Raw genomic sequence first — 95,522 nt, 5'->3', positions numbered from 1 at the left:
AAAAAAGAAGAAGTCAGATAAATCAGCGGCTGCGGGTTCGTCGGTTGCAACCAAACCTGCAGTAGAAGCAGCTAATGCCCCAGTTGTGGACGCACCCATTGCCCCACCGCCGCCACCGCCTGTAAAAAAGAAGAAGTCAGATAAATCAGCGGCTGCGGGTTCGTCGGTTGCAACCAAACCTGCAGTAGAAGCAGCTAATGCACCCGTTGCGGGCGCACCCATTGCCCCACCACCCCCGCCGCCTGCTAAAAAGAATGTCTCAGCAGGAGCTCATTCTTCAGTAAAACATAAACCGGAGGTAGCAGAATCCAAATCTACGTTGCCGACCAGTGATAAACCGCACGCTGAAGTCAAAACGTCTACAGCGGCTACAAAATCCCCTCCACCTTCTAAGCCCTCTGCTGAAGTATTGCAGCAGCAACGAGCAAAAATAGACCAAAAAAAGAAAGAAGCTGAAGCAAAGAAAGAACAGCACGATGCGGAAGCTGCTGAAAAGCAAAAGGAGACTGAAGCAAAGAAACAACAACATGAAAAAGATGTCGAAGCGAAGAAGGCAGAACACGATAAGCAAATGGCTGAAAAGAAAAAAGAGGATGAAGCAAAAAAAGAACAACACGAAAAAGATGCCGAAGTGAAGAAGGCAGAGCACGCTAAGCTAATGGCTGAAAAGAAAAAACAGGATGAAGCAAAGAAGGAGCATCAAAAAGAGCTGTTGGCTCAAAAGAAGAGAGAGGCAGAAGTTAAGAAAAAACAGGCTGCACAAGCAAAGCAAGCCAAAGCTAAGTCTGCCCCTCCTGGGTCAGGCGTAAAAGCGTTAACGGCTCATCACGAGCAGCAAATAAAGAATGCGGGATAGCAGGCACCTGTGATATCTTAGCTCTCCCATAAATTTTATTTTAATCCGCTGTTTTTTTGCTGATTTTGCATAAAAATCTCGCTACATTGGACACTCAATACCCTTATACAAAAGAGGTCATAATGAGTGGGTCAGAAATTCAACGGTTAATCCAATATTTGAGTAAACTACCGGGTCTTGGGCCACGTTCTGGACGCCGTTTGGCCTTACATTTGCTAAAAAAACGTGAACAAATTATGCTCCCCTTGATTGAAGCCCTCCAATCAGCGGAAGCCACAATAAAGACATGCCAAATATGTTATAATTTGGATTCAAGTGACCCTTGTTATATTTGTATGGATGCTCGCCGTGACGGGGGGGTTCTTTGTGTGGTGCAAGATGTTGCAGATTTGTGGGCTCTTGAGCGCGCAAATGTCTTTCGGGGTCGGTATCATGTTTTGGGCGGCGTTTTGTCTGCTATTGATGGAATGGGCCCAGATCAATTGACCATAGAACCGTTGGTTGATCGCATTCAGAAGACGGGGGTGAAAGAAGTTGTTTTAGCCTTAAACGCAACGATTGATGGCCAAACGACCATTCACTATTTAATTGACCGTCTCCAACCTTTAACTGTTTCCCTTTCCACCTTGGCTCACGGTGTGCCTATTGGGGGAGAATTAGATTATCTTGACGATGGTACCCTCACAACGGCTTTCACAGCAAGGCGCGCTGTTTAATTAAACATGATTCCCAAGATAGGACGTTGCTGATCCTCTACGAAGAGGAGTAGGTTGGGAATCGTGAGGAGCCCACCCGGTTAAAGTGATTATCTCAAACGTAGCTGTTATGCGGCCATCTGGTAAACTATACTTTTCTTGATAGAGTTCGAAAGCCCGTGTAAAAAGTGAGCGAGAGGTCACGGTATGAGATCGCTGATAAAGTGCATTTGTTTCTCCCATGTTGCGTAAATCTTGGAGTAGGGCTAACGGGTGGGGATAAGTAATTTGTAACCGGTCTTGATCAACAACGGGTAATGCAAACCCAGCTCGTTGAAGAAGCCCCCCTGCATCTTGTAAGGTTAACATCGGCGATACCCGAGGTGAAACGCCACCGTTAAGCTCCAATTCAGCAATTTGGAGACATTCTCTCAATTCCTTTAATGTTTCTTCTCCCAGTAGGGATGCCATAAAAAGACCATCGGGCTTCAGTGCCTTATAAATTTGGGCAAATAGACCTGGGATATCATTGACCCAATGTAAGGAAAGAGCGCTCAAAACCAGATCAAATGCGTGATCAGCAAACGGAAATGTTTCTAGGTCTATAACCAGTTTGTGGGTAATAGGGCAAGAGGCAACCATTTTTTCACTGATATCGGCGCACAAAAGCTTGATAGATAATATTTCTTCAACAGCCTTGGCCATTTGGCCTGTATGACAACCTAAGTCAATGCCTTGTTTAAAAGTTCGGCGTACGCGTTGCAGGCGATTGGCTAAATCAGAAACTACCCGATCTTTTAAAAAACAATGATGAGGGTAAGTTAGGGCAATTCGGTCGCGATGGCGGGCAACAAGTTGAGCATCAAAAAGTGTCCCGGGACTTAGAGCGTCAGGATATTGTGAAATAAATTTTGGGTCACGGGAGGGGGACGCCATCCTCGTCCTATTCCATAATTTCTTTCACAGAGAAACGAGTTCGCCGGGCTAAGTAATAATAGAAAGCGGGCAGAACAAACAATGTGAATAGGGTTCCAACAGTCATACCTCCAACAATGACCCAGCCAATTTGACGACGACTTTCGTAGCCCGCGCCCGAAGCCATGGCAAGGGGGATTGCCCCTAAGACCATTGCAAATGTAGTCATAAGAATGGGGCGTAAGCGCATTTTTGAAGCTTGTATAATAGCGCCTAAACGATCCATACCTTCATCTCGCAGGCGATTTGCCACATCAACCATGAGAATACCGTGTTTGGTAATTAATCCAATGAGGGTCACAAAGCCAATTTGGCTGTAGAGGTTTATACTTCCATTATCAATCATAGCTAAGGTTAAAACAGCCCCCGCAAGGGATAACGGAACGCTCAACATAATAATGAAGGGATCAATCCAGCTTTCAAATTGAGCGGCCATCACAAAATAAATAAAGCATAAAGCTAAAGCAAAAATGAGAATGATATTTTGACTTTCACTTAAATAGCGTCGCGTTTCTCCGACCCAGTCAATGCGCGCATCACGGGGGAGAATCTCTCTGGCTGTATCGCGGACTTTGTTTATACCTTCCATTAATCCAATACCATTATGCAGTTTAAGGGAAAAATTAACGGAACGAAGACGGTTATATCGGTAAATTTCCATGGGGTTTGTGCGGGGAAATACAGAAACTAACTCAGCCAAGGGCACCAAAGATTCTTGCTTATCTCCGCCTTTCACAAACAAGTTACTTATATCTTCAGGGGTTTGCTTGTGGGCTTCTGTGATTTCAACCATGACATCATAAAGTCTTCCCTCTTTTTTGAAGGTGCCGGTTTTACGTCCTTTCAAAAGGGTTTCAATTGTATCAGCTATTGTTTCGGGGTCAATGTTGAGTGTAGCAACCTTTGATCGGTTAATGGAGACAACATAATCTTGAGCATCTGGATGAATATTACTTAAAATAGCGGCTACAAAAGGATACTGCTTAAGTCGTCGAGAAAGATTTTCAGATAATTCTCGGACTTCACGGTATGTTTTGTTGCCTTGTACAACGAATTCAACCACATTACTTTTATCACCAGAGACGGAACCTGTTTCTATTTTTACTTCCAAGCCTGCAATGGTATCGAGACGCAATTTAAGATCTCTTTCAATTTCTGCAGTTGAGCGTTGGCGTTTATCTGCCAATTGAAGAAATATCTCATATGTTGGGTTATTAACTTGCGTGACACGGCGTTCAATTTCTGGATAGGTTGCAAGAATAGAATCGACTTCCTTGACATAGCGGTCTGTGTGTTCAAGTGTTGCTGTCTGGCTAGCTTGACCTTCAATAGAAATTTGACCTTGGTCTTCTCTGGGGAACATTTCACCGGGTAAAGTGTAATAAATAGCTAATCCCAATAACGCAAAAAGTACGCCACTCAAAATAACCATTGTTCGTCTATAGGCTCTATCCATAACACTATGGAGCAAGCGGGAATAATGATTTTCAATCCATAAAAGCCATACCCCAGACTTAAACAACTCATAGGGCGTTGTAGGGGGCGTATCCAGGTGTGTGTCTCGCTTTAACATACGAGCACACATCATCGGGGAAAGCGTCAAAGCGGCAAATCCAGAAATGAGAACAGCACCTGCAAGGGTTAGGGCAAATTCGACAAAGAATTTACCTGTTTTTCCTTTTGAAAGAGCAATTGGCGCATACACAGCAACCAAGGTAAGTGTCATGGCAACTATGGAAAAACTAACTTCTCGAATTCCAATAATAGAAGCTTTAAAGGTTTCCATCCCTTCTTCAATACGACGATATATGTTTTCAAGAACCACAATCGCGTCGTCAACGACTAAACCAATGGCAAGAACCATGGATAAAAGAGTAAAAGTATTTAAGCTGAACCCAGCTAAATACATGAGAAATAAGGCGCCGATTAAAGATACAGGAATCGTAACCAAAGGAATAAGGGCTGCCCGAGCTGAGCGTAAAAAGATGAAGACAACAAGAATAACCAAAATTATGGCTTCCGCGATAGATTGATAAACCGCATGCAAGGATTGTTCAATAAATCGTGCGCTGTCTTTTCCGATACGTAAAGTCACGCCCTCAGGAAGACGTTCTATAATTCGGGGTAAGGCTGCCTTAATATCACGGGTGACATCGATAGGATTGGCAACCGATTGTTTTACGATTCCAACACTGACGCCTAACCTGCCATTAAAACGCATTCTTGTTTTCTTATCATCTGCAGATTCTTCTGCTGTTCCAATGTCTTTTAAGCGAACGAGATGCCTATCTTTGTTAGAAACGACCAAATTACTAAATTCAGAAGGTGTTTCTAAATTGGCGAGGGTGGTTACGAGATATTCTCTTTCCGATGTAACAATCCGACCCGCAGGTTTTTCAAAGTTTTGTGTGGCAATTGATTTCCTCACCTCGGCAACCGTAAGATTATAAGCAGCTAATTTTACAGGATCGAGTTTTAAGTTCATTTTATATAAGCCGCCACCTGCGACTTCTACACGGGCAACACCCGGAATGGCCTCAAATTCCTTTTTCAGCTCTGTATTCGCGTAGTCACCTAACTCACTGGGAGAAATTTTGTCGCTGGTGAGTGCTAAAGTCATGAGGGATTTTTCTTCAGCGCGGGCTTTAATGATGTTTGGATCAAGCATTTCCTTAGGAAACTTGTCTTTAGCCTTGTTCAAGCGATCTCGCACATCATTAGTGGCATCATCTATTCTTCGTTCAGGTGAAAACTCTAGTGTAACCTTACTGTCCTCAACACCACTGGTTGAGGAGGTAGCTACAATACCATCAATACCTGCCACAGCTTCTTCAATAGGCCGTGTAACGTTATTTTCAATAATGTCTGGACCGGCGCCTGGTAATGACGCTTCAATAGTAATGTAGGGAGTCTCGATTTTTGGGTCCTTTTGGAGAGACAACCGGCTTCCCCCGACCAAGCCGAGAGCAATAAGAATAAATGTCATCACCCACGCAAAGACCGGTCGTTGAATGCAGACTTCAGATATTTTCATTTAATTTCTCTAATTTCTTTTAAACAAGTTAACGACATAATCACGAGATCGAGAGAAAAATGACTTCTCTTCAGGTGTTCCTAAAGATTTTTCACTATCTACAGACTTATCTTGATGAGGGGATATGGTGACCTTAGATGGTTCATCTTCATCTTTATCTTTTACCACGTTATTTTTTGTAGTTTGTTCTAAGGATTCACTGGATTTTACTGAGTCTGTCATCGCTTCTTCTTTTTGAGAAGTATCGGCCTTAAGAGGCTTAGCGGTTTCTGGCGAATAATCTTTATTTCCGTCATTGGGAGCGGATAAAGGATCCTTCTTTTCAGAAAGTTTTTCCTTTTCTGTTGATTCTTTCAACATAATATTTTCTTTTGAAGTTTTTTCATCGGTTCCTAGTTTAGGACGAGCAAGACTCTCAACCTTTTTTTCGCTCTCCAGCTTCGGTTCTATAGTTTGGGAAGAGTCTGGCTTTACAGAATCTGATGCTTCCATTTTTGTTGACTCTTGAGGGGAAGGTTTTGTTTCTTCCGTTACAGTTTTAGTGTCGCTTTTTTCGGATGGTACATCTTCTACTGCGGTTTTTGGTTCTTCCTGTTTAGGTTCTGCTTCTTCTCCAGGTTTTGGCTCATCTTTTCCAGATTCTTTTTCAGGGGAAGGCTTTGGCACTTGTTTGTTCGATATCGCCGGAGATTTTGGCGTAGCTTCATCTTCGTCTTCATCTGTCAGTTCAACGTCACCATCCCCCATATTCGAAATTTTTACGGCCATTCCTTCGCCAAGTTTCAATTGACCAGAGGTGACAACAATTTCACCTGCACGTAGACCAGCTGTAATTTCGGCTTGGCCGTTTTCTTTAGTGCTCGTCAAAACACGCTTACGTCCCGCCTTGCCATTGACGACGACCCAGACATACTCAATATCCCCTTCACGCCCTAAAGCAGATTCTGGAACCAATAGTGCATCATTCTTCACGCCAATAATAACGCCAACACTACCAAATAAGCCGGTTTGCAGTTTGCCATCTTCATTTGGAATGGTTGCTCGTACAGCAATACTGTGTGTTTGAGGATCAACGCGTGAGTCAATGGCTTCAACATTTGCCTGGAATAGAACATCTGGAAAGCTGTCTAATTTGACTTCTGCGGTTTGCCCAACACCAATATCATGAATAAATTTTTCGGGAATTTTGAAATCAATCTTCATAGGATCGAAGTCAACGAGGGTAACCAATTCCTTTTGACTATCAACGTATGCGCCAACACTAACATCAATTAATCCAATTTTTCCTTCAAAAGGAGCTGTTATCGTGGCTTTAGCAAGTTTGGCTTTGGCAACCTCCAGCTCGGCTTTGGCCATATTCAACTGGCCTCTTTCTTGGTCAAATTCTGTACCTCTACCCAACCCCTTCGTTTGAAGGGACTCAAATCTACCAAACCGAACTTGTCGGTACTCTACATCCGCTTCCGCCTTATCCAGTTGGGCTTTTAATTCTTCATCGTCAAATCGGAGAAGAATATCGCCTTTTTTAACTTTTGCCCCTTCTTTAAAGGCTATTTCTTTAATTTTACCGGCCATTTCTGTGCGTAAGGTAACAGATTCATTAGCCCGAAGTTGGCCAACGGTAGTAATGCGTCGTGATATTGTTCCGGGTTTTACAACAATAGCTTCGATGGAAGCGAGACGGACATCTCTTTCTCCCTTATCTGGCGCTTCCAAAATGGATTGACAGGCTTTTTTTACAATAGGTGTTGCAAGTTTAAAACTAAAAACGATGGCAAGAGCCCCAATTAACGTGCCGCCAATCATAAGAGCAAGGCGCTCACCGGTAAATTTAAAAGGGGGTTTGTTGTTCTGGGGGTGTAGTGGTTCCATTATTGTGTCCAATTCATGAGAAAAACGTGAAATTTACTCTCATTTATAGCATAAGCCTACAGCATTAAGAAACTGTAAAATTGTACATTATTTGTTGTAATGATTTGTTTTTTATTCTTTTGATATGCTTATTGTGATTAACTACTATTTAACTAATAAATATTACAATAATACTTATATGATTAAGTATTTAAAGTATTTATATATTTAAAGTAAGTAAAAAAGAAGTTTTGTGTTTAAGGTTATTGCAACAATAAATGAGGGGGGAAAAATGGTTAAAATAAGTAAATCGATTTTATTAAAGACGATTGCCATGGGTGCATTGCTAACAAACGGATGTGTGGCAGCGCAAAATGAGAAGCCGAATGGGGCAGAAAATTACCATGCGACTTCGGCATCTTCAAGTGCAACATCCCCAAAAATCTCACCGCGCTTTGCTTCTGCAACAACTGCAACTTTGTCCCCCAGAGCTAGTTCACTCCTTGTATCATCGCCACGTGATCCAATGATGGAGTCAATTTTAACAGAGAGTTTTCTTGATCGTACTCTTGAAGAAAGAGAGAAAGAAGCTAGGAAAGCGCTTGAAAAACCATATACTTTTGACTTCTCTGATCCCGAGGTATCCGTTGTTCAGGTTTTGAACCTATTAACAAATGCTGCTAGACAATCAAAAGATCCTTCTAATCCAATAAAGGTTAATATTAATCTCATGAATATTAATCGATTGCAATTAGAGAACATTATACACAGTGTGAATAGTGGTCACATAGGTGTAATTAAACATACTTTGGTTAACCGTTTAGCAAATTACGATGATGATGATAATGATGCTCCTCCAACAGATGATGCATTAAAACCCAGCAAAAGCAAAGGCAAAGGCAATAATGATTGGGATGATGACTTGAAAAAGGATAACGATGATGACAATGACGATGATGATGATCTAAAGAAATCTAAAATTTATCCTGATAACAGCAAGCACCAAAAACATCCAAATTTACACCGTAGACATTTGAAAGGCGGTGTCCACGTTGCGCGAGGAAGAAAATCAATCCAAGAAACCGATTCGGCTAAAAACTCTGTACAGGCTGTTGGTCATCTTACTTCTCAGAGACTGGTTGGGTCAGGATTCAAGAGTAATCTGGAAAATAATTACTATTCCGGTAAAATAAATTGGGTGGGAACTTCGAAGTTTAATATGGAGAATAATGATCCTAAAAATTTAGGAGCTCCTAATGTAAATTCACGTGCTACACCCCCAAATTTAGTGCGTATATTTTGTAAAAAAGATTCAACCCTACGACCTCAGATGCAAAGTGTAGAATAGGTGATAAAAACATACTTCTTTAAATTTGTATGAAATTATTTTATTAACTTCTCTTGTGATTCAAAAATTATGGGAGAAGTTAATCTAAAACTTACAAAACTGCCTGGAAATAGGGGGTGTACGGAATTACTCGTCTATCTTGTTGGGATCCGTGAGCTCACAGATGGCTTCTGCCATTCTCCTTACCGCGGCAGGAGATGAATGAGCCTTTTCTAATCCGTTCAATGAATTTCCTCTTTTTAGCCTATCTTCACGCAAAATAATGTTAGTTAATTTTTCTGTACTCACATTCCGTAAACCCTTACCCAGATTTCCGGCCAGTATTAATTCTTGTTCTTGTATAATAGGCGGAGTAGGGGGCGTTGACGGAGGTAGTGGACCAACAGTATTGTTTAACTGTTTAAGCCGTTGCGTCCAATAATTAATATTTTCTTGAATCCATTCTTGATCTTTTGTTGGATCATAAGGAAGCCCAACGTACTTTCGAAATTCTCTTTTTGCTTCTGCTATTTGCTGGTTTCTTAGAGAGAGGAGTTCCGGCGAAAGTGGTGTTTGGGGACTATTACTTACATTTTGATCAACTCTATGAGTTGGTGTTTCAGGGGCTTTAACAACCAAAACTTCATCTAAAGCACTAATATCTGCGAGGCAGATGTAGCCTAAACTAAGCATTAGAAGATGTGCAATAAGCTTATTCATGACAAGTACCCTTTACCCTGCACTTTCAAGGTCACCTCGTAAAAAAACTGCTCGTCTCTTATTATCTAAACTAATTGTTAAAATAAGATGACTTTTTGGCCGCATTATATTTTTTCGTTTAATTGCATAATACGCTTAAAAGCCGCCTCTGACAATATAGCATAATTCCTTAACTAATTTTTCTTATAATTAATTATAATTGAAGTTAACTCCGTTTTAGACAGGTGTTGTTTATGCATGTGGATACAAAAGCCCTCGTTAATAAGCTTAATTCAACCTGCAAAAGGGCGTTGGAAAGCGCTGCTGCATTATGTGTATCTAAAACGCACTATAATGTGGAATTGGAACATTTTCTCTTGCGTCTTTTGGAAGCGGCGAGCTCTGATGTTCAGATTGTCTTAAGGTACTATGAAATTGATGTTTCCAGCATTTTAAAACAATTACAAGGTGTTGTTGACAAGTTTCAAACCGGCAATACAACACAAACGGCTTTATCTCCCCATATTTTAACAGCTTTGGAAGAGGCATGGATGGTATCGTCGCTTCAGCTTGAGGACGAGCATATTCGTTCCGGCGCGATATTAATGTCCGTTTTGGATACAGAAGCCCTACGAGGCATTTTGTTGGAGAGTTGTCCCTTACTTTTACGCATTTCACGAGAAAGTTATCGAGATAATATGCGGGAACTTCTCCAAAACAGCCCTGAAGCTAAGGAAAATAGCAAACGAGCAAATTCATTTAAATCAAAGTCTGATCAATCCCCTGCGCAAGTAACAGCGAATACAACGGCATTGAATCAATTTACCATCGATATGACAGAGCAAGCTCGTTTAGGGAATCTTGATCCGATTTATGGGCGGGATCGGGAAATTCGCCAATTAATTGATGTTTTATCTCGCCGTCGGCAAAACAATCCCATTTTGGTTGGAGAAGCCGGAGTAGGGAAAACGGCAGTTGTAGAAGGGCTTGCGCAGCGAATTGCCTCCGGTGGTGTTCCGCCTTCATTAAAAAACATTTCATTGCGGTTACTTGATGTGGGGCTTCTTCAGGCGGGAGCGAGTGTCAAAGGAGAATTTGAAGAACGGCTGAAAACCCTTCTTGATGAAGTGAAACAGTCCCTTATTCCTATTATTCTGTTTATCGACGAAGCGCATACATTGATTGGGGCCGGAGGACAAGTTGGGTTAGGAGATGCCGCCAACTTATTAAAGCCTGCTCTCGCGCGAGGAGAATTAAGAACCATCGCTGCCACGACCTGGGCGGAATATAAACGATATATTGAAAAGGATGCAGCGCTGACCCGTCGATTTGAGGTTGTGAAAGTGGATGAGCCGTCACCGGAGAAAGCCCTTGGCATGTTAAGAGCCATAGCTGGGTCTTTGGTGAAGCATCATCATGTGACAATTTTAGATGAGGCTATTCAAGCTTCCGTAACATTATCCCAGCGCTTTTTAACAGGGCGTCGCCTGCCGGATAAAGCCGTTAGTGTATTAGATACAGCTTGTGCTCAAGTCGCATTGGCACATTCTGCTATTCCCCAACCCTTGGAAGAGGCACGCAACCAATTGACACTATTGGAGATTGAAAAGGAAATGTTATTGCGTGAGGATCATGGTGCATCTGAGCATGAGCGACGATTAAACGAAATTGGCCAGGAAATTGATTTAACAACCTTAAGAACTGAGGAAATGGCTAGTGAGTGGTCACAATCAGCAGACGTTGTTCAAAAAATTCAAAATTTAAGAGATGAATTAAACAACTTTCCCCTTGAGCAATTAGATGGGGAAAAGGCACGGGGGCTTCGTGCACAGGTTAATCAATTAGAACGGGAGCTACGGGGGCAGCAGTCCTCAGAACAAAATCTTGTCCCGCATAGCGTCGATCGGCTTACAGTGGCTAAAGTTATTTCAGGATGGACCGGCATTCCTTTAGAAACCATGATAAGTTTTGAAGAAGGATTAACCGTGGAGCAATTGCGTCAAGCCCTGGAGAGACGAATTGTTGGACAAGTTCATGCATTAGATATGGTAGCAAGCCAGGTGGTAAGTTATCGAGCGGGCTTGTCGGACCCCAACAAACCGATGGGTGTTTTTCTATTGGTGGGTCCCAGTGGTGTTGGAAAAACAGAAACTGCACAAGCATTAGCAGAAATTTTAAATGGTCATGAACGTCACTTAATTCGAATTAATATGTCTGAATTTCAAGAAGCTCATGCGGTAGCCACCCTAAAAGGTGCACCTCCCGGCTATGTCGGCTATGGAAAGGGTGGGACTTTAACAGAAGCCGTGCGCCGTAATCCTTATAGCGTTATTTTATTGGACGAAGTCGAAAAGGCCCATCCAGATGTTATGGAAATTTTTTATCAGGTATTTGATAAGGGTATGATCGAAGATAGCGAAGGGGTAGAAGTCGATTTTCGTAACACAATGATTATCCTCACCTCAAATATCGCTGCTGAAGAGGTTGAGGCAGGAATGTCCGAAATTATGAAGGCTTTAGATCGTCACTTCCCACATGCGTTTTTGGCTCGTCTTACCGTCATTCCTTATTATCCCTTAAGTATGCCGGATCTAACTAAAATTGTTCGCTTAAAAGTTAATAGCGTTGCTCAAAGGCTTTTCATGCAACATCATGCCCGGTTAATCTATTCAGATCAGGATATTACAAACATTGCTGAGCAATGTACCGATCCCCATCAAGGTGCGCGTTCCATCGATCATATTTTAACACAAAAAATTCTTCCCAGTTTATCTGAACGTATCCTGGAAAATCGGGGTCAGGGTTTGAAAGAGTTATCATTAGTCGGCTAAGACTTGAAAATTTAGAAAACTTGATTGTCAGGATTTTATATCCTAATATTCTTTTATGTAAAAAGTTTTATAGGATTAATGTGTTGAAAAAATTGAATAAAAAGTATTTTACTTTTGTGTTTGCAAGTTTTATGTCTTTTTTGATGTCTGGCATTATCTCTCTTTGCATTACCACTTACGAATATGGTTTGACGTCAACGCTTGTCTCACAGTTTTTCAAAGCTTGGCAAGTCGCTTTTCCGGTCGCGTTCGTTGTTGCTCAGTTCGTTGCGCCAGTTGTTCGAAAAATGACTTCAAAATTTGTTGAACAATAAACACCCACATAAGAGGAAATTGAATACAAATTGTTTAATTAACCAATCTGCTCAATACGATCTTGAGTAGCTGAAGCGGATTGGTGATTTCTCTGTAACGAAGGTGAACTTAAAGGTTCAGAGGGTGTTTCAACAATTATGTAGTTGTTAGATTGACAAAATTCAATGCACCATTTCTTTTTTTCAGCATTAGTTCCCAGGGTTGATACATTGAAATGGGCCTGAGTTTTTCTGTGATTGGCAGGTTGTTTTATCCTTTCAAGTTCAATAATATATTGCATGACATCAGCATAATTATCGCATAAACCTGCACTGGCTCGGTCTAAGTTAAATATCCAGATCATGATTGGCTCCTTACCACTTTCTTTAGAGGCCTTAACTTTCGAGATTCTTTTTGTTACCCAAATGGGTGAGATTTAAGGTACTTTTTGACCGCAAAATTGTACCGTTGCTCTTGCCAAAGCGTTTGGCGAAGCTTGAGGGATACAATATCCATAAAGCTTGCCCGCTTTATATTTGTCTCTTCACATACAGGGAAAATTATTTCGCTAAATGTATCCATCTTTACTGTTGTCTCATGAATCGTCGTTAGAAATTCTCTATATATTCCCAAAGCATCACCCGAATTGTTATCCGTATAAATTACGAGGTTAGAAGCATGATGAGTTAAACAAAAATTATAGAGTTGCTCGAGAACTTTCATCTGGAAGTCAACCATAGTTAGACCTAAGAGCATTTCATCTTGATCGATAAATTTATAAAGTTCATCATCTTGAATTTCAGGGAAATGGCAGACAACAAATGTTGGCTCATTATCATTAGGGGAATGCACCACTTCCAAAACGAGTTCACAAGATAAGAAGTGAGAAGGGTCTATAGCGGTCATAACGAAGAGCAGATGCCCCTTGGGGAGAACATTCACATGAAAAGGTTCTCTATCTGAATTCGTAATGACATCATCTGGTAAAGAAAGGATTTTAGGGCTGGGTTTCGTTTTTGATACAATTAATTTCAGCATTTCGGAATCCCTTCTTTATTAATCCTTTATGGGTACCTGTGCTTTACAAGCATACACAAAATGGGCACAGGTATCAATATCCTATTTGCCAATTATTTTATCAAAAATTTATGAAAATGAAAATTTTAGGCATACATTAGGATTTTTGTGTCAAATAAAATCACTTAAGTAATTTGGATTAGTACTTTGCTGACAGATGAGTTTGATTATACGTCAAAATTGGTACAGGTAGAAATTTTCTGGTGAAAGGCTATAATTAGTGATAGGATGTTTGTAAGAGGAGTGTAAAAGTATTGAGTGCTCTTGATGGCTAAAAAAAACTTAATCATTGAAAGAGGCAAGAGGTTGCAAGCCTTAAGAAAAAAGGTTGGTCTTACTCGTCTTGCTTTTGCAGAACAAACAGGCATGAGTGCTAACACTTTGAAAGCTCTAGAATTAGGTGACAGAGAACTGACTCCCCAAAAAGCTCTTCTTTTCTCAAATCTTTTTTCCGGCTTGTTTTCTGTGTCCTTAGGGGAAGATGTGCACGAAGCCAGTTTTGATTATCTGTTTTACGGTAAAAAAGATAATCCTCATGAGCAAAAAGAGTTGTTTATAAATGACAGTGACGATTTGCGCATGCAAAACGAAATTAGTTCTTTAAAATCCAATCCCTCTTATGCCACCCTCCAAATCCAAGATGAGCTTATGTCACCACTTTTTAACAAAGGTGATATTGTGGCGGGCAAAAAAATTGTGAATAAAAGTCATTTCCCTTATTATCAGGGCTGTATTTGTATTATTGAATCCCTCGAGGGAAATCTTATGCTAAGACGGGTTATAAAATCAGATAATCGTCTGATAACCTCCTGTATTTTAAATACAAACATTAACTCAAGTACGAACATCATTGAGGAATGTGAAGTTAAATATATTGCTCAAGCTATATGGCACTGGCATTTGTCACAATTGTTAAAAACCTTGCCAACTTCTGATTAAAATTATCTTCTAAAATTTATGAAACATTGCATCTCAGGGCAATAAAGAAAAGTCCATCTTTAATGATTTTTGTATGTTGTAAAGTTTTCCCAAGGTTAACGTTTGCTACTAAAATTTGGTAGAGGGGAGTTTGTCATTTTATCATTTTTATTCAATGAATTCAGGTTAGATTTATCTAGAGATTGTATTGAGAGATTCGGATAGATCCCGATTCCTCGTTCCAGTTTTATAAAATGAAGAATGCCATACAGATAGCCTAAAGTAATAGGGAGGGTTATAAACCATAAACCAAATGAACCAAAGGAAGAACCTAAATAAACCAATCCAAATGATGTTATGGCGTACATGAGGGCTCTTGATAAGGCGTATAGGAAGCTTGCAAATGTAAATCGACGAAAGATGGGTAAGTGATAATAAAATACAGCATCTGCTGGCAAGCCTGTTGCACTGAAGGTTAGAATCAGGGCTTGTACGCAAAATAACTGTGTGGAAGTATTTATATTAATTATGAGAAAAGGGAGGGCTGCCATAAGCAAAAATGTGAAGATCCATCTTATTTTTAATATTTTTAAGGGGTGAACCTTGCAGCTGAAGGCAATAAGGATCATGGAAGCAAACACCATAAACATCGACAAATAAAAATTATGAACGATAATGCTTTCTGCTGAATATTCGAAAATATCCTTTAGCATCGGATTGAAATATATATATCCTAAATAAAATGATAATGGATAGCCGCAATGAATAAAGAAGTAGGCCAAAAGTGTTTGTAATTTTATGGATTCTTTCCAAGTCGATTTATTACCAGTTGATGATTGACGTGTGGTTGATAGCTCATCCTCTTTCGTCAATTCAGCAATTGCATCTCTTATTTTCTGCCTTTTCATTTTTAAAAAATCAGGCGTCTCACGCAGACGAGTTCTGGCAACGGCCCCAACGAGAGCAATACCGGCACCCATCCAAAAAGCAAGACGCCAATTCAAATAAAATGACGTGACAAGAGTAGCCAATCCTAGAGCCGCTGTTCCTCCTAAAGAGCAAGCAATGCTCACGAGTCCCACGGCGGGATATGCTAAGGGACGAGGGGTTGTTTCAGATACATAAATTTGAGCGCCCACAATTTCCCCTAACGAAGACATGCCTTGAGCAATACGACAAAATGTCATGATCCAAGCAGCCGATATACCAACTTGAGCATAGGTTGGCAAATTTGCCATTATTACACAAGAAACAGACATCATGAGCGTTGTAATAATAATAGTGGATTTGCGTCCTATGTTATCTCCCAGCCATCCAAAAATAAGAGCGCCGATTGGACGCATGACATAGGTAGAACAAAATGCAAATGCGGATAGTAGAGCCGCCGTATGGGGGTCTGTCTTGGGAAAGAAAAGCTCATTCAAAAGAACGGCCATATGGATATAAAGCATTAAGTCAAAATATTCGAGAAATGTCCCAATTTGTAATAGTCCAATAGCTTCTTTTTGATTGCGGTTTAGAGAGGAAAAAAAATTCATCTTATTAAGCCCCGCGCTGTTTTCTTAAAGGCACAGAGTTTAAAGCTTCTTTATTCATCCGTTCACTTCCAGGATTTAAAGAGTCTTTAAGGGTAAATTGTGGATAAAATCCTAATTTTCTTTCTAGATTTTCAAAATACAAAACACCTCCAAGGTAAGAAAAACTTACAGGCAGTGCAATAAACCAAATCCCATAGGGGCCAAAATAATGACCTAAATAGACGAGGGCAAAAGAAGTCGTGATATATACTAAAGCGTGAGCCACGGCATACATGAGGCTTGCCAATGTAAAGCGGCGATACACTGGTAAATGATAAATGAGAACCGCATCAGCTGGGACACTGCTTATGGCTAAAACGAGAAGAGATGCTTGTATCAAAAATATTTGAATATTGCTAGTTGAATTTATTATTAAAAAAGGCAATAGCAGCATTAATGAAAGAATAAAAGTACCTCGGATTTTAAGTATTTTTATAGGATGAATTTGATAACTGAGAAGAGTCCAAAAAATCTGGGAAAGGAGAAGAATCATGGAGAGGAAAAAATTATGTTTGATAATGTCAGCAGCTGAATACCCAAATGTTTCTTTGAGGAGGGGATTAAAGTACATATAAGCTAGGTAAAATGTTAAAGGCCAACCACAATAGATTAAAGAATACGCCACTAGGGTTTTGGCTTTGATCGGTTCTTTCCAATTAAAAGATTTTTGTTGAAAGATTTCTTTATTATTTTTACTTTTTTCCTGTTGATTGAGTTCGGCAATCGTTTGCTCCATTTGTTTTCTTTTCATATCAAGAAAATCAGGCGTTTCTCTAAGACGTGTCCGTGCAACAGAGCCGATCAATGCAATTGCCGCTCCCACCCAAAAGGCTATACGCCAGTTAAATAAAAGAGACGTCGCTAGGAATGAAATACCCAGCGCAACCATTGACCCCATATTAGCAGCTATCGCCATGAAGGCTACAGCTGGATAGGAAGTAGGGCGAGGAATCGTTTCTGCTATATATATTTCTGCCCCAACAATTTCACCCATAGAAGACATTCCTTGCGCCATTCTACAGAAAATCATAATCCAGGCGGCTGTAATGCCTATTTGAGCGTAAGTTGGAACATTGGCCATAATGAGGCAAGAAATTGACATTGTTGCTGTTGTGAGAATGATAGTTGATTTTCGACCAATGTTGTCTCCTAACCAACCAAAAATTAAGGCACCTATGGGGCGAACAGCAAAAGAGGAGCAAAAAGCAAAAGCAGACAAGAGAGCGGCAGTTTGAGGGTCAGTTTTTGGGAAAAATAGTTCGTTAAGAAGAACCGCCATATGAATATAGAGCATGAGATCAAAATATTCTAGGAAAGTCCCGATCTGCAAAAGAGTAAGAGCTTCTTTTTGGTCACGATTTAGAGATGAAAATAGGCCCATGGATGTTCCTTTATTATTTTCAAAATCTCAGTGGCTATTTATGTGTGAATAAAATTTTAAGAATTGTCAACAATTAAATATTATTTTTAGGAATTGCACCAGGGTTATGGAGGCACTTTTTAAAAAATTCTATTTCCCTTCGTTTCCCGTTGCGAGGGGGGTAGCTAATTTTATATTAAGAGGCGTAAAGGATCTTCTATAAATTCTTTAAATGCTTGTAAGAAAGTAGATCCAACAGCACCATCAACAGCACGATGATCAACCGATAATGTGCACGACATTTGCGTTGCAATCTGAACTTGACCATCTCTGACGATGGGACGGGGTTCACCCATTCCTACGGCTAAAATACATGCTTGAGGCGGGTTAATAATCGCACCAAAATTCTTAATTCCGTACATTCCTAGGTTTGAAATGGTAAAAGTACCTCCTTGAAATTCTTCTGGGGCCAGTTTACCAGAGCGTGCTTTTTCAGCTAAAATTTTCATCTCTTGAGAAAGTTGACGTAAATTTTTATGCTGGGCTGAACGAATAATGGGTGTTACCAAACCGCCCTCAATGGCAACAGCAACCGATACGTCGGCAGATTGATATTGACGCAAACTCGTTTCTTGCCAAGAAACATTCGCCTCTGGCACTTTAATTAAACTTAAAGCCACGGCGCGAATAATAAAGTCATTTACGGAAAGTTTTTCAGAATCCATACGAGCGTTTAGCTCTGAACGTAAAGATAGAAGGGGGTCAAGGGTACAATCCACTGTTAAATAAAAATGAGGGATTTGTTGTTTTGACTCTGTGAGTCTTTTGGCGGTAATTTTTCGAACATTATTAAGGGGAATGTCAAAATATTCGGCATCTCCATAAGAAAGAGAAGATGGTGAAGAAGGCATTTTTTTGGCATTTTCCACATCAAATTTTACGATGCGACCATGAGGACCTGTCCCCGAAATGGTTTGCAAATCAATATTCGTATGTTCTGCTAATCGCCGCGCTAATGGACTTGCAAATACACGGGTTCCTGCATTATTTGCCTGTCGCTGACTTGAAGCAAGATCTTTTACCGGAAGCGTTGCAATATTGGGAGAAGTCGGAGCTGCTTTGGAGGCAGTTAAAGCTTCCTTGGGTAAGTCTTTACTCTTTTCTCCATTAGATTTCTTTACGCTTTCTTCAGATGGTCCAACGCTACTGAGTGCTGAAGGATCCTCTCCTTCCTCAAGCAGAATAGCGATGATTGTGTTTACAGCAACTTGCTCTGTCCCAGCTGCGATCATAATACGAGCTAATGTTCCCTCATCTACAGCTTCAACTTCCATGGTAGCCTTGTCGGTTTCAATTTCAGCAATAACTTCCCCCGCCTTAATCGTATCCCCTTCATTTTTTAACCATTTGATGAGATTTCCTTCCGTCATGGTAGGACTGAGGGCGGGCATTAGAATGGATATTGGCATATGGACTTCCCTATTTGTAACACACAGTTTTAACAGCATTAATAATCTTTTCAACGCTTGGTAAAGCTAGTTTCTCTAAATTTGCAGCATAAGGCAAGGGGACATCTTCAGATGCAACGCGAACAGGAGGTGCATCAAGATAATCAAAAGCCTTTTCACAAATCATTGAGCAGATTTCAGATCCTATTCCCGCAAAAGGCCAGCCTTCTTCTACACTGACCAAACGGTTGGTAGATTTTACAGAGCGTACGATTGTATCCTCATCTAAGGGGCGAATGGTTCGAAGATCGATAACTTCGGCACTTATACCCAATTCAGCCAATTTTTCAGCTGCTTCTAAGGCATAACCAACTGTTATTGAAAAAGCGGTAATTGTAACATCTTTCCCGGGGCGAACAATTGAAGCTTTCCCAAGAGGGACTAAATAATCTTCATCAGTCGGAACCTCGAAACTACGACCATAAATGAGCTCATTTTCCAAAAAAATCACAGGATTAGGATCGCGAATTGCAGATTTTAATAATCCTTTCGCGTCGGCAGCTGAATAGGGAGAAACAACTTTAAGGCCGGGACAGTGGGCATACCAGCTTGCAAAACATTGGGAGTGTTGTGCACCAACCCTTGAAGCCGCGCCGTTGGGTCCCCGAAAAACAATGGGACATCCCATTTGTCCGCCTGACATATAGAGGGTTTTCGCGGCTGAGTTAATAATTTGGTCAATGGCTTGCATAGAAAAATTAAAAGTCATAAATTCAATAATTGGTTTAAGACCAAGGAAAGCAGCACCCACTCCAAGACCTGCAAAACCATGTTCCGTAATAGGAGTGTCGACAACTCGTTTGTTTCCGAACTCTTCCCACAGTCCTTGGCTAACCTTGTAAGCACCATGATATTCAGCGACTTCTTCCCCCATGAGAAAAACACTGATATCTCTACGCATTTCTTCAGCCATCGCATCGCGCAAAGCTTCTCGAACGGTTAATTTTTGTGTCATGAATGTTCTTCCTTCAGATGAGTACGTCTGTATATAATTCACCCGCGTCTGGCTCTGGTGAACTTTGAGCAAAAGCAGCTGCCTCAGTTACAATATCCTTGATTCGTTTCTCAATGGTTTTAAGGACATCTTCATTTGCAATTTTTTTATTTAAGAGGTACTGGCGAAACGTTTCAATAGGGTCGTGATCCTGGCGGACTTTTTCGACCTCTTCTTTAGTTCTATAATTTGCTGGGTCAGACATAGAATGGCCACGATAGCGGTAAGTTTTAATGTGAAGAAGAGTCGGGCCCTTTCCTTGACGAGCATAATCTAATGCCCAGGCGCCAGCTTCTTGAACCGCAAATAAATCCATGCCATCAACGACACGTCCGGGAATATCATAAGCTTCACCTCTTTTATGAAACTCACCATTTGCAGATCCACGCATGACAGAAGTTCCCATGGCATATCCGTTGTCTTCAACAATATAAACGACTGGGAGTTTCCATAAGGACGCCATATTGAAGGATTCATAAACTTGTCCTTGATTGACACCACCGTCCCCCATAAATGTTAAACAAACACCATTGTCCTGCTTATATTTATGTGCAAAAGCCATTCCCGTTCCTAAGGAAACTTGTGAACCCACAATGCCATGTCCTCCGAAAAAGTTTTTTTCTCGGCTAAACATATGCATGGAGCCGCCTTTTCCTTTGGAATAACCCGTTTGACGTCCTGTTAACTCAGCCATAACACCTTTAGGATCCATTCCACAGGCCAGCATATGACCATGATCACGATATCCCGTTATAAGTGTATCTTGAGGTTTAACGCATTCTTGCAAGCCAACAATGACAGCTTCTTGGCCAATGTAAAGGTGGCAAAAGCCTCCAATCAGACCCATACCGTAGAGTTGCCCCGCTCGCTCCTCAAAACGACGAATGAGAATCATTTGCTCATAACAATTTAATAAATCTGTTTTAGACTGTTTCATATTATTCAAGGTAACCTCTTCATCATCAAGGATTTGATTATTTCTAGAGCTTGCCATGGCAATCCTATTCCTTCTGACCTTAACGTTATCATACCCAAAGTCTCATAAAAATCTATAGAGGGTATTTTTGATTGTTTCTCCTTTCGTACCTGTTTTTTGCATCTGATGCAATTCCTCTTATAAAAGTTAAGGGTACAAAGTTGAGATAAATTTACTTGTAGATGTTGTCTTGTCTGTTAATCATCAGAATTTAAGCGGCTATTGAAGTTGAGAATAAATTTATTTTTCATGCGTTTTAATAATAGAATTAAAATGATTAAAAAAGACTTTTTGACAAAATTTTTCCTGTCTTCTATATATAAACTTTCTACCTGAAAATTAATTGTTGAAAGAATTAGAAATTGAAAAAAATAATTTTGTCTATTCTTCTTGCTGTAATTCTGGTTTTTGTCGGTTGGACAATTATCAATAATAAACCTGCAGATAGGGTATCAAACGCGGGCAACTCTGATAAAAAAGAAGTTCCTGACGTGAAAACTCCTGATTCGAATTCGTCTGAAACAAAGCAACATGAGCAAAAAAAGCCTACTCGCGATGATAAAAAGGGCTGCGTAGTGCATTTGTGAAAATCTTTTAATTTTTAACTCATAGATTACGTTCGTATAAAAAATCTAATCCTATCCTTAAGATGACCTTATAGACAAAGATTGAGTCCTTTCAGCATAATCTTAACCATTTTGTTTTACTCTTTGAGGTAAAAGAAGATTAGAGAAGGCTAAAAAGAATCGTGTATCGGGGATTACGGTATTTTATCATTTTATACGCCATGGCTTGGGGAGATTGTGCTGGGTTGTCAGTTATCACGGGCTTTTCCTTAGATAATGCTGAAGCGACATCGATATCCTATAAATTTAGGAAGAAAACAAAAACAAAGAAGAAAAAAGTTAAGAAAAGAAAGAAAAGAGAAAAAGTTTATTCTGAAAAAAATATTGAAAAAATTTTAAAAAATGACAATGAAGATGGTAAGTGTAACCGTCTCAATTGTGCGTCAAATTTAAAAATTGCCAAATCATGTCTTAAGACGAAAGCAGATCACCGAGAGAATAAAAATTGCTTTCGGGCTTTTTGTGCATATGGGTGTAATGAAATAGATTATAAAACAAAGTCAGAAGTTTATGATTTTTGTAACTTAAAGTGCTCAAGTAAAAAATATTTAAAAAACAAAAAGAGACCCAAATAATTCAGGATTCCCTCTCCCCTACTCGGGAGAGGGAAAACATTACCTATTATTTCTTTTTGGCAGCAGGCTTCTTAGCAGAAGGTGCCTTTTCCTTTTTAGCTGCAGCTGATTCATTTTCTTCCCCACCTGCATCCTTTTTTGCTGCTTTTGGTGCGGCTTCCTTCTTTGCAGGCTTTTCAGCTGAGCTTTCCTTAGCTTTAGCCTTTGCCTTGTTCATTGCGGCTCCTAGAATATCTCCTAGACTTGCCCCACTGTCGGAAGAACCAAATTCAGACATTACTTGCTTTTCTTCGTCAATTTCTCGTGCCTTAATTGAGAGAATGACCTTGCGACTTACTCTGTCAATAGAAGCGACTTTTGCGTCAACTTTCTCGCCAACAGCAAATCGATCTGGACGTTGCCAGTCACGGTCACGAGAGAGGTCAGCCTTGCGGATAGAACCTGTAAGGCCGCCCTCAAGTTCGACTTCAATTCCTTTGTCTTGAATTGAGGAAATGGTCCCGGTTACAACGTCACCTTTTTTAATTCCTAAGGAGCTAGAAGAGAAAGTATCAGTTTCAAGTTGTTTAACACCAAGGCTGATTCGTTCTTTTTCTGCATCGATGTCCAGAACCTTAACTTTAATCATTTGGCCTTTTTTATACTCTGAAAGGGCTTCTTCTCCAGTTTTAGACCATGAAAGGTCGGTCAAATGTACCATCCCATCAAGATCATCAGAAACACCTACAAACAATCCAAATTCAGTTATATTTTTAACTTCGCCTTCAAGAATATCTCCTATAGGATGATTGTCTTTAAATTTTTGCCATGGATTGTCTTGGCATTGTTTGAGTCCAAGACTGATACGACGCTTATTCATATCCACATCTAAGACTTGAATTTCAACTTCTTGACTTGTTGAAAGAATTTTGCCGGGATGTATGTTTTTCTTAGTCCAGCTCATTTCTGTTACATAGATAAGGCCTTCTACGGCTGGTTCTAGTTCAACAAAAGCACCATAATCCGTTACGTTTGTTACAACACCTCGGCGACGACTGCCAATTTGGTAACGCTCTTCAACGCCTTTCCATGGATCTTCTTCCAATTGTTTCATGCCTAAGGATATGCGTTGATTCTCACGATTGAAGCGAATGACTTGAACTTGAATGCTCTCTCCCACTTTCAAGATATCGCTTGGATGATTTATGCGACGCCAGGAAATATCTGTGACGTGAAGCAATCCATCTACACCACCTAAGTCGATAAAGGCACCATAATCGGTTATATTCTTGACAACACCTGCCAAAATTTGACCTTCAGACAGGTTAGAAACCAACTCAGTTCTTGCTTCAGCGCGTGTTTCTTCAAGGACTGAACGACGGGAAACAACGATGTTACTGCGGGCTTTGTCCATCTTTAAAAGTTTAAAAGGCTGAACAATATTCATAAGAGGTGTGATATCGCGAATGGGGCGAATATCAACCTGACTACCGGGCAAGAAGGCAACAGCGCCGTCCAAATCTACAGCAAATCCGCCTTTAACTTTACCAAAAATTACACCGTTAACCAAAATACCTTCTTGATAAGATTTATCAAGTTCACCCCAAACAGCTTCACGGCGGGCTTTTTCAACGCTTAATAGGGCTTCGCCATTTTTATCTTCCATGCGTTCAACATATACATCTACAGTATCACCAACACGAATTTCAGCTGTACGGCCATGTCCTGTAAATTCCTTAACAGGGACTCGACCTTCGGATTTTAAGCCAACGTCAATAATAGCAATATCATTGTGTATGCCAACGATAAGGCCCTTTACTACACTGCCTTCAAAACTTTTTTTACCGGCAAGGGAGTCATCTAGAAGAGACGCGAAATCTTCTTTTGTAGAATCCATAGTATTGGTTGATTTTTCTGTATTTGATGTTTTTGTCATGTTAATGGTTAATCCTTAAAAAACACGGTTAGAGGTTAATAATGGTGGGACTACTCATCCCTTAAGTTTAAGCAACATAGAGCAACGTATTCTGCCGCTTTAGTACATGCTTCTTCAATTGTCAAGTCTGACGTATCAATTATAAAGGCATCAGGGGCAGGTGTCAAAGGCGCAATTTTCCGTGTTGAGTCCCGCGTATCTCTCTCTGCGATCTTTTTAGCAATAGCGGATAAATCCTCTTTGGTTTCTTTTGATGTGATTTCTGTTTCAAGCATACGTCGCTGATTTCGAATCTCTGAGCGTGCAGTAATAAACAATTTTCCCGTGGCCTCTGGGCAAATCACGGTACCAATATCACGTCCATCTAATATAGCTCCTTTATAAGGTGCCTTCACAGACTGGCAAAAATCCCTTTGAAATTTGTCGAGAATTTTGCGTGCCTCTTCAATAACGGCGACTTTCGATGCGATGGCAGCTATCTCTTCCCCTCTTAAATCAGGGTCTTGAACGTCTTCAATCGTAATTTCGCGAGCAATATTCGCGACAGCTTCTGCGTTTGTTGGATCAACATTTTTATACAAGACAGCTTTGGCAAGAGCTCTATATAGAAGACCTGTATCCAGGTAGATGAGGTCAAATTTTATGGCTAAATATCCAGAAATTGTGCCCTTTCCGGCGCCAGCTGGTCCATCTACGGCTATGATCATACTTTTCCTTCGGGCATTTCTGTGGTTAATTTACCTCATTTTATATCATAATTCATATGAATCTATTGCATAAAAAAAATCATTCTTTTTAAAATATGAGGGAATAATGTTAATTTTTAATTTCTGGGGAAGGTGTTGTTATTTTTAAATCTTTATGGTTAAGGTAACCTATAAAATCGAGGTTTATCACATGCATTTGGCCCTTATCATTTCTTCCCTACAGACCGGAGGCGCAGAACGTGTGCTTTCAGAATTAGCAAATGCGTGGAGTCTAAAAGGATACCAAATCTCCTTCATTACCCTTTCTGCAGAAGATGAAAAATCAATATATCCCCTAAATTCCCGAGTACAATTGTTCCCCCTCAATCAAGCATCATCGCACCATACGTCTTTCCTAGAGCGTTTAAAAAGGATCGCAAGGCGTATTTTTATCCTTAGAAAAACTTTAAAAAGTTTAAAACCAGATGCCATAATTTCATTTGTTGATGTAATGAATATTACAACAATATTGGCCTCCCGATTTCTAGAAATACCTGTCCTCGTCTCTGAGCGAACACATCCCGCCTACCACAAGCTGGCCTTTTTTTATAAAATACTACGGCGTTTGACGTACCCTTACGCCGATAAGGTGATTTTTCAAACAGATACGGCTTCGAATTATTTTTCAATATTGCCTCTGTCAAAAAAAGTGGTCATTCCCAATAGTATTAATAAACCTGTAAGGCAGAAAAAGTATGATGATATTATTAAACCTGTTCACCATATTGTTTCCGTAGGTCGTCTGTGCCCCAATAAGGGATTTCAAATTCTGATTAGGGCTTTTTCAAAAGTTTTGACTCAAAATCCAAATTTAAAGCTCACAATTTATGGGGAAGGGGAAATGCGTGCAAGCTTGGAGCAACTTATCAAAGAGCTTAATGTGGCCAACGCTGTTTTTCTTCCCGGAGTAATTCAAGACATTCAAACAGCGCTTATTGATGCAGATCTATTTGCTTTTCCATCATATTATGAGGGGTTTCCCAATGCACTATGTGAAGCTCTCGCCATAGGATTGCCGGTCATTGCTTCGAACTGCTCTGGAACCATAGATATTATTCAAGATGGTGTCGGGGGGCGGCTCTTTCCTGTAGGTGATGTCAATGCATTGGCAGATCTCTTACAAGAATTAATCACCGATATTTCTCAACGTGTAATGCTGTCTGAGAAGGCTCAGCACGTCATTGAGCGCTTTAGTCATACTTCTGTGATGAAACGCTGGGAGGATGTTCTTTTTCAAGTTATAAATCGTTGAAGGGGATATCCCAACTCTCGAAACTGTGTTAGGTATTTAATCATGATTTTAGTGACGATTAAAAGTCATCAAGAATGAACGGGGTCTCATGTTTTCTTTATTTGAACGTATCGTTGCTTACAGATATTTACGCTCTCCTCGTCAAGAAGGCTTTATTTCGGTAATCGCAGGTTTCTCCTTTGTAGGTATTGCCTTAGGAGTGGCGACTTTGATTATTGTTATGTCGGTTATGAATGGCTTCCGGCACGAGCTTTTGACTCGAATTATTGGAATGAATGGCCATATTACGATTCAAGCGCCTGGGGGGGCATTAATGAATTTTGATGATTTAGCTGCGAAAGCCCGCACAATTTCTGGAGTCAAGTCCGTATTGCCAGTGGTAGCTCAGCAAGCCGTCGTTATGTTTCGCTCACAAGCTCAGGGAGCTGTTGTGCATGGGGTGAGAGCGGAAGATCTAAAAAAACGGGATATTATTGCTCAAAATATTAGAGCTGGAAATCTTGAATCTTTTGGAAAAATAGATGATTCCAAACATCCAAGCGATACCGTTGTTATGGGGCGCCGCATGGCCGAAGGTTTGGGTTTAAAAATTGGAGATCGCTTTAATCTTGTGAGTCCCCAAGGAAATATGACCGCTTTTGGGACTATGCCTCGTCAAAAAAGTGTTACATTGATAGGCGTGTTTGAAGTTGGGTTGCTTGAGTATGATAAATCTGTAATTTTCATGCCTTTGGAAACAGCCCAAAGTTTTTTCAAACTTGGGCAAGCAGAGGGAGCGGGAGAACCTAAAGGTGTTTCTTATTTAGAAATTTTTGTCGATATCCCGGACAAAGTTGCTGAATATGGCTTTTTGATTCAGCATATTTTAGGAAATAAAATTGTTGTTTCTGATTGGCAACATATGAGCAGTACCCTCTGGCAGGTGGTAAAAGTAGAACGAAACGTGATGTTTATTATTTTGACGCTCATTATTTTGATCGCTGCCTTTAACATTGTTTCGGGTCTAATAATGTTGGTTAAGGACAAAATGCGCGACATTGCCATTATGCGGACCATGGGGGCAACACGGTGGACTATTTTAAGAATTTTCTTTTTAACAGGAGCCACAATAGGTATTATGGGGACCCTTACAGGCGTTGCAGGGGGACTCGCTTTCGCCCTCAATATTGAAACCATTCGTAAATGGCTTGAGCGTTTGTTGGATATGGAACTTTTTAATGCTGAAATCTACTTTCTTACCCAAATGCCTTGTAAAGTCGATTCGGGCGATGTAACAGCAACAATTTGTATGGCTTTGGGATTGTCATTTTTAGCAACATTATACCCCGCTTGGCGTGCAGCACGCCTTGACCCTGTGGAGGCATTACGACAATGACAGCAACCTTAGAATTACAAAATGTCACCCGCAATTTTGAACAAGGCGAAGAAACAATCAATGTTTTAAGAGGTATTGATCTTTCGATTGCACCGGGTGAAATTGTTGCACTTGTGGGCCCAAGTGGGGCTGGAAAAACAACTCTTCTGCAGATCGCTGGTTTATTGGAATTGCCCAGCAGTGGTAACGTTATCATGAATGGTGAAAATTGTAATAATTTATCTGACAAAGCTCGTACCGACTTGCGCCGTGAATTTGCGGGATTTGTTTATCAATTCCATTATTTGCTTCAGGAATTTTCCGCGATGGAAAATGTCATGCTGCCAGGTCTTATTGCTGGATATACTCGTCGTGCGTGTAAAGAACGGGCAGAAGAATTGTTGGAAAAATTGGGATTGAGCCATCGACTCAATCATCGGCCCAAAAAGCTTTCAGGAGGTGAACAACAACGAGTTGCTATTGCGCGAGCCATTGCAAATCGTCCTAAAATATTGCTTGCGGATGAGCCTACCGGAAACCTCGACATGACTACAGCTGAAATTGTTTTTAAGGAAATGATTAAGCTGGTTAGAGATACTGGTTTATCAGCGTTAATTGCAACACACAATTTAGATTTGGCTGCTAAAATGGATCGCTCAGTTCGATTGGTTGAAGGTAAGCTAAAGGTATTATAGTCCCGTATTATTTCAAGGAACCCCAGCTATGCGTTTATCAAAATATTTTCTCCCCACCCTAAAAGAAGTGCCTGCAGAAGCACAGATTGCTTCTCATCGCCTGATGTTGAGGGCTGGCATGATTAATCAGACGACTTCGGGAATCTATACATGGCTCCCTATGGGGTTACGGGTTATGGAAAAGATTGAGAAAATAATATGTGAAGAACAAGACCGTATTGGATGTCATAAAGTTCTGATGCCCACCATACAACCTGCAGAACTTTGGCGGATTAGCGGGCGCTATGATGATTATGGTAAGGAGATGCTCAGATTTACAGATCGCCATGAACGAGAAATGCTTTATGGCCCAACAAATGAAGAAGTTATCACTGATATTATTCACCAATACCTCAAAAGCTATCGTCAGGTTCCACAAGTTTTATATCAGATTCAATGGAAATTTAGAGATGAAGTTCGACCGCGCTTTGGGGTTATGCGGGGGCGCGAATTTTTGATGAAAGATGGTTACTCTTTCGATATTGATTTTGAGAGTGCAAAGAAGACTTATGAGCGCATATTTGAGTCGTACTTACGGACATTTGCTCGAATGAACCTAACAGCTATCCCTGTTAAAGCTGATAGCGGGGCAATAGGGGGAGATATGAGTCATGAATTCCAAATTGTGGCTCCCACCGGAGAAAGTGCAATTTATTATGATGTTGCTTTTGATAATTTAACTCTCGAGCAAATGACGTTACAAAATGTGGAAGGTCTGTACGCGGCCGCGGATGAGAAACACGATTCCGCAACATGTCCCTTACCTGCAGATAAGATAAAATGCGCACGGGGTATTGAGATTGGTCATATTTTTTATTTTGGCACGAAATACTCTGAACCTTTGGGTGCGAAAGTTGTTGGGTCAGATGGAAAAATGATTACTTTGGAGATGGGATCCTACGGAATAGGAGTCTCTCGCCTTGTTGCTGCCATTATTGAGGCAAATCATGATGAACAAGGAATTAAATGGCCAGAATCTGTGGCTCCTTTTCGCGTCGGTTTGTTAAATCTTAAAGTGGGTGATAAGCGAGCCGAAACACTTGCTGAATCTTTATATCACAAGTTGGGCGAGCAAAATGTTGAAGTTTTATATGATGATCGTGACGAGCGTGCCGGGACAAAATTTGCGGATATGGACTTAATTGGTTTGCCTTGGCAGCTCATTATAGGGACAAAAACGGTTGAGGCGGGAATTGTAGAGCTAAAAAATCGCTTTACAGGAGAAAGAGAAGAATTACAACTTGAAGTTGCTTTAAATCGTTTAATAGGTAAGTCTGTCTAATCGGTCATACCTGTCATTCAAGAGATGTAAATAGGAATTAAAGGGGGCCCCATGAGAGGTCCACTTTCACCCTAACATAACTCGCTATTATTCTATTGCTAACAGTTTCGTAATGCATGTCCATAAATATCCAAACATTAATTCCCTTTTAATTTTAGATAAATTGTAAGTAAGATACACTATGTCTGCTTAAGTAATGAAGATTTACTATGTATTATGTTGCCTTTAGGATGCTTGTGGGGGATCGAGGAAAATATTTGGGTATCATTATCGGCATTTCGTTTGCTGCTCTCATCATGACGCAGCAACCCAGTATTTTTGTGGGGGCATTAACGAGAACTTATAGTTTTATTACGGATATTAGTTTGCCGGATATTTGGGTGATGGACCCTAAAGTTCAATTCATTGATGATAATAAACCTATGCCGAGCACGTATCTTTATCGAGTTGCGGGAGTGGAGGGTATTGAGTGGGCAAAGCCGCTTTTCAAGGGAACAATTCAAGCGCGTCTTTCCAATGGGGCCTTTCAAGCTTGTAATTTAATAGGAATTGATGATGCGACCCTAATTGGGGGGCCTGCTGAAATGTTTCAAGGGAATGTTGAAGATTTACGCAGGAATGATAGTGTTATAGTTAATTTAGAAGGTGCTCGAACCAAATTAGCAGCCCCGCCCTTGTATCCTGGTGGCCCGAGAGAACCTCTGAAGGTGGGGGATACTCTGGAATTAAATGATCACTATGTTGTTAATGTTGGTATTGCCATTACAACGCGAACATTTCAGTCACAGCCGGTAATATACACAACCTATTCCCGGGCAACGCAATATGCTCCTGCCCAAAGAAACGTTTTGTCTTTTGTTCTGGTGAAAGTAAAGCCTGGTGAAAATATCAAAGTTGTAGCTAAACGTATTCGAGAGAGAACAAAATTAGCGGCCTATACCCGTGATGAATTCATTGATATTTCTGTTAATTATTATTTAAAAAATACGGCACTGCCTATTAATTTTGGCACTTCTGTTCTCATGGGCTTCTTGATTGGCGCTGCGGTTGCGGGTCAAACTTTTTTCAATTTTACAATGGAAAACTTGCGGTATTTTGGTGTTCTAAAGGCCATGGGTACCAGTCAAAGAACCCTTGTAACAATGATATTAAGTCAGGCTGGATTAGTTGGTTTTGTAGGATACGGTATTGGGTTAGGGGCAACTAGTTTTTTTGCTTGGTTAACAAACAATTCTGTTTTGGCTTTTCGCTTCACTTGGCAGCTCTTTTTGCTAAGTATTATTGGCGTAATGATAATTTGCACATTTGCAGCGTTAATTAGTATTCGCAAGGTTTTTAAACTTGAGGCTGCTGTCGTGTTTAAAAGTTAAGGGTAGCTTTATCATGGGTCAAACAAAATACGCTGTTCAATGTCAAAATATTCGGAAAACCTATGGGGTAGGTAATAACCAAGTTCAAGCATTACGGGGGGTAAACCTAGACGTTATTGAAGGGGAGCTTTTGATTTTAGCGGGTCCATCAGGATGTGGAAAAACGACTCTTATATCTATTATTGCGGGTATTTTAGAGCAGACTGAGGGAGACTGTCGAGTTTATGGGGAAGATGTTAATAACTTGATTGAGCAGCACCGGCTTCTTTTTCGTGCCCAAAATGTTGGTTTTGTGTTTCAGCAATTCAATCTCATGCCAACATTAACTGCGGCTGAAAATGTTTCTATTCCCCTTATTATAAATGGAGTTCTTTTGAAAGAAGCCATCCAGCGGGCAACACTCCTATTGGGAAAGATGGGCCTGGAAGGACGGCAAGAATCCTTACCAGGCCAGTTGTCAGGGGGACAACAGCAACGTGTGGCTATTGCACGGGCCATTATCCATGACCCGAAACTTGTTGTTTGTGATGAACCCACCAGTGCCTTAGATGCTGAAACGGGTCGTAAAGTCATGGAATTGATGAAGTCTTTGGCCACGGCCAAGGGTCGTACACTTGTTGTCGTTACACACGATGTACGCATTTTTGGTTTTGCAGACCGAATTGCTCAAATGGAAGATGGGCAAATTTTGAAAATTATTAAAGCGACAGAGGCGATGACACATGAATCTTAAGGCACTGATTAAACACATCTTTAATCTTTTATATGGGAAATTTCAGGTTTTACGTAAAAGTAAATATAGTTTTGATGTCATTTTAGGAACCATTGCTGTTATGGGAGTATTAGGTGGCCTGGTTCTCATATATGATGGCCGACGTCCTCCTCGAACAGCAGTGCCCTTAACGGCACCAGCGGCTTCATATTTTAAAAGTTTTATTGCGGGTTCTGGCCTTGTAGAAACAGAGAGTGAGAATATTGAATTGAGTACGTTAGTTGGTGGTGTGGTTGATAAAATTTTTGTTGATGTTGGTGCGCAAGTGAAAGCAGGTACACCCCTATTTTCGCTGGATAACCGGCAGGCCCAAGATGATATTGTGACGCAAAAAGCGACCGTGAACAAAGCCAAGGCAACGTTGAAGCAAATTGAAGCCTCCTTGAAAGATGCGAAAGATAAGTATGATCTGGCTCAAAATCTGAAAGATCGTCGTGCGATGAGTCAGGATGACTATTTAGCACGCCAAAATGCTTATTTGATAGCGCAGAATGCATCTCTCGCTGCTCAAGCGGATTTAAGCATTGCTGAAGCCTCTCTCAAACGAAGTCAAACCAATTTAGATATTTTGACGATAAAAGCACCTATAGACTGTGAAATTTTGCAAATTAATATTCATCCCGGAGAGTATGCGCAAGTGGGTCCCTTAACGACGCCCCTTATGTTGGTGGGGAATGTTAAGCAAACCCATGTTCGTATCAATATTGATGAAAATGATGCTTGGCGTTTTTCCCCCGGGGCATCTGCCATTGCTTATTTACGTGGCAACAGTGCTGTTCGAATTGAGTTAGAGTATGACCATGTTGAGCCGTATGTCCTCCCGAAGAGATCTTTAACAGGGGATTCGAGCGAACGAGTTGATATTCGCGTTCTTCAACCCATTTATCGATTTAAATCTAACCCACCGATCGCCGTTTATATCGGTCAGCAAGTTGATGTTTTCATTGAAGTCCCTGAATCTCTTTCTTATGAGAATGTTTTGAAATTGCAGGAAGCTGTTTTATGAGTAAGTACGTCAGCCTATCCCTTGTTTTTCTTGTTGCAAGTTGCGTTGGACCTGATTATGAACGCCCCATTACCGTAATTCCTTCAACATGGAAAAATTCCCTATCTTCTGCAACTGAAAGGCAAAAGCCCTGGGAAGTTATATGGTGGCAAAACTTTCATGATGAACAGCTTGAAAAGTTAATTGAAGATGCCGTAAAGAGTAATATGGATTACCAGACCGCCCTTGCTCGTATTCGTGAAGCCCGGGCGAGTTACTTAGGCGTGGTTGCAAACCTATTCCCGACCTTGAGGGGTATAGGTTCTGCGGGTCAATCTTACTCAGGTTCTAAAGTGCAAAGAAATTCGACTACCTTGACCTCCTCTTCAGGGGTGAATACATCAAATAATTCTCAATCAACAAATTCAAGCCAATATATGGCGGGATTTGATGCTACGTGGGAACTTGATTTTTTTGGAGGAGCAAAAAGAGCTGAGGAGAGTGCATTAGCCATTTTAGAGTCTGTTGAAGAGAATGCTCGAGCAATCCTATTAACCCTCCTTGCAGACGTTGCTCAGAACTATATTAATTTGCGTAGTGCTCAACAGCAGCGAGACGTGTTAAAAGAAATTGTGACTTTGTGGACAGAAAATCTAAAGTTACAGGCAAGTCTTGAGAAGACGGGTCTCAATAGTCAGATCACAACCCTAACGGCGCGAAGCGCACTTGATCAAGCCTCGGCTTTATTGCAGCCTCTTGAAGCAAGCATTAAAATTACCCTTCATCATTTGAGTATTTTGTTAGGAAAAGACCCCACAGCCCTCTATCCTCAACTTTTAACTGGGGGAGTTATTCCTTCTTCGTCAGAAAAAGTAATAGCAGGTCTTCCTTTTGAGCTGATAACTCGACGGCCAGATATTCGGGCAAGCGAAAAATTGTTAGCCTCTGCGACAGCGCAAATCGGCACAGCAAAAGCTGCATTGTTTCCCCAATTTCAATTAACAGGAAATTATGGTTTCCAAAGAAATCAACCTCGACATTTATTTAATTCAGGTAGTAACTTTTGGCAGTATGGATTGAGTTTTACCATTCCCATATTTGATTTTGGAAAAATTCAAGCCCAAATTGATGCAAAATATGCTCAAAAAGATGAAGCTTTGTTTGCATATCAGAAAAGCATACTCACAGCCCTTGAAGAGGTTGAAAATGGCTTAGTTTCTTATGCGACTGAATCGAAACGACATGACCAACTCAAAGAGCAAGTGACGAGCCTAGATCGCGTTTATAAACTCACTCTACATCGCTATAAAAGTGGATTAAACAGTTACTTAGATGTCATCCAGGCTAAATTGTCAGTCTTAAATGCCCAGCTTATGGCTCTTCAAAGTCAAACAACAGTTTCCTTAAATTTAGTGTCTCTTTATAAGGGGCTTGGGGGAGGTTGGGAAACATTTGAGGCGACAAATGTAGTAAATCTTTCGTCTTCCAATACCTGTGATTAGGCAGCATATAATTCCGATAAATTTGTCAGATAAGCAAAGATTGTTCCTCCAGTATATTTTCTTTTTTAAATTTCATTATAATTATTAATAAAATTTTAATTACTTGTGCGCTTTTCTTAAATTAGATACGCTATTTTTAGGATCTAATATAAAAGTCTTTTTATGGAAAATTGTGCATTTCAACTTTAACGAGAAAGACCGCGCTGATGAAGAAAATTTCTCTTGGGTTAGCATTATTCTGTTTTGGAGCCGCTTCAACGCTAGCAGATAATTGCCTGATAAAAACAGGTTTCACTGCCGGTGCGCAAGTTGGATACGTTCACAGTACAGGCACTTTTAATTCAAATTTTTATACACCGTTTCCTGTAGATACTACCGCATTTGTGTCCGGGACGGGCAGTAACTCATCTGCCCTATTTGGCGTCGTTGGGGGATATCGGGAAGTTTTTATGCCTGGATACACATTGGGCATTGATGTTTCGGCTAATTATGTGGGCTTAAGTGATATTCGTAAACAGTTTGTGCAAATCTCTTCAACATTCGTAAATCGCCTAAAACGCACCTACAACATTATTCCTAACGTAACATTAGGAACATTTCTGAGTAATAGATTTTTAGCAACATTAAGTATTGGTATGGGAGTGTCAAGATTTCACTTATTTGTTGATAATCGGGCAGGGGGCGTTACGGTTAGAGCCTCTTCCACACACATAAGTTTTGCGCCTTCATTAGGGTTTGAATATGCCACGACAGGGAATGTATCGCTTATTGGCAACGCCACTTACGAAATTTATAACAGGGTTAAAAACGTTTATAATTCACGAGTTGCTCCTGCATTACAAGGCAGCAACTATACAACCTCAATTAGTCCGCGCTACTTAACCTTAAAAGGTGGATTTGTATTTAAGTTTTAGGGCGAAAAAAGCGATTTATTGCTTCTGGGATGGCATATCCCACCTCGGTTGATCAGAAATACACAAGACAAGGAGACATAACGATGGATATGAAAAAAGCATACTCTTTAGCGGCTATGTTCATGCTCTCAACTCTTTGTGAAGCATCACAACAAAGTGTTCTCGCGCACCACGGAATTCATGTTGACCCCCATGCTGCTGCCCAACTTTATGAGCGAAAAGATATTGCAGCAAAACTTGCTTTGCAAGGGATGCCGGAGGGAGCTCATAATGATTTGGCAGGGTTTATAACGGTTCATGATTCCAATCCTATTCATACGCCCATTCCAGAAATTGCGGCACAACACAGGGCTGTCCAACAATTAACAGCATTCGGCATAACCTCCCCGAGCCCACAACAAGCGAAAGCATTATGTGACCAGAATCATGTGTTAGATGTATTTCGAACAGTCGTGCAACCGCTTGGCTATTCTTTATCAGCCTTTGAGTATAGAGATGCTCATAACGCAGCGTTACCCGGGACACAGCCTCTGGATATTGTTCATGGATATTTGGGGCAGAAAGCCCTGATGGCTTTAGGCAAAACGACACCAAGTGATGAAGAAATTAGGGCGAGCCGACATTTTGCAAAGGCTAGAATGCTTGATACAATGGGTGATTTATTGCCTTATGCTCTGTATCTCCAACAAAATCCGGATGGTCGTTTATCTGCAGCTATTCTAGAGCCATCTCTACCTCAAATGCGCGCAACGAAACTATTGCAGCAATCTGGCGTCGCATCGCCAACGGATGCGGAAATTAAAATGGTGGCGAAGTTGATAGGGGTCGATCAAACTTTGAATTCGGATGAAATCAGGGAAAGTCTTCGTTTAGCGGCCTTAAAAGCAGATCTTCAACCGGATCGTCTTCAAATTGAGGAGGGATTACGGCAAATCAAACTTGGACTAAGGGCAGGTCTAGAAGACATTACAGAAGGACTTCGACAAAAGGAAATGGGCATAACGGCTCCAGATTCTGAATTGCTGAAAGAAGGTATACGGCTAGCAAGAGATGAGGGACTGCCTGGTTGTACCCTTCAAGACTTAAGAGCCGCTTTCACACTTCAAAACCCAGGCGGTATACCTATTATTCAAAATCCTAATGCTGAGCAAGTACATGCTATGGCCTATATTATCGATATGGGTCTCCAAAAACCAGATGCTTCATTTGTGAATGCTGTTGCAACACTTCGAAATCCGGCGAAACTGAATATGAGCCACCCAGAAATGAAACATGTGCTTGGATATTTGCGCCTTGTTGATTTAAAAAAGACCAATCCCACGCGTTTCGATGTTGTGGCAATGGCACATCTCGTGAATCCGGATGGTTTGAATGAAAGCCCCAAAACACTTGAGCGGCTAGACCCTGTAATCTACCTTCAAAATACCTTATCTATAGAGGCACCCGCTGCAGCAGAGATCGATGCCGCTTTATATTTAATGTCTCCGGGTTGGGGAGCGGCGATTCTTCCTTTACCTAAAAAAGAAGACATTAAAGCGACAGTCTATTTGCGCACCCAAGCAATCGAGGGTGGTCTTGAAATAGCCAAACCTGACGCTGAGGATGTTGCTGTCGTGGCTCAATTACAAGATAAGGCGGGATTAAATTTGCCGTCCCCGACTCAAGCCCAAGTTGTTGCTGCTAAATTTTTGAAGTCACTTCCCCTCCCAGATTTTAAGGCAGATGACTTATCCGCTACTGTTGATCTTCAAAATGGGCACGGAGATGTCCCGGCGACTCCTCGACCAGATATCAAGACGATAAACGCTGCAAAATGTTTGCTGGGTCATCAACAAGGTGGCTATACAGCTCGGGATTTGGAAGCCACGAAATATCTGCAAACGGATCCGGGTAAGTTTTTAGGCACGCCCCCTCTTAAAAATCCAGATTGGGATCAAATCCAGGCAACGGTCCAACTTCGACGTACCTCAAATCGGGGCTTAGGAATTAAAAAGCCAACCTTAGCCCAAATCAATGGGATGGCATACCTTCAAAGGAGGCTGGGGGCAGCTCATCCGGCTTATCTTATTCCGAGTCTTGCGCAATTGAACGCCATTGTTCATTTGCAAGGTTCCCTTATCAATAAGGCAAATCCTTCCGAACAGGAAGTGCGGGCCACGATGGGGCTTCAAGCGCCTGCACCTGCAGGGGGATGGGGCTTTGGAGGGGGAAATGTTTTGGATGCGACGCCCTCTCTTGCTCGCATTGATGCCATGGTATATTTGCAAGATTGGCAACAGCCTGCTCGTCATGCTAGTCAGCCTACCCCGCAACCTACATTACCGCAAATTGATGCAGTGGCGAAAGGAGATGATCATCAAGAACGTAAGCGAGCTATAGCTATCGCCATTCAAGAAGGTTTTGCTGGACAACCAGTTGGCACCCTACCGTTGATTTTGGGGCATCTCAAAGATGTACAAGAGGGATATCACTATTTTCACTTGATTCCCTTAACGGATATTATTGCTATGCAAGGAGGAGGTGCTCCTCTGCCTGTTGCTTTAGAGCCGGTTCGAGACAGATTATTAAACCATACAGAGGGATCCCATACCCAACCGGGCACAACGGGTTTTAAAATAGCAAATGCTCATTTGGCTCACCTGAATCGCCTAAAGGGAGATGGAACTTTAGGGAAAGGTGAAATTGTCATGTCCATGGGATTGATACCAGATTTAACCAATCCTGGTGCAGTCATTATGGTGTCTTCAGGGAATTCAGCCGAATAAATTGATGTTAATAGACAAGGTGTATAACAATACCCATATCCATTATATTTTTGCAGATTCTAATAAGGATTTTGTAAGCTAATATATGTTATATACTGTTCACGAATAATTAATAAATTTTATAAATTTGGTATTAGATATTTCAAAATTATATTTATCAAAAAGTAAAAAATTGACTTCTAACGTTTTCACCACATCCTAAAGATTAAGAAAAATGTTAGTTAACTGTAAATTTGGGAAATAATAGGTAGCAAATCATTTTTCTCTTGGCGTTAAATTGTCGCAACTAACAAGATAGGATAATATAATTTCTAATTGTAAATTGTAATTTCATTAAAAAACAAGAGTATAAACCAAGAAAAAATTGTGGTCTATTTCCCCTTAAATTCGCGAAATGGCTAGTTCACTATATGAGGTATTTTTAGGCTTGTACGTAAAAGCTCTTTGGGTTAAGTTAACGAATAATGAACGAAAAAAAGTTCTTTAAAAGCTCATAGGTTGAGCATATTTGATTATCTATTTTAAGGAGACCAATTTAATGTTAAAGAAATCAGTAGTATATGGGGCGCTTTTAGCAACTGTTTGTATAACCCCATCCTTAGCACACTCATTTTACAAAACTGGCTTTTTAGCGGGCGCACAAGTTGGTGCTTCTTTCGGAAATGGAAAATTTAATTCCACATTTAATCCTCCAGCAATTGGGGGCGTAACAAGTACCTCTTTCAGTAGCTCAGCAAATAAAACGGCAGCATTATTTGGAATTTTGGCGGGATACCGTACTGTTTTCAATCAGGATTCAACTTTTGGTTTTAATATAGAAGCAAACGTATTTTCCAACAACCAGTTAGATAAACAATTTCAGTTCTTTGCTAATACACCTGCGGACAGCACAGTAAATAACCAATTAAAGAAAACTTATAGCATTATTCCCAGTGTAACTTTAGGTAAGGTATTTTGTGGGCGTTGGCATGCATCTTTAGGATTAGGTTTGGCCATCTCAAGGTTTAAGCAGACTGTAACGGGAGTTGCTGGTGCTGTTGTAGGTTCATCTGCTAGTGCAAATCAAAACAAAATTGGGATCGTCCCGTCTGTCGGTATTGAATATGCTGCTTCACCAAATGTTTCTTTTACAGGAAATTTAAGTTATGAAATTTATGGCAAAGTAAGCAAAACGTTTCAAGATGCTGCAAAATTTGGTACAGGTGCATCTTATTTATCATCAATTAAACCAAAATATTTAACACTTAAAGTTGGTGCAGTTTATAAATTTTAAGTATGTAATTTTTGGTTTTAAAGTTTAGAGTAATATTTTTTATGTTGAAATTAAAAAATAGATTCTTATATACACTATAACAATAAATACCTGGCTAAAATTTCAGGAATAATATTATTAATATTAATTATATAGAGGAAATAAAATATGAATATATCAAAGAAAATTGCATTAGGTCTTTTGATCTCATCAATTACACCAGCGACTTTTGCAATAGATAAAGCATTTTTGAAATGTGTGCCAGGTTTTGAAAATTTTGAGGGAACACCTAAACAAGCTACGCAGCTTGTTTCACGCCCAGATGCGGTAAGGCATGTGCGAAATCTGCCAGAACTTAATCGTCCTGATGCTCATTCGGTCTTAGCAGCTGTAAATGTTGCTCCAAAAGCACCGGCTGCTGTCATTGCAGATAAAGCTGCTGCAATTGATGAAGCTGTCAGAAATGGTAGTTTTGGTCTGGTTGATCATGATGGCCTAACGGCAGATGTTTTGCAAAAAATCTCTTTCCTACATGATGCGGGCCATGATGTTACTGACGCTCGTACAATTGCTGCTATACAAGATCCAATAATTTCTGAGTTAGTACTAACTCACCCTCTTTTCATGAAATCCCAAGTTCAAGCGTTTCAGGAATTAAAAGCCGTAAGAGATGGAACTGGGGTTAATCTTACTGTTAATGATACATTACCTGTTGTCGTAAAAGTTAAGCTTGCTAATATTGGCTACCAAGCCGCAGAAATTAATGCTGATCGTGAAGAGGCATTTGTGCAACTTGAAAAAGGTGAGTTAGCCGGTGGTGGAAATGCTCATGTTAAAATTGATAATCCTCAGAAAATTGATGTTGAAACTCTTCTGGCATTTTCAGCACGAGGTGAAGATAATCCGGCTTTAAATGATTTTAATTTAATTAAAAATCTTAGTCTAGCACTTAAGTCTAATCCTGAGACTTCTAAAACTGATATTAATAATGAGATTATTGAAATTGCTCTTAATTTAAGTCCGTTATCTGGTGACGAATCTTTTGATAAACTTGTCATTCTTTCCTATTATATTGAACATGAACTTGGTTATCCAGCTATTGCCCTTAATGCTGACAATAAGTTAACACCTAATTCTAAAATTCGTTTAGACCATGTCAGTAAGGCATTAGGAGAATTGGAGCGCCTTAATTTGATACGTGAAACTGGTAATGTGTTGATAGATATAATTCCTGCACAAGCTGATGCGGCTATGGAAATACTTGCAAATAAAGTTAAATTATTAGGCTCTGATAGAGAAATTACGACATCTGACATTGATGTAGTGAGTCGTTTCCGCGCTGATGAACGTTTGGCACGTCCAAGCACCTTACCTTTTTACACTGTGCCATTATATACTACTTCTCTAACAGAGAATACAGATGCTTGGGGTAACCCTGATGCTCCAACTGTTGTTGAATTGATGGGGCTTTCCCGCCTAACAGATGCTCAAGTTAACAAGGCACACATTAGTCCAGAAATTACAGATTTTGTTGGTAACTTACCGGATGCTGATGCTCTCGATGAGAATGTTAAGGGTGCATTGTTACTTATGAACAATCAATTAGGCCAAAATCCCTTAGCTGCGCCTAGTTTGAACCAAGTTCGTGCTGCTGGTTTGGCAGTTGCTGCGCCGGATGTTGGATTAGTTGAGGCCGTCGCTGCTGTCATGCAACGAGCAGAAGCTGCTCATCCTGGTGCAAATTATGTGCCTCGATTTAGCGCGAAAATTCTAAATCTTGATGATGGACATGGGAAGGCAGTTATTGAAATTACTCAACTTACTAATAATCCATTTACGGCTGATGCAGCACGCATTGATGTAAACCATGTAGCAATCATCGAGAGTGCAGATTTGGTTGCTGCTGCGGCAGGAATTAAGGCTGGTGATTATATATTTGGCGATGATGTAATTAATCACGCCGCTGCGAATCAAGTTGAACTAACTAACTTGGTTTCGTTAATTAAGTAATTTTAGCTAATTAACAATTTATGCCAGCTAGTTTAGACTAGCTGGCATTTTTTATATCATCTTTAAATGATTGTGCTCAGATTGCTCGATATACATTGCAGTCATTTCAGAATATCTTCTAATTTATTTATTTCACATTTAAAATTTACTATAAAAATAATTTTTAAACATATCACATTTTGTAAATGTTATCTTTTTTATTTACATTTTAAACTTAAGTCCTTCTAATGCCTCTCATTATATTTTTTTGTTAGCAATCTCTTAAGAGTTAATTTCAGATATCAAAGGCCATAGCATATCTCGAAATCTATATCGGCAAAAGCTCAGAATTTAAATGTAAAAATGTAAAATTTCTATTAATAAAAAAATCTATAAATTGATTCATTTTTTTAATTTTTTTTGAAGAAAAGTCTTTACAGCTCGCCGTAAAACACTTAGAAAGGAAAAGGGCATGCCGTGTGCATTTTCTCACGCATAATAGCGTAAAATTATAATGAAACAAACAGTTTTACGCTGTGGCTTTAAAAAATTCAACTTATGGTAAGTTGGTTTTAAGGTATTTACATAAAAGGATTTATATCATGAAAATAAATAAACTAAATTTAGTTTTGTTATCTTCCCTTATTGGCATTCATGCAATTCAAGCAGCTGAAAAGCAAGACAAATCATTAACTGATTCAGCTAGTACTAAGCTCACTGCGACGACGACAATGAGCCCTCTAAAAGCCGCCAAAGAAGCAAGAATGAGAAAGGCCCAAGAAGCAGCACAAAGATTAGGCCTATCCACAATGTCTGCATCCACACCCGTGCCAAGCACTGTTATGCAATCATCAGCTATACTATCTGATCCCATATTAGGTTCAACAACCACAGTTCCAGCAACAACAACTACCTCTTCTTCCTCTTCATCTTCATCTTCATCTAAATTAGATGCTTCCCGTGATTTTGGAGATGATAACGATGACGACAATTTATTGGGGCTATTGGCCACAAGTACACCTCCGAAAAGCACAACAAAAACGAAGTCTGATCATCAACAAAGTTTACGTCTTCTTGAAGAGCAGTTTAAAGCTGCTGAAGAAAAATCCCGCAAGGTGTTTCAAGGCAAAATAACCGATCTTTCAAAAGAATTACTTCATGTGCAAGCTGCCTTAACTGCTGCAAAAAAAGAAAATGGCGATAAAGACCAACAACTGGTAATCGTTCAAGGCCTACATGATACCCAAAAAGCAGAAGTAACAAGACTTCAAAGTGAATTAAAAGCTAAAAAAGATGAACTCGCAACTCTGGAAGCTAATGCTGCAAAAGGTTCTTCGGTAGTTGATGCTGAAAAAATTCAACAATTGACGGCAGAATTAGAAAAATCGAATAAAGAACTTGATGATTCAAAAGCACTTTTAAAAACACTTAACCAAGAAAACGATAGATTAGTCACGGATAAATTAAATTTGAAGGGCGAAATAGATGCTAAAGTGCAGTCATTAGCAAAGCTGACACAAGTTCAAGCTGATTTAACAGCTGCGAATCAGCGAGTCACGGAAGCGGACCGTTTGAAGGGCGTTGCTGAAACCGAATTGGTTGCTGCTAAGTTACGTCTTGCAGATGCTGAGCATTTAAAAGCCGAAGCTGAGGCCGCTAAAATTCAAGCTGAAGGAAAAAATAAGACGGATGGAGAAGTTATTGAAGCTCTTAAAAAGGACTTAGATCAAGCCCGACAATATGTTACTGAAGCGAAAGACAGATTAACGATAGTTGAGGAAGCTAGAGCTAAATTACAAGGGGAGTTTAATAAAGCCGAGGCTAATATTAAGACTCTTCAAGGAGCATTAACTACAGCCGAGAAAAAAAATACTGACTTGAAAGATAATTTATCCGATGCTGCCAATACCAAAGCAGCTGAGTTAAAAGCACAGCAAGTTAGACTCGAAAATGAGCATAATGCAGCTATGGAGGCAGCAGCGTCGTCTCATCGTGTACAGCTTGCAGAACGTGACGAAGAGCAAAATGAGATTTTAGTTGAATTTAGTAAAGTTTGTTTATCGCTAGCAAAAAATAAGCTTGGCCTTGGAGGTGATCAAAAACTTACTTTAGAACAAGTGCAAAATGCTCTTTCAGATAATCCTTTGTTTGCTGCAATGATGGTTAACGAAACTTTAAGGGATTTGCTATCTGAAACAGCTGAAGCGTTTTCAAATTCTACCCCCTTAAACAATTCCCAACTAGTTGCATCTGCTTCAAGCAGATCTCCTATCCTAGGGAATGATTCAGATGATGATGGTGCTGCAACAACGATAACTCAGGGAGCGAACAGTTCTAAAAAATCTAATCAGGCTGGAAATGGTAATGGCGGCCGAGGTGGTAAGAAGCGTGGTGGTAAAAAATAAATATCACGTTAGTTTACGTTCCAACTAAGATAAGCTATTAACTTAGTTTTAGGGCGATTATTATAAGAAATGAAAGGGAGGGGTTATACCCCTCCTTTTTTTTGCTACCTATAATCTTAGAATAGGAAGGTGAATTAATATAAATAGGAGCCTAACGATTATAATAAATTTATCTCAGTGACTATCGAAGATTAATTTTGACGCGTCGTGGTCCAGGTTATGATGTCTGTAAATAGGGGCTGGGAGAAGGGATGAATTAATTCCAATAGTTGGTCCTCAAGGGTTTCTAAATAAGCTTTACTTTCTTTAAGTCCAAGAATGGTAACAAGCGAGCGTTTATCCCCATCTGCACCGACGGGCTTACCTAGCGCTGTTTGTGAACCTTCAATATCCAGCAAATCATCTTGAATTTGGTAAGCCAAGCCCAAAAGGAAACCAAATTGCCGTAAGGTTTCCCGATCATGACTAGGCGCTTGTGCCAACATGGCGGCAGATTCACATGCAAAGGCAATGAGGCAGCCTGTTTTAAGGTTTTGCATGGTGATAGATGTTTCTGCAGAATCAATAAGATGAGGAGATAGATCTAGCATTTGACCCCCAGCCATACCAGCAGCACCTGATGCTTGCGCAAGAGATTGTATGAGCGATAGACGCACCTCAGCAGATGGATGGGTGGCCTCGTTGGTTAAAATCTCAAAAGCAAGGGGTAGGAGAGAGTCACCGGCTAAAATAGCCGTGGCTTCACCGAATTCTCGCCAGCACGTAGGATGACCGCGTCGTAAATCTGCATTATCCATAGCGGGCAGATCATCATGGATAAGGGAATAACAATGAACCATTTCGATGGTAGCACCAACCCGTGCCGCTTGAGTCTTGGGAACAGGGAATAGGTTGGCACATGCCAAAGTGAGCATGGGACGTAATCGTTTTCCCCCATTTTTGACACTTCCAATCATGGCATTCAATAAGGGCTGAGGGATTGCTGGGTTTGAAAGATATGTCTGGAGAATAGGCTCAATTGCTTGTTTGGCTTCTTCAAATAAAGCAGATAGGGGCTCATTCATGACAAATTCGTCTTTATTTGCGGTGTTCAGATTCACTTTGTCCCGATTCTTGATGACTTAAAACTTGTTCGACTTTCAGTTTTGCGGCACGCAGTTTGGCTTCACAATGGGTTCGCAATGCCGTGCCTCGCTCATAAGAGCTGATGGCATCTTCTAAGCTTAAGCGTCCTTCTTCTAATCGACGGACTAAAGATTCTAATTCTCCCATCGCTTTTTCAAAGGTCATGTCTTTAATGTCAGATAAGGCATCTAGGGTTGATTTTTCTTCAAAATTTGTCATCTCTGTCTCACTTGCTATGCGGGATATTCAAAAAAGCCGTGCCCTGTTTTTTTACCGAGTCGTCCAGCATTAACATATTTTACGAGCAACGGGCAGGGGCGATATTTATCATCCTGAAATCCTTGGTGTAACACTTGCATAATGGATAAACAGGTATCAAGTCCAATAAAATCTGCAAGGGCTAAAGGACCCATGGGTTGATGAGTGCCTAGCTTCATGGCCGTATCGATATCTTCTGGGGAAGCAATTCCTTCGTGAAGTGCATAAATCGCCTCGTTAATCATGGGCATTAAAATGCGATTGACAATAAAACCAGGGGCATCTTGCGATGTTACCGGCGTTTTTCCCAAATGAAGAATCATAGCATGAATTGCGCTGTAAGTTGCATCAGATGTATCTTCCCCCCGAATAACTTCAACAAGGGGCATGAGGGGGGGAGGGTTCATAAAATGCATACCAATGACGCGGTCGGGACGCATTGTCGCACTTGCTATTTGTGTAATCGATAAGGAGGACGTATTACTGGCAAGTAGGGTCGGGGCGGGAAGGGAGTGATCGAGCTCTTTAAAAATTCTTGATTTCAATTCTAGATTTTCGGCTACAGCTTCAATTACAAGATCAATAGAGGCATGTTTGTCAATTGTTAAAGACAAATGGAGATTTTTGAGGGCTTCAGAATGGAGCTCTGGGGTAAGCGTTCCTTTCGTAACTTGACGTTCCAAATTTTTTTTAATGGTAGAAAAAGCCTTATCAAGTTGGTTTTGGGAGGTGTCGATAAGGTAAACTGTATAGCGAGCAACGGCACAAATATGTGCAATACCCGCCCCCATTTGCCCTGCTCCTATAATGGCAAGGGTTTTGATCATGGATGTAGCTCCTTTAACGCCGCCGTTAACTGCGGGACAATTTCAAATAAATCCCCAACAAGACCATAGTCGGCAACTTGAAAGATGGGGGCGTCGGGATCCTTATTAATGGCAATAATGACTTTGCTATCTTTCATGCCGGCAATATGTTGAATGGCTCCTGAAATGCCAATAGCAATATAAAGCTGAGGAGCGACAACCTTACCTGTTTGGCCGACTTGATAGTCATTAGGAACAAAGCCAGCGTCGACGGCAGCTCGGGATGCCCCCACAGCTCCTTTCAGACAATCAGCAAGATCTTCAATGAGATGAAATTTTTCCTTAGATTGTAAGCCACGGCCCCCAGAGACCACGACGGTTGCGCTGGTCAATTCTGGGCGCACAGAGGGCGTTGATTCAAGGCCGATAAATTGAGAAAGGGATGTAAAAGTAGGCAGTAAAACACTATCGATCGGGCATGTCTCTTTTCCTTCAGGAGCTGTTGAGAAGGCCGTCGGCCGAATGGTGAGAATCTTTATAGCGTCTAAGCTTTGTATGGTTTCAATGGCATTGCCAGCATAAATAGGCCGCTCAAACGTATCCGCAGAAATGATTTTGGTTAAATCGGAAATCTGCATCACATCTAAAAGGGCGGCGACACGGGGCATAATATTTTTACCAAAAGTTGTGGCTGGGGCTAAAATATGAGTAAAACTGGGGGCTAAGGATACGAGTAATTGGCCCATAGGCTCAGCGAGGTGATGAGCCAATTCGGGTGCATCTGCCTTTAATATTTGTGTTACGCCCTCAATTTTAGCAACGATACTACATACATTTTGCGTATCAGACCCGGCAACGAGGACTGTAACTTCCTGTGCGAGCGCAAGCCCGGCCGTAATAGAGTTTAAGGTTGATGGTTTTAACGTTTGTTCGTCATGTTCTGCGAGAATAAGAACTTTCATTACATTCCTTTCTCAATTATCGATATTAACTCTTGAACCGAGGCCACTTTGACGCCACTTTTGCGGGGTGGTGGCTCGGATACGTTTAAGATCTTCGTATGCGATTTGGCTTCCACGTTGAGATCTGCAAGAGTCAATACGTGAATGGGTTTTTGCTTTGCCTTCATAATATTGGGTAATGTTGCATACCGAGGTGTATTGAGACGTAAATCGACACTTACAACAGCGGGTAAGGGAAGAGATAACGTTTCAAGCCCCCCGTCGACTTCTCGGGTTGTTTGACAATGATTATTTGCAATTTTAAGTTTTGAAACAAAGGTGCTTTGCGGCCAACCCAGGAGTGCACTCATCATTTGTGCCACTTGATTACAATCATTATCAATGGCTTGTTTACCCAAAAGAATAAGCTGGGGCCTTTCAATTTCGCTCACAGCTTTCAAGATTTTAGCAATCGTCAAAGGTTCAGGAGATTCATCCGTATTCACGTGAATTCCTCGGTCAGCACCTAAGGCCAAACCGTGACGGATTGTTTCTTGAGTCATTTGGGGTCCCACCGAGACCAGGATGATTTCAGTTGCAATCCCTTGTTCTTTTAAACGAATGGCTTCTTCAATGGCAATCTCATCAAAAGGATTAATGGACATTTTTGCGGCACTGGTATCAACACCCGACTTATCAGCTTTAAGGCGTATCTTGACATTATAGTCAACCACTCGTTTGATACCGACCAAAATTTTCATTTGATCACCACTCCTCATGTTTATTCCGTTCTGGATTTACCAGGAATCCATAAAACATCATTTTTGCCATTGTCGTTAACATGACGACATAAGACAAATAATAAATCAGAAAGTCTGTTTAAATACTTAATAGCTTCTGGATTTAGGGGGTGAGTCTGATCTAACTGGATAAGTGACCGTTCTGCTCGCCGGATAATTGTTCTGGCCAAGTGTAGGGCAGCACTGGCTTTAGAGCCTCCGGGAAGGATGAAAGACATGAGGGGTTCTAATGAGGCATTGAGTTCATCAATTTTTTTTTCAAGGAAATCAACTTGAGAGGCAACAATACGCAAAGCTGTTGGAGATTCGTCAGGAATACATAAATCAGCCCCTAAATCAAACAGATCGTTCTGAATGCGGGATAACAAAGAATCTAGATGAGTCGGGCTATATTGTCGTGCCCAGCCAACTGCTGCATTGGCTTCGTCGACTTCCCCAATAGCATGAATGCGAACATCTGACTTTGATACTCGTTTTCCGGAGCCAAGCGATGTTTTTCCCTTATCTCCCCCTCGAGTATATATGCGCGTGAGCTGGACCATACTTACTTTCCTACTAATATTAACAAAGTGAATAAAATAATAGATAGAGCTTGAAAGGTGATGCGCCAGCGCATGGCACCGTTTCCATACTTTTCATTAAATTCCCCCCCCTTGTAAAGAGCAAACAATCCAAATCCAAGAGCCCCAACTGTAGAGGCGAGGGTAATCAAGAGAGCCGTGAAGAGAAACGTACGTGTCATAAAATTACCATATCATATATTTCTTAATACAATATCCAAAAATGTTTGGGGGGGACAACAAATTTAGTCTTTCATAATTATAGTTTGCCGTAGTGTAGTGAGAATTCGTAGTGTAGTGAGAATTCTTTGTAAAGTGAGAAAAGATCATGATGGCGGATCTCATCAGGCAACTTGAAGTTTTCTTAGGATATTTAAGGGCTATAGCCATACAGGGGAAAGCTACCAAAAAGTGCTTTTTTCAATAGAATTACGTATTTAAGGTCTTTAAAGCAATAATATTTCTTTTTATGTTGGAATTTTTTGCTAAACACTCTTGTAATTTTTTGTTAGAGTCATTAAGTAAAAGGTATCAAATTAAGAGTTAGAGATGATTGATACATTGCCAAGGCCCATACGCCCTTTTGTTTTTATCAATACTCTGATAGAAAATAAAATCTCAATTGGACTTGGAAAGGAATGAACGTGAAACTTGCCACGGATACTATTGCTGATCAATATTCACCTAATATGGAAATCCCTTCTTCTCCCTTAAAAGCTTCACCGGCAACGTATGCATGGATAATTTGGTCGGCGGCTGCCCTGTTTTATCTCTACGAATATGTGCTGCGCGCGTCCCCTGGCGTCATGACAAATGAGCTGATGAGAGATTTTGGTGTCACCTCAACGGCGTTGGGTATTTTTACGTCAGCCTATTATTTTTCATATGTTCCCTTACAAGTTCCTTGTGGGATGATCGCTGATTGGTTAGGTACCCGTCGTGTTGTTACAATTTCTGCAATTCTATGTACGATAGGTAGCTTTATGTTTGCCGGTAGCGAGAGCGTCGTTTTAGCGTCCCTTGCACGAATATTTATGGGTGTCGGTTCAGCTTGCGCCTACCTAAGTTGTTTGAAGATTGCATCAGAATGGTTCCCTGCTCAACGTTTTGCTGTCATAGCTGGAATTACCATGTTGATGGGGACTTTTGGGGGCATTATAGGGGGTAAACCCTTTGCTATGTTAGTGAATAGCACAAATTGGCGTACAGCAATGATGATTGCGGGTGCTGCTGGTATTGCTGTTGCTGCAGCTGCATGGGCTATTATTCGAGAGCATCCCAAGGGCGGTATAGAAAAGAAGGCGCAACATGCCCCGATGACCAAAACTCACTTATGGGAGGGTTTAAAGATCATTACTTCTAGCACTCAAACGTGGCTGATTGGTCTTTACGCCTCTTTAATGTACACTGTTTTGTCTGCGTTTGCTGAAATGTGGGGAACGCCTTACCTAATGGTAACTTATGAAATCAACAATGAAACGGCATCTTATGGCAGTACGCTTGTACTTTTGGGGATGGCTTTGGGATGTTTGGTTGGTCCCTTTCTAGCAAATCGTTGGCGTAGCCATAAAAAAGTTATGTCAATAGGAGCTTTAGGGTCCTTGGCGATGTTTATGCCGGCAATTTACCTAACAAATCTGCCTCTTTATGGTATATTTGCTCTTTTGTTTGGTGCGGGATTCTTTTGTGGGTGGCAAATTTTGAACTTTGCAGCTGCAAAGGAAATCAATCCGCCTGAATTTAGTGGTACAACCATTGGTTTCATGAATTGTTTAACAATGGCCAGTGCGCCCGTTTTCCAAATTCTTCTTGGACATTTGATTCATCAGTTTGAGGACGGTCAGGTTGGTGCAGATGGTATTCGCTTATATAGTGCTGAAGCCTATCAATACGCCATGTGTGCTATTCCGATTAGCTTATTGATTGCATGGGTTGTTATGCGGTTTGTGCGGGAAACGCATCCAGACTACCAGCCAAAATAAGTGTCTGCATAGCTATATTGCTTGCAAACGCTGAGTGAGATAAATTAATACCATAATACAATTATAATTTCTGCTGATGAAAGTTAAAGGATATGGAAACAGCTATACTTGCTGTTAAAGCAGAGGAATTTTTGGATGAAACCAATCAATCTGCTGTAAAAGAATATTTAAATTCTCGCCAATCGTGGGCTATATGGGCTTGCGCAGGGGCGTTTTATCTCTACGAATGCATCTTGCGAGTTTCCCCCAGCGTTATGACAGAAGGGTTAATGAAAGATTTCTCATTAACTTCTGCGGCGTTGGGCATTTTGGTTTCTTGCTATTCCTACTCTTACGTGGCGTTGCAGATTCCTTGTGGTGTGATGGTAGACGCCATCGGCACCCGTCGAATTCTTACGGCTTCTGCTGCTTTATGTGCAATCGGGACATTTATGTTTGCTTTGAGTGATGGCTTGTTTTTGGCGCAACTGGGGCGTTTTCTCATTGGGGGAGGCTCTGCTTGTGCGTTTATTAGTTGTATGAAAATTGTTGCAGAATGGTTCTCACCCACCCGCTTTGCCCTTATGTCAGGGATGACAACGATGATGGGAACAATTGGTGGCACTTTCGGTGGACCTCCACTCGCCTGGATGGTTAATAATATGGGAGGGTGGCGTGAAGCGAGTTTAGCTCTGGCAACGGCAGGTGTCGTTATGACAATATTTGCGTGGATTATGATTCGGGATCATCCCAAAGATCACCTTAACGCCCAAAAACCTCACCATGCTCATGAAATACCCTTAAGAAAGTCTTTGGCATTGCTTATGACAAACCCGCAAGTCTGGCTGATTGGTCTTTTTGGGTCTTTGATGTGGCTTCCTATTGCCGCTTTTGCAGAGCTATGGGGTGTACCCTATTTGATGCAAACTTATAGTATTGATAATGAACATGCATCTTTTGCGTCTGTTATGATTTTTCTGGGATTTGCCTTTGGCGCTCCCTTAGCAGCATGGATCTCTGATAAATTTCAAAGCCGAATTTTTGCTATGAAACTATCTTCTACTTTATTATTTCTGACATTCTTAGCTATTATGTTTGGAACCTATATTCCTTTAGGACTCATGTTTTGTCTACTCTTTATGGGGGGTGTGTTTCTTGGAGGGCAAGTCCTTGTCTTTGCTTGTGTAAAAGAAATTCTTCCCCGACGCATCAGCGGCACTGCCCTTTGATTTACGAATGCTATTGTGATGATGAGTGGAATTGTTTTTCAACCGTTACTTGGTCACTTGTTAGACTATTGTTGGGATGGTTCGTTTGGACCGGATAATTTACGTATTTATAGCGTGAGCGCTTATCAAAATGCTATGATGGCGATTCCTGTGGCGATCGCTGCTAGTTGGCTTTTGCTGCATTTTATCAAGGAAACGCATCATTATCGCAAAAGGTAAAAAGCCTAGCTCTAAGGGATAGGTAGGTGATGCTTACTGTCCATCATTTTGTGTAGCTTATCGCGAATATAATCAGCAGTAACAATACCGTCATAATATTCGTTATTTACGAGAAAAGCGGGAGCAGCATTAATAGAGTAGGTTTTCTGAGCTTCGAAACTTGATCGAAGAATGGAGGCTTCAATCTCTTCGTTGGCCAAGCATTTTTTATAGTCAGTATCAGAAATTCCCAAATCCTTAGCAATTCTTTCTAAATTTTTATCAGCCTCTTTAAGTTTTGCAACATCTATTGGAACCCACTTATCTTGTGTTTCAAGAAGCTTTTTGGCAAAGCCAAGATATTGCTCCTTACCATGACACCAAGCAATTTTTGCAGCTTTGACAGCACTGGAATCTGTTGGAAAGTCTCTATAAATGAAGCGAACAAGCCTTTTGTCAATAAATTCTGACTTAATTTTGGGAATTTCTTGCAGTTGATAGTCATGACAGTGAGGGCAGGTCAAGGAATAATACATGACAATGGTTAGGGGAGCTTTGGAATCCCCCATACTTACTTCCATGCCTTTTATATTCATCAGGGGGGTTTGTTCCACATCTTGACTTTTGGATTTTTGGCCGGGGACTAATGCTTGTCCAATTTGATGAGGTGCAGCTGAAACTTCTGAGAGGCAAGCTAAGAATGTAAAGCCGATAACGACAAAATTATTAAGGTATTTAAAATATGTCCCTAAATGCATTATAAGCTCCTGAAAAACAAACATATACAAATTTTAGCATAACGTTATATTTGTAAACAAATTGTAAATTCTATGGGTACGTTCAAATTTAAAAAATAACAAGAGCAATTGATATATTTCTTGCTTTCGCAAGCTGCCTTGCTTAAATTCTGGGGGTACATAAGTTTCGGTCTTGAAAGAGATAATATATACGAGAGTGAATTTAGGTGACTGATCCCGTTTTAGCGTCTACCCCACATTTGGATAAAATCCATACCCCAGCAGACATGAAAGGTTTATCTATGGATGCATTGCATCTATTGGCTGCTGAAGTTCGCCAAGAAACAATTCATAATGTTTCGCGCACGGGGGGACATTTAGGGGCTAGCTTGGGTGTGGTTGAGTTGACAGTTGCTTTACATCATGTTTTTGATACCCCTCAAGATAAAGTTATTTGGGATGTGGGTCATCAATCTTATCCCCATAAAATTTTGACGGGCCGTCGGGAACAAATGTCTAGATTGCGACAAGCAGGTGGTCCCTCTGGATTTACACGGCGCAGTGAAAGCGTTTATGATCCTTTTGGTACTGCCCATGCTTCTACATCAATTTCAGCTGCTTTAGGTTTTGCTGTTGCTCGAGATTTAAAGGGTGAAAATCATAATATCGTAGCGGTTATTGGTGATGGTGCTATGAGTGCTGGAATGGCCTACGAGGCTCTTAATAATGCCGGTGCTATGGCCAGTCGATTAATTGTTATATTGAACGATAACGATATGTCTATCGCTCCGCCTGTGGGTGCAATGAGTGGTTATCTATCCCGACTCCTTTCCTCCCGGTCTTATCATTCTTTGCGAAAAATGGCGAAAGATGTAGCGAGTCACCTTCCAAAATCCTTAGAGACCGCGGCACGTCGAGCAGAAGAATTTGCTCGGGGTATGGTTACAGGTGGTACTTTATTTGAAGAATTGGGTTTTTATTATGTTGGTCCTGTGGATGGGCATGATTTGGATCATCTAATTCCTGTTCTAAAGAATGTAAGAGATCGGGCAGAGTCAGGGCCTATATTGCTTCATGTTGTGACACAGAAAGGCCGCGGATATGCTCCAGCTGAAGCTTCTGCAGACAAATTTCATGGGGTGAGCAAATTTGACGTTATTACGGGCATACAACAGATTGCTAAAACGGCAGTGCCAAGTTACACCAAAGTTTTTGGAGAATGCTTAGTTGAAGAAGCTAAGAAAGACAGTGGAATAATTGCTATCACTGCAGCTATGCCTGCGGGTACAGGGCTTGATATTTTTGCAAAACAGTTTCCAGAGCGATGCTTCGATGTGGGTATTGCTGAACAACATGCAGTGACTTTTGCCGCAGGGATGGCCTGCGATGGTTTAAAACCCTTTGTCGCCATTTATTCTACATTTCTTCAGCGGGGCTACGATCAGGTTATACATGATGTAATGTTGCAAAAACTACCCGTGCGATTTGCTTTAGATCGTGCTGGCCTTGTTGGCGCCGATGGGGCAACACATGCCGGAAGTTATGATTTGGCTTATTTAGGATGTTTGCCAAATATGGTCATCATGGCAGCAGCAGATGAATTAGAACTAAAACATATGATTGCCACAGCGGCATCGATCGATGACTGTCCCTCCGCTTTTCGATATCCACGAGGTGAAGGGGTAGGTGTTAATTTGAATGTACCCGCTGAAATTCTTGAGATTGGCAAAGGAAGAATTGTTCGTGAGGGGTCTAAAATTGCTATTCTTTCCCTTGGAAGTCGTCTTGGGGAAGCCTTAAAGGCAGCTGATCTGCTGAGTGGGTATGGTTTATCTACCACAGTAGCCGATGCGCGGTTTGCAAAACCAATCGACATTGAGTTAATTGGTCAACTTGTTCATAATCATGAAGTTCTGATAACCCTTGAAGAGGGTTCAATTGGCGGATTTGCAACACAAGTCTTTCATGTCCTAGAAACTCAAGGTCTCTTAGATAAAGGTATAAAAATTCGGACGATGATGTTGCCTGATCGCCTTATTGACCATGCCACACCTGCAATGCAATATGAGGAAGCTGGATTAACAGCTCATCATATTTTGATTCAGGCATTGGATGCTTTGGGTATTCACGAGAAAAACGAAGTATCGTCACGATTAGCTTCTTAAAGGAGGATGTAAAATGGATATAATTTTGATACCTATGATTCGTGTAATTATTATGGCTTTGAATGCCTATTGGTGGGCCATTGTTATTTATATTGTTCTGGGATGGCTTGAACAATTTAATATTATCAATCGCTATAATAATTTTGTATATGGAATTCATACATTTTTGTTTCGGATTGTTGAACCAGCTCTGGTTCCCATTCGTCGACTCCTTCCTCAAATGGCGGGCGTTGATCTTTCCCCGGTGGTTCTCATTCTTGCTATTTATTTAATTCAAGGGATCCTATTACAATTGGCCATAAAATTTCCTTTCTAAGAGAGTCCTATGGCAGCAATATTAATTGATGGAAATGCGATCGCGACACAAATTCGACAAGATATTTCTATCAAGGTGTCGGATTTTAAGAAGAGTCACGGATATCCTCCTGGACTTGCGGTTCTTTTGGTGGGTGATAATCCCGCCAGTCAGGTCTATGTAAAAAATAAGAGAAAATCTTGTGAAGAGGTAGGGATTCGGTCAGAAGTTTTTCTTATGCCTGAGCAGACTTCAGAAACAGAAATCCTTGCCAAGATTGATGATTTAAACGCTGATGATCGCGTTCATGGAATTCTCATTCAATTGCCGTTGCCAGAATCTCTAGATACGGCACGCATCATTTCTCGTTTATTGCCCCATAAAGATGTTGATGGATTGCATCCACAAAATTTAGGTCTTTTGTTTGCAGGGCGTCCCAACCTTGTCCCCTGTACGCCTTTAGGATGTCTTCACTTAATTCACTCTATAATGCCATCAGTTGAAGGAAAACATGCCGTTGTGGTGGGAAGATCTGTTTTAGTGGGTCGACCGACTGCTTTATTATTAAGTTTTAAAAATGCAACCGTGGTTCAAACCCATTCGCAAACTCTTAATCTAGCGGAAGAGTGCCGTCGCGCGGATATTCTGGTAACGGCAATTGGAAAACCTGGTCTCATTACTGCAGATTATATAAAGCCGGGTGCTGTTGTTATTGATATTGGGATTTCTCGTGTCGTAGAGCCTAATGGCACAGTTTCCCTGAAAGGTGATGTTGATTTTGAGGGAGTGAGGAAAGTTGCTGGGTTTCTTACCCCTGTTCCTGGTGGTGTTGGCCCTATGACGGTAACTTATCTTTTAGAAAACACCTTAGCCGCGGCTACTCAGTCAAAAATTGCATTGTAGACCTCTTTAAAATTTTAATTAAAATTCTATATTGTGACTTGTAAACCTCAGGTTTTGCCAGAAAAGTAGGTTTGGGAGGGTTGGCGGGATGGTACGAAATGTCCGTGTGCTCGTTGTAATATTCACTAATTTATTTTTTCTAGCTGAAGGTTTTGCAACTCCCCACTATTATTGCGAAAAGTACATTGAAGAAGCGGCTCAAAAAACAGGCGTTTTGCCTGAAATTATTTGGGCCGTTGCCAAAGCTGAAAGTAATTTGGGAACTAGACCTTGGCCTTGGACGATTAATGTTAAGGGAAAAGGTCATTATTTTCCCAACAAAGCCGCTGCCGAAAAGTTTTTAAAGACTTTGCCGAAAAGGGTTCGTTATCAAACGGATTTAGGATGTATGCAAGTAAATTGGGGATTTCATGGGGCGGGTTTTTCCCGTGTGTCAGAAATGCTGAATCCGAGATTGAATATTCTTTATGCAGCTTACTTTTTAAAAGAGTTATACCAAGAATCAGGTCGTTGGGCAAAAGCTGTTGCTAGTTATCATTCTCGAAAGTGGAGTCACGGAGGCAAATACGCCAACCGCGTGGCGCATTTGGTGAAAGATTATGAAAAATAGACGGAACTTACTCTCCCGGGTTTAATACTTTCAACATCTTCGGATCCATTCGGTAAGGATCATCACTGATATGAATAAGGTTGTCATCACCCATCCATACAGTTTGATAGGTAAAGTATACAGAAATATCATCTTCAGGTTTAACGGTTTGTGTTCTCCCTTGTCCAATGGCTTTCTCAATATCCTCGACGGACCATTTGTTAGCATTACTTAACGCCCATTCCGCAAGTTGGACAGGTGTTTTCAGTCGAATACAACCGGAAGAGAAGGCGCGGGCTGTTTTTTGAAAAAGCTTTTCTTCTGGGGTGCCGTGCAAATAAATTGTGTATGGGTTTTCAATATTAAACTTAATGCGGCCCAAAGCATTGCTACGACCCGGACTTTGCCGCAAATGATAACGAGTACCTTCATTTTCCCAATCAGCTTGATCAGGGTCTACCACTTGACCGGAATCATCTGTCACCGTAAAGCCTGAGCGACGTACGTAATCAGGATCATTAATAATTTTTGGAAGCTTGTCATGAACCAAAATATTGTACGGTACGCCCCATGAAGGGTTAATGATGACATTCCTTAAAGGAGCATAGAATAAAGGAGTCCGGCGACTCGGACGTCCAACAATGGCAGGGATTGTTAGCTTGAGGTCTGCATTTTCGTAAGCTCGGACTTCGTAACCCGCTACATTAACAATAATGTGCTTATCACCCAATTCATCTGGTAACCAGCGCAATCGTTCCATATTTATAATCACTTTGTGGATAAGATCTTCAATCGGCACATTTAATGCTTCTTTTGTTTTACTTGTGACAATGCCATCTGCATCAAGAGTATGACGTTTCTGGAATTGACGTAAAGCCAGGTCAACATCTTTGTCAAATTTTTCCGAGCTTCCTAATTCTTCCTTTAAATCTCCATGCAGAATAAGAATTTGTCGTAAAATTTTTACATCGGGACCTTGATCGTCAAGTTTAAGCTTATTTTTAGTTTTTATGTTTGGCCACTCTTTATTTTCTTTTGCTAACGCTCTGTAATGACCCAACAGCTCTCTCATATGAATATACTGAGGGATATTCGGCTCTAAGGTTTTAAGTTTTGTACATTGAGAGGCCTTATCATGCACTGCATTCCAAAGAAGGTCTACCGCACTTGTCTTTGGGCTTTTAAATTTTATATCATTGCTGATTCTTGCAGGGTCGATTCTTCCGACTCTGAGGTGGTTAATGTAATCCAAATAGCGTTTGGTAAGGAGAATTTCAGCCTCCGCCCATTGAGTCGGATGAGTACCAAATGTTGTTGCATCTTCGTAATCTTGAGGATTTAAGCCTTCAAGAGCAGCTTCCTTAAGGGTTTCAACGGCGATTTGACCACACTTTGTAAGATTACCTTGAAAAAACCAAACAGGTTGTCTCCCCATTTTTTCGTAAAATGTCATTAAATCTTTGTCTGCTGCAATTTTTTTGGAGGAAAGTATTTCTTCAAAAATCGTATCAATAGGTGAGGGAGCTACAGAAAGCTCATTTAAGGGCGCAGTAGGATTTACAGGTACCGGGCCCACAACAATATTCCCTTGTGAATTGGTAGCTATTGATGCCAAGATGAGCATATGGTAAGTAAAAATGAGCTTTGATAATTTCTTCAAACTAATCATAATCACTTCCTTTAGACAGAGGTTTATTCTTAAATATAAGTCCCTTATCGTTAAAAATCGGTGAAAGTGGGAGAAGAAATGAAAAAAGGAGTCTCTTTTTTAATAAACGATTTGACAAATGGGTGTAAAACATCGTATTTCAAACCATAGACATTTATGTCAAAACATTATTAGATCTTGTAAAGATAGGTTTTATTTATGACAAAGCGCGTGACAGCAAAGCACAAAATTGATCGTCGTTTGGGTGTAAACTTATGGGGTCGCCCAAAAAGCCCAGTTAATCGCCGTAATTATGGACCCGGTCAACATGGACAACAACGCTCTAAGCCCTCTGACTATGGTATTCAACTGCGAGCCAAACAAAAGCTCAAAGGATACTATGGTAATATAAATGAGCGCCAGTTTCGTCGTTTGTACGAAGAAGCCGTGCGTCGCCGTGGAGACACTTCTGAAAATCTTATTGAGCTTTTGGAACGTCGTTTGGATGCGGTTATATACCGAATGAAATTTGTATCTACTGTTTTTGCTGCGCGTCAATTTGTGAACCACGGTCACGTTCAAGTAAATGGCAAGCGCGTTAACATTCCTTCTTATCAGGTTCGTGATGGCGATGAAATAGTCGTTGGCGGTCGTATGAAAGATAATGTCAACGTGGCTCTAGCCATTCAATCTAATGAGCGTGACGTTCCAGACTACGTTGAAGCGGATCATAAGGGTTTTAAAGGACGCTTTATTCGGGGACCGAAACTTGCAGATGTTCCTTACCCAGTTAGTATGGAACCAAATTTGGTTGTCGAGTTTTATTCACGATAATTTCTTTTGCTTTTAAGTCAAATTTAAAAACCTGAGATTTTTCTCAGGTTTTTTTTATGCTAATGAAAACGCAATCCTTTATAAATAGATAATATTTGAACAACCCATAGATATATTTATAGAAATTATAGACTCTCCTTGGGTTTAATCGCTTATAAAATGTTCCATAAAAAATTTTCATAAGCTTTTGTGGACGTAAAAATTTTATGGGTTCATCATCCCTCTGGTCAGAACCAATTCTACATAGTACAATTTATTTATCGTAAATTTTATTATAATTGATAGGGAGTTTTCTAATGGTGAATAAATATCTTGTGAGCCCTGCTGTATTGTTTTCTTTATCTTGTATGGCTACACAGCCGTCCAATGTAGTCTCTTTGCCGGATACGTCTTCTAAGGCGGCGCCTTCAGAGCAGTCCGTAGTCTTGGGAGAGACTGCAGAAGAATTGGCGCCTGACACGGCCAAACAAACTTTAGAAACAGCTATGACGGCTAAAGATGGTAAAAAATTTGAAGTTAGTGGCGTTGTTGTAAAGAACTTTACAGGAGTGGTACTGGTTAAAACGACAAATGAAGATAAGACAGTAAACGTCTCCATTAAGGGGCCTGATAATTTATTAGACCGCATTCAGATTACAGATAAACATACCTTACATACTGGTGAATTGTTTGTGGGCTTTGAAAGTACTATCCCTACATTGGTAGATGTAGATAAGTTAGTGCTAAATCTTGAAGTCCCCTCCAAAATGCCTTTAAGTATTAGTTTAACGGGAGGCAGAGGTAATGTGGACATCCGCGAAGCCGACACAACCTTCAGCATTAATGGCGGAGGAGATATAACAAGCTCTAAAGTTAAAAATCTATTTAGTACGATTGATGGTTCAGGAGAAATAATCATTAATCAAATAGATGGCAATGCTGATATTGATATTCGAGGTGATGGAAAATATATAATTCGTAAAGGAACAATTCCCAATTTGAAAGCCGGTATCAGAGGAACAGGTATTATCGATGTTAAAGCAGTTGTTGGTGATGCAGATCTCAAGTGCGAGGGCGCCGGAACAATGAATCTTGCGGTCATCAAAGGCGAGTTAAAACAAACCAAAAATGCAGCAGGGGTTATTCGTATTTCAAAAATGCCTCGTGCCGTAAAGACCAAACAGTCTCAAGCTAAAATGCAGGATAAAAATTCCGCTCAACAGCAAAAATTGAAAAAAGCTGAGAGCTAGAAAGCCAATTTATGTAGACTTTAAAAGAGTCAGTTCATTTAGTTTTTTATAACAAAGTTTATTTGAACACGAATATTTATGGGGTTTTCTTTAAAGTTTTGAGGTCATTTTGAAGTTGGGTGACTTGGTTGGTTAATTGTACAACTTGTTGTACCAAATCATTTAAATTTGCTTTAGAAACGCGTGCCATTTGAATTGATTTAATTTGCGCTAACGTGTTTGCTTTCCCTTCAGCAATTTTTTTGGGGTCTAGGGTAGTTGACTGATCTTGATAATAGGCAATTTTATCTTCTAAATCTTGCTTCTGTTTCACATACTTTTCTCTTTCAGCTGTTAAGGCACTTAATGTCTGATTATTGAGTGTCTGCGAATCCTTGCCGACCACTTTCTTGAATTTATTAAGAACATTTCCTTTGGGTGGATCTGCTTTTAAGGCCAAAATTTTCTGGTCAGTAATTCTAATGGCTTCACCCAGAGTTGCAAAAGACGTTTTCAAAATATTTATGTATCCTTGAGGGTTCTCTTGGTTTTTATTAGGATTTTTTACCGTATTAAAATTTTCTATGCGATGGTATTCCATCATCATGTTTTCTAAGACTTTGAGCTCTAACAGAGCAATGTAATCGTCAAAACGGCTTTGCTCTTCGCTCAATGACTTTGAAGCCAACTTTATCTTTTCCCAGCGATCAGCTTTATTATCTGTTATCAATAAGCTATCTGTAAACGCAACAAAGGTATTCAAATAATTGGCAGGATTTAACAAGCCAGATATAATTTGACTTTTGTTTCCTGTTAAATTTTGAGCTTTTTTCATGGCGCTTTGAATGGTAGTTGGGCCTATTAGTTTTTCAAGAATTACAGATTGCGCTTGAATTTTTTCATAAGATTTTATGGCAGCTTCTAAAATTTGTTCATTCGTACCCATAATTGTTTGTAATGCCTCTTTGCGACGGCCATAAGCGCGGAAAAGAACACCTGCACCTTGAACAACTTGATTTAAAACAGCAACGACTGTTGTCGCATTTTGCTGTTGAATACTTAAAGGGGCTTTGCGAATCAAGTCTTGGATTTCATTTGTAACATTTACAACGACATCAGCTTTCGCTTGAATTTCTCTTCCCTTTGCTCTTGTATCTATTCTTTGTTGAGTAGCTACGTCAGTATTTTGCTTTTGCGCTTGTAGTATTTGATTGCGGGCGTCTTTATCATAAATATTCGAAGGGCCTGTAGGTTGTGCCCCAAGAATTGACGATGTCCCAAAGACAGTGGTCAACCAAATGAATAAGCGGGTATTCATAAAAATATTCATCCTCAAAAGTAACGTACCTTTGAGTATAATGATATAATGTTAAGATTTCATGAAAAGGGTTTTAGCCTTCAAACTTATTATTGCGAGGAAAGCCAATGGGAGCCAGGCGTCCTATCGCACCTCTACGTGCACGCCAGGGTCGCAAATCCATTTCCTTTTGTAATTTTCCATTGCGAGTCCACGTTAGCCCATCTTGCTCTTGAAAAATTTTGATATCTGATAACGTGCCTTGTCGATACTTTTGAAGAGTAACTCCCCTACCTTTTGTCAAAGCAGGAATTTCCGAGACAGGATAGATAACTAGTTTTCGATTTTCGCCAATAATACCTATTAATTGATTGGGCGATGTGTGTTTTACAGGGAAACAGTATTTTGCTTTTGCATCACCGCTTAAAAGCATAACTTGGCGGCCTCCCCGTGTCTGAGATAATACATCTTGAGCCGATACAAGAAATCCTCGTCCTTCCGATGAGGCCAATAAATATTGAGACGGTTCTTGAGATTCGCCTGGCTTCAGGATCATCATTTCAATAATTTCTTCTGTATTGTCGAGGTCAATCATAAGACGTAAAGGCTCTCCATGTCCGCGACCGCGGGAAAGTTTGTCTACACCAACGGTATAAAAGCGACCATTGGTGGCAAAGATCATCACTTTGTCAGTAGTTTGAGCAGGAATAACATATCGACCTTCGTCCCCATCTTTATATTTTAAATCATCTGCAGCAATTTGATGGCCTTTAATAGCGCGAATCCATCCTTTTTCCGAACAAATGATCGTAACGTCTTCTCGTTCGATAATCGCTTCAATGGGAACAATAACGACTTGAGGAGCTTCAGCTAGAGTTGTGCGCCGCGCCCCAAGAAGCGTATTCTGACCAAAACGCTTTTCAATTTCCTTAATATCTGTCTTAATGCGCTTCCATTGTTTGGCAGGACTTTGTAGCAGATCTGTGAGGATTGAGTGCTCTTGGGTGAGGCTAGCGTGTTCTTGGCGAATTTCAATTTCTTGCAGTTTGCGTAAGCTGCGTAGGCGCATATTTAATATTGCTTCAGCTTGTATATCAGACAGTTTAAATTGAGCCATCATGATTGGTTTCGGTTCATCTTCTTCCCGTATGATGCGGATAACCTCATCAATATTGAGGTAAGCAACCAAATAACCTTCAAGAACTTCCAACCTATCAACAATTTGTTTTAGCCGGTACGTAGTTCGGCGTGTAAGAACTTCCCGGCGATGGTTGAGGAAAGCTTGAAGAACTTGTTTTAAGTCCATGACTTTTGGTGTTTTTCCTCCATCAAGAACATTCATGTTGAGAGAAATACGCGCTTCAAGGTCGGTATGACGGAACAGTGACTCCATAAGAACTTCAGGATCAACGGATCTACTTTTGGGTTCCAGGACGACACGAATATCATCTGTTGATTCATCGATCACATCATTAAGAAGGGGAAGTTTCTTTTCAGACAGTAAGTCGGCAATTTTCTCAATGAGTTTGGATTTGCCTACCTGATAAGGAATTTGTGTAATAACAATACGATAAGTGCCACCTTTGACTTGTTCTGTTTCCCAGCGAGCTCTTAATCGAAAACTACCACGACCCGTTTCATAGCTTTTTAAGATGGATTCTTTGCCTTCAGTCAAAATCCCACCTGTGGGGAAGTCGGGGCCAGGAATGAGAGTCATCAAATCAGCGATTGTGGCCTCAGGTTTATCAATCAGTAGCATCAAACCCTGGCAAAGTTCAGCTAGGTTGTGGGGAGGGATAGACGTTGCCATTCCCACGGCAATACCATTTGAACCGTTAGCCAGCAAATTGGGAAAAGCGGCAGGAAACACGATTGGTTCATCAGATTCGCCGTCATAAGTTGCACGAAAATCAATGGCGTTTTCATCTATCCCCTCCATGAGGAGAGAAGCAACTTCAGTCAGTCGAGCTTCTGTATATCGCATGGCAGCTGCGTTGTCGCCATCAATGTTACCAAAGTTTCCTTGACCATCAATCAGGGGATAGCGCATAGAGAAATCTTGAGCTTGGCGGACAAGGGCATCATAAATGGATTGATCACCATGCGGGTGAAATTTACCCATGACGTCACCCACTACTCGAGCCGACTTTTTAAAGCTAGAATTTGGATTTAACCGTAATTGCTGCATAGCGTATATTAACCGACGGTGCACAGGCTTTAGCCCATCGCGCACATCGGGCAGAGATCGTGACGTAATTGTCGATAAAGCATAAGCCAGGTATCGTTCGCTTAAGGCTTGTTCAAAAGAAATATCATTATTTTGTCGTTTGCTCATATTCGCTCAGTATCAGATGGCTTATTTCCTTATCATTTGTACTCTTTTCCCTAGAAAAAGTACAGGATTTCAATAGAGTTCTTTTTAAAAAAGTCCATTTCAAGCCGAGATTGTCTAGAAAGATAAGGTGTGCTAGAACGGATTTTATGTACTTGTCTTATGATATTGAGGAGCGTCCCCATGGATTTCTTGGCTAATCGTTTAAAATGCATTCATCCATCACCAACGTTAGCTATGACGGCAAGAGCAGCTGAACTTAAGGCTCAAGGTCTGGATGTTATTAGCTTAAGTGCTGGAGAACCTGATTTTGATACACCCGATCCTATAAAGCAAGGTGCGGTTGAGGCCCTGAATAAAGGACAAACAAAATACACACCTATAGAGGGAACGGTACTTCTAAGAAAAGCCATACAAGAAAAATTTTTGAAAGATAATCAGCTGTCTTATAGTTTGGATGAAATCACCGTAGGAAACGGTGCCAAACAGGTCATTTTTAATGCTCTCCTGGCCACTGTTCAAGAAGGAGATGAGGTTATTATTCCGGCTCCTTACTGGGTATCATATCCGGATATGGTTCACATTTGTTCTGGCAAAAGTGTAATTGTACATTGTGGGGAAGAAGATCATTTTAAATTAACACCAGCCAGCCTAGAAAATGCCATTACAAAGCAAACAAAATGGCTCATATTAAACTCTCCCGGGAATCCAACAGGGCGAGTTTACCTTGAAGAACAACTTCGGGAGTTGGGAGAAGTTCTTCTACGACACCCTCATGTCTACGTAATTTGTGATGATATCTATGAGTATTTGGTCTATGACAAAGTTGCTTTTGCAACACTTGCTACCGTCGTTCCCAACTTAAAAAATCGAATTTTAACGGTTAATGGCGTATCAAAATCTTATGCCATGACCGGGTGGCGTATCGGCTATGCTGGGGGGCCAAAGCCATTAATAAAGGCGATTACTATGATTCAGTCCCATAGCACCTCTAACGCCTGCTCAATTTCTCAAGCAGCGGCTGTTACGGCTTTATCCGGTTCCCATGAATTTATCAGCTCTTGGGTGCAAACATTTCAATTTCGGCGGGATTTAGCGCTTGAAATTATTAATGCTACGCCGGGTTTGTCGTGTTTTAAGCCTGAAGGAGCTTTTTATCTTTATATTTCTTGTGAGGGTGTAATGGGTAAAAAAACTCCGCGCGGTCAATTATTAAGCACAGATAATGAATTTGTGCTCTATTTATTGGAGGAGGGAGGCATTGCTTCAGTTAGCGGAGATTCTTTTGGGCTATCTCCCTATTTTCGTATATCTTATGCTATAGATACGGAGCTTTTGCGTGAAGCTTGCAACCGAATTCAAAAGGCTGTCCTTGCCTTAGCCTAAGAATTTCTATAAATTCAGTTCATTTTTCTCGTTTCTTTAAAATAAGGTAACGACAAGCACCATTCATTTAATTCTTTTAAATAATACTTCTTAAGCAGGCATTAATTTTTTGAATTTATTATTTATTTATGATTATGCATCAAAAATTAATATGTCTCGGGGGGACAATCATGAAATATTTACCTAAAACTTTTACAACGGTTTGTTTCATTACGATGGTAACTTCAGGACAAGCTTTATCTCCTGCGCAAATACTGGATCCAACAATGGATTGTGGCATAAGTCCGCAAGAATTACGGAAATGTTTGGTCAGTAAAGAAAAAAATTTAGCGGATAAAAAGACTAAGGATTTTTGTAATGATATTGTTACTTATGCAAGTAATAACAAGCAATTACAAGCAGCCAATCAATCTATGAAGAATAATTCTGCCTTTCTCAATGCGCGATCTCAAAAGAAAAGAATTGTTGAACTTTCTGGAAAACAGAAAATTATTTTGGATAAACTAATGATAGGTGGCTTAAGCCCCGAGCAAATTGGTAAAATTCCGGCTCTTGATACCAATCAAATTGATAATTTTAGTTGTAAAAAAATTAAAGAAGGTCAGGTTTATAAAGGAAAAATTATTGGAGAAGGTATTATTAACCATTCAAAAACATGCGGTTTGGATCTTAGAGAAGTTGACTCTTGTATTAAAAAGGAGCGGGGAGGCGCCGGCCAGGGAGATAGTTTATGTAATGACATCAAGCTGTTCGCTGGAAATAAACAAAAAATCGCTGAATGGGAAGGCACGCAACGTACGAAACCCTCGGATATAATGAGCAAAATGTTAGTAGAAGTTCGAGCCACTCAAGCTGAATACACAGATGCTTTTAAAAAAATTGGATTAGATCAACAAGAAATCGATAATATTCCAGCACTATCCCGAAGTGACGATCATAATTTTCAATGCGCTGATAAAGTCTCAAATTCCCAACGATAATATCAATTTGGCTTGAAATTACTTAATGGGCATTTGTAATATTTGACAAATTGTAGGGGCAATCGATAGACCTTTTTCGTAATGAAACGAAAGAGGGTTATCTGATGAAAACATTTCTGAAGTCCTTTATTTCTCGCAATGGATTGTTTCCACAAAAGTCAAGTTGTGTGGGGCCACTTGTTGTCTGTGGTACAATGGGAAATCCTGTATGGACACCACGTCGATATGATTCGCTGGCCGCAGAAGGTTATCAGAAGAACGTGATCGTTTATCGATGTGTCAATCTTATTGCTCGAGGATTGAGCAGCGTTCCCTGGCTTTTATATAGAGGCTCAAATGAACTCGAAACTCATCCTTTATTAGATCTTCTCAATTGTCCCAGCCCTCGCCAAGCCGGTTCCTCATTTATGGAATCCGTCGTGGGTTATTTGCTCTTAGCCGGGAATACCTATATTGAAGCTGTGCTTAATCAGGATGGCATTCCAACGGAGCTGCATCCCTTACGACCCGATCGAATCAAAATCATTCCTGGATCAGCTGGCTTGCCGATGGGATATCAGTATACCGTTGGGGGAGTTCATAAAACTATTAATTGTAACCCGATTACCGGGCAATCTTGTATTCTCCATCTCAAAAATTTTCATCCCCTAAATGACTGGTATGGCATGAGCCCCATTGAGGCAGCTGCACAAAGTATTGATCAACATAATGCTGTAGCGGGGCACAATTTAGCATTGTTACAAAATGGCGGACGCCCCAGCGGGGGGCTCATTATACGACCCACTCCGCATTCCCGTGCCATGAGTGAAGTCCAGCGAGAGTCTTTAAGGCAAGATTTACGGGAAATTTATGCAGGCCATAAAAATGCAGGGCAAATGCTTATTCTTGAAGGGGATTGTGATTGGCGGGAAATGGGATTATCCCCTAAAGACTTAGATTTTATTGAGGGTAAAAATCTCACAGCCCGGGAAATCGCCCAAAGTTATGGCATTCCCCCTATGTTAGTGGGAGTTCCAGGGGATGCAACATTTGCCAATTACAAGGAAGCTCGGTTTCATCTTTGGGAAGATACAATTATACCTTTACTGGAGTTTTTTGTTGCGGAATTTAACCTGTGGTTAGCGCCCTTTTTTGAAGAAGGAATATGTTTAAGCTACAATACAGATGCTATTCCAGCTCTTGCAGAACGACGTGAAGCTGTTTGGTCAAAAATAGCATCTGCAAATTTTCTCACCCTTAATGAAAAGCGCCAAGGGGTTGGATACGGACCATTAAGTGGGGGAGATGTTCTTGTTTCTTCGGCTGTCCAAGGGCCAGCTCTATGAATAAAATGATTGATTATCCTTTATCAGTAAAAACTTGGGATGCTGATGGAACTTTCAGCGGCTATGCTTCTGTGTTTGGGATTACAGATAGTCAAGGCGAAGAAGTGGCTTCAGGGGCTTTTGATATTTCTTTAAAAGAATGGGAACGATCAGGGAAAAAACCAAAACTCCTCTGGCAGCATGATTGTCGGCAACCGATTGGGTTGTGGCAAGAAATTCGAGAAGACACCCACGGCTTATATGTCAAAGGTCAATTGATCTTGGAGCTTTCCCAAGGGCGCGAAGCTTATAGTTTACTAAAAAATGGTGTTGTGGATAGCTTATCTATTGGTTTCTTAACCGTTAGGGCTAGGAGAAAGGAAGGAAAAAATGGAGCGATAAAATTACGTGTTCTAGAGGAGGTGATTTTGCAGGAAGTTTCTCTCGTGACTTTTGCTGCTAATCCGTTAGCTAAAGTCGATCGAGTCAAGAGGAACGATCCTGAAATTATCAATTTGAAAAATCAATTGGTACGTTTAACTGAGCTGCTGAATAATTAAATATCTGTAAATATCCAAAATCAACTTGAGGGTTGTTTCAAAAATAAATATTGCCACAGGACGGGAATACAAGAGTTTACAATACAATTTTACAATAGTTTTAGAGGAGCTCAACAAACATATAGACCAGGGGAAAATATGAAAAGGTAGTTTAGAAAGGAATTCATAATGACAGTACAGATTGTTAGAGAAGCAGTGGAAACACTTCATCAGGCATTTGAAGATTTTAAAGCCGCAAATGATCACCGTCTGGGACTTTTAGAAACGAAAGGGAGTACAGATCCTCTTGTAGAAGAAAAAGTTAATCGATTGAATGAAGTGCTGGAGAAGGCGCAAGGTCGATTAGTGCAGCTTGAGATAGCGGGGAAGAGACCCCAATTTTCAGGAGTTTCCGAACTGGAGAGCGCAGATAAAAACGCTTTTTTCTCTTATGTTCGTAAAGGGATGGAAGGAATAGAGCAAAAATCTTTAACAAGTCTCAATGATGCAAGTGGGGGATACCTAATTCCTCACAACATGTTAGATAAAATACATTCCACCATTGTCATAAATTCTCCAATGCGCTCTTTATCAAAGGTTATGAGTATTTCGACGGATGGGCTAGAGTTTTTGCAAGAAAAAGGTTTTGCGGATGTCGGATGGGTCGCAGAAACCGCAGATCGGCCAGAAACAGGGACACCTGAATTAAAAAAAATACGGATTCCCGTTCACCAAATCTATGCAAAACCGCGAGCAAGTCAAAAATTGTTGGATGATTCAAGTGTAGATATTGAATCTTGGTTAGCTGAAAAAATTGCTGAAAAAATGACATTGATGGAAAATTCTGCTTTTGTTACAGGAGATGGCGTTGGGAAGCCCAAGGGGTTTTTGACGTATGATCTTGTTGAAATTGGCAAAGGAGAGTGGGGAAAATTTGAAGCGGTCATCTCAAAAGCCGGTGATGCACTTACAGATGGAGATGTTCTCGTTGATGCTTTTCATGCTTTAAAAGCACAATATCTTCCTGGCGCAACTTGGCTAATGTCACGTTCAGCAATGGCATCTATTCGCAAACTTAAAGGTGAAAACCGTCAATATTTATGGCAGCCCAGTATGATCGAGGGCACACCGGCAACTTTATTAGGATTTCCTGTACTTATAGCAGATGATATGCCAGGGCTTGACGCAAAAAAATCTACGACAGCTATAGCGTTTGGTAATTTTCGAGAAGCCTATCAAATTGTGGATCGAGCTGGATTACATGTTTTGCGCGATCCCTTTAGCGCCAAGCCCTATGTAGAGTTTTATGCCACGAAGCGCGTAGGGGGAGATGTCATCAATTTTGAAGCTCTCAAATTAATTCATTTTTTGAAGGCATAATCCATGCTGACACGGATAAAAACACTAGATATCCTTCCCGTTGGACTTACAGAGGTCAAGGCGCACTTGCGCCTTGACCATGCTCATGAGGATGAATATTTACGCCCCCTTATTTTGGCAGCTGTCAGTTTTGTAGAGGAGTATCTGGGGCGTTCATTACTGACTCAACAATGGCGAATAATTTGGGAAAAGGAGAAATCTTATCCGCCCCAATTATCAACAACTATTGGAGATATATGTTCAGTCGCGCTTCCTTATCCCCCTTTACGGGCAATATTAGGCGTAAATCGTTTAATGAGTCAGGGAGCCAAACAGCCCATACGACGACATCGATTGGAAATAAATCATCTGGTTCCTCGATTAGTATTTGCTGAGGTTCTTGAACCTGTTGAGATTGATTTTGAGACAGGTTACGGCGATCGACCATTAGATATTCCCGCTGTGATTCGACAATCCATTCTTATGACAGTGGCAGATTTTTATGAAAATAGAGAATCAGGCTCGATGCCATGTCAAACATTGGCCCGGGACATATTGGATAGTTATCGGATTGTGCGGCTGTCATGACAAAAATACATCAATTACGTGATCGAGTGGTGTTAATAAAACGGCGCGTAATCGAGGAGTCTAATGGGTCATTTAAAGAATTCTGGCAGGAAGGTGATAGTGTTTGGGCACAAGTTATTCCTTGGGAAGGGCGAGAAGTCTATGGTGAGAATTGGAATAATTTCACGTCCAATGCTCTCAAATTTAAAATGGTTTTACGATTTCGACGGGGGCGTTTTGTAAGAGTGAAATGGCAAAATATGACTTTTGCACTTTTATGCCCTCCTATCAGTGATCAACGACGTCAATGGATGACATGTTGGATGTATGTCTTGGGAGAAGACCATGAGTGATTTTCAAGTTCTAACAGCCATTAGAGGGTTATTGCTTCGTAGGGAAGTATTAAGCCGCGTCCACCTAGCTTTACCCCCCCAACCAACTTATCCCTTAATATTGGTGGATTTGGAAGAGCTTTGGACTCATTTGCCGCTTATACCGACTCAAAAACGCAATGTTATTTTGGCACGTCTCAAATTCAAAGTCAGTGCGTTTTCACAATCTTCAGGAATGGAAGAAGTGACCTTATTGTCAGAAAAAGTAAGACAAGTCCTTGAAGGTGAGACAGTCTCTTTCCCAGAGACTAACGGGGTAGACAAAACCATTACAACTCGCTTTCTTGCTTGTGTAACAGAAATTTTAGGACAAGGAATGCAAGCTCCGACGTTGCGAGTTGTTCATCATTTTTATGACTGCATTATAAGGGGGTAACAAATGGATAATCTTGATCAAGAGCCAGAAGAAGATAGTGAAGAAAATTTTAAGGAGGAAATCATTAATGCGCTGACAACCCATTTCCGGCGATGCAGTCGGGGACGCATCGTTGATTTGCCACGCTGGGCACAATAAATCATTGAGGGGTGGAAATAAATGGAGTCAGATCTTATTTTAAGCAAAGGTGGTTTTCCTCCCCTGTCAGCGAGAGGATGCATTCAACACCTCATGCCCATTCTGAGTGGAGATTTAAGGAGAACTATTAATGGATCATTAATTTACACAGGGAATACACTCTCACATAAATATCGATCCCTTATTTTATGTGAAGATAAAACAGTGTTAGCCTTAGACGATTTTTGGCGGGGGAGTGAAATTCGTGTTGGATGTATACAACCTTTGTGGCAAAAGGTGACAAATTCGCAAGTCCTTTTAGAAAGATATCCCATTGAAGGATCTATATTTGCTATTACGGATCAGCAGAAAGATCGACAAATACAAGAGATACAGGGGCGAAAAGTCATAGTAAAAAGGGAAGCAAATGAAGACGTTTTTCTAAGTTATCGACCTTGGTTGAATATGCGCGTTGTCAATTTTGCCTTTATGACAAATGAATGGGGATTGAAATCGGGGTGGCGTCTTGAATTAGAAGAAATATGAAGAGAGCCTGTCAGTCTACAAACTCTTCATTTTCTCTTTACGTGTTTCATAATAACTGATGTAAGCAGTACCAGCGATAATAAAGGAGGCCCCTGCAATGGTTACAAACGTTGGAACTTCCATAAAGAATAGGAAACCAAAGAGAGCTGAAAAAATGAATTCTACGTATCTGAAGGGCATTAAGGCTGAAACATCTGTCGCAGAAAAAGCCCTAATCATACAAACTTGAATGAGATTGGCACCGATACCTAATAGAACAAGGAGACCAAGTTCCTCCCATGAAGGGGTTTTCCATACAAAAAACGCTGGTATCGCGGCGGCGATAGTGGTTCCAACAGCAAAGTAAAAAAGGAGGGTATGTGTATTTTCTGTGGAAACCATTTTTTTAGCCATAATATCCAGGAGAGCAAAGAGAATAGCAGCCGTAATAGGAACGAGAGCAACAAGGCGCAAAGCTTCAGTTCCCGGCTGAAACATAATGATCAAGCCAATAAACCCAATAAGGATGGCAATCCATCTAGGCATATCCACCTTTTCTCGTAAGAAAAAGACAGCTAAGGGAAGGAAGAAAAAGGGCTGAGAAGACATGATAATTGTGTTGTCAGATAAGGGCATCAAGTTCACTGAATAGCAACAGGCACCTATGGCGCCTACACCCAGAACAGCTCGCCAAAAATGCATCCAGGGGCGTGTTGTTTTAAACAAGGCTGTTCCATGAGTCAACATGAGAGGAACAACGGTCAGCATGCTGAAGAAAAAGCGAAAGAAGACAACTTCGAGAACATCAAGCCGCGCACCGAGTAATCGCATTAATATATCGTTGCACACGCTCACAAAACAAATCATAACCGCCCAAAAGGCTCCTTGCGGATATCCCTGACTCATAAACCAAGAAAAGGGATTGGAAGAAGTTGGTTTTAGAGAAGGTATTGGAATGATCTCTTCAGCTGGTGTTACAGATCGAGCAGGGGTTGCAGTCATATCACTCTCTATAGGTCGAAACGAATTATACATTAGTTTATTACTAGCATTTCCAAAGAAAGTCGAGAAAAAAGGAAAAATTGCCCGGGCACTTGAAATGATGAATTGAATACTACGTTAAGAAAGGATGAGGTATGATTACATATTTTGCTTGGGCACAAAAAGGAGAAAGCTTTGATCCTCAAAAACATCAACGGTGTGATTTAGATATTTTAAAACTTACCATTGATCATCGTGAGGGAGAAGTGGCCATCGCAACGGTTTTGGTTCCCCATAGTCAAATGAAATTTCATGATCAACATCATGTATATATATCCCAAGGTGGAAAATTACTTTTTTCCGGTCGATTAGTTGCCCTACCTGTTGAAATTAAGGATGAATTGGTCGCTTTGGAATTAACAGCTGAACCGGAGGATGCGGATATCCAACTGCAAACCTTAGGTAAAACTCTAAAAGAGGCTCCCTTTTGGAATGCAAATTTTGTCGATCCCTTTGAACAGAATAATCCGACTGAATGGCTAGAGGGTCGCAGTGCTCTTTATGCTTGAGATCGCCTCACAGGTAAAGTTTGCTTATCAAACCTTTTTGAGGGACGAAATCTTTTAGATTTTTCATCTGTTTTCTTTTCGGATAGTTTGAAAGTTCATTTGGCAGAAACTCCTCTTTCTTCTGTATCAGTTACAGTTACGGCAGAATGGGTTCAAAAAGGAGAAGGAGAAATCAGCTTAGGCAGTAGAATTGGCGCCGCGTTTCCCGGAGGAATGATTAATACATTAACACCACAAGGTTTAGAAGCGACTTGGCCTAAAGAAGGTCAGCGCATGGGAAAAACTGGGTATAGAGTTCTACAAAGCGTTTTAAGATCTGTTTCCCCCCCTCGAACAGGAATTTTAAATATTTATCCCACAGTAACACCTTAATTTATGGGATGGGACGATGCCACTCAGCAACTTAAAGCTATGCGCGGGCAGCGATTTTGGATGGTTGGGACTCTGGTATTGGGCTGGCGTTATCATCAAAAACGCCGAGAAATTGTAAAGTTTACCCTATCTCAAAAGACACAAATGCAGGGCAAAATTCGCCCTCTTACACGAACCCTTAATCTGCGGTTACAAGAACTTTTCCCTTCTCCAGGAGGAACATTTTTCTTGACCCTTCGGGGTCGGCAGGTGGTTGAACATGCATTAGAGAGGGCAAGGGCACATCTTGCAGCAAGTGCTCGCTGTTTAGAAGTTGAGTTTATTATCCCCTTTCAAGCTTGTTTTTCTTTATCACTGGATCTTTCGGTTCGACTGGTTGATTTGCGTATTCCAGGGGGAGAAGTAGTGGGTAAAGTCGTTGCTTATCAATTATATCAAGATGCCCTAAAATCCTACGCCTGGGTGCGATTAGCTGCATCAATTGGAGGCAAAGACAGTGATTATCCACATATAAATGATATATATTATGCACAGCCTGAATATGGCTCGACGTCTGTGCCCATAACTTATCAGACAGCTTCGGGGCTTTGGTACGAGAATTATACGCATCAAAAACCAAAAGAAGGCGTTATTGAGACACAAAACTTAAGCCTCAATGAACTAATAAAAGATGTTTTTGTTAGTTACCATGCCGATCAACAAATCTATGCGCTGCAAAGTCAACAATATCCTATCAACTATAATGTAAAGTCGTATTTAGAAGAAATTCCAACTGTTATTTCTCTTGATCTTTTGAACCTTAAAACAACGTCAGTGGCTGAACATACAATTCATGTAAAGACCTTAAATGTGTGGACAGCGCCCAATCAAATTAATTTAGCAGGAGAGTTATCGTGAGATTTGAAAAAGGTTTGCGCAGTGTCAGTTTAAAAGCTCTTCCTTTGGGATATGGTGCACCCCCTACGGATGATTTTAATAATGAAAACTCCACTTTTCGATTAGGCGGCATTAAAGATGGTGGTGTGTGGCTTACAGGTGAAGATTTGCCGCATATTATTGAAGTTGGGGTGCGTATAACGCCAATTTGGATTGAGAATGAAACAGCGATTGCAGTTCACCATAAGAGTGCATCCTGTCAAATTTATCCAGCAAAAAGTACGTTTTCTAAAGTATTTGTTGAAGCCATGCCAAGTGGATATTTTCAAAAAGTATCCGGTGATGGGAAAATACCTTTTATTGGAGATTCTCTTCTGCAATACAAGCTTGATTTTCCAAAGCCTTATTTGTATGAAAAAAAATTTTTAACTCAAGGCCAAGGGCAAAAAGTATTTTTGGGGTCACTAGAAAATAATGATGAGGCACTCCCGTGCTTATGGGCATATGGAGGACAACAAGTGGGGGATGACATTCATCCCTTCGTATTTAGTTTGGAGTCAATTCGACAGACTACGTGTATTCGCCCAAGCTCCCTTCTAACTTGGAGAGAGCGTGGTATTTATCCCTCATTTATTGCCCCTTCGAGCTATAAAGACTCTGGATTTCAAGACACATTTCACGAAGATCAAACCAGAACCCTCATTGAATCTATAGAAGCGGGACAATCGGTTATTAATGTTCTGATAGGTCGAGATGAAACCGGAAAACCATTACGAATGGCTTATGACTCTTACAGATTTGCAAAAAATTTTATCTTATACAAAAAGAGAGGATAATTTTCATGGGTATAATATATAGGCATCAAAAAAAGGAACCTTTAACAATTGAGGAAATGGATGGAAATTTTGCTCATTTAGAGGCCCGTATGAATTCTCTCGAGCGGCACCCCCCCTTTGTGGAGGGTATTGCCAATGTCGCTCAAGAGGGCGACCAATTAAGGATTTACGGAACCTTAGGAAGCCTTTTAGGGCAGGTAAGGTTGCCTAAAGCTTTCCCAACTCATAAAGGAAAATGGCAAGCCAACACTGCGTATAGGGTCTTAGATTGGGTTCAAATGAACCACGGTGTTTATTCTTGTAAGGAAGTTCACACATCAACAGAGTTTAATGCTGATCTCGCAAAATGGGATTTGGTTTTTGAAATTTAGAACAAGCACTGAATCTTTAATGAATTATCTGGAGGGTATGGTATGGATTTAAGTGATTTAGAGATTGTCGCTCGCACAATTTATGGGGAAGCGCGGGGGGAATATCATAATGTCACAGGGGGATTAGCCTCCTTAATTGCAGTCGCCAATGTTATTATGAATCGATTCACGTATAAGGGTAAATATGGCCAAAATTTGAAAGAAGTTTGCACAAAGCCTTTCCAATTTTCCTGCTGGAATGATAGGGATCCTAATCGCTTGTGCTTACTAGGGTCAACAATTAACGATCCTCTATTTACTTTATGTCACGAAGTCGCCCGAAAGGTTACCTGTGAAGAATGGCCCGATCTTACGAAGGGAAGTGATCATTATTATGCTACTTCCCTGCCAGGAGAGCCTTATTGGGCTCAAGGGCATAAACCCAATCTTCGCCTTGGTCACCACGTATTCTACCAATTAACTAAAGGAGTGTAAGATGGCATTTCCGATTATTGCAGCGGCATTAGGCCTAGCGAGTTTTGCCCCCATTATTGCCCGATGGCTGGGAGGAGATCAAGCTCCTGAGATTGCTGGAAAAGTTGTTGATATTGCTCAAAAAATTACTGGCACACTCGATCCCGTGGAAGCTATTAAAAGATTGCAAGACAACACAGACATGGTGAGTGAATTTCAAAGAGCGATTATTCAAGTGGAAGCTGAAATTGAATTGGCGGTGATGAAAGATCGACAAGAGGCAAGACTGAGGGATGTGGCTCTTGTTAACGCAGGTCGTTCAAACGTTCGTGCTGATGTGATGGTTCTAGCTGCAGCTATAGGATTAATTTTGTGTTTAGCTTCCTTAGCCTATTTTTCTGAGGCTTTACCTGGAGAAGCGGTTGGAATTATTTCAACAATTGCCGGGATTTTCGGCGCTTGTTTAAAAGATGCGTATTCTTTTGAATTTGGTTCTTCCCGGGGAAGTAAAGATAAAGATACGGCGGTTGCAGCCATGCTGGAAAGGAATACCTTTTGATGTTAACTTACCCAGATCGACTATATTTGGCGGCATCGGCTCGGCCATGGAGAGAAAGCAAAAGTTGCAAAGCCTGTCCGCGCGGGCTTGATAAATTTGGATCATCCTGGCAGATTCGACGGGCGTCTTTATTGGCCATTGCAAGCAGTTCTCCGTATAGATCAGGACTTGAAGTAAAGTCTGCTATGCGAAAGCTGGGCAAACCACTTTGTTTGGTTCCCAATAATTCTCCGCTTCCTCTTAGTTTTAAGTCTTCTTCAGAAATTAAGAAGCCATCATTGGTTTGGCGCATAATTTCAAGTCTTTTCCGCCCCGCGGTCGTTAAGGCCTGACTATAAAGGAGTAAGCAACTTGCTGTTTGATTGCCACGGCCAATTCTTCCCCGAAGTTGGTGGAGCTGCGCGAGTCCAAAACGCTCAGCATGCTCAATAATCATGATTGAGGCAGCAGGAACGTCGACTCCTACCTCAATAACAGTTGTGGCAATCAATATGTCTATGGACCCATTAATAAATTGATCCATAACAGCATCTTTTTCATCAGCTTTTAATTTTCCATGGACAAGCCCAACCTTATGGGGGAATTTTTGCGATAAAGCTTGGTATCTTTCAACTGCGGCGGCTAAATCCATAGCTTCAGATTCTTCGATTAATGGGCAAACCCAATAAATTTTAGCGCTCCTCTCCAGAGCCCGACCAACACCGCTTATAACATCATCTATCCGACTGATGGGTAAAACCTTTGTATCAATAGGTAAGCGTCCCGCCGGCTTATCACGAATAATGGAAACATCCATATCTCCATAATTAGCGAGCATGAGTGTGCGGGGAATAGGTGTTGCTGTCATGGCCAGCACATCCGGGTTGTTTCCTTTTTCTGTTAAAGCTAGACGTTGGTCGACCCCAAAGCGATGCTGTTCATCAACAACAGCTAAACCAAGCTTTGCAAAATGCACATCCTCCTGAATAATGGCATGGGTCCCAATGAGAATATCTACCTCATGATTTTTCAAATCATCTAAGATTTGAGCGCGCTTTTTACCTTGATCACGACCTGTTAGAAGGGCGATTCGGATGCCGCAAGTCTGACAAAGAGGCGTTAATTTTGCCGCATGCTGACGAGCTAAAATATCAGTTGGTGCCAAAATCGCGGCTTGAAATCCCGCTTCTGTTGCTAGAACCATGGCCATAAAAGCCACAAGCGTCTTGCCACTGCCTACATCCCCTTGAATAAGGCGTAACATCTGCTGCGGGGACGCCATATCTCGCGTAATTTCCGCGATTGCATTTTCTTGCCCAATGGTTAGGGTGAACGGCAAGTTTTTACGAATTCTATCCTGAAGATGATTTGTTCCTTTAAGAGAATGTCCTTGCACTCTTGTTTGTTGTTGCCGGCGGGTCAGATTAAGGGAGAGCTGATGGGCTAATAATTCATCATAGGCAAGGCGAACACGGGCAGGGAAGGTGGGTTCTAAGTCCTGCTGGTTATGAGGATTGTGAACTTGGGTAACCGCTTCATGCCATTGAGGCCATTGATGAGCTTGTTCCTCAGCAAGCCATTCTGGCAACGTGGGAACGTGAGCAAGGGCAGACTGAATGACGCGACGAACACATTTATTTGATATTCCGGTTGTAAGCGGATACACAGGCTCAGGACCATTGCGATTCATTTCATCATCTGGACTACTAATATGGTCAGGATGGGTTATCTTCCATCGATCCTGGAAACGCTCCAATTTCCCAGAAATTAAACGCTTGGATTCGAGGGGGAGGGCTGATTGAAGATACGGACCTTTTGCATGAAAAAAGACCAAATCAAAGAAGCACTTGCCGTCAAAACAAGTGACTGAATACGGTTTGCGCGGGTAGGGAGGCGGGTTATGGGTCAAGACTTCCCCAATGACGGTTATCATCTCTCCTTCCTTGGCCTCAGTAATATGATTGATAAATCGACGATGAACAAGATCACACGGCAAATGCATAAGAACATCCATAACTCTTGTCCCCAATAATTTCTCAAACAACGGCCGCCGTTTGGTGCCTATTCCTTGAAGACTGGTTATGGAATTCCGCAGAAACATGTTTCCCCGTGAGAGTCATTTTAAGTTTAAACAAATAGTACTCTATTTAGGAGTTTGTCCTAAAGCTTTTTTACGAGAGAATAAAGGGCAATGAAGTATATTGTCTGTCATATTCATAGGATGTATAAAAACTATTGAGAACATTTATAATTCTCGAATTGGGCATAAATTTAATTTTTAGAATAGGAAAATCAGGCAAATAATAAAATGTATGCAATATATTTTTGGGATTATCTTATTATGTGGGAACGGACTTGCTCTAGAAGATCAAGATGTTGCACCCGTAAAAGTTATTGTGCAAACAATAGTAAAGGGGCAAGTAGGAAATTTAGAATTTCGCTCAATAACGCATGGTGATGCACCTGTGGTGGAAGCCATTATCTCACGGTGCACCTTTAAAGAAGGTCTCACACAAAATTCAGAGAAAGACCCACTTGGTGTGAATATCATGGCTCAAAATTTAATTGCCCGCCAAGAATCAGGCAACCCATACAGTGGTATTGTTCTTTCTAGAGAAAATAAGCCCGTTGGTTTTATGACCCTTGGAGTTATGCCTGCTTTGGGTTTTGGTCAAGGATACAAAACCAACGAACACGCAGGAATTCTCGATATTTTTTATAAATTAGGTGCATTAAAATTCAAGGAAAATCAGGATAATTCGGCTGAATTTGCAAGTGGAAAATACGATAAAGTGAGTGATTGTGGGTTAGCAATGTTGGTTCCTGCTTTGCCACGGGGAGATACAAATTTAAGCACAGAAGAAATAAGAAACGCTTTGAGAATAGCGACATCAGTATGTCAGACTTTAGGCAATAGAAATGAAACATTACCTCGGGGTGAAGGTACTGTTCCCGGTATTCTTATGGGGTTATTTCACCCTTTAGACTTACTTATCCCCGATCTTGTGGCTGTTGGCTTTAAAATTATCAGAGATGAAGCTTTAAAAGGATTTTATGATAAAGAGCGTGTGTTGGCTTATGTAAAATTGAAATAGATTATTTTGTCTTTTCAGAAATGAGCCTTAGCAAAATAAATGACTAAGGCTCATTTGCTTTTTCATAACCTGGAGGTTACAGCCCCTTTTTTCCCATAGCCAAAAATTTATCGCGGCGCATTTGCACAAGCTTTCGCCCTTCATGTGCAGATAAGGTTGTAAGAGCTTGATCTAAGGCTTCACCCACAGCTCTAATAGCAGCATCGGCTTGACGATGAGCGCCGCCCATGGGTTCAGGAATGATTTGATCAATAATTTCTAATTTATAAAGATCCTGGGCTGTAATGCGTTGGGCTTCTGCAGCCTCTGCAGCCATGTCGGCACTGCGCCATAATATGGATGCACAGCCTTCCGGTGAAATCACGGAATACACGGCGTGTTCCAGCATCATGACTGTATTGGCTGCCCCAATAGCGATTGCACCTCCAGAGCCACCTTCGCCAATAACAATACTAATGAGCGGAACTTGAATTTTAAGACACGCTTCGATACTGCGAGCTATAGCTTCCGCTTGGCCTCGTTCTTCGGCATCTATGCCCGGCCACGCACCATTTGTATCGATAAATGTAATCAAGGGAAGATGAAAGTGATCAGCCAATTCCATTAATCGGCGAGCTTTGCGATATCCCTCTGGTCGAGACATACCAAAGTTATGACGAATACGACTTTCCGTATCTTGTCCTTTTTGTTGGCCAATAACCATGACAGGTTTTCCCCGAAACCGGGCAAGCCCCCCAATAATGGCTTGATCCTCCCCAAAGCAGCGGTCACCAGCAAGACTTGTAAAATCCTCAAATAAGCCATCAAGGTAATTAAAAAATTGGGGACGTTCTGGGTGGCGGGCAACCTTTACCTTTTGCCAAGGTGTTAAACTTGAATAGGTTTGCTTTAGAAGCTTATCGGCCTTCTTTTGCAAAGTGGTAATCTCGGTTACAATATTCATTTTACCCGAACTATCCAAATGCCGCAGTTCTTCTATTTTGGCTTCGAGTTCAGCAATCTGTCGTTCAAAGTCTAAAAATACAGTCATGAATTTTTCCTTGTTTGGTGCATAGGCGTGCTTTTCTGTAAAGCCGACAAAGGGTGATGGTCATTCACTAAGTTTTTTAAATGGTCTGTAACCACATGAGTATAAATCTGTGTGGTTGATAAATCTGCGTGACCTAATAGCTTTTGAATAGCAAGTAGGTCTGCCCCATTGGCTAAAAGGTGGGTTGCAAATGCATGGCGAATAACATGGGGTGATAATTTGTCAGGATCCAAACCTGTTGCTTTCGCCAATTCTTTGAGCAACTGCCCAAATCGCTGTCTTGTTAAGTGTCCTTCTTTACTGTTAGAAGGAAACAGCCATTTTTGGCCCTTATGGCCCGATCTTAGCAAAAAAGAGGGTCGAACGGTTAGATAAGTTTGTAATGCCTTTAAAGCAGGGTCGCTTAAAGGGACTAATCTTTCTTTCCCCCCTTTTCCTTTTATCAGTAGAAAGGCTTTGCTGGGATGAATGGCTGTAAAGGGTAAAGAGATCAATTCACTCACGCGCAAGCCACTTGCATAAAGCGTTTCAAGCATGGCATAAAGCCGACACCCTTCAGGGTCCGTTTGTGCCGATGCAATTTCTAATAATTGCATGACTTCTTCTTCAGAAAGTATTTTCGGCAAGTTTCGTTGCGGACGTGGTGTATCAATTGTTGCTGTAGGATTGTGAGCAGACCAATTTTCGGACACAAGAAATTGATATAACTGACGTAAACAGGATAAGTGACGAGAAAGAGTTGTGCTTTTCAAGCCCTGTTGTGATAAGTGCATAATATAATGGTTCACTTGATTCGATGTGACTTGATCGAACCGAACGTCAGGCGAGGTGCTATCATTTAAAAAAGCAACGAAATTCTTGATGTCGCGGCGGTAGGCATCTACCGTATTGTTAGCTGCCCCTCTTTCCGCGACTAGCATTTCCAAAAAAGCATCGACCTCAGGATGTAACATCAGATTTACGACGTCAGTTGATCATTTGGAATAGATTTAACTACCGTCACTGGTTTTGCCGGTATTCCAATAACACCAAGGGCAATAATTGCCATAACAATTAGGCTTGCCAATGAAATCCAGAACATTTTAATCATAAGGCTCATCACATATCCCCCTTAAGGTTATTGTTCTTCACCCTCATCAACTGTGTCGATAACATCAGCCATATCGTCTAGGTCTTCGCCTAAGTCTGAAGTATCTTCAATGAGAGTGTCATCATCTTCTTCGCCAAGTTCATCTTCAAGATCTGCTGGCAGATCGAGATCTGTGATAAGGATATCATCTTCTAAAGGCTTTGCAGATACATCGTCAACTACAACTGAGCGGTTACGTGTGCGGCGTCCTAAAGTTTGGAGCTCAAAAGTTTCACCACATTTAGGACATACAATTGGACTGCGCCGCATATCATAAAAACGAGCAGAACAGCTCTGGCAAGCGCGCTTTGTACCCCATTCAAGTTTAATCACGGTTCGTTCTCCTTCACATTTTCTTTTAAAAACTGATAAATTGATGTTCCTTAAAGCCATTTGCCACGAGTCAAAGGCATTTGTCAAAAACAAAAGCATCGATGACTAAGAATTTTAAAGAAGTAAAGTTACTCTTGGTCCCCATTCTATCGATCCATTTTTTTATTTCAAGCTTCTTGTGCATTAATTCTTTGTTAACTTTTGTCTTGTTAAGGTGAAATTAAGCCTGGAGGGGCGAGTAACAATTTATCTTGAATATCAATTCAAGCTCAGAAATGAAGGAAAAATGATGCGAGTATTTTATGTCAAAAGTATGCTTGGCGCTTCTATGGGTGCCCTGCTATTTTCATGTTTTGCCTGTGAAATCTTGGCTGGAGAGCAAGATTCTAAATCGAAGCAACCAAAATCAGAATATGCGTCCGAGCCGTCTCAAAAGGGTATTGATACTTCAAAATCTGAGGTTCAGTCTTCCCAAAATAGTGAGGAACCTACTTTAAGAGCTACGCCCATCGAAGATATCCATCCCAAAACGCCTATGTCAGCTGGCAAAATTTCTACCCAAAAAAGCAATTTTTCACAAAATACTTTGCAAGGTCCCAATTCTAATGCAGCAGCTCTAACGCTGACTTCATCAGAAACACGTGTCTTGAGAAGGTTAGAAAAATTAAACAGCTTAGATGCGGATAATGCTCATGACAATTCGGAAGAAGAGACAAGTTCAGAATATCCTGACGTAGGGAGCACGCCACTGCCCCAAAGTGATAGAATGTATTCCTCATCAAAATCTGAAACACCTTTGACATCAGGCAATCAGGATTTTTATCGTGAAAAACCTTCATATGCATCACCTCTATCTACGCCAGCAACAGCACATTCTTCAAGTGAGGAAGCTAAAATTGTTGTGACACCCAGTGCCTGGGATAATGGAGATGAGCGTAAAGAGCATAAGGATCAAAAAGAAGAGAAGGCTGATTCACCTACATCTGAAGGCCAAGGGCCCGAGGGTAAGCATAAAATGGGTAAATTTGCGCCATCTGGTTCTATAATCCCAATTATCAGAATGGGAGAAAACTCACAAGATGCAGGCGGCTTTACCATCATTACTAATCCTTGGAATAGCTAAGCAAATATTTTACGCACATCCTAAAGACTATAGGGCAATAAGGTGTTGCCCTTTTTTTTTATCTTCACATTCCCTGAAAACTAATGGTTCTAACTTAAAAAATGGGTTAAATTCAAATTAAAGGAATGATATGCATAACCCTCTTATTTTAATAAAGTCCATTTTACCTCGAAGTTTATTCGGTCGTTCCCTTATTATTTTGGTTACCCCTCTTATTTTAGTCCAGGTCGTCTTGGGGTACATTTTCTTCGATCGTCATACGGAAACTATTTTACGACTTCTCTCAAATACCATTTCAGGGGACATTCAATTAATTGTGGAAATGGTTGAGGATGGTCAAAATTTCGATCGAATTGCTGAATTGGCTCATCAAAACCTCAACCTAGATCTTAAATTGCGTCCGGGAGAACGGTTAAAACGTATGGGAATATATAAATCAACTTGGCTCTATGGATTTATGGAAGACGCTTTACATGATAAGCTTAAGTTGCCCTATTTTTTACGTATGGATGCGGATAACATCTATTTAGATGTCGAAATTCGCCAAGGCGTTTTGCATGTTGAAACGCCGCGCAAGCGTTTATTTAGCCGCACAACACCACTCGTCCTTATTTGGACAACAGCTTCAGCATTGCTGTTATTTATTGTGGCTTCTTTATTTATGCGCAATCAAATTCGACCGTTACGTCGTCTCGCAGATGCGGCAGAGCGGTTTGGTCGCGGTCAAGATGTGGGAGACTATCGCCCAGAGGGAGCATCCGAGGTCCGAAAAGCCGGCCTGTCATTTAACATCATGCGAGATCGTATTCGCCGTCAATTGACAGAGCGTACAGAAATGCTAGCCGGTGTTTCACATGATTTACGAACACCGTTAGCCCGTATGAAGTTGCAGCTTGCCATGATGCCTCGAGATGTTGAGGTATTGAATTTGTCGGAAGATGTGGATCAAATGCAAAAAATGCTTGAAGGATATTTGAATTTTGCCAGAGGCGCGGGGGATGAATCTCCACAAAGTATTGTTTTTTCTGCTTTATTGTATGAATTAAAAGGTGAGTTTCGTAATTCAAACTTACAAATTGTTATTCAGTGTCCTGCAGAGCTTAAAATTGAGTTAAAAGTTCAACTTTTTAAAAGGTGCTTGATGAACCTTTTGGTTAATTCACAGCGCCACGCCCAGCATGTCTGGATAATGGCCCATAAAAATGGTCGCTTTTTAGAGATTACGCTCGATGATGATGGCCCAGGCATTCCTGAGTCCCAAAGAGAAGAGGTGTTCCGACCCTTTTATCGACTTGATGTGTCTCGAAATTTAGAAACCGGTGGCGTTGGCCTCGGTTTAAGTATTGCTCGCGATGTCATTCGTAATCATGGTGGGCAGATCCGTCTTGGTGAATCGCCTCAAGGGGGCTTAAGGGTGCATGTTCGCCTTCCTCAGTAGTCTTGGAAAAACTTGCCAAATGAATTGATTTTGTGCTATAAAAAAGATTTAATTTTAATAAGAAGAACAGATGTTCTTGGAGTAAATATATGACGACGCCTCAAATTGAAATTACAGATAGTGCTGCGGCCAAAGTTGCTGACCTTATTGCTAATGAGAAGGGGACAAATCCAAATCAATTAAGTTTGCGTATTTCTGTAAGTGGGGGGGGGTGTTCGGGATTCCAATATCATTTTACTTTGGACGATGCAAAAACTGCTGACGATCAAATATTTGAGAAAAATGGCATTGCGGTTTTAATTGACTCAACATCATTAGGTCTTTTATCAAATGCAATTATCGATTATACACAAGATTTAACATCTTCACAGTTCGTGATAAAAAATCCCAATGCTACGGCGTCGTGCGGTTGTGGAAATTCTTTTTCTCTGTAACCTTAGGCTGGCGCCTTTAAGCTGCCAAAAGAGCTAACGGTTCTACAAATGCTTTACCCAAGTCCCGGGCTACAGCTTCATAAGTAACTTGCCCTTTGTATACATTTAAACCATTGCGCAAATGCAAATCATCAGAAAGTGCTTTTTGATATCCTTTTTGAGCTAAGGCAATAACATAAGGCATAGTTGCATTATTGAGAGCAACCGTTGATGTTCGTGCGACACCACCTGGCATATTAGTGACACAATAGTGAATGATATTATCAACTATATAAATGGGATCAGTGTGCGTTGTAGGGCGACTGGTCTCAAAACAACCACCTTGATCAATAGCGACGTCAACAAGTACAGAGCCGGGGCGCATTTTTTGGATATGATTTCGTGTTACAAGACGGGGAGCTGCTGCGCCAGCAATCAAAACGGCCCCCACCACAAGATCTGCGTCCGTTACATAGCGCTCAATGGCATCTGTTGTTGAATAAATTGTGTGAACGCGTCCATCAAATTCAATATCCAGCTCTTTTAGACGACGAGGATTGCGGTCAAAAATTGAAACTTGAGCACCAAGTCCAATTGCCATCCGTGCTGCATTCGCACCCACAACGCCTCCTCCCAAAATAACAACTTTTCCAGGACTTACACCCGGAACACCCCCTAAGAGCACACCAGATCCGCCTTGGCCTTTTTCTAGATAGTGAGCGCCAGCTTGTATAGACATTCGTCCGGCAACTTCGCTCATGGGAGCTAAGAGAGGAAGGCCACCGTATGAATCAGTAACGGTTTCATAGGCAATAGCAATACAGCCAGATTTAATTAATCCCTCGGCTTGTTCGAGGTCTGGAGCGAGGTGGAGGTAGGTAAAAAGAATTTGATCTTTGCGCAACAGCTCATATTCTTGCGCTTGTGGCTCTTTTACTTTAATAATCATATCGCATTGGGCAAATACGTCGCTGGCAGTTTGATGAATAGTAGCCCCCGCCATCTGATATTGTTCATTTTCGAAACCAACGCCTAATCCAGCATTTGTCTCAATGGCAACATGATGACCCAAATGCGTTAATTCCCGAACGGAGGTCGGTGTTAATCCAACACGATATTCATGATTTTTAATTTCTTTTGGCACACCGATTCGCATTTAATTCTCCCATTAACAATTTATTTAGGTAAGTTTAGTTTTTTACCCGATTTCAAATGTATTTGCATTAACATTCTTTCAAAAAATGATGCTAATTGCTGAAAATAAAATTAAGCTAAATTTCATAACAAAATTGTTTTGCGTTGAAGAAGGGTAAAAATACTATTAATTTCAAATTATTCAACGCGATCAAACCGAAAGTTATTGGCGTAAGCTTTGGAGGGTGAAACAGGCAAATGAGCGGTTTCAATTTGAACCACAAGGTTTCGCGCTTTTGCATAAGCTATAGCCGCATCAAGGGAACGAAACGTCAATCGAAGCTGGTGAAGCGTATCGTTTGACCCATACCAACCCATGATGGGATCAACAAACGACACATCCTTGGGACAAAATTCTAAGACCCATTGACGCGTACGAGCTTTTCCGGATTGCATGGCTGATTTGGCGGGTTTAAAAATACGAGCTTGAACCATTTGGCATATTCCTTGAAATGGTCGGGACGAGAGGATTTGAACCTCCGACATCCTGCTCCCAAAGCAGGCGCGCTACCAGGCTGCGCTACGTCCCGTACTCACAGTACTTACCCATTCGAATAGGGCATATCTTCATTAACTACACCAATTCTCCTTCCCTGCCAAGATCAAAGTTTGAGAACTTCTTTTGTGGCTTCCCGAGAAAATACAAGGAGAGTCCCAATGTAAAGAGTAAAATAGCCATACCTTGATGAAGGGTACCCAAAGTTACGGGAACTTGATAGAGAAGTGTTAAGATTCCCAGTGCTCCTTGCAAGAGGGCGACACAAGCAAAAGCGCCAGAAACCTGTCGTGTAAGTCGATTAGGACTTAAAATAATGGTATTCCAGGTCGTGTATAAGATGAGAATTATAGTACTCACAGCGATCCATCGATGTAACCATTGAATGAGGGCAGCGTTTTCTAGAAAATTGAGCCATAATGGATGATAAAAGGCCCATTCGCCAGGGAGAAAGTGCCCTCCCATTAGTGGAAATGTATTGTAAATCAGGCCAGCTTTTAGGCCCGCTACGAATCCTCCGTAGAGAATGGTCTTTGTAAGGGCAAGGCAACAGAGAAGGCTCAAAATTCCAATCATCTTAGGCTCGGGTTTGATCATTTCTTTTTTAGGTGTCACCATGATCTCGAGAGCCGTCCAAAAAAGCAATCCATAAAGTGCTATGGCAAGTGATAGGTGAATTGTTAAACGATAATGACTGACTGTTGGATCTTTCACGAGGCCACTTTTCACCATGTACCATCCTATAAATCCTTGAAATATACCCAATCCCAAGGCAAATATCGCCCGTCTTTTTAATAAGGGAGAAAGTCGACTCGTGCTCCAGAAGTAAATGAGGGGGATTATGAACCAGAGACCCATCAATCGGCCAAGAAGGCGATGTGCATATTCCATAAAATAGATAAATTGAAAGGAGGAAAGGCTCATTCCCTTATTAACAAGTTTATATTCAGGAAAGTGTTGGTATTTTTCAAACTCCTCAATCCATTGTGTTTGATTTAAGGGTGGTATAATACCTGTAATAGGCTTCCATTCTACAATGGATAAACCGGAATGAGTGAGACGCGTCGCTCCGCCGAGGATAATCATAAGCCAAATTAAAAAGCAGGTGCTCAAAAGCCATAAAATGATAGGACGGCTGTTAGAGATACTGGGAATAGGGGCCATGACAATTTGATCCATAAAATTTTTTAAAGAATAGGGAAAATTTCAGGATGGTGCAAGAGGGGGCTTATATAGTTACGATTCAAGAAATTGGTTTCTTGGAGTGGTAATGCTATTCCTTATTCCTATTTGTTGATTGGTACGCAGACAAGAGAGTGCTGCCCCTTTTCCAAACTTATAGATCCCTTGTATTGAGGAAGGGCATCATCAATAAATTCCGAGCGTTTATGCCCTCTAACGATTGCTAAAGTTCCAAAATCGTCAACAACAGATATTTTCGGGTCGTTGCAGCCGAGTATCAAGTCATGGAGGCGCCACTGAAATCCCTGAATGAGTTTTTGACAATTTGCACAACAATCTCTGTAAGAATCAATACAGAGTATAGCATGGGTGATTGTAATAGGTTCTTGAGTACCTCTTAGAGCTTTCTGACGAAGGAGTGGGGGTAAATTTCTGACGAGCTTACACAAAAGAAGAGCTTCAGAATCTAAGCAATTATTTTTCCAAGGACCAACAATGATTTCCCGGCGTATGCGTTGCTCGAGAGCGATACCAAGCGGAATACTTTTTTTCCCAAAAGGGAGCTTATGAATTTCCAATCTCTCTTTCGGTGATAGCATGTCTTGCATTCCTGTAACAATTTTATTTTCTTGCTTGAATTTTAAATCAGGTGCACCAAAAAATTTCCCTCCCGATAGAAATAGCTCTTCCAAGGGAATGATAACTCTTTCCTCATTTTTTCCTTTATCGAAATGGAGCACTAATGCACCTTGAGCAATATTCGGCAATTTGTCAGTTTGAGGTGACAAATGTGTCATTGCTTTAATCTGACGCAGAAAATCAAGTTGAAAACAGAAAGGTGACTCACTGCGAAAAGGAAACGCATAAGTATTGCCATTATAAGTGTAACTTGATGAAGTACGTTCTTGAAGATTCAACCGAACTTCTCTGATATTCATTTCCCGAGGTATAAAGGGCTTTCTGGAGTTTAAGATTTCGGATTTCAGCTCTGGATTTTCTTGTTTGGCTGCGGGTTGGGGTAATGGAATTGCAGGTGCTATTTCCGTAGGCTCTTCTGAGTCATTTGACAAACTTGTGTCATCCGTTGCTGGCGTATCTTCTGTATCCAAAATTGAGGTTGAAGATGTAGAAGACTCTACAACTTTTTCATAGTTTTGAGGAAATTTGCTTTGTTTTTTAGATTTGTTCGATGCTTTTCTCTGGGATTTTTGAGAAACCCCCTTCTTTTTTGAAGATCCCTTTTTATTAGTTTTGAGTTGAGGTTGTTTTTGCGGTGCTGCTTTTGGAAGTACCTTTATGGCTTGCGGTCCTGAAATGGATAATGTATAGGCTTCAAAAGCTTTTGCCATAGGACTGGTAACATCTAAAATTAGGTGGTCAGAAGGCTGACTTTTTCTGAAATAGATAAGTTGTTCCATATAATAAGCGGATCTTTGGGAAGCATTCACTAGGTTTTCAAATTCAGCTCCCTTAACTTCTTCTACCTTACAATCTGAAATATCGATTTCTTCCTTCGTATTTTTATCGACTATTCCAATTAATTTTCCAAACTTTATGGAATGATCATTTCCAAGATGCAGAGAAAGGGTTTCACATAAAGCGAAAATAGCTCTATTCGTGAAAAATTCTTCGGAATTATAGCGTGAGCGAGGGTTCTCTTGAAGATCAACAACGGCAAATTCATCAAAATTTGCAAGTTCATAAGACAAATGGGGTAGTAGAGCTTTCCATGTTTCAACTGTATTATGAGGTTCTGTATTATAAAATGCTAAAACACGGTCTAGAAAATTCCAATATAGTGAAGAAAATGTAAGGTCACTTAAGACAGCAGTGATAATTTTTGCCGTACGGATTTTTTTCTGAGCTGTAGCTGATAAACCTGCTCTCAAATTAACATCGTTATCATTAAGATTTGGAATAATTTTTTTAGCCAAAGTCAGACGTGTTTCACTAATCACTGAATCGTCTTGAAGAATTTTAATCGTATCCTTAAACCATTGAGAACGTGTTTGGGCCAAATTGTGCATATCAGACCAAACAGATTTTGGGTTGTATGCTTGTTGGTAAATTTGTCCGGATTCTGCTTCATTCGCTTCAGCTTCCACGCCTTTGCAAATATAATTGAAATTCAAAAACAAAAGGAGAAGAAATATAAAACAATGTGACATTATAGGATGCTTTCTAGCTAATTTTATATTTATCATATCTTTACCTTTATGTTTATATAGGCATTTGAATTTGAAAAAACAAGTTTTTACCTATGGACGAATTAAGAACTCAAGATTTATGAAAAGACCTGATTACAATTTCCATCAACCGCTCTCGACTTTGAGGAAGCCCTTTATGTTGCGTGAGATGTTGGCCCAAAAAATACCCTGTAACGGCGAGGGATGAACATATATCGGGTGCTGCCGTATCATCAACCCAGTATTGGGGCAGCGGCAGAAGTTGAGTTTTATAAGGTTCTCCCGCATTTTGGCTAACCGCTCGCCCACTTTTGGGTGATATATAAAGAAGGTCATGACTTTGGCCTGTGGCCGCACACACCGATAAGTCGAGACCAAAACCGAGTTCTTTCAGAAGTGCCAATTCATAATTTACATAAGAAGTCAGGCTTTGGGGAGATTCTGTGAGATCTTGTATCAATTGTTTTAGGTGTTCAAAGAGGTGGGGGTAGGGGTGGCGTTCTGCCAAACACTGGTCCGTAAGGCTACAAGCGCTGCTGAGGGCGGTAAGAGCTGTTGGGAGAAAGAGAAGCCTTGCTCCCATAGCAGCGGTTGTTTCTAAGTTCCATTGCCCTAAATGCTCCGGCAGTCGGGCATTCCAGCTTGCATCGACAAATGTACCAGCTTCAATACTTAAACGAGATCGGGATTTAGGGACGCGGATTAATCCCGCGTGACGCCCATAGGTAGGGGTTAAGAGGGTAACGATTCGGCTATTTTCTCCATAGATGCGTGTCGACAAAATAATGCCACTATCTGTCCATTTCATTTATTTATTCCTATACCCTCGCATTAATTCCTTAGGCTTTGCGTCAATTTGTTGAGGATAGGAAGATAATAGTTGAGAATTGATTTTAAAAATAGAGGGATTAGGAATACAAGAGTTGCTGTATCTTTAATCTCTGATGTGTCAACTATACGTTAAAATCTAAGCCCATTAAGCGGTACATAGCCGGTTTGTTGGTCCAATCCTCCAAGACTTTTACATGAAGAAAAAGATGCACGGTGCGATTTAGGAAGATTGACATTTCTTCCCGTGCGGCACTGCTGATGGCTTTGATTTGATGACCCCCTTTACCTAGGACAATGGCTTTCTGTCCTTCTCGTGTCACATAAATGACCTGATTTACTTTGACAGTACCATTTTCAAACTCTTCCCAGGCTTCCGTTTCAACCATAACATTATAGGGAAGCTCATGGTGGAGACGTTGAAAGAGTTGTTCCCGAGTGATCTCTGCTGACCATAGCTTTTGCGGCATGTCAGTTAATTGATCTTCAGGGTATAACCACGGACTTAGAGGAAGTTCAGAGGCTAAAAAGTTAGCAAAATCTCCCACACCATCGCCGGTGAGGGCGGATATCATGAATGTGTGTGTAATATTGCTAAATTTTTGAAATTTTGCAGTAATCTCTAACAGATCCGTGTGTTTCACTTGGTCAATCTTATTTAAAACAAGAATAACCTGACGGGTATTTAGCTTTTCTAAAATCGCAAAACTACTGGCCAAAGATTTTTGACTGACGTCAACAAGGAGAGTCGTTATATCCGCATCTCGACTCGCTTCCCAGGCTGCTTGAACCATAGCCCGTTCTAATCGTTTTTGCGGTGCAAAAATTCCCGGCGTATCGACAAGAATAAGTTGGCTATCTTCGTGTATTGTAATGCCTAAAATACGTTGACGCGTGGTTTGAACTTTGCTGGAGACAATCGTAACTTTATGACCAACCAGTTGGTTAATTAACGTTGATTTGCCTGCATTAGGTGCTCCTAATATAGCAATGAAGCCGCACCGAGTTTGTTTCATTTTATTATTTCCATGGTTTCTAAAGTTGTTATCAAATATCCGAATTTATCCATAAAAGTTTCAGGACTCATTGTCGTCTAAAAGAGCTTTTGCCGCCATTTGCTCCGCTTGACGTTTGGATGTACCCGTCCCTATAGCTTCCCCAAATCCTGAGACGTATACGCGAACTGTAAACGTTGGCGTATGGGCTGGGCCAGAATGCTCAAGAATCTCATATACAGGAACACTACCAAGACTCTTAGACTGAGCCAATTCTTGGAGGGCTGTCTTAGGGTCTTTGGGGGGCCGGATATCCTTTTCGAGCAAAGGGATCCAGTAATTATGAATAAATACTGTTGCAGCCTCCAGTGTGCCGTCCAAATAAATAGCTCCAATAAGGGCTTCTACTGCATCCGCAAGCACAACCGAGTTTGGGGATGTATCTGCTAAGGATGCGTTTAAAAATTCTGAAAGATGTATTTGTTGGGCAACCTCAAGACAAGCCTCCCGGCAAACCAACGCTGCAAACCTTTTTGCGAGATCGCCTTCTTTTTCATTCGGGTAGCGCTCATAAACCATTTGAGCCACGACAAGACCAAGTACGCGGTCGCCCAGAAACTCCAAGCGCTCAAAATCACTCACTTTTTGTGAACGACTCATACTGGGGTGTGTAAGCGCATTCTTCAACAAAGACTCATCTTGAAATTGATAGGATATTTGTGTCAGAAATAGAGGCATATTCATGGACGCCTCCATGATTTTTTATTCTTTTTCAATGATTTGTGAGGTTTGGTTTTAGAGGAGGGAGTGGGTGTTTTATTTTGAAATCCGTTTCCATCGGCAATGCCAAAAATAAGACTATTGGCTGCAATGCTGGCGGATTGAAGAAGGACCTCTAGATGACTTCCCAGTTGATAGGTTTTTTTCGTGCGCCGTCCAACCAGACTGTGTGTGTCTTCATCATGGTGAAATACATCCCCCTTTAGGGATCCCCGAGGAATAAAACCTTGAGCACCTGTCTCTTTAATAGCCACAAATAGACCAACTTTGGTTACGCCAACAATGGTGGCTGAAAAGGTTTCGCCGACATGAGGAAAATGATAGGCCGTAACAAATCGGTCCATAACTTCCCGTTCGGCAATTGCGGCTCGACGTTCTGTTGCTGAAATATGGTCGGCAATATCTGTTAGCTTAGCCTTCTTGTCAGGTAAACCATCCCTCCCTAAATTCAAGGCTGAAATAAGGGCTCGATGCACAATCAAGTCAGCATAGCGACGAATAGGCGAGGTAAAATGTGCATACTGAGACAGACTTAAGCCAAAGTGCCCAATATTGACAGGATGGTATCTGGCTTGAGCTTGGGAACGTAAGACAAGGTCCATAATCATTTGCGCTAGAGGTGTGTTACGTGTACCTGCCAAGAGGTCGTTAAATTGAGGGGGTTGAGGATTTGTTGCTTTGGTAAAAGGAATTTTCAATTTGCGCAAAGTCAATCTCAGGTTGGCAACGCGTAAAGCATCCGGTGCATCGTGTATACGATAAAGGCAAGGCCAACCTGTCGCTCCTAAAGTTTCGGCAGCGGCTACGTTTGCACAAATCATGAATTCTTCTATAAGTTTGTGGCTATCAAAGCGTGGGCGGGGGATGATGCGATCAATGTGTCCATCGGGTCCAAAAATAACCTGTCGCTCTGGTTGTTCAATATCGAGTGTGCCCCGTTTGTGACGTGCTTTTAATAAGGATTTATAAGCCCCATAGAGGGGTTTGATGACCGTATCAAGAAGAGGGCGCGTTACCTCGTCTAGGGAACCATCCATCGCTTTTTGCACTTGAGTATAGGTTAAGCGAGCTCGAGATCGCATCAATCCCCGTTTGATATGGTGTGATTTCAGCTTTCCGTGCGAAGATAAAATCATTTCTACGGCGAGACACGCTCGATCCACATGAGGTTTTAATGAGCAGAGTTCATTTGATAAGGCTTCAGGGAGCATTGGCACGACCCGGTCGGGAAAATATACAGAGTTTCCGCGGTCGCGGGCAGCCAGATCAAGTGCATCCCCCGGACGGACATAAAAGGAAACATCCGCAATGGCTACCAAAATTCGCCATCCCCCAAGATTTTGGGGATTTTCATCAGCTATGGCAAAGACGGCATCGTCAAAATCTCGCGCATCTTCTCCATCAATAGTTACAAGGGGAATATCGCGAAAATCTTCCCGTAGAGTTAAGTCAGGAATTTTTCCTTGCTCACTTAAGGCGATAGCTTCCGGTGAAAATTCGTGAGGGAGGTTATGGCTATATATGGCCATTTGGCTAAAGCTTTTGGGGTCATCAATGCGACCAATTTTTTGATGAATTTTAAGACCATCTGTTGAGGAGACGGAATAAGTAACAATATCACCATCTTGCAAATTTTCTGATTCGGCCGGGATAAGGCGGGCGCCCGGGAAGGTATCTTTTCTATGGCAAGAGCTAAGTCGGCCCCCCCCATTTCGATTGGGTGTAAACAAACCCAGATGAACCTTAGCGGTTTTTTCCAGTTTCTTAATGATATCCGCAAGCCATAAGCCTTTTATTTGAGATTGGAGACGAATCAAGACATGACTACCCACCTCAAGAGAAAGGAATAACGCTTTGTGTTTGGGGTGCGTCCGTTTCAAAGGATTAAGTTCAATGCGGGGAGAGGGGGTTTCTTGTGTCCACTCTAGAGGTATAGCAATAAATTCAGCATCTTCCCCAATAGCAATGATTTCAGCAACAATAACCTGACCCACATTAAGGGTGCGATCAGTTGCAACAACGCGGCGTCGAGGACCTCGATTCAGTTTACCAGTGGCTTCTAAATCAGACAGAATATTTTTTAAAGCAATGCGTTCATCGCCACGAACACTCAATTGGCGGGCAATTTCATTTTTGGTGAGAGGCTTATTACTACTAGCAAGAAGTTCTAAAACTGTTTTGCGTAAATCATGAGGAGAGCGGAAGGTATTTATTTTCTTTTTCATTCTAATGAAGACTATACCTTAAAGTGAGAGAGATAGGAACAGGTTTGTTAACTTGTTCCTATCTTTGTCTATTTGGGCACTTTATAAGATTATTGAGTAATCTTTCATTATACCCAACCAGTCTAAAACTATTTCTTTTTGTTTTTAGCGGCTTTATCCATGGCAGCTTTATCCCTGGCTGCTTGGTCACTAGCTGCTTTGGCAGCTTTAGCTTTTTGATCTTTCGCAGAACTTGCATTGTTTTGCGTTAAATTCTGCGTCGCGGTCACAGGATTAGGGCGTGCCGGAGCCGCTGCAGCTTTTTGTTGTTGATCTTGCATCTTTACTTTTTCTTTAGCAATTTCCGCTGCATTGCGTTGTACAGGAGCCGGCATTGGCGCTACAGCCCGTGGTGGATTAGATGCTTTAGATGCTTTGACCTTAGTTGCCGCTTCCTGTTTAGTAGATGCACAAAATCCTTTTCTAAGTTTTTGGCCATTTGGACAACTCTGCACATTCATGCCTGCTGCGGAGCCTGGCATGTTTGTACCCGTAGGAGTCGATCCTTGTACTCTTGTTGATCCTGCTAGTGCTGGCGCTGCTGCTGATCCTGCTGGCGCTGATCCTGCTGGTGCTGGCGCTGCTGCTGATCCTGCTGGCGCTTTTTGTGCTGGTGTTCCTGCTGGTGCTGGCGCTGCTGCTGATCCTGCTGGCGCTTTTTGTGCTGGTGTTCCTGCTGGCGCTGATCCTGCTGGGGGTGGTGATCCTGCGGGCGGTGGTGATCCAGCGGGCGGTGGTGATCCAGCGGGCGGTGGCATCAAATCTCCTGGAAAATATGTATTACCTGATCCACCCTGTCTTAGTGCATTTATTTTACCATTTCCTGGTGTTACTTCTCCATTATTAGATGAACTAGTTGTTAGTGCAGATGCAGCTGAGGGATTTGTATATTGGTTGTTGATTTTATTGCCACTCTTATCATACATCGTAGTCGTAAATTTGCCATCAGCGCCCTTGACTGTTGTTGAATAACTACCGTCTGTATTTTTAACAGTATAATTATCGGCTCCCCCTGTGGTCAAACTCTTCATATAGTCTCCCCCACTTTGCATACTACTCGAGGTTGCAGATCCTCCATTATTAGATGAACTAGTTGTTAGTGCAGATGCAGCTGAGGGATTTGTATATTGGTTGTTGATTTTATTGCCACTCTTATCATACATCGTAGTCGTAAATTTGCCATCAGCGCCCTTGACTGT

General features: G+C 41.0%; 85 protein-coding genes, 1 tRNA gene and 1 pseudogene. 49 read left to right on the top strand and 38 right to left on the bottom strand.

Features of this window, described 5'->3' with window-relative positions; all coding sequences use genetic code 11:
• Window positions 1-978: 978 nt before the first annotated feature.
• Window positions 979-1,572, top strand: coding sequence for a recombination protein RecR (gene recR / locus FJX03_07120; protein MBM3633454.1), 594 nt, complete (start codon window positions 979-981; stop codon window positions 1,570-1,572).
• Here recR and FJX03_07115 read toward each other — a convergent pair whose 3' ends face one another.
• The 3 genes from FJX03_07115 to FJX03_07105 are packed head-to-tail and all read right to left on the bottom strand — an operon-like array spanning window position 1,573 to window position 7,432.
• Window positions 1,573-2,487, bottom strand: coding sequence for a methyltransferase domain-containing protein (locus tag FJX03_07115; protein MBM3633453.1), 915 nt, complete (start codon window positions 2,485-2,487; stop codon window positions 1,573-1,575).
• A gap of 7 nt (window positions 2,488-2,494) precedes the next feature.
• Window positions 2,495-5,560, bottom strand: coding sequence for an efflux RND transporter permease subunit (locus FJX03_07110; GenBank protein MBM3633452.1), 3,066 nt, complete (start codon window positions 5,558-5,560; stop codon window positions 2,495-2,497).
• Window positions 5,561-5,569: 9 nt separating this feature from the next.
• A complete protein-coding gene (locus FJX03_07105) occupies window positions 5,570-7,432 on the bottom strand; it encodes an efflux RND transporter periplasmic adaptor subunit (GenBank protein MBM3633451.1) in 1,863 nt (620 codons plus the stop codon).
• Window positions 7,433-7,745: 313 nt separating this feature from the next.
• Between FJX03_07105 and FJX03_07100 the strand changes: the two genes are divergently transcribed.
• Window positions 7,746-8,759, top strand: a complete 1,014-nt coding sequence (locus FJX03_07100) for a hypothetical protein (protein ID MBM3633450.1) — start codon at window positions 7,746-7,748, stop codon at window positions 8,757-8,759.
• 126 nt (window positions 8,760-8,885) lie between these two features.
• Here the strand turns inward: FJX03_07100 and FJX03_07095 are convergent, their stop codons facing one another.
• Complete coding sequence (locus FJX03_07095; protein ID MBM3633449.1) at window positions 8,886-9,458, bottom strand: hypothetical protein; 573 nt, start codon at window positions 9,456-9,458, stop codon at window positions 8,886-8,888.
• 239 nt (window positions 9,459-9,697) lie between these two features.
• Between FJX03_07095 and tssH the strand changes: the two genes are divergently transcribed.
• Complete coding sequence (gene tssH / locus FJX03_07090) at window positions 9,698-12,268, top strand: type VI secretion system ATPase TssH (protein MBM3633448.1); 2,571 nt, start codon at window positions 9,698-9,700, stop codon at window positions 12,266-12,268.
• A gap of 83 nt (window positions 12,269-12,351) precedes the next feature.
• Window positions 12,352-12,582 carry a DUF2798 domain-containing protein gene (locus tag FJX03_07085; protein ID MBM3633447.1) on the top strand — a complete coding sequence of 77 codons (231 nt, stop codon included), beginning with the start codon at window positions 12,352-12,354 and terminating at the stop codon, window positions 12,580-12,582.
• A 38-nt stretch (window positions 12,583-12,620) separates the two neighbouring features.
• Here FJX03_07085 and FJX03_07080 read toward each other — a convergent pair whose 3' ends face one another.
• Together FJX03_07080 and FJX03_07075 are read right to left on the bottom strand one after the other, a co-directional pair.
• The gene (locus FJX03_07080) at window positions 12,621-12,926 is read right to left on the bottom strand and encodes a hypothetical protein (GenBank protein MBM3633446.1); all 306 of its coding nucleotides are present in this window, start codon (window positions 12,924-12,926) and stop codon (window positions 12,621-12,623) included.
• Between the two features lie 53 nt (window positions 12,927-12,979).
• Window positions 12,980-13,600 (bottom strand): hypothetical protein, encoded by a 621-nt coding sequence (locus FJX03_07075; protein ID MBM3633445.1) that lies wholly within the window; start codon window positions 13,598-13,600, stop codon window positions 12,980-12,982.
• Window positions 13,601-13,906: 306 nt separating this feature from the next.
• On the opposite strand from FJX03_07075, the gene FJX03_07070 reads away from it, so the two are divergent.
• Window positions 13,907-14,578, top strand: coding sequence for a helix-turn-helix domain-containing protein (locus FJX03_07070; protein ID MBM3633444.1), 672 nt, complete (start codon window positions 13,907-13,909; stop codon window positions 14,576-14,578).
• A 95-nt stretch (window positions 14,579-14,673) separates the two neighbouring features.
• Here FJX03_07070 and FJX03_07065 read toward each other — a convergent pair whose 3' ends face one another.
• The 5 genes from FJX03_07065 to pdhA form a co-directional block, all read right to left on the bottom strand.
• A complete protein-coding gene (locus FJX03_07065) occupies window positions 14,674-16,095 on the bottom strand; it encodes an MFS transporter (protein ID MBM3633443.1) in 1,422 nt (473 codons plus the stop codon).
• A 4-nt stretch (window positions 16,096-16,099) separates the two neighbouring features.
• Entirely contained in the window at window positions 16,100-17,515 is a 1,416-nt protein-coding gene (locus FJX03_07060; GenBank protein ID MBM3633442.1) for an MFS transporter, read from the bottom strand.
• Between the two features lie 170 nt (window positions 17,516-17,685).
• Window positions 17,686-18,963, bottom strand: coding sequence for a pyruvate dehydrogenase complex dihydrolipoamide acetyltransferase (locus FJX03_07055; GenBank protein ID MBM3633441.1), 1,278 nt, complete (start codon window positions 18,961-18,963; stop codon window positions 17,686-17,688).
• Window positions 18,964-18,973: 10 nt separating this feature from the next.
• Window positions 18,974-19,957 (bottom strand): pyruvate dehydrogenase complex E1 component subunit beta, encoded by a 984-nt coding sequence (locus tag FJX03_07050; protein ID MBM3633440.1) that lies wholly within the window; start codon window positions 19,955-19,957, stop codon window positions 18,974-18,976.
• A 13-nt stretch (window positions 19,958-19,970) separates the two neighbouring features.
• Window positions 19,971-20,990, bottom strand: coding sequence for a pyruvate dehydrogenase (acetyl-transferring) E1 component subunit alpha (gene pdhA, locus FJX03_07045; GenBank protein ID MBM3633439.1), 1,020 nt, complete (start codon window positions 20,988-20,990; stop codon window positions 19,971-19,973).
• A gap of 344 nt (window positions 20,991-21,334) precedes the next feature.
• Here pdhA and FJX03_07040 point away from each other — a divergent pair, with 344 nt between their 5' ends.
• Entirely contained in the window at window positions 21,335-21,559 is a 225-nt protein-coding gene (locus tag FJX03_07040; GenBank protein ID MBM3633438.1) for a hypothetical protein, read from the top strand.
• A gap of 660 nt (window positions 21,560-22,219) precedes the next feature.
• On the opposite strand, the gene FJX03_07035 is transcribed toward FJX03_07040, so the two are convergent.
• Window positions 22,220-24,088, bottom strand: a complete 1,869-nt coding sequence (locus tag FJX03_07035) for a 30S ribosomal protein S1 (GenBank protein ID MBM3633437.1) — start codon at window positions 24,086-24,088, stop codon at window positions 22,220-22,222.
• Window positions 24,089-24,138: 50 nt separating this feature from the next.
• Window positions 24,139-24,795 carry a (d)CMP kinase gene (locus FJX03_07030; GenBank protein MBM3633436.1) on the bottom strand — a complete coding sequence of 219 codons (657 nt, stop codon included), beginning with the start codon at window positions 24,793-24,795 and terminating at the stop codon, window positions 24,139-24,141.
• Between the two features lie 154 nt (window positions 24,796-24,949).
• On the opposite strand from FJX03_07030, the gene FJX03_07025 reads away from it, so the two are divergent.
• The 13 genes from FJX03_07025 to FJX03_06965 all read left to right on the top strand — a co-directional run bounded on the left by FJX03_07025 (window position 24,950) and on the right by FJX03_06965 (window position 43,410).
• The gene (locus FJX03_07025; protein ID MBM3633435.1) at window positions 24,950-26,086 is read left to right on the top strand and encodes a glycosyltransferase family 4 protein; all 1,137 of its coding nucleotides are present in this window, start codon (window positions 24,950-24,952) and stop codon (window positions 26,084-26,086) included.
• 88 nt (window positions 26,087-26,174) lie between these two features.
• The gene (locus FJX03_07020) at window positions 26,175-27,461 is read left to right on the top strand and encodes a lipoprotein-releasing ABC transporter permease subunit (protein ID MBM3633434.1); all 1,287 of its coding nucleotides are present in this window, start codon (window positions 26,175-26,177) and stop codon (window positions 27,459-27,461) included.
• Entirely contained in the window at window positions 27,458-28,135 is a 678-nt protein-coding gene (locus tag FJX03_07015) for an ABC transporter ATP-binding protein (protein MBM3633433.1), read from the top strand. The genes FJX03_07020 and FJX03_07015 overlap by 4 nt, the downstream gene beginning before the upstream one ends.
• A gap of 28 nt (window positions 28,136-28,163) precedes the next feature.
• The gene (locus FJX03_07010; GenBank protein MBM3633432.1) at window positions 28,164-29,456 is read left to right on the top strand and encodes a proline--tRNA ligase; all 1,293 of its coding nucleotides are present in this window, start codon (window positions 28,164-28,166) and stop codon (window positions 29,454-29,456) included.
• 209 nt (window positions 29,457-29,665) lie between these two features.
• On the top strand, window positions 29,666-30,826 hold the full coding sequence (locus FJX03_07005; GenBank protein MBM3633431.1) for an FtsX-like permease family protein: 1,161 nt from the start codon (window positions 29,666-29,668) through the stop codon (window positions 30,824-30,826).
• 13 nt (window positions 30,827-30,839) lie between these two features.
• Window positions 30,840-31,559: an ABC transporter ATP-binding protein gene (locus FJX03_07000; protein ID MBM3633430.1), complete on the top strand. Its 720-nt coding sequence runs from the start codon at window positions 30,840-30,842 to the stop codon at window positions 31,557-31,559.
• A complete protein-coding gene (locus FJX03_06995) occupies window positions 31,549-32,604 on the top strand; it encodes a biotin/lipoyl-binding protein (GenBank protein MBM3633429.1) in 1,056 nt (351 codons plus the stop codon). Before FJX03_07000 ends, FJX03_06995 begins: the two co-directional genes overlap by 11 nt.
• Entirely contained in the window at window positions 32,601-34,085 is a 1,485-nt protein-coding gene (locus FJX03_06990) for an efflux transporter outer membrane subunit (protein MBM3633428.1), read from the top strand. The genes FJX03_06995 and FJX03_06990 overlap by 4 nt, the downstream gene beginning before the upstream one ends.
• 206 nt (window positions 34,086-34,291) lie before the next feature.
• Window positions 34,292-34,999, top strand: a complete 708-nt coding sequence (locus FJX03_06985) for a hypothetical protein (GenBank protein MBM3633427.1) — start codon at window positions 34,292-34,294, stop codon at window positions 34,997-34,999.
• An 83-nt stretch (window positions 35,000-35,082) separates the two neighbouring features.
• Window positions 35,083-37,764 carry a hypothetical protein gene (locus tag FJX03_06980; protein MBM3633426.1) on the top strand — a complete coding sequence of 894 codons (2,682 nt, stop codon included), beginning with the start codon at window positions 35,083-35,085 and terminating at the stop codon, window positions 37,762-37,764.
• A 538-nt stretch (window positions 37,765-38,302) separates the two neighbouring features.
• Window positions 38,303-39,037: a hypothetical protein gene (locus FJX03_06975; protein ID MBM3633425.1), complete on the top strand. Its 735-nt coding sequence runs from the start codon at window positions 38,303-38,305 to the stop codon at window positions 39,035-39,037.
• A gap of 147 nt (window positions 39,038-39,184) precedes the next feature.
• Window positions 39,185-41,026 carry a hypothetical protein gene (locus tag FJX03_06970; protein ID MBM3633424.1) on the top strand — a complete coding sequence of 614 codons (1,842 nt, stop codon included), beginning with the start codon at window positions 39,185-39,187 and terminating at the stop codon, window positions 41,024-41,026.
• A gap of 581 nt (window positions 41,027-41,607) precedes the next feature.
• The gene (locus tag FJX03_06965) at window positions 41,608-43,410 is read left to right on the top strand and encodes a hypothetical protein (GenBank protein ID MBM3633423.1); all 1,803 of its coding nucleotides are present in this window, start codon (window positions 41,608-41,610) and stop codon (window positions 43,408-43,410) included.
• Window positions 43,411-43,601: 191 nt separating this feature from the next.
• Here FJX03_06965 and FJX03_06960 read toward each other — a convergent pair whose 3' ends face one another.
• From FJX03_06960 to FJX03_06930, 7 genes are read right to left on the bottom strand one after another with little or no spacing between them, the layout of a single operon-like run.
• On the bottom strand, window positions 43,602-44,474 hold the full coding sequence (locus tag FJX03_06960) for a polyprenyl synthetase family protein (protein ID MBM3633422.1): 873 nt from the start codon (window positions 44,472-44,474) through the stop codon (window positions 43,602-43,604).
• 13 nt (window positions 44,475-44,487) lie between these two features.
• Window positions 44,488-44,754 carry an exodeoxyribonuclease VII small subunit gene (locus FJX03_06955; protein MBM3633421.1) on the bottom strand — a complete coding sequence of 89 codons (267 nt, stop codon included), beginning with the start codon at window positions 44,752-44,754 and terminating at the stop codon, window positions 44,488-44,490.
• 14 nt (window positions 44,755-44,768) lie between these two features.
• Window positions 44,769-45,620: a 3-hydroxybutyryl-CoA dehydrogenase gene (locus FJX03_06950; protein ID MBM3633420.1), complete on the bottom strand. Its 852-nt coding sequence runs from the start codon at window positions 45,618-45,620 to the stop codon at window positions 44,769-44,771.
• Window positions 45,617-46,561, bottom strand: a complete 945-nt coding sequence (locus FJX03_06945) for an electron transfer flavoprotein subunit alpha/FixB family protein (GenBank protein ID MBM3633419.1) — start codon at window positions 46,559-46,561, stop codon at window positions 45,617-45,619. The genes FJX03_06950 and FJX03_06945 overlap by 4 nt, the downstream gene beginning before the upstream one ends.
• Window positions 46,561-47,301 carry an electron transfer flavoprotein subunit beta/FixA family protein gene (locus FJX03_06940; protein ID MBM3633418.1) on the bottom strand — a complete coding sequence of 247 codons (741 nt, stop codon included), beginning with the start codon at window positions 47,299-47,301 and terminating at the stop codon, window positions 46,561-46,563. The genes FJX03_06945 and FJX03_06940 overlap by 1 nt, the downstream gene beginning before the upstream one ends.
• 20 nt (window positions 47,302-47,321) lie before the next feature.
• Complete coding sequence (locus tag FJX03_06935; protein ID MBM3633417.1) at window positions 47,322-47,882, bottom strand: cob(I)yrinic acid a,c-diamide adenosyltransferase; 561 nt, start codon at window positions 47,880-47,882, stop codon at window positions 47,322-47,324.
• Between the two features lie 2 nt (window positions 47,883-47,884).
• The gene (locus tag FJX03_06930) at window positions 47,885-48,082 is read right to left on the bottom strand and encodes a twin transmembrane helix small protein (protein ID MBM3633416.1); all 198 of its coding nucleotides are present in this window, start codon (window positions 48,080-48,082) and stop codon (window positions 47,885-47,887) included.
• 507 nt (window positions 48,083-48,589) lie between these two features.
• Between FJX03_06930 and FJX03_06925 the strand changes: the two genes are divergently transcribed.
• The 3 genes from FJX03_06925 to FJX03_06915 all read left to right on the top strand — a co-directional run bounded on the left by FJX03_06925 (window position 48,590) and on the right by FJX03_06915 (window position 51,309).
• Window positions 48,590-49,882 (top strand): MFS transporter, encoded by a 1,293-nt coding sequence (locus tag FJX03_06925; protein ID MBM3633415.1) that lies wholly within the window; start codon window positions 48,590-48,592, stop codon window positions 49,880-49,882.
• A 92-nt stretch (window positions 49,883-49,974) separates the two neighbouring features.
• Complete coding sequence (locus tag FJX03_06920) at window positions 49,975-51,090, top strand: MFS transporter (protein ID MBM3633414.1); 1,116 nt, start codon at window positions 49,975-49,977, stop codon at window positions 51,088-51,090.
• 15 nt (window positions 51,091-51,105) lie between these two features.
• Window positions 51,106-51,309, top strand: coding sequence for a hypothetical protein (locus FJX03_06915; protein MBM3633413.1), 204 nt, complete (start codon window positions 51,106-51,108; stop codon window positions 51,307-51,309).
• Window positions 51,310-51,320: 11 nt separating this feature from the next.
• On the opposite strand, the gene FJX03_06910 is transcribed toward FJX03_06915, so the two are convergent.
• The gene (locus tag FJX03_06910) at window positions 51,321-52,070 is read right to left on the bottom strand and encodes a hypothetical protein (GenBank protein MBM3633412.1); all 750 of its coding nucleotides are present in this window, start codon (window positions 52,068-52,070) and stop codon (window positions 51,321-51,323) included.
• Window positions 52,071-52,312: 242 nt separating this feature from the next.
• On the opposite strand from FJX03_06910, the gene dxs reads away from it, so the two are divergent.
• The 4 genes from dxs to FJX03_06890 all read left to right on the top strand — a co-directional run bounded on the left by dxs (window position 52,313) and on the right by FJX03_06890 (window position 55,998).
• Entirely contained in the window at window positions 52,313-54,190 is a 1,878-nt protein-coding gene (dxs, locus tag FJX03_06905) for a 1-deoxy-D-xylulose-5-phosphate synthase (protein ID MBM3633411.1), read from the top strand.
• Between the two features lie 13 nt (window positions 54,191-54,203).
• Window positions 54,204-54,506, top strand: coding sequence for a YggT family protein (locus FJX03_06900; GenBank protein MBM3633410.1), 303 nt, complete (start codon window positions 54,204-54,206; stop codon window positions 54,504-54,506).
• 9 nt (window positions 54,507-54,515) lie between these two features.
• On the top strand, window positions 54,516-55,388 hold the full coding sequence (gene folD / locus FJX03_06895) for a bifunctional methylenetetrahydrofolate dehydrogenase/methenyltetrahydrofolate cyclohydrolase FolD (GenBank protein MBM3633409.1): 873 nt from the start codon (window positions 54,516-54,518) through the stop codon (window positions 55,386-55,388).
• Between the two features lie 88 nt (window positions 55,389-55,476).
• Window positions 55,477-55,998 (top strand): lytic transglycosylase domain-containing protein, encoded by a 522-nt coding sequence (locus FJX03_06890; GenBank protein ID MBM3633408.1) that lies wholly within the window; start codon window positions 55,477-55,479, stop codon window positions 55,996-55,998.
• Between the two features lie 7 nt (window positions 55,999-56,005).
• Here FJX03_06890 and FJX03_06885 read toward each other — a convergent pair whose 3' ends face one another.
• On the bottom strand, window positions 56,006-57,646 hold the full coding sequence (locus FJX03_06885) for a hypothetical protein (protein ID MBM3633407.1): 1,641 nt from the start codon (window positions 57,644-57,646) through the stop codon (window positions 56,006-56,008).
• A 198-nt stretch (window positions 57,647-57,844) separates the two neighbouring features.
• Here FJX03_06885 and rpsD point away from each other — a divergent pair, with 198 nt between their 5' ends.
• Both rpsD and FJX03_06875 read left to right on the top strand, forming a co-directional pair.
• On the top strand, window positions 57,845-58,459 hold the full coding sequence (rpsD, locus tag FJX03_06880; GenBank protein MBM3633406.1) for a 30S ribosomal protein S4: 615 nt from the start codon (window positions 57,845-57,847) through the stop codon (window positions 58,457-58,459).
• 296 nt (window positions 58,460-58,755) lie between these two features.
• The gene (locus FJX03_06875) at window positions 58,756-59,688 is read left to right on the top strand and encodes a hypothetical protein (protein MBM3633405.1); all 933 of its coding nucleotides are present in this window, start codon (window positions 58,756-58,758) and stop codon (window positions 59,686-59,688) included.
• 76 nt (window positions 59,689-59,764) lie between these two features.
• Here FJX03_06875 and FJX03_06870 read toward each other — a convergent pair whose 3' ends face one another.
• The gene (locus FJX03_06870) at window positions 59,765-60,985 is read right to left on the bottom strand and encodes a hypothetical protein (protein MBM3633404.1); all 1,221 of its coding nucleotides are present in this window, start codon (window positions 60,983-60,985) and stop codon (window positions 59,765-59,767) included.
• A gap of 73 nt (window positions 60,986-61,058) precedes the next feature.
• On the bottom strand, window positions 61,059-63,299 hold the full coding sequence (parC, locus tag FJX03_06865; protein MBM3633403.1) for a DNA topoisomerase IV subunit A: 2,241 nt from the start codon (window positions 63,297-63,299) through the stop codon (window positions 61,059-61,061).
• 180 nt (window positions 63,300-63,479) lie between these two features.
• On the opposite strand from parC, the gene FJX03_06860 reads away from it, so the two are divergent.
• From FJX03_06860 to FJX03_06820, 9 genes are all read left to right on the top strand, one after another.
• Window positions 63,480-64,682 (top strand): pyridoxal phosphate-dependent aminotransferase, encoded by a 1,203-nt coding sequence (locus FJX03_06860; GenBank protein MBM3633402.1) that lies wholly within the window; start codon window positions 63,480-63,482, stop codon window positions 64,680-64,682.
• A gap of 170 nt (window positions 64,683-64,852) precedes the next feature.
• The gene (locus FJX03_06855) at window positions 64,853-65,662 is read left to right on the top strand and encodes a hypothetical protein (protein MBM3633401.1); all 810 of its coding nucleotides are present in this window, start codon (window positions 64,853-64,855) and stop codon (window positions 65,660-65,662) included.
• Between the two features lie 104 nt (window positions 65,663-65,766).
• Window positions 65,767-66,987 carry a phage portal protein gene (locus tag FJX03_06850; protein MBM3633400.1) on the top strand — a complete coding sequence of 407 codons (1,221 nt, stop codon included), beginning with the start codon at window positions 65,767-65,769 and terminating at the stop codon, window positions 66,985-66,987.
• Window positions 66,984-67,526: an HK97 family phage prohead protease gene (locus FJX03_06845; GenBank protein MBM3633399.1), complete on the top strand. Its 543-nt coding sequence runs from the start codon at window positions 66,984-66,986 to the stop codon at window positions 67,524-67,526. Before FJX03_06850 ends, FJX03_06845 begins: the two co-directional genes overlap by 4 nt.
• Window positions 67,527-67,694: 168 nt before the next feature.
• A complete protein-coding gene (locus FJX03_06840) occupies window positions 67,695-68,885 on the top strand; it encodes a phage major capsid protein (protein ID MBM3633398.1) in 1,191 nt (396 codons plus the stop codon).
• A gap of 3 nt (window positions 68,886-68,888) precedes the next feature.
• Entirely contained in the window at window positions 68,889-69,452 is a 564-nt protein-coding gene (locus FJX03_06835) for a hypothetical protein (GenBank protein MBM3633397.1), read from the top strand.
• Window positions 69,449-69,784: a hypothetical protein gene (locus FJX03_06830; protein ID MBM3633396.1), complete on the top strand. Its 336-nt coding sequence runs from the start codon at window positions 69,449-69,451 to the stop codon at window positions 69,782-69,784. Before FJX03_06835 ends, FJX03_06830 begins: the two co-directional genes overlap by 4 nt.
• Window positions 69,777-70,199 (top strand): hypothetical protein, encoded by a 423-nt coding sequence (locus FJX03_06825; GenBank protein MBM3633395.1) that lies wholly within the window; start codon window positions 69,777-69,779, stop codon window positions 70,197-70,199. The genes FJX03_06830 and FJX03_06825 overlap by 8 nt, the downstream gene beginning before the upstream one ends.
• Before the next feature lie 159 nt (window positions 70,200-70,358).
• Window positions 70,359-70,862 carry a hypothetical protein gene (locus FJX03_06820; protein ID MBM3633394.1) on the top strand — a complete coding sequence of 168 codons (504 nt, stop codon included), beginning with the start codon at window positions 70,359-70,361 and terminating at the stop codon, window positions 70,860-70,862.
• Window positions 70,863-70,877: 15 nt separating this feature from the next.
• Here the strand turns inward: FJX03_06820 and FJX03_06815 are convergent, their stop codons facing one another.
• Entirely contained in the window at window positions 70,878-71,876 is a 999-nt protein-coding gene (locus FJX03_06815; GenBank protein MBM3633393.1) for a DMT family transporter, read from the bottom strand.
• Between the two features lie 101 nt (window positions 71,877-71,977).
• Here FJX03_06815 and FJX03_06810 point away from each other — a divergent pair, with 101 nt between their 5' ends.
• From FJX03_06810 to FJX03_06780, 7 genes are all read left to right on the top strand, one after another.
• Window positions 71,978-72,391, top strand: coding sequence for a hypothetical protein (locus FJX03_06810; protein MBM3633392.1), 414 nt, complete (start codon window positions 71,978-71,980; stop codon window positions 72,389-72,391).
• Between the two features lie 87 nt (window positions 72,392-72,478).
• The gene (locus FJX03_06805; GenBank protein MBM3633391.1) at window positions 72,479-72,763 is read left to right on the top strand and encodes a hypothetical protein; all 285 of its coding nucleotides are present in this window, start codon (window positions 72,479-72,481) and stop codon (window positions 72,761-72,763) included.
• Window positions 72,764-72,766: 3 nt separating this feature from the next.
• Window positions 72,767-73,660, top strand: a complete 894-nt coding sequence (locus FJX03_06800) for a hypothetical protein (GenBank protein ID MBM3633390.1) — start codon at window positions 72,767-72,769, stop codon at window positions 73,658-73,660.
• Entirely contained in the window at window positions 73,657-74,475 is an 819-nt protein-coding gene (locus FJX03_06795) for a hypothetical protein (GenBank protein MBM3633389.1), read from the top strand. The genes FJX03_06800 and FJX03_06795 overlap by 4 nt, the downstream gene beginning before the upstream one ends.
• A gap of 5 nt (window positions 74,476-74,480) precedes the next feature.
• Window positions 74,481-74,846, top strand: coding sequence for a hypothetical protein (locus FJX03_06790; protein ID MBM3633388.1), 366 nt, complete (start codon window positions 74,481-74,483; stop codon window positions 74,844-74,846).
• Between the two features lie 42 nt (window positions 74,847-74,888).
• A complete protein-coding gene (locus FJX03_06785; GenBank protein ID MBM3633387.1) occupies window positions 74,889-75,320 on the top strand; it encodes a cell wall hydrolase in 432 nt (143 codons plus the stop codon).
• A 1-nt stretch (window position 75,321) separates the two neighbouring features.
• Window positions 75,322-75,858, top strand: a complete 537-nt coding sequence (locus FJX03_06780) for a hypothetical protein (protein ID MBM3633386.1) — start codon at window positions 75,322-75,324, stop codon at window positions 75,856-75,858.
• A 7-nt stretch (window positions 75,859-75,865) separates the two neighbouring features.
• Here the strand turns inward: FJX03_06780 and recG are convergent, their stop codons facing one another.
• On the bottom strand, window positions 75,866-77,938 hold the full coding sequence (gene recG / locus FJX03_06775; protein ID MBM3633385.1) for an ATP-dependent DNA helicase RecG: 2,073 nt from the start codon (window positions 77,936-77,938) through the stop codon (window positions 75,866-75,868).
• Between the two features lie 211 nt (window positions 77,939-78,149).
• On the opposite strand from recG, the gene FJX03_06770 reads away from it, so the two are divergent.
• Window positions 78,150-78,932 carry a hypothetical protein gene (locus FJX03_06770; protein ID MBM3633384.1) on the top strand — a complete coding sequence of 261 codons (783 nt, stop codon included), beginning with the start codon at window positions 78,150-78,152 and terminating at the stop codon, window positions 78,930-78,932.
• 76 nt (window positions 78,933-79,008) lie between these two features.
• Here the strand turns inward: FJX03_06770 and FJX03_06765 are convergent, their stop codons facing one another.
• The 3 genes from FJX03_06765 to FJX03_06755 form a co-directional block, all read right to left on the bottom strand.
• Entirely contained in the window at window positions 79,009-79,962 is a 954-nt protein-coding gene (locus tag FJX03_06765) for an acetyl-CoA carboxylase carboxyltransferase subunit alpha (GenBank protein MBM3633383.1), read from the bottom strand.
• On the bottom strand, window positions 79,959-80,915 hold the full coding sequence (gene xerD / locus FJX03_06760) for a site-specific tyrosine recombinase XerD (GenBank protein MBM3633382.1): 957 nt from the start codon (window positions 80,913-80,915) through the stop codon (window positions 79,959-79,961). The genes FJX03_06765 and xerD overlap by 4 nt, the downstream gene beginning before the upstream one ends.
• A 164-nt stretch (window positions 80,916-81,079) precedes the next feature.
• Entirely contained in the window at window positions 81,080-81,424 is a 345-nt protein-coding gene (locus FJX03_06755) for a TIGR02300 family protein (protein MBM3633381.1), read from the bottom strand.
• Window positions 81,425-81,710: 286 nt separating this feature from the next.
• Between FJX03_06755 and FJX03_06750 the strand changes: the two genes are divergently transcribed.
• The 3 genes from FJX03_06750 to erpA all read left to right on the top strand — a co-directional run bounded on the left by FJX03_06750 (window position 81,711) and on the right by erpA (window position 84,419).
• Window positions 81,711-82,547 (top strand): hypothetical protein, encoded by an 837-nt coding sequence (locus FJX03_06750; GenBank protein ID MBM3633380.1) that lies wholly within the window; start codon window positions 81,711-81,713, stop codon window positions 82,545-82,547.
• A 130-nt stretch (window positions 82,548-82,677) separates the two neighbouring features.
• Window positions 82,678-83,985, top strand: a complete 1,308-nt coding sequence (locus FJX03_06745; protein ID MBM3633379.1) for a HAMP domain-containing protein — start codon at window positions 82,678-82,680, stop codon at window positions 83,983-83,985.
• 89 nt (window positions 83,986-84,074) lie between these two features.
• A complete protein-coding gene (gene erpA, locus FJX03_06740; GenBank protein MBM3633378.1) occupies window positions 84,075-84,419 on the top strand; it encodes an iron-sulfur cluster insertion protein ErpA in 345 nt (114 codons plus the stop codon).
• A gap of 16 nt (window positions 84,420-84,435) precedes the next feature.
• On the opposite strand, the gene ald is transcribed toward erpA, so the two are convergent.
• The 9 genes from ald to rnr all read right to left on the bottom strand — a co-directional run bounded on the left by ald (window position 84,436) and on the right by rnr (window position 94,284).
• A complete protein-coding gene (gene ald / locus FJX03_06735; GenBank protein ID MBM3633377.1) occupies window positions 84,436-85,554 on the bottom strand; it encodes an alanine dehydrogenase in 1,119 nt (372 codons plus the stop codon).
• A gap of 176 nt (window positions 85,555-85,730) precedes the next feature.
• The gene (locus FJX03_06730; GenBank protein MBM3633376.1) at window positions 85,731-86,027 is read right to left on the bottom strand and encodes an ETC complex I subunit; all 297 of its coding nucleotides are present in this window, start codon (window positions 86,025-86,027) and stop codon (window positions 85,731-85,733) included.
• 18 nt (window positions 86,028-86,045) lie between these two features.
• Window positions 86,046-86,122: transfer RNA gene (locus tag FJX03_06725), tRNA-Pro, on the bottom strand.
• Between the two features lie 44 nt (window positions 86,123-86,166).
• Window positions 86,167-87,267: a heme A synthase gene (locus FJX03_06720; protein MBM3633375.1), complete on the bottom strand. Its 1,101-nt coding sequence runs from the start codon at window positions 87,265-87,267 to the stop codon at window positions 86,167-86,169.
• A gap of 107 nt (window positions 87,268-87,374) precedes the next feature.
• Window positions 87,375-89,438 carry a hypothetical protein gene (locus FJX03_06715; protein ID MBM3633374.1) on the bottom strand — a complete coding sequence of 688 codons (2,064 nt, stop codon included), beginning with the start codon at window positions 89,436-89,438 and terminating at the stop codon, window positions 87,375-87,377.
• Between the two features lie 109 nt (window positions 89,439-89,547).
• Entirely contained in the window at window positions 89,548-90,264 is a 717-nt protein-coding gene (recO, locus tag FJX03_06710) for a DNA repair protein RecO (GenBank protein MBM3633373.1), read from the bottom strand.
• Between the two features lie 145 nt (window positions 90,265-90,409).
• Window positions 90,410-91,300: a GTPase Era gene (locus tag FJX03_06705; protein MBM3633372.1), complete on the bottom strand. Its 891-nt coding sequence runs from the start codon at window positions 91,298-91,300 to the stop codon at window positions 90,410-90,412.
• A 60-nt stretch (window positions 91,301-91,360) separates the two neighbouring features.
• Window positions 91,361-92,023: a ribonuclease III gene (rnc, locus tag FJX03_06700; protein MBM3633371.1), complete on the bottom strand. Its 663-nt coding sequence runs from the start codon at window positions 92,021-92,023 to the stop codon at window positions 91,361-91,363.
• The gene (gene rnr / locus FJX03_06695; protein ID MBM3633370.1) at window positions 92,020-94,284 is read right to left on the bottom strand and encodes a ribonuclease R; all 2,265 of its coding nucleotides are present in this window, start codon (window positions 94,282-94,284) and stop codon (window positions 92,020-92,022) included. Before rnr ends, rnc begins: the two co-directional genes overlap by 4 nt.
• Before the next feature lie 541 nt (window positions 94,285-94,825).
• Between rnr and FJX03_06690 the strand changes: the two are divergent.
• Window positions 94,826-95,017 (top strand): annotated as a pseudogene (locus FJX03_06690) (hypothetical protein).
• Window positions 95,018-95,522: the final 505 nt, after the last annotated feature.

The sequence above is a fragment of the Alphaproteobacteria bacterium genome, from assembly GCA_016870095.1.
Taxonomy (GTDB): Bacteria; Pseudomonadota; Alphaproteobacteria; order Paracaedibacterales; family VGCI01; genus VGCI01.
This window is presented reverse-complemented; position numbering and strand designations above follow the sequence as displayed.

Bases quoted from the DNA above. Each gene is read 5' to 3' on its own strand.
- recR (MBM3633454.1), top strand. From the start codon at position 979: ATGAGTGGGTCAGAAATTCAACGGTTAATCCAATATTTGAGTAAACTA.
- FJX03_07115 (MBM3633453.1), bottom strand. From the start codon at position 2,487: ATGGCGTCCCCCTCCCGTGACCCAAAATTTATTTCACAATATCCTGAC.
- FJX03_07110 (MBM3633452.1), bottom strand. From the start codon at position 5,560: ATGAAAATATCTGAAGTCTGCATTCAACGACCGGTCTTTGCGTGGGTG.
- FJX03_07105 (MBM3633451.1), bottom strand. From the start codon at position 7,432: ATGGAACCACTACACCCCCAGAACAACAAACCCCCTTTTAAATTTACC.
- FJX03_07100 (MBM3633450.1), top strand. From the start codon at position 7,746: ATGGGTGCATTGCTAACAAACGGATGTGTGGCAGCGCAAAATGAGAAG.
- FJX03_07095 (MBM3633449.1), bottom strand. From the start codon at position 9,458: ATGAATAAGCTTATTGCACATCTTCTAATGCTTAGTTTAGGCTACATC.
- FJX03_07080 (MBM3633446.1), bottom strand. From the start codon at position 12,926: ATGATCTGGATATTTAACTTAGACCGAGCCAGTGCAGGTTTATGCGAT.
- FJX03_07075 (MBM3633445.1), bottom strand. From the start codon at position 13,600: ATGCTGAAATTAATTGTATCAAAAACGAAACCCAGCCCTAAAATCCTT.
- FJX03_07070 (MBM3633444.1), top strand. From the start codon at position 13,907: ATGGCTAAAAAAAACTTAATCATTGAAAGAGGCAAGAGGTTGCAAGCC.
- FJX03_07065 (MBM3633443.1), bottom strand. From the start codon at position 16,095: ATGAATTTTTTTTCCTCTCTAAACCGCAATCAAAAAGAAGCTATTGGA.
- FJX03_07060 (MBM3633442.1), bottom strand. From the start codon at position 17,515: ATGGGCCTATTTTCATCTCTAAATCGTGACCAAAAAGAAGCTCTTACT.
- FJX03_07055 (MBM3633441.1), bottom strand. From the start codon at position 18,963: ATGCCAATATCCATTCTAATGCCCGCCCTCAGTCCTACCATGACGGAA.
- FJX03_07050 (MBM3633440.1), bottom strand. From the start codon at position 19,957: ATGACACAAAAATTAACCGTTCGAGAAGCTTTGCGCGATGCGATGGCT.
- pdhA (MBM3633439.1), bottom strand. From the start codon at position 20,990: ATGGCAAGCTCTAGAAATAATCAAATCCTTGATGATGAAGAGGTTACC.
- FJX03_07035 (MBM3633437.1), bottom strand. From the start codon at position 24,088: ATGACAAAAACATCAAATACAGAAAAATCAACCAATACTATGGATTCT.
- FJX03_07030 (MBM3633436.1), bottom strand. From the start codon at position 24,795: ATGATCATAGCCGTAGATGGACCAGCTGGCGCCGGAAAGGGCACAATT.
- FJX03_07025 (MBM3633435.1), top strand. From the start codon at position 24,950: ATGGTTAAGGTAACCTATAAAATCGAGGTTTATCACATGCATTTGGCC.
- FJX03_07020 (MBM3633434.1), top strand. From the start codon at position 26,175: ATGTTTTCTTTATTTGAACGTATCGTTGCTTACAGATATTTACGCTCT.
- FJX03_07015 (MBM3633433.1), top strand. From the start codon at position 27,458: ATGACAGCAACCTTAGAATTACAAAATGTCACCCGCAATTTTGAACAA.
- FJX03_07010 (MBM3633432.1), top strand. From the start codon at position 28,164: ATGCGTTTATCAAAATATTTTCTCCCCACCCTAAAAGAAGTGCCTGCA.
- FJX03_07005 (MBM3633431.1), top strand. From the start codon at position 29,666: ATGTATTATGTTGCCTTTAGGATGCTTGTGGGGGATCGAGGAAAATAT.
- FJX03_07000 (MBM3633430.1), top strand. From the start codon at position 30,840: ATGGGTCAAACAAAATACGCTGTTCAATGTCAAAATATTCGGAAAACC.
- FJX03_06995 (MBM3633429.1), top strand. From the start codon at position 31,549: ATGAATCTTAAGGCACTGATTAAACACATCTTTAATCTTTTATATGGG.
- FJX03_06990 (MBM3633428.1), top strand. From the start codon at position 32,601: ATGAGTAAGTACGTCAGCCTATCCCTTGTTTTTCTTGTTGCAAGTTGC.
- FJX03_06985 (MBM3633427.1), top strand. From the start codon at position 34,292: ATGAAGAAAATTTCTCTTGGGTTAGCATTATTCTGTTTTGGAGCCGCT.
- FJX03_06980 (MBM3633426.1), top strand. From the start codon at position 35,083: ATGGATATGAAAAAAGCATACTCTTTAGCGGCTATGTTCATGCTCTCA.
- FJX03_06975 (MBM3633425.1), top strand. From the start codon at position 38,303: ATGTTAAAGAAATCAGTAGTATATGGGGCGCTTTTAGCAACTGTTTGT.
- FJX03_06970 (MBM3633424.1), top strand. From the start codon at position 39,185: ATGAATATATCAAAGAAAATTGCATTAGGTCTTTTGATCTCATCAATT.
- FJX03_06965 (MBM3633423.1), top strand. From the start codon at position 41,608: ATGAAAATAAATAAACTAAATTTAGTTTTGTTATCTTCCCTTATTGGC.
- FJX03_06960 (MBM3633422.1), bottom strand. From the start codon at position 44,474: ATGAATGAGCCCCTATCTGCTTTATTTGAAGAAGCCAAACAAGCAATT.
- FJX03_06955 (MBM3633421.1), bottom strand. From the start codon at position 44,754: ATGACAAATTTTGAAGAAAAATCAACCCTAGATGCCTTATCTGACATT.
- FJX03_06950 (MBM3633420.1), bottom strand. From the start codon at position 45,620: ATGATCAAAACCCTTGCCATTATAGGAGCAGGGCAAATGGGGGCGGGT.
- FJX03_06945 (MBM3633419.1), bottom strand. From the start codon at position 46,561: ATGAAAGTTCTTATTCTCGCAGAACATGACGAACAAACGTTAAAACCA.
- FJX03_06940 (MBM3633418.1), bottom strand. From the start codon at position 47,301: ATGAAAATTTTGGTCGGTATCAAACGAGTGGTTGACTATAATGTCAAG.
- FJX03_06935 (MBM3633417.1), bottom strand. From the start codon at position 47,882: ATGGTCCAGCTCACGCGCATATATACTCGAGGGGGAGATAAGGGAAAA.
- FJX03_06930 (MBM3633416.1), bottom strand. From the start codon at position 48,082: ATGACACGTACGTTTCTCTTCACGGCTCTCTTGATTACCCTCGCCTCT.
- FJX03_06925 (MBM3633415.1), top strand. From the start codon at position 48,590: ATGGAAATCCCTTCTTCTCCCTTAAAAGCTTCACCGGCAACGTATGCA.
- FJX03_06920 (MBM3633414.1), top strand. From the start codon at position 49,975: ATGGAAACAGCTATACTTGCTGTTAAAGCAGAGGAATTTTTGGATGAA.
- FJX03_06910 (MBM3633412.1), bottom strand. From the start codon at position 52,070: ATGTTTGTTTTTCAGGAGCTTATAATGCATTTAGGGACATATTTTAAA.
- dxs (MBM3633411.1), top strand. From the start codon at position 52,313: ATGAAAGGTTTATCTATGGATGCATTGCATCTATTGGCTGCTGAAGTT.
- FJX03_06900 (MBM3633410.1), top strand. From the start codon at position 54,204: ATGGATATAATTTTGATACCTATGATTCGTGTAATTATTATGGCTTTG.
- folD (MBM3633409.1), top strand. From the start codon at position 54,516: ATGGCAGCAATATTAATTGATGGAAATGCGATCGCGACACAAATTCGA.
- FJX03_06890 (MBM3633408.1), top strand. From the start codon at position 55,477: ATGGTACGAAATGTCCGTGTGCTCGTTGTAATATTCACTAATTTATTT.
- FJX03_06885 (MBM3633407.1), bottom strand. From the start codon at position 57,646: ATGATTAGTTTGAAGAAATTATCAAAGCTCATTTTTACTTACCATATG.
- rpsD (MBM3633406.1), top strand. From the start codon at position 57,845: ATGACAAAGCGCGTGACAGCAAAGCACAAAATTGATCGTCGTTTGGGT.
- FJX03_06875 (MBM3633405.1), top strand. From the start codon at position 58,756: ATGGTGAATAAATATCTTGTGAGCCCTGCTGTATTGTTTTCTTTATCT.
- FJX03_06870 (MBM3633404.1), bottom strand. From the start codon at position 60,985: ATGAATACCCGCTTATTCATTTGGTTGACCACTGTCTTTGGGACATCG.
- parC (MBM3633403.1), bottom strand. From the start codon at position 63,299: ATGAGCAAACGACAAAATAATGATATTTCTTTTGAACAAGCCTTAAGC.
- FJX03_06860 (MBM3633402.1), top strand. From the start codon at position 63,480: ATGGATTTCTTGGCTAATCGTTTAAAATGCATTCATCCATCACCAACG.
- FJX03_06855 (MBM3633401.1), top strand. From the start codon at position 64,853: ATGAAATATTTACCTAAAACTTTTACAACGGTTTGTTTCATTACGATG.
- FJX03_06850 (MBM3633400.1), top strand. From the start codon at position 65,767: ATGAAAACATTTCTGAAGTCCTTTATTTCTCGCAATGGATTGTTTCCA.
- FJX03_06845 (MBM3633399.1), top strand. From the start codon at position 66,984: ATGAATAAAATGATTGATTATCCTTTATCAGTAAAAACTTGGGATGCT.
- FJX03_06840 (MBM3633398.1), top strand. From the start codon at position 67,695: ATGACAGTACAGATTGTTAGAGAAGCAGTGGAAACACTTCATCAGGCA.
- FJX03_06835 (MBM3633397.1), top strand. From the start codon at position 68,889: ATGCTGACACGGATAAAAACACTAGATATCCTTCCCGTTGGACTTACA.
- FJX03_06830 (MBM3633396.1), top strand. From the start codon at position 69,449: ATGACAAAAATACATCAATTACGTGATCGAGTGGTGTTAATAAAACGG.
- FJX03_06825 (MBM3633395.1), top strand. From the start codon at position 69,777: ATGAGTGATTTTCAAGTTCTAACAGCCATTAGAGGGTTATTGCTTCGT.
- FJX03_06820 (MBM3633394.1), top strand. From the start codon at position 70,359: ATGGAGTCAGATCTTATTTTAAGCAAAGGTGGTTTTCCTCCCCTGTCA.
- FJX03_06815 (MBM3633393.1), bottom strand. From the start codon at position 71,876: ATGTATAATTCGTTTCGACCTATAGAGAGTGATATGACTGCAACCCCT.
- FJX03_06810 (MBM3633392.1), top strand. From the start codon at position 71,978: ATGATTACATATTTTGCTTGGGCACAAAAAGGAGAAAGCTTTGATCCT.
- FJX03_06800 (MBM3633390.1), top strand. From the start codon at position 72,767: ATGGGATGGGACGATGCCACTCAGCAACTTAAAGCTATGCGCGGGCAG.
- FJX03_06790 (MBM3633388.1), top strand. From the start codon at position 74,481: ATGGGTATAATATATAGGCATCAAAAAAAGGAACCTTTAACAATTGAG.
- FJX03_06785 (MBM3633387.1), top strand. From the start codon at position 74,889: ATGGATTTAAGTGATTTAGAGATTGTCGCTCGCACAATTTATGGGGAA.
- FJX03_06780 (MBM3633386.1), top strand. From the start codon at position 75,322: ATGGCATTTCCGATTATTGCAGCGGCATTAGGCCTAGCGAGTTTTGCC.
- recG (MBM3633385.1), bottom strand. From the start codon at position 77,938: ATGTTTCTGCGGAATTCCATAACCAGTCTTCAAGGAATAGGCACCAAA.
- FJX03_06770 (MBM3633384.1), top strand. From the start codon at position 78,150: ATGCAATATATTTTTGGGATTATCTTATTATGTGGGAACGGACTTGCT.
- FJX03_06765 (MBM3633383.1), bottom strand. From the start codon at position 79,962: ATGACTGTATTTTTAGACTTTGAACGACAGATTGCTGAACTCGAAGCC.
- xerD (MBM3633382.1), bottom strand. From the start codon at position 80,915: ATGTTACATCCTGAGGTCGATGCTTTTTTGGAAATGCTAGTCGCGGAA.
- FJX03_06750 (MBM3633380.1), top strand. From the start codon at position 81,711: ATGATGCGAGTATTTTATGTCAAAAGTATGCTTGGCGCTTCTATGGGT.
- FJX03_06745 (MBM3633379.1), top strand. From the start codon at position 82,678: ATGCATAACCCTCTTATTTTAATAAAGTCCATTTTACCTCGAAGTTTA.
- erpA (MBM3633378.1), top strand. From the start codon at position 84,075: ATGACGACGCCTCAAATTGAAATTACAGATAGTGCTGCGGCCAAAGTT.
- ald (MBM3633377.1), bottom strand. From the start codon at position 85,554: ATGCGAATCGGTGTGCCAAAAGAAATTAAAAATCATGAATATCGTGTT.
- FJX03_06730 (MBM3633376.1), bottom strand. From the start codon at position 86,027: ATGGTTCAAGCTCGTATTTTTAAACCCGCCAAATCAGCCATGCAATCC.
- FJX03_06720 (MBM3633375.1), bottom strand. From the start codon at position 87,267: ATGGATCAAATTGTCATGGCCCCTATTCCCAGTATCTCTAACAGCCGT.
- FJX03_06715 (MBM3633374.1), bottom strand. From the start codon at position 89,438: ATGTCACATTGTTTTATATTTCTTCTCCTTTTGTTTTTGAATTTCAAT.
- recO (MBM3633373.1), bottom strand. From the start codon at position 90,264: ATGAAATGGACAGATAGTGGCATTATTTTGTCGACACGCATCTATGGA.
- FJX03_06705 (MBM3633372.1), bottom strand. From the start codon at position 91,300: ATGAAACAAACTCGGTGCGGCTTCATTGCTATATTAGGAGCACCTAAT.
- rnc (MBM3633371.1), bottom strand. From the start codon at position 92,023: ATGAATATGCCTCTATTTCTGACACAAATATCCTATCAATTTCAAGAT.
- rnr (MBM3633370.1), bottom strand. From the start codon at position 94,284: ATGAAAAAGAAAATAAATACCTTCCGCTCTCCTCATGATTTACGCAAA.